This window comes from Streptomyces sp. NPDC007905 (assembly GCF_042959345.1).
Taxonomy (GTDB): Bacteria; Actinomycetota; Actinomycetes; order Streptomycetales; family Streptomycetaceae; genus Streptomyces.
Window position 1 is genome coordinate 77749 of sequence record NZ_JBIBKS010000019.1, and the last position, 102571, is coordinate 180319.

The 102571-nt window shown below is 70.4% G+C and carries 91 protein-coding genes, 1 tRNA gene, 10 pseudogenes and 1 riboswitch; of the genes and pseudogenes, 49 read left to right on the forward strand and 53 right to left on the reverse strand.

Translation table 11 applies throughout. From position 1 onward, the window contains the following. Positions 1-329: 329 nt before the first annotated feature. From ACFZDC_RS29935 to ACFZDC_RS29950, 4 genes and pseudogenes are all read left to right on the forward strand, one after another. Positions 330-1731, forward strand: a pseudogene (locus ACFZDC_RS29935) (MFS transporter). 62 nt (positions 1732-1793) lie between these two features. Continuing rightward, entirely contained in the window at positions 1794-2267 is a 474-nt protein-coding gene (locus ACFZDC_RS29940) for a DUF2771 domain-containing protein (RefSeq protein ID WP_391328906.1), read from the forward strand. Beyond that, a complete protein-coding gene (locus tag ACFZDC_RS29945) occupies positions 2240-2986 on the forward strand; it encodes a futalosine hydrolase (protein WP_391328907.1) in 747 nt (248 codons plus the stop codon). The genes ACFZDC_RS29940 and ACFZDC_RS29945 overlap by 28 nt, the downstream gene beginning before the upstream one ends. Further along, positions 2983-3867 (forward strand): MqnA/MqnD/SBP family protein, encoded by an 885-nt coding sequence (locus tag ACFZDC_RS29950; protein WP_391328908.1) that lies wholly within the window; start codon positions 2983-2985, stop codon positions 3865-3867. Before ACFZDC_RS29945 ends, ACFZDC_RS29950 begins: the two co-directional genes overlap by 4 nt. Before the next feature lie 3 nt (positions 3868-3870). Here ACFZDC_RS29950 and ACFZDC_RS29955 read toward each other — a convergent pair whose 3' ends face one another. Continuing rightward, complete coding sequence (locus ACFZDC_RS29955; RefSeq protein WP_391328909.1) at positions 3871-4254, reverse strand: cold shock domain-containing protein; 384 nt, start codon at positions 4252-4254, stop codon at positions 3871-3873. Between the two features lie 185 nt (positions 4255-4439). Between ACFZDC_RS29955 and ACFZDC_RS29960 the strand changes: the two genes are divergently transcribed. Next, the gene (locus ACFZDC_RS29960) at positions 4440-4691 is read left to right on the forward strand and encodes a hypothetical protein (RefSeq protein ID WP_391328910.1); all 252 of its coding nucleotides are present in this window, start codon (positions 4440-4442) and stop codon (positions 4689-4691) included. On the opposite strand, the gene ACFZDC_RS29965 is transcribed toward ACFZDC_RS29960, so the two are convergent. Next, entirely contained in the window at positions 4667-5296 is a 630-nt protein-coding gene (locus ACFZDC_RS29965) for a haloacid dehalogenase-like hydrolase (RefSeq protein ID WP_391328911.1), read from the reverse strand. The genes ACFZDC_RS29960 and ACFZDC_RS29965 overlap by 25 nt on opposite strands. A 94-nt stretch (positions 5297-5390) precedes the next feature. After that, entirely contained in the window at positions 5391-6398 is a 1008-nt protein-coding gene (locus ACFZDC_RS29970; protein ID WP_391328912.1) for a hypothetical protein, read from the reverse strand. Between the two features lie 102 nt (positions 6399-6500). Between ACFZDC_RS29970 and ACFZDC_RS29975 the strand changes: the two genes are divergently transcribed. Beyond that, the gene (locus ACFZDC_RS29975; protein ID WP_391328913.1) at positions 6501-9038 is read left to right on the forward strand and encodes a helicase-associated domain-containing protein; all 2538 of its coding nucleotides are present in this window, start codon (positions 6501-6503) and stop codon (positions 9036-9038) included. A 14-nt stretch (positions 9039-9052) separates the two neighbouring features. Here ACFZDC_RS29975 and ACFZDC_RS29980 read toward each other — a convergent pair whose 3' ends face one another. Then, positions 9053-9598 (reverse strand): hypothetical protein, encoded by a 546-nt coding sequence (locus ACFZDC_RS29980; protein ID WP_391328914.1) that lies wholly within the window; start codon positions 9596-9598, stop codon positions 9053-9055. A 147-nt stretch (positions 9599-9745) separates the two neighbouring features. Here ACFZDC_RS29980 and ACFZDC_RS29985 point away from each other — a divergent pair, with 147 nt between their 5' ends. After that, on the forward strand, positions 9746-11389 hold the full coding sequence (locus ACFZDC_RS29985) for a DNA repair helicase XPB (RefSeq protein ID WP_391328915.1): 1644 nt from the start codon (positions 9746-9748) through the stop codon (positions 11387-11389). On the opposite strand, the gene ACFZDC_RS29990 is transcribed toward ACFZDC_RS29985, so the two are convergent. Further along, positions 11386-12561 (reverse strand): glycosyltransferase 87 family protein, encoded by a 1176-nt coding sequence (locus ACFZDC_RS29990; RefSeq protein WP_391328916.1) that lies wholly within the window; start codon positions 12559-12561, stop codon positions 11386-11388. The two genes, ACFZDC_RS29985 and ACFZDC_RS29990, sit on opposite strands and share 4 nt — an antisense overlap. An 18-nt stretch (positions 12562-12579) precedes the next feature. Beyond that, positions 12580-12762 carry a hypothetical protein gene (locus ACFZDC_RS29995; protein ID WP_391328917.1) on the reverse strand — a complete coding sequence of 61 codons (183 nt, stop codon included), beginning with the start codon at positions 12760-12762 and terminating at the stop codon, positions 12580-12582. A gap of 262 nt (positions 12763-13024) precedes the next feature. Here ACFZDC_RS29995 and ACFZDC_RS30000 point away from each other — a divergent pair, with 262 nt between their 5' ends. Then, complete coding sequence (locus tag ACFZDC_RS30000) at positions 13025-15088, forward strand: UvrD-helicase domain-containing protein (RefSeq protein WP_391328918.1); 2064 nt, start codon at positions 13025-13027, stop codon at positions 15086-15088. A gap of 325 nt (positions 15089-15413) precedes the next feature. Then, positions 15414-15974 (forward strand): hypothetical protein, encoded by a 561-nt coding sequence (locus ACFZDC_RS30005; protein WP_391328919.1) that lies wholly within the window; start codon positions 15414-15416, stop codon positions 15972-15974. Here the strand turns inward: ACFZDC_RS30005 and ACFZDC_RS30010 are convergent. Both ACFZDC_RS30010 and ACFZDC_RS30015 read right to left on the reverse strand, forming a co-directional pair. Beyond that, positions 15967-16692 (reverse strand): copper homeostasis protein CutC, encoded by a 726-nt coding sequence (locus tag ACFZDC_RS30010; RefSeq protein WP_391328920.1) that lies wholly within the window; start codon positions 16690-16692, stop codon positions 15967-15969. The genes ACFZDC_RS30005 and ACFZDC_RS30010 overlap by 8 nt on opposite strands. Before the next feature lie 67 nt (positions 16693-16759). Then, positions 16760-17431, reverse strand: a complete 672-nt coding sequence (locus ACFZDC_RS30015) for a maleylpyruvate isomerase family mycothiol-dependent enzyme (protein WP_391328921.1) — start codon at positions 17429-17431, stop codon at positions 16760-16762. A gap of 79 nt (positions 17432-17510) precedes the next feature. On the opposite strand from ACFZDC_RS30015, the gene ACFZDC_RS30020 reads away from it, so the two are divergent. Beyond that, on the forward strand, positions 17511-18155 hold the full coding sequence (locus ACFZDC_RS30020) for a hypothetical protein (RefSeq protein ID WP_391328922.1): 645 nt from the start codon (positions 17511-17513) through the stop codon (positions 18153-18155). A 149-nt stretch (positions 18156-18304) separates the two neighbouring features. Further along, the gene (locus tag ACFZDC_RS30025) at positions 18305-19405 is read left to right on the forward strand and encodes a GNAT family N-acetyltransferase (RefSeq protein WP_391328923.1); all 1101 of its coding nucleotides are present in this window, start codon (positions 18305-18307) and stop codon (positions 19403-19405) included. A gap of 119 nt (positions 19406-19524) precedes the next feature. Here ACFZDC_RS30025 and ACFZDC_RS30030 read toward each other — a convergent pair whose 3' ends face one another. Both ACFZDC_RS30030 and ACFZDC_RS30035 read right to left on the reverse strand, forming a co-directional pair. Beyond that, the gene (locus ACFZDC_RS30030; protein WP_391328924.1) at positions 19525-19806 is read right to left on the reverse strand and encodes a DUF4031 domain-containing protein; all 282 of its coding nucleotides are present in this window, start codon (positions 19804-19806) and stop codon (positions 19525-19527) included. A gap of 7 nt (positions 19807-19813) precedes the next feature. Beyond that, positions 19814-20197 (reverse strand): hypothetical protein, encoded by a 384-nt coding sequence (locus tag ACFZDC_RS30035; RefSeq protein ID WP_391328925.1) that lies wholly within the window; start codon positions 20195-20197, stop codon positions 19814-19816. A 55-nt stretch (positions 20198-20252) separates the two neighbouring features. On the opposite strand from ACFZDC_RS30035, the gene ACFZDC_RS30040 reads away from it, so the two are divergent. From ACFZDC_RS30040 to ACFZDC_RS30060, 5 genes are all read left to right on the forward strand, one after another. After that, positions 20253-21158: an SIS domain-containing protein gene (locus tag ACFZDC_RS30040; RefSeq protein WP_391328926.1), complete on the forward strand. Its 906-nt coding sequence runs from the start codon at positions 20253-20255 to the stop codon at positions 21156-21158. Between the two features lie 128 nt (positions 21159-21286). Continuing rightward, positions 21287-22216, forward strand: a complete 930-nt coding sequence (gene murQ / locus ACFZDC_RS30045) for an N-acetylmuramic acid 6-phosphate etherase (protein ID WP_391328927.1) — start codon at positions 21287-21289, stop codon at positions 22214-22216. Positions 22217-22232: 16 nt separating this feature from the next. Further along, the gene (locus ACFZDC_RS30050) at positions 22233-23615 is read left to right on the forward strand and encodes a PTS transporter subunit EIIC (protein WP_391328928.1); all 1383 of its coding nucleotides are present in this window, start codon (positions 22233-22235) and stop codon (positions 23613-23615) included. A gap of 31 nt (positions 23616-23646) precedes the next feature. Then, a complete protein-coding gene (locus ACFZDC_RS30055; RefSeq protein WP_391328929.1) occupies positions 23647-23862 on the forward strand; it encodes a hypothetical protein in 216 nt (71 codons plus the stop codon). Between the two features lie 66 nt (positions 23863-23928). Further along, positions 23929-24504 carry a hypothetical protein gene (locus ACFZDC_RS30060; protein WP_391328930.1) on the forward strand — a complete coding sequence of 192 codons (576 nt, stop codon included), beginning with the start codon at positions 23929-23931 and terminating at the stop codon, positions 24502-24504. Between the two features lie 195 nt (positions 24505-24699). On the opposite strand, the gene ACFZDC_RS30065 is transcribed toward ACFZDC_RS30060, so the two are convergent. The 6 genes from ACFZDC_RS30065 to thrC all read right to left on the reverse strand — a co-directional run bounded on the left by ACFZDC_RS30065 (position 24700) and on the right by thrC (position 32229). Further along, positions 24700-26265, reverse strand: coding sequence for a carboxylesterase family protein (locus ACFZDC_RS30065; protein ID WP_391328931.1), 1566 nt, complete (start codon positions 26263-26265; stop codon positions 24700-24702). A gap of 69 nt (positions 26266-26334) precedes the next feature. Continuing rightward, complete coding sequence (locus ACFZDC_RS30070; protein WP_391328932.1) at positions 26335-27462, reverse strand: NADH:flavin oxidoreductase; 1128 nt, start codon at positions 27460-27462, stop codon at positions 26335-26337. Positions 27463-28145: 683 nt separating this feature from the next. Further along, entirely contained in the window at positions 28146-29768 is a 1623-nt protein-coding gene (groL, locus tag ACFZDC_RS30075; protein WP_391328933.1) for a chaperonin GroEL, read from the reverse strand. 270 nt (positions 29769-30038) lie between these two features. Next, on the reverse strand, positions 30039-30242 hold the full coding sequence (locus ACFZDC_RS30080) for a cold-shock protein (protein WP_004986573.1): 204 nt from the start codon (positions 30240-30242) through the stop codon (positions 30039-30041). 431 nt (positions 30243-30673) lie between these two features. After that, positions 30674-30949 (reverse strand): MoaD/ThiS family protein, encoded by a 276-nt coding sequence (locus ACFZDC_RS30085; RefSeq protein ID WP_391328934.1) that lies wholly within the window; start codon positions 30947-30949, stop codon positions 30674-30676. Next, positions 30946-32229: a threonine synthase gene (thrC, locus tag ACFZDC_RS30090; protein ID WP_391328935.1), complete on the reverse strand. Its 1284-nt coding sequence runs from the start codon at positions 32227-32229 to the stop codon at positions 30946-30948. The genes ACFZDC_RS30085 and thrC overlap by 4 nt, the downstream gene beginning before the upstream one ends. A gap of 17 nt (positions 32230-32246) precedes the next feature. Next, positions 32247-32388: riboswitch (SAM riboswitch) on the reverse strand. A gap of 159 nt (positions 32389-32547) precedes the next feature. Here thrC and ACFZDC_RS30095 point away from each other — a divergent pair. Further along, a complete protein-coding gene (locus ACFZDC_RS30095) occupies positions 32548-33540 on the forward strand; it encodes a glucosyl-3-phosphoglycerate synthase (RefSeq protein ID WP_391328936.1) in 993 nt (330 codons plus the stop codon). A 92-nt stretch (positions 33541-33632) separates the two neighbouring features. Further along, positions 33633-35060, forward strand: a complete 1428-nt coding sequence (locus tag ACFZDC_RS30100) for a trehalose-6-phosphate synthase (RefSeq protein ID WP_391328937.1) — start codon at positions 33633-33635, stop codon at positions 35058-35060. A 1-nt stretch (position 35061) separates the two neighbouring features. On the opposite strand, the gene otsB is transcribed toward ACFZDC_RS30100, so the two are convergent. The 3 genes from otsB to ACFZDC_RS30115 are packed head-to-tail and all read right to left on the reverse strand — an operon-like array spanning position 35062 to position 37451. After that, entirely contained in the window at positions 35062-35895 is an 834-nt protein-coding gene (gene otsB, locus ACFZDC_RS30105; RefSeq protein ID WP_391328938.1) for a trehalose-phosphatase, read from the reverse strand. A 51-nt stretch (positions 35896-35946) separates the two neighbouring features. Then, entirely contained in the window at positions 35947-36171 is a 225-nt protein-coding gene (locus ACFZDC_RS30110) for a DUF3263 domain-containing protein (protein ID WP_391328939.1), read from the reverse strand. A 35-nt stretch (positions 36172-36206) separates the two neighbouring features. Next, a complete protein-coding gene (locus ACFZDC_RS30115; RefSeq protein WP_391328940.1) occupies positions 36207-37451 on the reverse strand; it encodes an extracellular solute-binding protein in 1245 nt (414 codons plus the stop codon). Between the two features lie 138 nt (positions 37452-37589). Here ACFZDC_RS30115 and ACFZDC_RS30120 point away from each other — a divergent pair, with 138 nt between their 5' ends. From ACFZDC_RS30120 to ACFZDC_RS30130, 3 genes are all read left to right on the forward strand, one after another. Next, positions 37590-38531 (forward strand): ROK family protein, encoded by a 942-nt coding sequence (locus ACFZDC_RS30120; RefSeq protein ID WP_391328941.1) that lies wholly within the window; start codon positions 37590-37592, stop codon positions 38529-38531. Then, entirely contained in the window at positions 38531-39673 is a 1143-nt protein-coding gene (nagA, locus tag ACFZDC_RS30125; RefSeq protein WP_391328942.1) for an N-acetylglucosamine-6-phosphate deacetylase, read from the forward strand. The genes ACFZDC_RS30120 and nagA overlap by 1 nt, the downstream gene beginning before the upstream one ends. Before the next feature lie 115 nt (positions 39674-39788). Continuing rightward, on the forward strand, positions 39789-40718 hold the full coding sequence (locus ACFZDC_RS30130; RefSeq protein WP_391328989.1) for a hexose kinase: 930 nt from the start codon (positions 39789-39791) through the stop codon (positions 40716-40718). Positions 40719-41016: 298 nt separating this feature from the next. Here the strand turns inward: ACFZDC_RS30130 and ACFZDC_RS30135 are convergent, their stop codons facing one another. Then, complete coding sequence (locus tag ACFZDC_RS30135) at positions 41017-41946, reverse strand: CBM35 domain-containing protein (RefSeq protein ID WP_391328943.1); 930 nt, start codon at positions 41944-41946, stop codon at positions 41017-41019. A gap of 118 nt (positions 41947-42064) precedes the next feature. Then, complete coding sequence (gene cdgB, locus ACFZDC_RS30140; protein WP_391328944.1) at positions 42065-43723, reverse strand: diguanylate cyclase CdgB; 1659 nt, start codon at positions 43721-43723, stop codon at positions 42065-42067. 348 nt (positions 43724-44071) lie between these two features. On the opposite strand from cdgB, the gene ACFZDC_RS30145 reads away from it, so the two are divergent. After that, on the forward strand, positions 44072-44644 hold the full coding sequence (locus ACFZDC_RS30145; protein ID WP_391328945.1) for a flavin reductase: 573 nt from the start codon (positions 44072-44074) through the stop codon (positions 44642-44644). 246 nt (positions 44645-44890) lie between these two features. On the opposite strand, the pseudogene ACFZDC_RS30150 reads toward ACFZDC_RS30145, so the two are convergent. Both ACFZDC_RS30150 and arfB read right to left on the reverse strand, forming a co-directional pair. Beyond that, positions 44891-45707, reverse strand: a pseudogene (locus ACFZDC_RS30150) (sigma factor-like helix-turn-helix DNA-binding protein); the annotation flags it as partial. An 84-nt stretch (positions 45708-45791) separates the two neighbouring features. Next, positions 45792-46229, reverse strand: a complete 438-nt coding sequence (gene arfB, locus ACFZDC_RS30155; RefSeq protein WP_391328946.1) for an alternative ribosome rescue aminoacyl-tRNA hydrolase ArfB — start codon at positions 46227-46229, stop codon at positions 45792-45794. Positions 46230-46384: 155 nt separating this feature from the next. On the opposite strand from arfB, the gene ACFZDC_RS30160 reads away from it, so the two are divergent. The 3 genes and pseudogenes from ACFZDC_RS30160 to ACFZDC_RS30170 all read left to right on the forward strand — a co-directional run bounded on the left by ACFZDC_RS30160 (position 46385) and on the right by ACFZDC_RS30170 (position 50458). Next, positions 46385-46960 carry a TerD family protein gene (locus ACFZDC_RS30160; protein ID WP_391328947.1) on the forward strand — a complete coding sequence of 192 codons (576 nt, stop codon included), beginning with the start codon at positions 46385-46387 and terminating at the stop codon, positions 46958-46960. 148 nt (positions 46961-47108) lie between these two features. Further along, positions 47109-48082: pseudogene (locus ACFZDC_RS30165) on the forward strand (GNAT family N-acetyltransferase). An 819-nt stretch (positions 48083-48901) separates the two neighbouring features. Next, positions 48902-50458, forward strand: coding sequence for a M4 family metallopeptidase (locus ACFZDC_RS30170; RefSeq protein WP_391328990.1), 1557 nt, complete (start codon positions 48902-48904; stop codon positions 50456-50458). Between the two features lie 37 nt (positions 50459-50495). Here ACFZDC_RS30170 and ACFZDC_RS30175 read toward each other — a convergent pair whose 3' ends face one another. After that, positions 50496-51890: a M1 family aminopeptidase gene (locus ACFZDC_RS30175; protein ID WP_391328948.1), complete on the reverse strand. Its 1395-nt coding sequence runs from the start codon at positions 51888-51890 to the stop codon at positions 50496-50498. Positions 51891-51959: 69 nt separating this feature from the next. Between ACFZDC_RS30175 and ACFZDC_RS30180 the strand changes: the two genes are divergently transcribed. Continuing rightward, positions 51960-52460, forward strand: coding sequence for a hypothetical protein (locus ACFZDC_RS30180; RefSeq protein ID WP_391328949.1), 501 nt, complete (start codon positions 51960-51962; stop codon positions 52458-52460). Between the two features lie 4 nt (positions 52461-52464). Here ACFZDC_RS30180 and ACFZDC_RS30185 read toward each other — a convergent pair whose 3' ends face one another. Next, positions 52465-53154 (reverse strand): pentapeptide repeat-containing protein, encoded by a 690-nt coding sequence (locus ACFZDC_RS30185; RefSeq protein ID WP_391328950.1) that lies wholly within the window; start codon positions 53152-53154, stop codon positions 52465-52467. Between the two features lie 137 nt (positions 53155-53291). On the opposite strand from ACFZDC_RS30185, the pseudogene ACFZDC_RS30190 reads away from it, so the two are divergent. From ACFZDC_RS30190 to ACFZDC_RS30200, 3 genes and pseudogenes are all read left to right on the forward strand, one after another. Beyond that, positions 53292-53718: pseudogene (locus tag ACFZDC_RS30190) on the forward strand (NAD(P)-binding protein); the annotation flags it as partial. Further along, positions 53711-53986, forward strand: a pseudogene (locus ACFZDC_RS30195) (zinc-binding dehydrogenase); the annotation flags it as partial. The pseudogenes ACFZDC_RS30190 and ACFZDC_RS30195, both read left to right, overlap by 8 nt. A gap of 65 nt (positions 53987-54051) precedes the next feature. Beyond that, the gene (locus ACFZDC_RS30200; protein WP_391328991.1) at positions 54052-55566 is read left to right on the forward strand and encodes a DHA2 family efflux MFS transporter permease subunit; all 1515 of its coding nucleotides are present in this window, start codon (positions 54052-54054) and stop codon (positions 55564-55566) included. Here the strand turns inward: ACFZDC_RS30200 and ACFZDC_RS30205 are convergent. From ACFZDC_RS30205 to ACFZDC_RS30215, 3 genes are read right to left on the reverse strand one after another with little or no spacing between them, the layout of a single operon-like run. Further along, the gene (locus ACFZDC_RS30205; protein WP_391328951.1) at positions 55555-56037 is read right to left on the reverse strand and encodes a GNAT family N-acetyltransferase; all 483 of its coding nucleotides are present in this window, start codon (positions 56035-56037) and stop codon (positions 55555-55557) included. The two genes, ACFZDC_RS30200 and ACFZDC_RS30205, sit on opposite strands and share 12 nt — an antisense overlap. Positions 56038-56085: 48 nt before the next feature. Beyond that, entirely contained in the window at positions 56086-57492 is a 1407-nt protein-coding gene (locus ACFZDC_RS30210) for an FAD-dependent oxidoreductase (RefSeq protein WP_391328952.1), read from the reverse strand. Then, on the reverse strand, positions 57489-58166 hold the full coding sequence (locus ACFZDC_RS30215) for a rhomboid-like protein (RefSeq protein WP_391328953.1): 678 nt from the start codon (positions 58164-58166) through the stop codon (positions 57489-57491). The genes ACFZDC_RS30210 and ACFZDC_RS30215 overlap by 4 nt, the downstream gene beginning before the upstream one ends. Positions 58167-58427: 261 nt before the next feature. On the opposite strand from ACFZDC_RS30215, the gene ACFZDC_RS30220 reads away from it, so the two are divergent. The 4 genes and pseudogenes from ACFZDC_RS30220 to ACFZDC_RS30235 all read left to right on the forward strand — a co-directional run bounded on the left by ACFZDC_RS30220 (position 58428) and on the right by ACFZDC_RS30235 (position 61192). Next, on the forward strand, positions 58428-58568 hold the full coding sequence (locus ACFZDC_RS30220) for a hypothetical protein (RefSeq protein WP_391328954.1): 141 nt from the start codon (positions 58428-58430) through the stop codon (positions 58566-58568). 77 nt (positions 58569-58645) lie between these two features. Then, a pseudogene (locus ACFZDC_RS30225) lies at positions 58646-58894 on the forward strand (aminoglycoside phosphotransferase family protein); the annotation flags it as partial. A gap of 112 nt (positions 58895-59006) precedes the next feature. Next, positions 59007-60104, forward strand: coding sequence for a right-handed parallel beta-helix repeat-containing protein (locus ACFZDC_RS30230; RefSeq protein WP_391328955.1), 1098 nt, complete (start codon positions 59007-59009; stop codon positions 60102-60104). 59 nt (positions 60105-60163) lie between these two features. Then, entirely contained in the window at positions 60164-61192 is a 1029-nt protein-coding gene (locus tag ACFZDC_RS30235; RefSeq protein WP_391328956.1) for a methyltransferase, read from the forward strand. Positions 61193-61279: 87 nt separating this feature from the next. Here ACFZDC_RS30235 and ACFZDC_RS30240 read toward each other — a convergent pair whose 3' ends face one another. The 7 genes from ACFZDC_RS30240 to ACFZDC_RS30270 form a co-directional block, all read right to left on the reverse strand. Next, positions 61280-61603: a TcmI family type II polyketide cyclase gene (locus ACFZDC_RS30240; RefSeq protein WP_391328957.1), complete on the reverse strand. Its 324-nt coding sequence runs from the start codon at positions 61601-61603 to the stop codon at positions 61280-61282. Positions 61604-61621: 18 nt separating this feature from the next. Then, a complete protein-coding gene (locus tag ACFZDC_RS30245) occupies positions 61622-62101 on the reverse strand; it encodes an SRPBCC family protein (protein WP_391328958.1) in 480 nt (159 codons plus the stop codon). 1 nt (position 62102) lies between these two features. Further along, positions 62103-62357, reverse strand: a complete 255-nt coding sequence (locus ACFZDC_RS30250) for a phosphopantetheine-binding protein (protein WP_391328959.1) — start codon at positions 62355-62357, stop codon at positions 62103-62105. A 22-nt stretch (positions 62358-62379) separates the two neighbouring features. Next, positions 62380-63624, reverse strand: a complete 1245-nt coding sequence (locus tag ACFZDC_RS30255) for a beta-ketoacyl synthase N-terminal-like domain-containing protein (RefSeq protein WP_391328960.1) — start codon at positions 63622-63624, stop codon at positions 62380-62382. Then, complete coding sequence (locus tag ACFZDC_RS30260; protein WP_391328961.1) at positions 63621-64889, reverse strand: beta-ketoacyl-ACP synthase II; 1269 nt, start codon at positions 64887-64889, stop codon at positions 63621-63623. Before ACFZDC_RS30260 ends, ACFZDC_RS30255 begins: the two co-directional genes overlap by 4 nt. Then, positions 64886-65332: a cupin domain-containing protein gene (locus ACFZDC_RS30265; RefSeq protein ID WP_391328992.1), complete on the reverse strand. Its 447-nt coding sequence runs from the start codon at positions 65330-65332 to the stop codon at positions 64886-64888. Before ACFZDC_RS30265 ends, ACFZDC_RS30260 begins: the two co-directional genes overlap by 4 nt. Positions 65333-65419: 87 nt before the next feature. After that, positions 65420-66505, reverse strand: a complete 1086-nt coding sequence (locus tag ACFZDC_RS30270; RefSeq protein ID WP_391328962.1) for a SchA/CurD-like domain-containing protein — start codon at positions 66503-66505, stop codon at positions 65420-65422. 202 nt (positions 66506-66707) lie between these two features. Between ACFZDC_RS30270 and ACFZDC_RS30275 the strand changes: the two genes are divergently transcribed. Then, complete coding sequence (locus ACFZDC_RS30275) at positions 66708-68366, forward strand: FAD-dependent monooxygenase (protein WP_391328963.1); 1659 nt, start codon at positions 66708-66710, stop codon at positions 68364-68366. Positions 68367-68423: 57 nt separating this feature from the next. On the opposite strand, the gene ACFZDC_RS30280 is transcribed toward ACFZDC_RS30275, so the two are convergent. After that, positions 68424-68497 (reverse strand) — tRNA-Thr (locus ACFZDC_RS30280). Positions 68498-68717: 220 nt separating this feature from the next. On the opposite strand from ACFZDC_RS30280, the gene ACFZDC_RS30285 reads away from it, so the two are divergent. The 3 genes from ACFZDC_RS30285 (at position 68718) to ACFZDC_RS30295 (ending at position 71423) form a co-directional block, all read left to right on the forward strand. Beyond that, positions 68718-69854, forward strand: a complete 1137-nt coding sequence (locus ACFZDC_RS30285) for a sn-glycerol-3-phosphate ABC transporter ATP-binding protein UgpC (RefSeq protein WP_391328964.1) — start codon at positions 68718-68720, stop codon at positions 69852-69854. Positions 69855-70061: 207 nt separating this feature from the next. Beyond that, complete coding sequence (locus tag ACFZDC_RS30290; RefSeq protein WP_391328965.1) at positions 70062-70523, forward strand: hypothetical protein; 462 nt, start codon at positions 70062-70064, stop codon at positions 70521-70523. A gap of 168 nt (positions 70524-70691) precedes the next feature. After that, positions 70692-71423, forward strand: coding sequence for a sugar phosphate nucleotidyltransferase (locus ACFZDC_RS30295; RefSeq protein ID WP_391328966.1), 732 nt, complete (start codon positions 70692-70694; stop codon positions 71421-71423). A gap of 143 nt (positions 71424-71566) precedes the next feature. Here the strand turns inward: ACFZDC_RS30295 and ACFZDC_RS30300 are convergent, their stop codons facing one another. The 7 genes from ACFZDC_RS30300 to ACFZDC_RS30330 form a co-directional block, all read right to left on the reverse strand. Continuing rightward, on the reverse strand, positions 71567-73255 hold the full coding sequence (locus ACFZDC_RS30300) for a DoxX family membrane protein (RefSeq protein WP_391328967.1): 1689 nt from the start codon (positions 73253-73255) through the stop codon (positions 71567-71569). Positions 73256-73383: 128 nt separating this feature from the next. Next, positions 73384-74325: a 23S rRNA (guanosine(2251)-2'-O)-methyltransferase RlmB gene (gene rlmB / locus ACFZDC_RS30305; RefSeq protein WP_391328968.1), complete on the reverse strand. Its 942-nt coding sequence runs from the start codon at positions 74323-74325 to the stop codon at positions 73384-73386. 89 nt (positions 74326-74414) lie between these two features. Continuing rightward, positions 74415-75818 carry a cysteine--tRNA ligase gene (cysS, locus tag ACFZDC_RS30310; protein WP_391328969.1) on the reverse strand — a complete coding sequence of 468 codons (1404 nt, stop codon included), beginning with the start codon at positions 75816-75818 and terminating at the stop codon, positions 74415-74417. 96 nt (positions 75819-75914) lie between these two features. Continuing rightward, positions 75915-76319 carry a TIGR03618 family F420-dependent PPOX class oxidoreductase gene (locus ACFZDC_RS30315; RefSeq protein WP_391328970.1) on the reverse strand — a complete coding sequence of 135 codons (405 nt, stop codon included), beginning with the start codon at positions 76317-76319 and terminating at the stop codon, positions 75915-75917. Positions 76320-76374: 55 nt separating this feature from the next. Beyond that, positions 76375-76872 (reverse strand): 2-C-methyl-D-erythritol 2,4-cyclodiphosphate synthase, encoded by a 498-nt coding sequence (gene ispF / locus ACFZDC_RS30320; RefSeq protein WP_391328971.1) that lies wholly within the window; start codon positions 76870-76872, stop codon positions 76375-76377. Continuing rightward, positions 76862-77638, reverse strand: a complete 777-nt coding sequence (ispD, locus tag ACFZDC_RS30325) for a 2-C-methyl-D-erythritol 4-phosphate cytidylyltransferase (RefSeq protein ID WP_391328972.1) — start codon at positions 77636-77638, stop codon at positions 76862-76864. The genes ispF and ispD overlap by 11 nt, the downstream gene beginning before the upstream one ends. Positions 77639-77958: 320 nt before the next feature. Continuing rightward, positions 77959-78441, reverse strand: a complete 483-nt coding sequence (locus tag ACFZDC_RS30330) for a CarD family transcriptional regulator (RefSeq protein WP_003953493.1) — start codon at positions 78439-78441, stop codon at positions 77959-77961. A 614-nt stretch (positions 78442-79055) separates the two neighbouring features. Between ACFZDC_RS30330 and ACFZDC_RS30335 the strand changes: the two genes are divergently transcribed. Next, on the forward strand, positions 79056-79733 hold the full coding sequence (locus ACFZDC_RS30335) for a DUF461 domain-containing protein (protein ID WP_391328973.1): 678 nt from the start codon (positions 79056-79058) through the stop codon (positions 79731-79733). A gap of 95 nt (positions 79734-79828) precedes the next feature. On the opposite strand, the gene ACFZDC_RS30340 is transcribed toward ACFZDC_RS30335, so the two are convergent. Continuing rightward, on the reverse strand, positions 79829-80509 hold the full coding sequence (locus ACFZDC_RS30340) for a response regulator transcription factor (RefSeq protein ID WP_010358452.1): 681 nt from the start codon (positions 80507-80509) through the stop codon (positions 79829-79831). Continuing rightward, on the reverse strand, positions 80506-81756 hold the full coding sequence (locus tag ACFZDC_RS30345) for an ATP-binding protein (RefSeq protein ID WP_391328974.1): 1251 nt from the start codon (positions 81754-81756) through the stop codon (positions 80506-80508). Before ACFZDC_RS30345 ends, ACFZDC_RS30340 begins: the two co-directional genes overlap by 4 nt. 232 nt (positions 81757-81988) lie before the next feature. Between ACFZDC_RS30345 and phoU the strand changes: the two genes are divergently transcribed. Next, a complete protein-coding gene (phoU, locus tag ACFZDC_RS30350; RefSeq protein ID WP_391328975.1) occupies positions 81989-82678 on the forward strand; it encodes a phosphate signaling complex protein PhoU in 690 nt (229 codons plus the stop codon). 120 nt (positions 82679-82798) lie between these two features. Further along, on the forward strand, positions 82799-82954 hold the full coding sequence (locus tag ACFZDC_RS30355) for a hypothetical protein (RefSeq protein ID WP_391328976.1): 156 nt from the start codon (positions 82799-82801) through the stop codon (positions 82952-82954). Between the two features lie 398 nt (positions 82955-83352). Here the strand turns inward: ACFZDC_RS30355 and ACFZDC_RS30360 are convergent, their stop codons facing one another. Beyond that, positions 83353-84171 carry a GAF domain-containing protein gene (locus ACFZDC_RS30360; RefSeq protein ID WP_391328977.1) on the reverse strand — a complete coding sequence of 273 codons (819 nt, stop codon included), beginning with the start codon at positions 84169-84171 and terminating at the stop codon, positions 83353-83355. Then, positions 84122-84550 carry a GNAT family N-acetyltransferase gene (locus tag ACFZDC_RS30365; protein ID WP_391328978.1) on the reverse strand — a complete coding sequence of 143 codons (429 nt, stop codon included), beginning with the start codon at positions 84548-84550 and terminating at the stop codon, positions 84122-84124. Before ACFZDC_RS30365 ends, ACFZDC_RS30360 begins: the two co-directional genes overlap by 50 nt. A gap of 319 nt (positions 84551-84869) precedes the next feature. Here ACFZDC_RS30365 and ACFZDC_RS30370 point away from each other — a divergent pair, with 319 nt between their 5' ends. Beyond that, positions 84870-85790, forward strand: coding sequence for an MBL fold metallo-hydrolase (locus tag ACFZDC_RS30370; protein ID WP_391328979.1), 921 nt, complete (start codon positions 84870-84872; stop codon positions 85788-85790). Between the two features lie 333 nt (positions 85791-86123). On the opposite strand, the pseudogene ACFZDC_RS30375 reads toward ACFZDC_RS30370, so the two are convergent. After that, positions 86124-86447, reverse strand: a pseudogene (locus tag ACFZDC_RS30375) (transposase); the annotation flags it as partial. A 726-nt stretch (positions 86448-87173) separates the two neighbouring features. On the opposite strand from ACFZDC_RS30375, the pseudogene ACFZDC_RS30380 reads away from it, so the two are divergent. The 3 genes and pseudogenes from ACFZDC_RS30380 to ACFZDC_RS30390 all read left to right on the forward strand — a co-directional run. Next, positions 87174-87753 (forward strand): annotated as a pseudogene (locus ACFZDC_RS30380) (DUF6928 family protein); the annotation flags it as partial. 63 nt (positions 87754-87816) lie between these two features. Then, a complete protein-coding gene (locus tag ACFZDC_RS30385; RefSeq protein WP_391328994.1) occupies positions 87817-87948 on the forward strand; it encodes a hypothetical protein in 132 nt (43 codons plus the stop codon). A 14-nt stretch (positions 87949-87962) separates the two neighbouring features. Further along, positions 87963-88211 (forward strand): annotated as a pseudogene (locus tag ACFZDC_RS30390) (hypothetical protein); the annotation flags it as partial. 79 nt (positions 88212-88290) lie between these two features. Here the strand turns inward: ACFZDC_RS30390 and ACFZDC_RS30395 are convergent. Both ACFZDC_RS30395 and ACFZDC_RS30400 read right to left on the reverse strand, forming a co-directional pair. Beyond that, positions 88291-88590, reverse strand: coding sequence for a hypothetical protein (locus tag ACFZDC_RS30395; RefSeq protein ID WP_391328980.1), 300 nt, complete (start codon positions 88588-88590; stop codon positions 88291-88293). Continuing rightward, positions 88587-88733 (reverse strand): hypothetical protein, encoded by a 147-nt coding sequence (locus ACFZDC_RS30400; RefSeq protein ID WP_391328981.1) that lies wholly within the window; start codon positions 88731-88733, stop codon positions 88587-88589. The genes ACFZDC_RS30395 and ACFZDC_RS30400 overlap by 4 nt, the downstream gene beginning before the upstream one ends. A gap of 398 nt (positions 88734-89131) precedes the next feature. On the opposite strand from ACFZDC_RS30400, the gene ACFZDC_RS30405 reads away from it, so the two are divergent. Next, complete coding sequence (locus ACFZDC_RS30405; protein ID WP_391328982.1) at positions 89132-90085, forward strand: SMI1/KNR4 family protein; 954 nt, start codon at positions 89132-89134, stop codon at positions 90083-90085. A 466-nt stretch (positions 90086-90551) separates the two neighbouring features. Here the strand turns inward: ACFZDC_RS30405 and ACFZDC_RS30410 are convergent, their stop codons facing one another. After that, entirely contained in the window at positions 90552-90929 is a 378-nt protein-coding gene (locus ACFZDC_RS30410; protein WP_391328983.1) for a YcxB family protein, read from the reverse strand. A 511-nt stretch (positions 90930-91440) separates the two neighbouring features. Here ACFZDC_RS30410 and ACFZDC_RS30415 point away from each other — a divergent pair. After that, positions 91441-91972, forward strand: a pseudogene (locus ACFZDC_RS30415) (tyrosine-type recombinase/integrase); the annotation flags it as partial. 715 nt (positions 91973-92687) lie between these two features. Here the strand turns inward: ACFZDC_RS30415 and ACFZDC_RS30420 are convergent. Next, entirely contained in the window at positions 92688-92858 is a 171-nt protein-coding gene (locus ACFZDC_RS30420; RefSeq protein ID WP_391328984.1) for a hypothetical protein, read from the reverse strand. Positions 92859-93224: 366 nt separating this feature from the next. On the opposite strand from ACFZDC_RS30420, the gene ACFZDC_RS30425 reads away from it, so the two are divergent. From ACFZDC_RS30425 to ACFZDC_RS30435, 3 genes are all read left to right on the forward strand, one after another. Continuing rightward, positions 93225-94637, forward strand: coding sequence for an AAA family ATPase (locus tag ACFZDC_RS30425; RefSeq protein WP_391328985.1), 1413 nt, complete (start codon positions 93225-93227; stop codon positions 94635-94637). Positions 94638-94911: 274 nt separating this feature from the next. Further along, entirely contained in the window at positions 94912-96720 is a 1809-nt protein-coding gene (locus ACFZDC_RS30430; protein ID WP_391328993.1) for an IS481 family transposase, read from the forward strand. A 204-nt stretch (positions 96721-96924) separates the two neighbouring features. Further along, positions 96925-101376: a hypothetical protein gene (locus ACFZDC_RS30435; RefSeq protein WP_391328986.1), complete on the forward strand. Its 4452-nt coding sequence runs from the start codon at positions 96925-96927 to the stop codon at positions 101374-101376. Between the two features lie 192 nt (positions 101377-101568). Here the strand turns inward: ACFZDC_RS30435 and ACFZDC_RS30440 are convergent, their stop codons facing one another. Beyond that, positions 101569-102423 carry a hypothetical protein gene (locus ACFZDC_RS30440; RefSeq protein WP_391328987.1) on the reverse strand — a complete coding sequence of 285 codons (855 nt, stop codon included), beginning with the start codon at positions 102421-102423 and terminating at the stop codon, positions 101569-101571. Positions 102424-102571 lie beyond the last annotated feature (148 nt).

Consider the following 102571-nt stretch of genomic DNA (forward strand, 5'->3'; position numbering starts at 1 on the left):
CGCTGGGCAACGAACCGGCCGGGCAGCTCGGTCGGCCGGGAAGGGGGCCCGGGAGTCGGCCCGGACCGGCGGACAGCAGGAACCGGCGAGTCGGCCCGGGGCGCGCTGGGCAACGAACCGGCCGGGCAGCTCGGTCGGCCGGGAAGGGGGCCCGGGAGTCGGCCCGGACCGGCGGACAGCAGGAACCGGCGAGTCGGCTCGGGGGCGGGGAGCGGGGCCGTGAGTCGGGGTGGGTGGGGTGGTGAGTGTGGTCCGGGGCTGGGGAGTTCGGGGGCGGTCTCGACTCGCTCGGTTTCAAACCGCACTATCGGGCGGTGTCTCGGGGCACTATGAACGACGTGGCAGCCGCGGACAGGGGGAGCGTTCGAGGTGGCGGTTCGGGCCGGGTCGGCGGTGCCGTCCGCACGGTCGGGCGTGCCCTGCACTTCCCCGTGACCGGCACCGCGCGCGGGATCCGCAGGGCCACGCATGCCCATGGGGCGGGCGAGTCGGGACTGGGCAAGCTGATCGAACTGCACGCGGTGAACGGTGCCGGGGATGTCATGATCACCGTCGCCCTCGCCTCCACCGTGTTCTTTTCCGTCCCCACCGATGAGGCCCGGGGGCGCGTCGCGCTGTATCTCGCCATCACCATGGCGCCCTTCACCGTCCTCGCCCCCGTCATCGGGCCCCTCCTCGACCGGCTGCCGCACGGGCGCCGTGCCGCCATGGCCGGGGCCATGCTGGCCCGTGCGCTGCTCGCACTGATCATCTCGGGGGCGGTGGCCGGCGGGAGCCTGGAGTTGTATCCGGCCGCCCTCGGGGTGCTGGTGGCCTCCAAGGCGTACGGGGTGGTCCGCAGCGCCGTCGTGCCACGGCTGCTGCCCCCTGGTTTCTCTCTCGTGAAGGCCAACTCCCGGGTCACCCTCGCCGGGCTGCTGGCCACCGGTGTGGCCGCGCCGATCGGGGCGGGACTGCATGCCGTCGGGGACCCCTGGCCGCTGTACGGCGCCTTCGTGATCTTCGTCGCAGGGACGTTCCTGTCCTTCTCCCTGCCGCCCAAGGTGGACTCCGCCAAGGGCGAGGCCGTGGCGCTGCTCGCCGCCGACGAGCAGCATCTGCACGGGCCGCACCGCAAAGAGGCCAAGCGGCCGGGGCTGCGGACCGTCGGGCCCGCCGTCACGCACGCCCTGGGCGCCAACGCCGCCCTGCGCTGCCTGTCCGGCTTCCTGATCTTCTTCCTCGCCTTCCTGCTGCGCGAGCACCCGCTGACCGGGGAGAGCGCGGCGGTCTCGCTGGGGATAGTCGGCGTCGCCGCGGGCGCGGGGAACGCGCTCGGTACGGCCGTCGGCGCCTGGCTGAAGTCGAAGGCGCCCCGAGATCATCATCGTGACCGTCGTCGCCGTGGTGCTCGGCACGGCGATCGTGGCCGCCCTGTTCTTCGGGGCCTTCCTCGTGGCCTGTCTGGCCGCGGTCGCCGGGTTCGCGCAGGCGCTGGCCAAGCTGTCCCTGGACGCACTGATCCAGCGGGACGTGCCCGAGCTGGTGCGGACGTCGGCGTTCGCCCGCTCGGAGACGCTGCTGCAGATGGCCTGGGTGTTCGGTGGCGCGATCGGCATCGTGATGCCGCTCAACGGCACCCTGGGGCTGGTGGTCGCCGCCGCGATCGTGGCCGCCGGCTGGCTGACCACCCTGCGCGGGCTGCTCGCCTCCGCCCGGCAGGGCGGACGGCCGCGGGCGCGAGTGGCGTAACGAACCGGGCACGCCGTACCCCGCATGGGCAGACGGCCGTGGGCGCCCGATAGCCTTCGGCCATGACCACGATGCAATCCGTTGTGCGACGCCGCCGCGCCGTCGCCGCCGCCGGCGCCGTTTCCGCGGGACTGCTCGTCCTGTCGGCCTGCGACAAGCCGACGCCCGTCGCGACCGTCACCGTAGGCCGAAACTCGGTCAGCTCGGAGGCCGTCTGCTACAACGACGGCAAGGCGCTGGACGCCACATCGCTGACGAAGTGCGCCAAGAACGCCGGCGACGTCAGGTCGATCAAGGTGGACCAGGACGAGACGGTCCGCTTCGGTGTCGACCCGAAGGTCGCCGACAGCGGCTGGACGATCCTGGTCAACGGCCGCCAGTTCACCGACGCCAGCAAGAAGACCTACCGCACCATCCCGGGCAGCGCATTCTTCAACGTCCAGTACGGCACTCAGGGCAACACCAACACGGTCTCCATCCAGATGGGCAGCAGCCCGGCCAAGGGCCTGTGGTCCTTCAAGCTGAAGAAGGCCTGATCACGCCTTCGGTACGCGTCCTCGTAGCCACCGCGGTCCCCCTCGAACGGGACGCGGTGGCAGGGGCGTTTCCCGGCACATGTTCCGAGGAGACCCAGCTGCCCGGTGCGGTCTGCGTGGTGCGCACCGCCGCGGGGTACGACCTGCTGGCCGCCGGTGTCGGGGCCGCCCTCGCCGCCGCCAGCACCGCCACCGCGCTCACCGCCGCCGCCCTGGACGCAAGCCCCTACGACCTCGTCGTCTCGGCCGGGATCGGCGGTGGCTTCCAGCCCGGGGCGCCGCTCGGCTCGCTCGTCGTCGCCGACGCGATCACCGTGGCCGATCTGGGCGCCGAGACCGCCGACGGCTTCCTCCCGGTCACCGAACTCGGCTTCGGGGCCGTCACCCACCGGCCGCCGGAATCACTCGTACGAGGAGTGTCCGAGGCCATCGGCGCGCGCCCCGGCACCGTTCTCACCGTCTCCACCGTCACCGGCACCGCCGCGCGCGCCGCCGAGCTGCGGACCAGGCACCCGGAGGCCCTCGCCGAGGGCATGGAGGGGTTCGGGGTCGCCGAGGCGGCCGCCGCGCACGGAGTGCCCGTACTGGAGATCCGCGCGATCTCCAACCCGGTCGGCCCGCGCGACCGCGCCGCCTGGCGCATCGGCGACGCGCTCGCCGCCCTCACCGAGGGCTTCGGGAAGCTCGCGCCCGCATTGGAGAGTTGGAAAACCGTATGACGACCAGTGAGCAGTCCCTGCAGATCGCCTACTCCCCCTGCCCGAACGACACGTTCGTCTTCGACGCCCTCGCCCACGGCCGCGTCCCCGGCGCACCCGCGCTGGACGTCACCTTCGCCGACATCGACATCACCAACGGCATGGCCGAGCGCGGGGAGTTCGACGTACTGAAGGTGTCGTACGCCGTGCTGCCGTACGTCCTGGACGAGTACGCGCTGCTGCCGTGCGGCGGCGCGCTCGGGCGTGGCTGCGGGCCGCTGGTGCTGACGCGGGGGGCGGACACCGGGGGCGCCTCCCACGCCTTCGGCGGTGGAGGACTGACGGGGCGCAGGGTCGCGGTGCCCAGCGAGAAGTCGACCGCGTACCTGCTGTTCCGGCTGTGGGCGGCGGAGACGCTGCCCGGTGGGGTCGGCGAGATCGTGGTCATGCCGTTCCACGAGATCATGCCGGCCGTGCGGGACGGCAAGGTGGACGCCGGACTCGTCATCCACGAAGCCCGCTTCACCTACCAGAACTACGGGCTGCACAAGCTCGCCGACATGGGCGAGCACTGGGAGCGCACGACCGGACTGCCGATCCCGCTGGGCGCGATCATCGCCCGGCGTTCGCTGGGCGCCGGGACGCTCGGCCGGCTCGCCGACTCCATCAAGGCGTCCGTGAAGGCCGCCTGGGACGATCCCGAGGTCTCCCGGCCCTACGTCATGGAGCACGCCCAGGAGATGGACCCGGCCGTCGCCGACCAGCACATCGGGCTGTACGTCAACGAGTTCACCGCCGACCTCGGCGAGGACGGCTACGCGGCGATCCGCGGGCTGCTCACCCGCGCGGCGGCCGAGGGGCTGGTACCGCCCCTCGGCCCGGATGCGCTCGCTTTCCCCTGAGGGTCACACGTCCAGCTGGTCGGCGACCGCGCGCAGCAGGCCGGCGATCTTCTTGCCGGAGACCTTGTCCGGATAGCGGCCCTTCTCGAGCATCGGGGTGATGTTCTCGAGGAGGGTCGTCAGGTCCTGCACGATCGAGGCGAGCTCGTCCGGCTTCTTGCGCTGCGCGACCGCGACGGACGGCGTCGGGTCGAGCACGGTCACGGAGAGTGCCTGGTCGCCACGCTGACCGGCGACGACGCCGAACTCCACGCGCTGTCCCGGCTTGAGCGAATCGACTCCGGCGGGGAGAACCGAGGAATGGACGAAGACGTCACCGCCGTCGTCGCGGGAGAGAAAGCCGAAGCCCTTCTCGCTGTTGAACCACTTGACCTTGCCGGTAGGCACGTCTGTCCTCGTCCTCGTACTCGTTGGGGAAATTACTTCTGAAAACGGCTCTTGACAGCACTGGAGCGGGTCGACCATGACCCGCCGCTACCAAGTGCTACCAAGCGCTACCAAGGCTAATGCTCTTCGGGCGGGTGACAAGACGTCCCCCGTTGTTCTCTCGCGCTGGGAACTACCCTGGTCGGGTGCGTGACAAAACCCAAACGAATTCCGCCGGGCCCGGTGACCGACTGATCCGCGCCGGTGGCGTCGTGTTCTTCATCGGGGCCGTGGCCACCCTCGTCAGCGTGGCACCGCTGCTCCTCGGAGCCAAGCCTTTTCCGACCTACATGTTCGGTTTGAGCATGCTCATGGCCGTCGGCTTTCTCGTCGCGGGGGCGGGTGTGCTGCGCTCGATCGCCGCGGGCCGGCGTCAGGCGCGCGGCGCCTCGCGGTAACCGGCGAGCCAGACCGGGAAGGCGGACAGATCCTCGAGCACGACGTCGGCCCCGGCGGCCCGCAGCTGCTCCCCGTCGCACGGCCCGGTCGCCACGGCGACCGACAACGCGCCCGCCGTACGGGCTCCGCGCACGTCCCCGACGTGGTCACCGACGTACACGCTCGCGTCGTACTCGCGCAGGGCCTCCGCCTTCTGCTCGGCCCACAGGTCGCCCACCACCACGTCGGGGGCTATGCCCAGGTGGGCCAGGTGCAGCTTGGCGTTCGGCTCGTACTTCGCCGTGACCACCATCGTCCGCCCACCGGCCGCCCGCACCGCCTCGATCGCCTCCCGCGCGCCCGCCATGGCGGGGGTCGCGGCGACCGCGATCGACGGGTACATCTGCCGGTACAGATCGGCCATGGCGGCGACCTCCTGGGCCGGGAACCAGTTCACCAGCTCGTCCACGAGCGGCGGACCGAGCCGGGTCACCGCCAGATCGGCGTCGATGTACGTCCCCGTCCGCTCCGCCAGCGCCAGATAGCAGGCACGGATGCCCGGCCGGGAGTCGATGAGGGTCATGTCGAGATCGAAGCCGACGGTGAGCGCGCGGGTCGGGGTCATGGGGGACATTGTGCCGGGCCACCCGGACACGGGGTCATCGCCCCGGCGCGCCAGGGGGTGTCCGCTGGATCAGGTGGATCGGGTAGGACGCCCCCTAACGCCTGCGCTGTGAGCGCCAGACCAGGAACAGAGCCGAGGCCACGGCCGCGCCTCGGACCACCCAGGGCCAGGTCTCGGCCAGGGCGTCGTTCATGTGGCCCTGGGCGATCGGGTTGCCCCAGCGGCCGTTGTCACGGCCCCAGAGCCAGACCAGTCCGGCCGCGAGGGCGAGGCCCGGGACGCCCAGGACGGCCCACTTGGTCTCCGCCGGGGTCAGCCGCCGGGAGCCGTAGGCGATCAGCCACCCCAGCAGCAGCGCGAACCAGTTGCCGAGCACGGCACCGGCGACCAGTGCGGCGGCGGCCAGCAGCAGAAGGGGGTTGGTCCAGCCCGCGGCGGGGCTCGGGAGCAGGCGGCGGGGGGCCCGGGCGGGCGCGGTGCGCGTGAACAGGCGGCGGCGGGGGACGGTGGGCTGTTCCGTCGCCTCCAGCGGCTCCTGCGGCTCGGGCTCCCGCTGCTCCTCCGTCTCCTTCGCGGGGCGTTTGAGCAGGTCGGGGATCTCCACCCCGCCGACGAACCCCGGTACGGCGTCACCGGCCGGCGACCCGAACAGGCTGCCCTCCACACGCCACCAGTCGGGCTGCACGGCGCTGTCCCCGAGTTCGTGCGCCGCGGCGAGGTGCGGCGGAGCCGGGACGTCCTGCCGGGCGGGCGTCTCCGGCTCGGCGGGGCGCGGTCGCGGCACGACCCTGCGCAGCCCCTTCGGCCGTCGCTCCTGCTCCCCGGGCGCGGGCTGTACGGGCACGGCGGGGGCCGGCGGCTGCGGCACCCCCGCGGCGCCGCCCGCGGCCTGGACCACCTCGTCCGGGGTGCCCAGCCGGTCCAGGATGCGGCGTACGGCGGCGGGACTGTCCACCGGCGCCTTGGCCCGGCTCCGGTCGATCTCGTTCCGCAGCTCCGACACCAGCCGCATCCGCGCGGCCGACGGCAACTGCCGCTGCTGAGCGACGTCCCCGACACGGCTCAGATACTCGTAGACGACCTGGTCGCTTTCGATCCCCACGGAACCCCTCCGGGGCGACGCCGATGAACCCCGTGAGAAGGTACCGCTTCTTCCTGTTCGCCCGGAGCCGCTGGGCCCACCCCGTCGGCTAACGTGGACCGGATGAGTCCCGAGGCCCACTCAGCCCCCCGGTCCCTCGCGGAGTCGCTCCGCGCGCGGGACGACGCCTCGCTGGCCGCGCTCCTGCGCAGCCGACCCGATCTCATCACCCCCGTACCCACCGATCTCACCCAGCTGGCCACCCGCGCCGGCACCCGCGCCTCGGTGCTGCGCGCGCTGGAGCGGCTCGACCGGTTCGCGCTGCAGACCGCGGAGGCCCTGGCCGTGGCCCCGGATCCGGCGTCCTACGAGACGCTGCTCGGCCTGATGGCGGGCGACGCGGGCGACCAGCCCGTCGCCGCCGCGCTGCCCCGCGCCGTCGCCACCCTGCGTGAACAAGCCCTCGTGTGGGGCGACGACGAACGGCTGCGTCTGGTGCGCACCGCACGGGAGGTGCTCGCGCCGACCGCCCAGCACCCCTCCCCGACCGGTCTCGGCCCGACCGCTCAGGAGGCCACCTCGGGCATGTCGCCGGGGCGGATCCAGGACATCGTCACCACCGCCGGGCTGGGTTCGACGCACGACTCGGTCTCCGCCGTGGCCGCGCTCACCGGGCTCTTCACCGACCGCAAGAAGATGGCCGCGCTGCTCGCCGAGGCCCCGGAGGCCTCCCGGGAGGTGCTCTCCCGGCTGGTGTGGGGGCCGCCGTACGGGCAGGTCACCGCGGATCCGGCCGCCCATCTGCGCTGGCTGCTGGACCGCGGCCTGCTGCTGCCCACCGCGCCCGGCACGGTCGTCCTGCCCCGCGAGGTCGCCCTGCACCTGCGCGAGGGCCGCGCCCACCGCGAGCCCGAGCCGCAGCCGCCCGCCGTCGAGCCGGCCGCGACCCACGGTCCCCAGGTGGTGGACGCCACCGCCGCCGGGCAGGCGTACACCGCGCTGGCCACCGTCGAGGAGCTGCTGAAGGACTGGGACGAGGGCGGCCCGGCCGTGCTGCGGGCCGGCGGGCTCAGCGTGCGGGACCTGAAGCGGACCGCCGTCGCCCTCGACGTGTCCGAGCCGGTGGCCGCCTTCTGGGTCGAGCTGGCGTACGCGGCCGGCCTGCTCGCCTCCGACGGTGAGGCCGACGAACGGTACGCGGCCACCCCCGCCTACGACGAGTGGCTGGAGCGGCCCGTCGCCGAGCGCTGGGCCCGGCTCGCCGAGGCCTGGCTGACGGCCACCCGGACGCCGGGACTGGTCGGCGGGCGGGACGCGAAGGACCGTACGCTGTCCGCGCTGGGCCCGGGACTCGACCGGTCGGCGGCGCCCGAGGTACGGCACCGGGTGCTGACCCTGCTCGCCGGGCTCCCGCACGGCGCCGCGCCCACCACCGCGTCGGTGCTGGCCCGGCTGCGCTGGGAACGGCCGCTGCGCGGCGCGCAGCGTGACGACGAGGACCTGCGCTCCCGGCTCGCCCGCTGGACCCTCTCGGAGGCGGAACTGCTGGGTGTCACCGGGCGGGGCGCCCTGTCCGCGCACGGGCGGGCCCTGCTCGGCGCACCCGCCGCGGCACCGGCCGTCTCCGACTCCCCGGAGCCCTCCGGCCCCGGCGACAAGCTCCCCGTCCACCACCACCGCCCCGCCGCGCCCGTCGATCCGCTCTCGTCCATCGAGCAGTCCGTCGCCACCGCCGCCGCTGCCCGGCTCCTCGCTCCCCTGCTGCCCGAGCCCCTGGACCACGTGCTGCTGCAGGCCGACCTGACGGCGGTGGCCCCCGGCCCGCTGCAGCGTCCGCTCGCCGACATGCTCGGGGTCCTCGCGGACGTCGAGTCCAAGGGCGGGGCGACCGTCTACCGCTTCACCCCGGCCTCGGTCCGCCGCGCCCTGGACGCCGGCCGGGCCGCCGCCGACCTGCACGCCTTCCTCACCGCGCACTCCCGCACGCCGGTCCCGCAGCCGCTGGCGTACCTCATCGACGACGTGGCACGCAGGCACGGCCATCTCCGGGTGGGCGCGGCCTCGGCGTACGTGCGCTGCGACGACGACGCCCTGCTGAACGAGATCCTCGCCGACAAGCGGGCCGCCGCCCTGCGTCTGCGCCGGCTCGCCCCGACCGTCCTCGCCGCCCAGTCGGACCCGGCCACGCTGCTGGAGGGCCTGCGCGCGATGGGCTACGCGCCCGCCGCCGAGTCCGCCGAGGGCGATGTCCTCATCGCCCGGGCCCATGCCCACCGCACCCCGCCGCGCACCGCACCCGAGCCGGTGCCGCAGGGACCGCCGCCGCCCGACGCCACCCTGCTGGCGGCCGCGATCCGCGCGATCCGGGCAGGCGACCTGGCCGCGACCGCCCCGCGCAAACCCTCGGGCACCCGGCCGACCGGCGACGAGCTGCCTCGCACCTCCTCCGCCGAGACCCTGGCCACCATGCAGGCCGCCGTGCTGACGGGCGAGTCCCTGTGGATCGGCTACGTCAACGCCGAGGGCACCGCCAGCCAGCGGGTCATCGCCCCGGTCCGCGTCGAGGGCGGCTTCGTGACGGCGTACGACCACACGGCCGACGAGGTCCGCACGTATCCGCTGCACCGGGTCACGGGAGTCGCCGAGCTGGCGGACGACTAGGGCCCTAGGGTCTGTCAGCAGTCGCCGACGGGAGCGTCCGCGGGCAGGCCGAAGTGGGCACGGGCGGCGGTCTCCAGGTCGGTGGACGGCACCGAGTCCGCGGGGCCGGGTTCGGTGAGGAAACCGAAGTGGTCCTCCACCCACCGCTCGTTGCCCTCGCCGTCCGGCGGCTCCTCACGCGACACCACGTGAAAGCCGCCGTCCGCGTCCGTAGCGCGCCGCAACCGCACCACCTGCGGGACCGCGGCGCCGCCGCACTCCCGCAGCGTGCCTGCCCGCACCCCGTACTCCACGCAGAGGGTGGTCACGCCCGCCCGTACGACGCCGTCGTGCTCGTCGAGGTCCCGTGCCCTCGCCCGGCAGAACCAGTGCGCCCGCAGAGCGGGCTGCGTCTTCCCGTACCCGCTGCCCTTCGAGTCGGCCACCAGCCGGGCCTCGATCACCGGTCGCACCTGGCCCCACAGGTGCTCGTCGACACCCGTCGGCCACATCACCCACGCGCCCGTCGCCACCAGCACCGCCGTGGCTCCCAGGCCGGTCCCCCACCTGCTCACCGACATCGCCCCGAGCTCCTCCCAGGGCCGCGACCCCGCGCCGCTCCCACGGAGGAAGACCCGCGCCGGGGGCCCACGGTTGCAGCGCCCCGCCGTGATCACCCGCTGGTAGGGCACACTGGACGTTTGGCCATGCGGAAGGGAAGTGCGTAGGTGAACGGACCGCTGATCGTCCAGTCGGACAAGACCCTGCTGCTCGAAGTCGACCACGAGCGGGCCGACGACTGCCGTCGGGCCATCGCGCCCTTCGCCGAGCTGGAGCGGGCCCCCGAGCACATCCACACCTACCGGGTCACCCCGCTCGGCCTGTGGAACGCGCGCGCCGCCGGACACGACGCCGAGCAGGTCGTGGACGCGTTGGTGCAGTACAGCCGCTACCCCGTGCCGCACGCGCTGCTCGTGGACATCGCCGAGACGATGGACCGGTACGGACGGCTCACCCTCAGCAAGCACCCCGCGCACGGCCTCGTCCTCACCAGCACCGACCGGCCGGTGCTGGAGGAGGTGCTGAAGTCCAAGCGGATCGCTCCGCTGGTCGGCGCCCGCCTCGACCCGGACAGCGTCGCCGTGCACCCCTCCGAGCGCGGCCAGATCAAGCAGGTGCTGCTGAAGCTGGGCTGGCCGGCCGAGGACCTCGCCGGATACGTGGACGGCGAGGCCCATCCGATCGAGCTGCTCGAGGACGACTGGGCGCTGCGCCCGTACCAGAAGCAGGCCGTGGAGAACTTCTGGCACGGTGGGAGCGGCGTGGTCGTCCTCCCCTGCGGGGCCGGGAAGACCCTGGTCGGCGCCGGGTCCATGGCACAGGCGAAGTCCACCACTCTGATCCTCGTCACCAACACCGTCTCCGCCCGGCAGTGGAAGCACGAACTGGTCAAGCGGACCTCGCTGACCGAGGACGAGATCGGCGAGTACAGCGGGACGAGGAAGGAGATCCGTCCGGTCACCATCGCCACCTACCAGGTGCTGACGACCAAGCGGAAGGGCATCTACCCGCACCTCGAGCTCTTCGACTCCCGGGACTGGGGCCTCATCGTCTACGACGAGGTGCACCTGCTTCCCGCGCCCGTCTTCAAGTTCACCGCCGACCTGCAGGCGCGCCGCCGCCTGGGGCTGACCGCCACCCTCGTCCGGGAGGACGGCCGCGAGTCCGACGTGTTCTCCCTCATCGGGCCGAAGCGGTTCGACGCCCCGTGGAAGGAGATCGAGGCGCAGGGCTACATCGCGCCCGCCGACTGCGTCGAGGTCCGCGTCAACCTGACCGACGCGGAGCGGCTGGCGTACGCGACGGCCGAGACGGAGGAGAAGTACCGCTTCTGTGCCACCACCGACACCAAGCGCAAGGTCACGGAGGCGATCGTCCGCCGGTTCGCCGGGCAGCAGATCCTCGTCATCGGCCAGTACATCGACCAGCTGGACGAGCTGGGCGAGCACCTGAACGCCCCGGTGATCAAGGGCGAGACGTCCAACGCGCAGCGCGAGAAGCTCTTCGGCGCGTTCCGCGAGGGGGAGATCAGCGTGCTGGTCGTCTCCAAGGTCGCCAACTTCTCCATCGACCTGCCCGAGGCCACGGTCGCCATCCAGGTGTCCGGCACCTTCGGCTCACGCCAGGAGGAGGCCCAGCGCCTCGGCCGCGTCCTGCGCCCCAAGGCCGACGGCCACCAGGCCCACTTCTACTCGGTCGTCGCCCGCGACACGATCGACCAGGACTTCGCCGCCCACCGCCAGCGCTTCCTGGCCGAGCAGGGCTACGCCTACCGGATCATGGACGCGGACGAGATCCTCGCGGAGAGCTAGCGGGAGCCTGGCGGAGAGCGACGAGAAGGGGAGGAGAGTTTCCCCGGCCGCTGCGTCGAACGGATCGGACAGCGGTTGATCATGCGGGTGTACGCCACTGCCGCCGCGAGGGCGAGCAGGGGGTAGGGCGCCGCCAACGGCTGCTGCCACCAGGACAGTTCGAGGTCGAGGTCACCCTGGTGGGGCACCAGCCACATCGTGCGGGCGGTGAAGACGAGGGCCACGAGCGCGGCCGTACGGGTGCGTCCCTCCGCCAGCAGCACCGCGAGGAGCGGGACGCACCACACCCAGTGGTGGGACCAGCTGATCGGACTGATCAGCAGAGCCGTGAACGCGGCCAGCACGATGCCGTGCCGGTCCTGCCGGGCGCGGGCCGCGAGGCGCAGGCCCACCACCGCCACCAGAGCTGCCGGAAGGACCCAGGCCAGGCCCGGCGCCCGGTCGCCCAGCGCCCTCGCCGCCAGCCCCTGCAGGGACTGGTTGTCCACGATCCACACCTTGCCCACCCGGCCGGTCTCGTACAGGCGACGGCCCCAGAAGTCGGCACTCGCGGCCGGCAGGAGCAGGAAGCCGAGCACCACCGTGCCGGCGAAGCCGGCCGCCGCCGTGGCCGCCTCCCGTGTGCGGCCGCGCAGGAACAGATACGCCACGAACACCGCCGGGGTGAGCTTGATCCCGGTCGCGAGGCCGAGGGCCAGGCCCTTGGCGCGGGCGCCGGGAGGGCGGGTCAGGTCCCACAGCACCAGGCAGGTGATCGCCAGGTTGACCTGGCCGAGCAGCAGCGTCTGGAAGACCGGTTCGAGCCAGAGGGCAAGGGCGGTGGCCGTGCTGAGCAGGGGCGGGGTCAGGGGGCGGCGGGCCAGGCGGGCCGAGAGGATGACCAGGCAGGCGAGCAGGAGCGCGTTGCCCGCCAGGAAGGCCGCCTTCAGGACCGGAACCGGGATCCAGGTGGCCGGGACGAACAGGATCGCCGCGAAGGGCGGGTAGGTCGCCGGGAGCTGCCACTGGGTGATCGTGAAGCCGTACAGATCGCCGCCGTGGGACACGGCCGCGCCCTCGGCCCGGTAGACCAGCAGATCGGCCATCGGAACCCGTTGCAGGACGCACAGGGCGATGAAGGAGCAGAGGGAGACCGCGAGGAGAAGAAAGGACACCACCGTCCGTTTCGGCACGGAGGCGACCCTATGCGGTCACTTGCGGCGTACGCCCGCTTCCTCGCCGTACTCACCGAGGATCACGACGCCGAACGCGGCCTCCGCGAACACCTTGAGGGCACGCAGGGCGTTGCCCAGGGGGTGGTGATGGGGGCCGTGCACGGCCGTGGCTCCGGACGGGGGGCGGACAGGGGCTGGATGGATGGTTGCTGCGCTCATGTCTCCATGGTGGAACGTCGGAGGCCGATCCGGCATCGGTCTGCGGGACCGGTCCCGGACGCCTCCGGGTAGCCCCCCGGAAGGAGCCCGGCCCCTACCCCAGGAAGTCCGCATCCCCTAGGGGACGGAAATCCATTGGCCCCCCTCCCCGTCCCTCCCCTAAAATCTCCGCTCTTGCCCCGCCTCCCTCAAGGAGTGCCGCCGCCCGGACGGAAACCGGGCGGCCCCCCGTCATGCCGAGCGCAGATCCGGAGGCACCCCCTTGTCCACGCCCGCCCACGAGCCGCTCGACGACCCCCTCGCCCGAGAGCGCTCCCACCTCGCCGCGTCCCGATCGGCCCTGCGCGCCATGCGCGAGGACGTCGAGGCGCTGGACATCAGGGACGTCACCGCGAACTGGGTCAACGCCGAGGTGCTCGCCCACCAGATCGACGAGCGCATCAAGGCGCTGGCCGACCTCAGCGACACCCCCCTCTTCTTCGGGCGGCTCGACTACCTGCACGCACCGGGCGCCCAGCAGGCCGAGGGGGCGGAAGGGGAGAGGTTCTACATCGGGCGGCGGCACGTGCACGACGCCGACGGCGACCCGATGGTCATCGACTGGCGTGCCCCGGTCTCGCAGCCGTTCTACCGCGCGTCCAAGAAGGACCCGATGGACATCGGGCTGCGCCGCCGCTTCGGCTACACCGGCGGCGACCTGACGGCGTACGAGGACGAACACCTGTCCGACCCGGCCGACCCCTCGGGGGCTCCCACCACCAGCAAGCTGCTCCAGCAGGAGATCGAGCGGCCGCGCGTCGGCCCCATGCGGGACATCGTGGCGACCATCCAGCCCGAGCAGGACGAGATCGTCCGCAGCGGGCTGGGCGGCACCGTCTGCGTACAGGGAGGTCCGGGCACCGGGAAGACGGCCGTCGGCCTGCACCGCGTCGCCTACCTGCTGTACGCCCACCGGGAGCGGCTCGCCCGCACCGGCACCCTGGTCATCGGGCCGAACCGGTCCTTCCTGCACTACATCGAGCAGGTCCTCCCGGCGCTCGGCGAGTTGACCGTGCGGCAGGCGACGGTGGACGACCTGGTCGGGCACGTGGAGGTGCGCGGCACGGACGACGCGGCCGCCGCGATCGTCAAGGGCGACGCCCGGATGGCGGAGGTGCTGCGCCGGGCCCTGTACTCCCATGTGACCATGCCCACCGAGCCGGTCGTCGTGGTGCGCGGCTCGCGGCGCTGGCGGGTGCCGGCCTACGAACTGGAGGTGGTCGTGCGGGAGTTGCTGGACCGGGGCATCCGGTACGGCGCCGCCCGCGAGGCCCTGCCGCAGCGGATCGCGCACGCGGTGCTGGTGCAGATGGAGCGGGCCGGGGAGGCACCGGACGACCGGGTGCAGGATTCGGTCGCCCGCAACAGCTCGGTGAAGGCGGCCGTGAAGGCGGTCTGGCCGGCCGTCGATCCGGCGAAGCTGGTGCTGCGCCTGCTGACCGACGCCGCGTTCCTCGCGGAGCACGCCGAGGGGCTCTTGGACGAGGACGAGCAGAAGACGGTCCTGTGGGTGAAGCCGGTGCGCAGCGTGAAGTCGGCGAAGTGGTCGGCGGCGGACGCGGTGCTGATCGACGAGGCGACCGACCTGATCCAGCGCACGCACTCGCTCGGCCATGTCGTCCTGGACGAGGCACAGGACCTGTCCCCCATGCAGTACCGGGCGGTCGGCCGCCGCTGCACCACCGGCAGCGCCACCGTCCTCGGCGACCTGGCGCAGGGCACCACGCCCTGGGCGACCCGGAGCTGGGACGAGGCGCTGGCCCACCTCGGCAAGCGTGAGGGGATCATCGAGGAGCTGACGGCCGGTTTCCGGGTCCCCACGGACGTCATCACGTACGCCTCCCGCCTCCTGCCGCACATCGCACCCGGCCTCACCCCGGTCGCCTCGGTCCGTGAGAACCCCGGCTTCTTCGAGGTCCGTACGATCACGGAGACGGCCGAAGTGATCGGCGCCTGCGAGGAGTTGCTGGGCAACGAGGGCTCGACGGGCCTGATCGCGGCGGACGCCCGTGTGCCGGCGCTGGCCGAGGCGCTGAGCGCGGCCGGGATCGCCTGCCTGGCCCCGGGCGAGGAGACCACCCGGGAGACCCGCCTGACCCTGGTCCCGGCCTCCCTCGCCAAGGGTCTGGAGTACGACTACGTCGTCCTGGACGAGCCGCAGGCGGTGGTGGACGGGGAGCCGGACGAACGCACGGGGCTGCGCCGGCTGTACGTGGCGCTGACCCGAGCGGTGTCGGGGCTGATCGTGACGTATGCGGCGCCGCTGCCCACGCAACTCGCCGAGTAGGGTGCTGTGCCGTTCTGACATGTCCCCCCCGGAAAGGCCTCCGTTGAACACGCCGCCGCCCTCGCACCCCGCGTACCCGCAGACTCCGGGGCCGTACCAGCAGCCTTCCGGGGCATACCCCCAGACTCCGGGGCCGTACCAGCAGCCTCCCGGGCCATACCCCCAGACTCCGGGGCCGTACCAGCAGGCCCCCGGGCCGTACCCGCCCGCTGCCGCGTGGCCGCAGCAGTACGGCGGCGCGGTGCCGGCGGGCGGGCCGGTGGCGGCCTGTCAGATGTGCGGGGCGACGCCTGCCGCCCCGGTGACGGTCCGAGGCCATCAGGGCATGCTGGTGATCATGCGGTTCCTGCGGCGTCAGGGAGCGTTCTGCCGTACCTGCGCGCTGGCGATCTTCCGGGACATGCAGGCGGACACCATGGTGCTGGGCTGGTGGGGTCCGCTTTCGGTCCTCATCACACCCTTCACCCTGCTGGCCAACCTCAGCGCCCTGTCCGGCATCAAGCGCATCCCCGCGCCGGTCACGGCCGGATGGCGGCCGCCGATGGATCCGGGCAAGCCGGTGTTCAGGCGCCCGGCCGGTGTGCTGGCCCTGATCCCGCTGGCCGCGCTCGGCCTGCTGGTACTCGCCGTTCCGGTCCTCTTCCTCATCGGTCTGGTGGCCGAGTCGAGCGGCAGTGACCACCCGACCCTGACCGTCGGGTCCTGTGCCCGCAACGACGCCGCCTGGCCCGACCAGGACCTCAAGCCCGTGGACTGTGGCTCCGCCGAGGCGCAGTTCCGCGTCACAGACCCGCCGAGCGGCGAGTGTGCGTCCGGGGACTACCTGGCCTACCCGGAGTACAGCAAGAGCGGCGACCTCTCGCTCTGCCTGCACCCGCTCAAGTGAGGAAGCACTGCCGGGCGGCCTCGCCGTCCAGCATCGCCCGCCACTGTGCGACCGCTTCCGCCGAGACCGGCCCCTCCCAGCCTCCCGGCCGGGCCGCGCCCCCGATGTGGAAGGCGTCGACGCCCGCGCGCCGGAGGGCGGGGACGTGGTCGAGGCGCAGGCCGCCGCCGACGAGGATCGTCCGGTCGTATCCGGGCTCGCCCTGTCGGGCCGCCTCGGCCACCAGGGTCGGCAGGCCCTCGTCGACGCCGGAGGCGGAGCCGGCGGTGAGGTAGGTGTCCAGGCCGGGCAGGTCGGCGAGCTGCTTGCGCAGGGAGTCCCGGTCGGCGGCGTGGTCGATCGCCCGGTGGAAGGTCCAGCGGCAGCCGTCCAGCGCGGCCACCACCCGCTCCACCGCGGCCAGGTCCACCCCGCCGCCGGCCTCGAGGAACCCGAGCACGAACTGGTCGGCGCCCGCGGCCCGCATCTCGTGCGCCGCCCGGACCAGCAGGTCCAGGTCCTCGGGGCCGCCCGCGGCGAACCCGTCCGCCAGCCGGAGCATCACGCGCAGGTCGACGTCGACGGCGGCCCGGATCCCGGTGAAGGTCCGTGCCGGCGGGGTGAGGCCGTCAGCCGCCATCTCGGTGACCAGTTCGAGGCGGTCCGCGCCTCCCGCCTGGGCCGCGACCGCGTCCTCGGCGTCGAGGGCGATCACCTCCAGGACCGCACGCTTGCTCATGGCACCCCATTCATCGGCGACGGCAGGTCTAGTCCAATCCCAGACTACGCCCGCGCGGGGACGCCCCTCACCCGAAGATGTTCAGTTCCCCCTCCCTCGCGCCCGCCAGCTCGTACGCGGCCCCGTCCAGCGGCCGCCCCGCGTACAGCCGTACGAGCGTGGCGGCGTCGCCGAGGTACCGGGCGGGTGGTCCCCCCGCGGCAACGGCCCCCAGCAGCAGTGGCTCGTCCACGTCGTCGAGGTCGGCGTGCAGCGGCACGTGCTCCTTCTCACGGGTGATGCGGGCCAGCAGCGTCAGCGCGTCCGGCAGTCCGGCGCCCGCGTACGCCCCCGGCTCCCCCAGGACCTCGCGCACGTCACCGGCGTGCACCCACTCCCCGAGGGCGATCATGTCCAGCGCCCCGTCCGCCTTGGCGATCACCGGCCCGGCCTCGGTCATCCCACGCTCCAGCTCGTCGACGACCTGCGCGTTCGTCCACCCGGCGCGCTCGGCGATGTCCCGGTCGTTCGACTCGGGCGAGAACACGCCCTTCTCGTACCGGCTCGCCACCACCCGCATCAACGCGGCCGAACAGTGCGCCAGCACATCCCGTACGGTCCACCCCGGACACGCGGCGGTGGGCAGCGCGAAGTCCGCGTCCGGGCGCGCCCGCAACAGCGGTATGAGGGCGTCCCGCTCGACGCTCAGCAGCCGGCCGGGGAGTTCGGGGTCGCGGGGTACCTCGTAAACGTCGGTCATGGGCCCCAAGCTAGGGGCCTGTCCGGCACACGTCACGAAGGAATCGCCACACGCCACGGACGAACGGAAGAATGAGCCCATGGCCGACCTCGACGCCCTGCGCCTCCGCTTCGCCCGCGCCCTGGAAGGAGCCCGTGCCCCCGGCGGCGGCCCCGACCCCACCCCCTACGCCGACAACCTGCTCGCCCGCTGGCAGGAGCCGCAGCGCCACTACCACACCCTGACCCACCTCACCGCGGTCCTGGACCACATCGACGTACTCGACACGTACGCATCCGACCCGGACGTCGTACGCCTGGCCGCCTGGTTCCACGACGCCGTCTACCTGCCCGACCGCTCCGAGAACGAGGAGCGCTCCGCGCACCTCGCCGAGCGCGCCCTGCCCGAGGCGGGGGTGCCGGGACCGAAGACGGCCGAGGTCGCCCGCCTGGTCCGCCTCACCGTCACCCACGACCCCGCCGCCGACGACCACGACGGCCAGGTCCTGTGCGACGCCGACCTGGCGATCCTCGCCGCGCCTCCGTCGGCGTACGCCGCCTACACCGCGGAGATCCGCGAGGAGTACCACTTCGTCCCGAACGACGCCTTCCGCGAGGGCCGCTCCTCGATCCTGCGCCAACTCCTCGCCCTGCCCCGCCTGTTCCGCACGCCGTACGGCCAGGAGCACTGGGAGGCGACGGCCCGCTACAACCTCGCGGCGGAGCTGGACATGCTGTCGGCGTGAGGGCCGGGACCCCTGGAGCGTCTTCCTGGTAAGCCGACGTCACCGCACCGCGGGCCGATCGAGTCAGCTCGGACATGATCCGTGGCCGACCTGACCGCCGAGCCGGAAATGCTGTCGACCTGGCGGGGCCGGGCCCCTACTGTTCGCCCATGCGAGCGATAAACGGGGACGATGTGATCGAGGCCGTCGAGGGCTGTGTGGCGGCACTCGGCCCGGCGTTGGACCGGGACTGGAAGGACGTCAGGGCCGGGGGGCTGGATTGGAGTTGCCACGAGACGGCCGAGCACCTCACGGGCGCCATGTTCGGCTACGCGAGCCGGCTGGTGATAGGTGCCCAGGACTGGCTGCCGGCCGGCATCACCTTCGACGAGGACGCCGACGCCCCCGGCGTGCTGGAGGTGATCCGGTCGGCCGGCGCTCTGCTCGCCGCCACCGTCCGCACCACCCCGCGCCAGGTCCGCGCCGTCCACCCGTACCCCTTCGGCAGCGCCGACCGCGAGGGCTTCGCCGCGATGGGCATCGCCGAGGTGCTGCTGCACACCCATGACATCGCCCAGGGCCTCCAGATCGCCTACGAGCCGTCCGAGGAACTCGCCGAATCCGTCCTGACCTGGCTCTTCCCGCACGTCCAACCCGGCCCCGCGCCCTGGCCGACCCTGCTGTGGGCGACCGGCCGCGGCGAACTGCCCGGGCGCGCCCCGGTCACCGAGTGGCGCTGGCGGAACAACCTGGTCATCCCCGCCGAGCGGCTCACCCTCACCGGCGTCCGCCCGGCCGCCGCCCGCGATCTGCGCCTCGGCGGCGACGGCGGCTACGAGTGGATCGAGGGCGGACCGTTCGAGGGCACACGGGACGCCGCCGGCTCCCTGGTGAAGGCGTACGAAGCGGGCGTGCACCGGCCCGAGTTCGGTGTCTTCGCCCTCGTACGGAAGGAGGACGGCCGGGCGGTCGGCGGCATCGGCTTCCACGGCGCCCCGGACGAGGAGGGCCGCGTGGAGATCGGCTATGACCTCGTCGAGGGCGCCCGCGGCCAGGGCTACGCGACCGAGGCCCTGCGCACGCTGGCGGAGTGGGCGCTGGCCCGGGACGACGTCGACACGCTCTTCGCGACCATCGAGGGCGACAACCTCCCCTCGCAGCGCGTGGTGGACCGGGCGGGGTTCACCCGGGCGACCCTGGAGGAGGAACGGGTGGCACACGAGCAGCACGAGAGGGACAGCGGGCTGCAGCTCTACATCCGCCGGCGCTGAGGGCCGAGGCCGGTCCGGTCACCAACGGGCCGGCCACGGAACTCGGTCTGCGGCACGAAGCGAAGAGCCGGTTCAGCCCTCCGGACGAGCCGGCTCAGCCATGCTCCGAACGGGCCGGCTCAGCCATGCTCCGAACGAGTGACCCGCCCCTTTCGTCGGCGCAGCCCCGAGGCCCGCAGCAGCCGGACCACCTCGCGGCTGCTGACCTCCATGGCCCCGGCGGCCACCGCGTCCGCGTACCGGTGCGAGGGGAGGTCGTAGTGGTCGCGTTCGAAGGCCCGCCGGGGTACGCCCAACTCCGCGGCGAACAGGTGCAGTTCGTCGTACGACACATCGCTCACGAGATGCGACCACATGCGCCCGTGGCCGGGCCAGGCCGGTGGGTCGATGTACACCGTCACGGGAGCCTCACGAAGACTGCGTCCCGCCCGTGGCCCGCCCCAGCGAGCCCACCGCCGCCACCCTCACGCCCGCCTTGTGGCACACCCAGTGCGGGTCGGGTCCCAGTGCCGGCTCCACGTCCAGCGCGTGCGGGTCGCCCGAGCCGCACGCCGGGCACAGCGGCCAGCGGCCGTACCGCTCCAGCAGCGCGTCCTGTACGTCCTGCGCGACCAGGCCGGCCAGGTAGTCGGCGCCGTCCGGCCACTGCTCGACCCACCAGCGCCGCTGCGCGACGGAGTCCTCGACCAGCGAGACCACATCGGCCTCGGCGACCTCGCCCGCGACCAGGTCGGCGAGCACCAGCGCACGGGCCGCGTGCAGGGCCTGTTCAAGTGGGCTGAGGGACTTCATGGTCCCATTGTGCGCAGCCTTGACCGCGAGACCGAACCGAAAATATCTTTCACTGGTGACCCAGGACGTGAAGGAAAGTTTCGGCAGTCCGGGCGGCTCGCTCGCCGCCAAGGTGCGCACCCTCGGCCCTTCCATGACCCGGTCCATGCAGCGGGTCGCCGAGGCGGTCGCGAACGACCCGGCCGGCTGCGCCGCCCTCACGGTCACCGGCCTGGCCGAACTGACCGGGACCAGCGAGGCGACGGTCGTGCGGACCGCCCGCCTGCTCGGCTACCCGGGCTACCGCGACCTGCGGCTCGCCCTGGCCGGGCTGGCCGCGCAGCAGCAGTCCGGCCGCGCGCCCGCGATCACGACGGACATCGCGGTCGACGACCCCATCGCCGACGTCGTCGCCAAACTCGCCTACGAGGAGCAGCAGACCCTCGCCGACACGGCCGCCGGACTCGACACCGCCCAACTGGGCGCGGCCGTCACCGCGCTCACCGGCGCCCGCCGCACCGACGTGTACGGCATAGGGGCCTCGGGCCTGGTCGCCCAGGACCTGACGCAGAAGCTGCTGCGGATAGGGCTCATAGCCCACGCGCACAGCGATCCGCATCTCGCGGTGACCAACGCCGTGCAGCTTCGGTCGGGCGACGTGGCGATCGCGATCACGCACTCCGGGTCGACGGGGGATGTCATCGAGCCGTTGCGGGTGGCGTTCGAGCACGGGGCGACCACGGTGGCCATCACCGGGCGGCCGGATTCACCGGTGACGCAATACGCCGACCACGTGCTGACCACCTCCACCTCGCGGGAGACCGAGTTGCGGCCCGCCGCGATGTCCTCCCGGACGAGCCAGCTGCTGGTGGTGGACTGTCTGTTCGTCGGGGTGGCTCAGCGGACGTACGAGAGTGCGGCTCCCGCACTGGCGGCGTCCTACGAGGCGCTGGCTCATCGGCACCGGAGTGCGTCGCGTTAGACCGTAGGACCGACTGTTGTGGGGATCTGCGCGCCGTGGCTTGTCGCGCCCCGCGCCGGAGCCGCGATCAAGCAGAGCCCCGCGCCCCAGGGAACTGCAGGACCCCCCACTGGAAAGAGCCGTTCTTCATGACTTCCAAGCCCCGTGGGCTCCAGGCCGAACTCGCCTCGCTGACCACCGAGGCCTTCAGGCCCGAGCTTGCCGAGATCGATCGGCTGGCCACGCTCGACATCGCCCGGCTGATGAACGGCGAGGACTCGGGTGTGCCCGGTGCCGTCGCCGCTCGGCTGCCGCAGATCGCCGCCGCCATCGACGCCGTCGCCGCACGCATGGCGCGTGGTGGGCGGCTGATCTACGCCGGTGCCGGTACGGCGGGCCGGCTCGGCGTTCTCGACGCCTCGGAGTGTCCGCCCACCTTCAACACCGACCCCGCCCAGGTCGTCGGCCTGATCGCGGGCGGCCCCGAGGCCATGGTCACCTCTGTCGAGGGTGCCGAGGACTCCAAGGAGCTGGCCCGCCGGGACCTGGACGCGCTGAAGGTGACGGCCGACGACTCGGTGGTCGGTGTCTCCGCCTCCGGCCGCACCCCGTACGCCGTCGGCGCGGTCGAGCACGCCCGTGCGCTCGGCGCCCTGACGATCGGGCTGGCCTGCAACGAGCACAGCGCGCTCGCGGCCGCCGCCGAGCACGGCATCGAGGTCGTCGTGGGCCCCGAGCTGATCACCGGCTCGACGCGGTTGAAGGCGGGCACGGCCCAGAAGCTGGTGCTCAACATGCTGTCGACGATCACCATGGTCCGCCTCGGCAAGACCTACGGGAACCTGATGGTCGACGTCCGCGCCTCCAACGACAAGCTGCGGGCCCGCTCCCGCCGTATCGTCGCGCTGGCCACGGGAGCCTCCGACGAGGAGATCGAGAAGGCGCTCACCGAGTCGGGCGGTGAGGTGAAGAACGCCATCCTGGCCATCCTCGCCGGTGTCGACGGCCCGACGGCCGCCCGCCTTCTGGAGGAGTCCGGCGGACATCTGCGTGCCGCGCTGGCGGCCGCGGGCACCTGACCCGCAGGCTCGGGGCGTGCACAACGACCCCGCCTCCACCGCAGCCGCCGTCCTCTCCCGGGTCGGCGGCCCCGCGAACGTCACGTCCGTGGCCCACTGCATGACCCGGCTCCGGCTGGGCGTCGCCGATCCGGCGGCGGTGGACGAGGAGGGGCTGCGGGCGCTGCCCGGGGTGCTGGGGGTGGTGGCGGACGGGACGTCCTCGGTGCAGGTCGTGCTGGGGCCGGGGGTCGTCGGGGAGGTCACGGCGGCGGTGCAGGTCCGGGTTGCCGGTCAGCCGGTGGGTCCCGGGGAGCCGTTGCGGGAGGGGCTCCGGCGGGGTGAAGCCACCCCGCTCAAGACCGCCCTGCGCCGGATCGCGGCCGTCTTCGTGCCACTCATCCCCGCCCTGATCGGCTGCGGCATCCTCGCCGGGCTGGGCGGACTGCTCGTGAACGCCGGATGGCTGCCCGGCCTCACCCCCGCCCTCGCCGCCGTCGCCTCCGGCTTCATGGCGCTGATCGCGGTGTTCGTCGGGCACAACACCGCCAAGGAGTTCGGGGGGACGCCCGTGCTCGGCGGTGCGGTGGCGGCCGTGGTCGTCCATCCGGGCGTGGCGAAGGTGACGGCGTTCGGGGTCCACCTGGTGCCCGGCCAGGGCGGGGTGCTCGGCGCGCTCGCGGCGGCGCTGCTGGCGACACGGGTGGAGAGGTGGTGCCGGGGCCGGGTGCCGGGAGCGCTGGACGTCCTCCTCACCCCCACCGTGACCGTCCTCGTCTCCGGCCTGGTCACGCTGTACGGCCTGATGTACGCCGCCGGAGTGGTCGCCTCGGCGATCGGCACGGCGGCGAACTGGCTGCTGGCGACGACCGGAGCCGTGGCCGGGCTGGTCCTCGGCGGCCTCTTCCTCCCCCTCGTCATGCTGGGCCTGCACCAGGCCCTGATTCCCATCCACACCACCCTCATCGAACAGCAGGGCTACACGGTCCTGCTCCCCCTGCTCTCCATGGCGGGCGCGGGCCAGGTGGGCGCGGCGCTCGCGGTGTACGTCCGGCTGCGCCACGACACCTCGCTGCGGACGACGATCAGATCGGCGCTCCCGGCCGGGCTGCTGGGCGTGGGCGAGCCGCTGATCTACGGGGTGTCGCTGCCGCTGGGCCGCCCGTTCGTGACGGCGTGCGCGGGCGGGGCGGCCGGCGGGGCCTTCGTCGGGTTCTTCGCGATGCTCGGGGACAAGGTGGGCGCGACGGCCATCGGCCCGTCTGGCTGGGCCCTGTTCCCGCTGCTCGCGGGCAACAGGGGTCCGGGGCTGACGGCGGCCGTCTACGGGGGCGGTCTGCTCACCGGGTACGCGGTGGGGTTCGCGGCGACGTACCTCTTCGGCTTCACCCGCCGCTCCCGTGTGGCCGCGTCGGCGTGACGCGCCGTCGGGACCGGTCGTTCGCCCGGGCATGATGAAGACGCTGCTGACCACCGCCGCCCTGACGGTGTGCGCCGCCGCCCTGGCCGCCCCCGCCCACGCCGACGACCACTGGACCGCCACCGGCACCGCCCGGTGCGCCGGGGACCTCACCGTGTTCCCCGCACTCAAGAGCCTGTCACCGCTGCCGTTGACCGATGCCGCCCCCGCCTGCGGAAGGAACAGCCTCCTTCACCACGGCGGCTGAACGGCGGCAGCGGCCTCGGCTGCCTCCGGAGGCAACCCCGGCTCCCCGGGGCGCTACCGTCGAACAATGAACCACGCCCAGCTCACCGCCCTGGGTCGTGCGCTCCGGCTGCTCGGGGAGCACGGCGAGGCGCTCACGGCCGACACCCCGGACACGCGGCTGCACGAGATCAAGGCCGATCTGCGGCGAGCCCTCGATCGGCTCGAGGAGAGCGTCGGGGCCGGCGCGCCCACGACCCGGTGCCCCGAGCACCCGCACGGGCCCGTCGACGAGAGCGCCCCCGACCGGTGCCTGCTCTGCGAGACCCGGCGCCGGGCCGCCCGGCGGTCGGAGTTCCAGAGCGGCGGCAGGCCACAGGCCGCGGAGCCGCCCGCCTCCGGCCAGTCCCGGTACGGCGTCCGTGCCGACCGTCCCCAGCCGCAGCAGCGGTGGCTGCCGGAGGCGTGGAACGGGCGCGAGTGGCAGCTGTGCGGGACGCCTCGGCGGGACCGGCGCGAGGCCGAGGCCTATCTGGCCGCCCAGCGCCGCGGATCGCGGCCCGCCATGGCGTACCGGCTCGTGCACGAGTTCACCGACTATGAGGTGCTGCGGATCTGGGGGACACCGGTACAGGTCGACATCGAGCCCATGGGCAACCTCTAGGGCTGTGACCGGGAAGGTTTGCCGGAAAGCTCGCGGCGTCCGGTGCTGGGGGCACCTCCCACGCCGTTCAGGCAGTGGGGGAGCCTCGCCAGGCGGAGCATCGCCCGCGTACTGGATGTATTCGGGTGATGCGACAACGCGGCGAGGTGCCGTGCCGGGCGTCGCGAGCCGGTGAACCTTCCCGGCCGAGTACAGCTAGGGCAGCGCCGGGGCGAGCAGAGGCAGGGGGATGAAGTCGTGGCCCTCCCACAGGCGCCTGCTGCGCTCCTCCGGGTATGCCGTGACCGTCGGCCGCACGTCCAGTACCTGCACCAGGCGTGCCTCGGTGTCGTACGCCGGCCAGCCCGGGTCTCCGGTCCGGGCGAACGACGTCCACGCGCGGCGGAAGCGCATCGACAACTCCTCCGCCTCGGCCGTTGTCTCCCCGCCGGCGAAGAGGAGGTTCCCCAGGTCCGCGTGGAACGTGCCGAAGAGCAGCGGGATGTCCAGGGCGTGGCAGGCGCCAAGCGCCCCGCCGTTGCCCGGTGCCGGCCAGGTCAGTTCGTAGACGTGTGCCCGGCCTCCGCCCGCCAGCTGGGCCTCCGCCAGGCGCAGACTCGGTATGGCGAACAGCCAGTCGGTTTGGACGCGTGCGTAGAGGTCGGTGGGCGAGGCGTCGGGGAAGGCCGAGCGGTAGGCCCGTTCGCCCGCCTCACCGCCGGGGGCCAGCAGGCGCAGGGCTGCCGTCGCCTGGTCCTCGGTGACCTTGCCGAGCATGCCGCCCAGGGCCATGAAGAGGCGGAACTCGTCGCGGTTGTGGCCGACCAGGAGGTCGATGTGCCGGGCGGCGCCGGATGCCAGCGCCTGCCAGGGGGTCGTGGGCAGGACGTCCCCGTCGACGACCGGGGCGAACGGGGTGACCGTCGGCGCCACCCGGCCCCACCGGTCCCTGTACTGGAGCATCTTGGCGCTCAACGACTGACCGGCCTCGGGCAGTCGGCGGGGATCCACCGTCGCCAGTTCGGCCGCCGTCGGGCGGTGGCCCGCCTCCGCCGCCAGTGCCGCCGCTATGTCCCGCGCCAGTTCGTCGGAGAAGAACGTGCCGGGCACGCTCTGTGCCACCGCCCGCCGGAACAGGCCCCGCGCCCTCGGCATCGCCAGCAGTGAGGCCACAGAGCCCGCCCCGGCCGACTCGCCGAAGACGGTGACCTGGCCGGGGTCGCCGCCGAACGCCGCGATGTTCGCCTGGACCCACTCCAGGGCCGCCACCTGGTCCAGCAGGCCCCGGTTCGCCGGTACGCCGTCGAGGCGGGCGAAGCCCTCCACGCCCACGCGGTAGTTGCAGGTGACCACGACGACATCGCCGTCCCGGGCGATGCGCTGCGCGTCGTAGCCGGGCTGGCCGGCGTGGCCCATCTTGTACGCGCCGCCGTAGATCCACACCATCACCGGGCGGCCGGCGGACGGGTCCGGTTCGGGGGTCCAGACGTTCACCGTCAGCCAGTCGTCGCCCACCGGGCCGGCCGACAGGCCCGCGCGGCCCTGGATGCCGACGTCCTGCGGGGGCGGCGGGCCGAACGCGTACGCCTCCCGGGTGCCGTCCCAGGGCCGGGCCGGGCGCGGGGCCTGGAACCGGGCTCCGCCGACCGGGGGTTCGGCGAAGGGGATGCCCCGGAAGACCGCCAGACCGGCCTCGTGGCGGCCACGCACCGCGCCGGTGGCGGTGCGCACCACGGGTCCGGCGGTCTCCGACGTCGGGGTCTGCGACTCGCTCGTCGTCATGCTCGCTCCTTACTGGTCATCAGAGGAACGGAACGGATCGATCACACGTGCCCGGCGGCTCCGGCCGCTTCAGCTCAGCGTCTTCACCGCGGCCGCGTCGTACGGCTTCAACTCGTCGAAGCGGTTGGAGAGGACCTTCGCCGCCCACTCCGGGTCCTGGAGCAGGGCGCGGCCGACGGCGACCATGTCGAACTCGTCGGCCTCCAGCCGGTCCAGGAGGTTGTCGATGCCCTTGACCGGGGAGCCCTCGCCCTGGAAGGCGTTGATGAAGTCGCCGTCGAGGCCCACCGAGCCGACGCTGATGACCTGCTTGCCGGTGAGCTTCTTCGTCCAGCCCGCGAGGTTGAGGTCGGAGCCCTCGAACTCGGGGAGCCAGTAGCGGCGGGTGGAGGCGTGGAAGACGTCGACGCCGGCGGCGGACAGCGGGGTGAGGATGGCCTCCAGTTCCTCGGGGGTCTCGGCCAGGCGGGCGCCGTAGTCCTGCTGCTTCCACTGCGAGTAGCGGAAGAGGATCGGGAAGTCGGGGGACACCGCCTCGCGGACCGCCGCGACGATCTCCGCCGCGAACCTGGTGCGGGCCACCGGGTCGCCGCCGTACGCGTCCGTGCGACGGTTGGTGCCCGCCCACAGGAACTGGTCGAGGAGGTAGCCGTGGGCGCCGTGCAGCTCCACGCCGTCGAAGCCGATGCGCTCGGCGTCGGCCGCGGCCTCGGCGAACGCGGCGACGACGTCGTCCAGGTCCTGCTGTGTCATAGCCTTGCCGGTGGGCTCGGCACCCTCGGTGACGAGGCCGGACGGGCCGACGGCGGGCGCGTCCGCGAACGGCGGTTCGCCCTGCTTGCGCACCATGCCGATGTGCCACAGCTGCGGCACGATCGTGCCGCCCGCCGCGTGCACCGCCTCGGCGACCTTCGCCCAGCCGGCCAGCTGCTCCTCGCCGTGGAACCGGGGCACGCGGTCGCTCTGCCCGGCCGACTCGTGGCCGACGTAGGTGCCCTCGGTGACGATCAGACCGACACCGGCGGCGGCGCGGCGGGCGTAGTACGACCGCACGTCCTCGCCGGGGATGCCGCCCGGGGAGAACATCCGGGTCATCGGCGCCATCGCGATCCGGTTGGGAACGGTGAGCCCGTTGAGTGTGATCGGACGGGAGAGGATCTGGGCCGCGCGGGAGGCGGGGGGCGTCGTGACGGTCACGTGGGGGCTCCTCAGGGGGTGACTCTGGCTGACCGAAGGGTATGTGCGCGTGCATTGTTGCACCTTCTGAAGCAACTGCCTATGCGCTGCCCCACATTCCGGCCCGACGAAAGCCCTCACGTGACACCGCTCACACTGCCGGTCCAGCCACGGCGGCGGCAGCGGGGGCGACTGCCGGGAAGCCGCCGACGACGACCTTCCCCCGGACCGGTCCAGCACGGGTGAGAAGCGAGCGAGCAGCCCGAAAGACCAGTGGCCCAGCCCGCGTCGGCGACGACGGTCGGCTCACCGGGCATCCTCGGCCGGCGGGCGTGCCCGCGCCTCACCTGCACGCCGGGCCGGCGCAGCGGCTCACGGCCGGTGGGCGACCCCTCCCTGCCCGGCCTGCCGAACGATGGGCAGATGTGGGCCACCGTGTCTCTGGAAGTGACTGCGCGGACAAGGCCGGGCAAGGCCCGGCATTGGCCCAGTCGTGCCCATGGGGCCGAGTCAGGAGAAGCACGACACTCGCCGAGAAGCGGGCGGCCCCACGGTCGCTCACCGGCTCCCGAGCCTCACGTTCCCGGAGAAGCTCAAGGACTACGCCGGCCGGGGCCCGTGCAACGCCCGAGGGCGGCACCCCCAGCCAGAAGCTGGACGTACCGCCCTCGGTTCGAAGGACAGGCGATCAACCGTCAGGTCGATCAGAAGTCCATGTCACCGCCCGGCATGCCGCCCGGAGCGGCCGCGGCGGCCTTCTCCGGCTTGTCGGCGATGACGGCCTCGGTGGTGAGGAACAGCGCGGCGATGGAGGCGGCGTTCTGCAGGGCGGAACGGGTCACCTTCGCCGGGTCGATGATGCCCTCGGCGACCAGGTCGACGTACTCGCCGGTCGCGGCGTTCAGGCCGTGGCCCGGGGTCAGGTTGCGCACCTTCTCCACGACGACACCGCCCTCGAGGCCGGCGTTGACGGCGATCTGCTTCAGCGGGGCCTCGAGCGCGAGCTTCACGGCCTGGGCGCCGGTCGCCTCGTCACCCTCGAGCTCCAGCTTCTCGAAGACGTTGGTGGTCTGCAGCAGGGCCACGCCACCACCGGCGACGATGCCCTCCTCGACGGCGGCCTTCGCGTTGCGGACGGCGTCCTCGATGCGGTGCTTGCGCTCCTTGAGCTCCACCTCCGTGGCGGCACCGGCCTTGATGACCGCGACACCGCCGGCGAGCTTCGCCAGGCGCTCCTGCAGCTTCTCGCGGTCGTAGTCCGAGTCGCTGTTCTCGATCTCGGCGCGGATCTGGTTCACGCGGCCCTGCACCTGCTCCGAGGAGCCGGCACCGTCCACGATGGTGGTCTCGTCCTTGGTGACGACGACCTTGCGGGCGCGGCCCAGGAGGTCCAGGGTCGCGTTCTCCAGCTTGAGGCCGACCTCCTCGGAGATGACCTCGCCGCCCGTGAGGATGGCGATGTCGCCGAGCATGGCCTTGCGGCGGTCACCGAAGCCCGGGGCCTTGACGGCGACGGACTTGAAGGTGCCGCGGATCTTGTTGACGACCAGGGTCGACAGGGCCTCGCCCTCGACGTCCTCGGCGATGATCAGCAGCGGCTTGCCCGACTGCATGACCTTCTCCAGCAGCGGGAGCAGGTCCTTGACCGAGGAGATCTTGGAGTTGGCGATGAGGATGTACGGGTCCTCGAGCACCGCCTCCATGCGCTCCATGTCGGTCGCGAAGTAGGCGGAGATGTAGCCCTTGTCGAAGCGCATGCCCTCGGTGAGCTCGAGCTCCAGACCGAAGGTGTTGCTCTCCTCGACGGTGATGACGCCTTCCTTGCCGACCTTGTCCATGGCCTCGGCGATCAGCTCGCCGATCTGGGTGTCGGCGGCGGAGATGGACGCGGTGGAGGCGATCTGCTCCTTGGTCTCGACGTCCTTCGCCTGCTCCAGCAGGGCGGCGGAGACGGCCTCGACGGCCTTCTCGATACCCCGCTTCAGAGCCATCGGGTTGGCACCGGCGGCGACGTTGCGCAGGCCCTCCTTGACCAGGGCCTGGGCGAGCACGGTCGCGGTGGTCGTTCCGTCACCGGCGACGTCGTCCGTCTTCTTGGCGACTTCCTTGACCAGCTCGGCGCCGATCTTCTCGTACGGGTCCTCGAGCTCGATCTCCTTGGCGATGGAGACACCGTCGTTGGTGATCGTGGGGGCGCCCCACTTCTTCTCGAGGACGACGTTGCGGCCCTTGGGGCCGAGCGTCACCTTCACGGCGTCCGCGAGCTGGTTCATGCCGCGCTCGAGGCCGCGCCGCGCCTCCTCGTCGAACGCGATGATCTTGGCCATGTGAAGTGGTCCCTCCAGGACTGGGGGTGATTCCTTCGGACCGCGCCCGCGCCCGCGACGGACGGCTCGCCGGCCTGTGGTTCCTTGCCCCACGTGGCCTGCGGGCCTCACCGACCCGGTCCTTCTTTGTCACTCTCACCTTCAGAGTGCTAACGCAATGATTAGCACTCGGGCATGGCGAGTGCAAGCGCCTTGGGGGGATCAGCCCGGGGCGAACAGGACGAAGGGCCCACACCCCCGAGGGGTGTGGGCCCTTCGCGTGAAGAACGTTCAGGCGGTGACGCGAACCATGTCGGCCTGCGGGCCCTTCTGGCCCTGCGAGATCTCGAACTCCACCCGCTGGCCCTCTTCCAGGGTGCGGTAGCCGTCCATCTGGATCGCGCTGTAGTGGACGAAGACGTCCGCACCACCGTCGACCGCGATGAAGCCGTAGCCCTTCTCCGCGTTGAACCACTTGACGGTGCCCTGAGCCATGCCTAACTCCCCTATTACTGGCCCTTGCACAGATCCACACTTCGCGGACCCGGGTCAGACCTCACCCCCCATTGGTCGGGGGCGTGCGCCGGAACGCGTCGACCGCGGCTGAATGTATCTGTCCAACTGCCGTCTGCAACAGGTCAATCGGACGAGAATTCTGGACGAGCCCGATCCGGAATCTGACGAGAATTCAGACAAATTCAGGGCAAGTCGGGCTCCATAAATGGCTCAAAAGCCGCATAAAACCCGCGCATTTTGGCTACTTCTTGTCGGGTGTGCGGCGCGATTTCCGGGGCCTGCGACCCGCAGATCCGGAACGCTTTCCCCAACTGTACCGCGCTCAATCACACTGAATGGCCCCCTCCGTTTCTCTCACGGAGGAGGCCATTCGATGAACAATCGGTAACCGCGGTTACCGAAGGTAATGCTCAGCCGCCGGCGACGGCCGGAATGATGGAGACACCGGCACCGTCCGGGGTCGCGGTCTGCAGCCCCTGCTCGAAGCGGACGTCGTCGTCGTTGACGTACACGTTGACGAAACGGCGCAGCTTGCCCTGGTCGTCCAGCACCCGGGCGGCGATGCCGGCGTGGTTCTTCTCCAGGCTCTCGATGACCTCGGCGAGGGTCGCGCCCTCGGCGGGGACCTCCGCCCGGCCGTCCGTGTAGGTGCGCAGGATGGTGGGGATGCGAACGGTCACGCTCATGCGAGGCCAGCCTCTCGGAAGGAGTCCAGGGTCGGGCGGATGGTGGCGGTGAGGCCGGTGCCGGCCACCGCGTCGAGGGTCTTGAGGCCGTCGCCGGTGTTGAGGACGACCGTGGTGAGCGACGGGTCCAGGACGCCGTTCTCGATGAGCTTGCGCGTCACGCCCACCGTCACGCCACCGGCCGTCTCGGCGAAGATGCCCTCGGTGCGGGCCAGCAGCTTGATCGCGTCCACGACCTGCTCGTCGGTCACGTCCTCCACCGCGCCGCCCGTGCGGCGCGCGATGTCCAGGACGTACGGCCCGTCGGCCGGGTTGCCGATGGCCAGCGACTTGGCGATGGTGTTCGGCTTCTGCGGCCGTACGACGTCGTGGCCCGCCTTGTACGCGGTCGACACCGGCGAGCAGCCCTCGGCCTGGGCACCGAAGATCTTGTACGGCCTGTCCTCGACGAGCCCGAGCTCGACCAGTTCCCGTAGGCCCTTGTCGATCTTCGTGAGCTGGGAGCCGGAGGCGATCGGGACCACGATCTGGTCGGGGAGCCGCCAGCCGAGCTGCTCGCAGATCTCGTACGCCAGGGTCTTGGAGCCCTCCGCGTAGTAAGGCCGCAGGTTGACGTTGACGAAGCCCCAGCCCTCGCCGGCCGGGTCGCCGATCAGCTCGGAGCAGAAGCGGTTCACGTCGTCGTAGTTGCCCTCGATGCCGACCAGCTCACCGCCGTAGACCGCGGCCATGACGACCTTGCCCTGCTCCAGGTCGTGCGGGATGAACACGCAGGACCGGAAGCCGGCCCGGGCGGCCGCGGCGCCGACGGCACCGGCCAGGTTGCCGGTCGAGGAGCAGGAGAGCGTGCTGAAGCCGAAGGCGCGCGCCGCCTCCAGAGCCTGAGCGACCACTCGGTCCTTGAAGGAGTGCGTCGGGTTGCCGGAGTCGTCCTTCACATACAACCCGCCGGTGACACCCAGTTCGCGCGCCAGGTTGTCGGCCTTGACGAGCTTGGTCCAGCCCGGGTTGAGGTTGGGCTTGTCGGCCACGTCGGCGGGGACGGGCAGCAGCGGCGCGTAACGCCAGATGTTCGCGGGGCCCGCCTCGATACGCTTGCGGAGCTCTTCGGTGTCGTAGGCGGAGAAGTCGTAGGCGATCTCCAGCGGGCCGAAACACTCCTCGCAGGCGAACACCGGCCCGAGGGGCACCCGGTGACCGCACTCGCGGCAGCTCAGGGCCGCGGCGGGGCCGAGGTCGACGGTGGGATTGCTGGTGCTTGCAACGGTCTGCACAGCCATGGAGGCGAGGCCCTTTCTCCTCATCTTCCTCACGACGCATCTCGCCGTGAGACGGATTTGGCACCTTCCCTAGCCGGGAGCCTCGCTGGAGAACGAGAACCGACTGGAGGGTTGCCGGGGCTTCATCGGGCCGTGTCCCTCTGCCCCTCTGGATGAGCTGTATGTGGTTGTGAACGCGCGCGACCCCCGACATGCAATGGTCATCGGCGTTGTTCAAGACTGTAACCGAAGGCCAGGACAGTTGAGATAGTCGTCCGAACCGCGAGATGGATCACACCGAGTCACCGCTGTGATCACGACAGTGAGGAGCCGCAGACCGTGCTGGAAGAAGTCGAGCGCTGGCTGGCCACCCGCTCCTGGTCCGTGGCCGATCGCCCTCTCCACCGCATACTGGCCGCCAAGCAGCGCACCGGCCAGTCCGTCTCCGTCGTCCTGCCCGCGCTGAACGAGGAGGAGACGGTCGGCGACATCGTCGCGGTCGTCCGTCACGACCTCATGCAACAGGTCCCGCTGGTCGACGAGATCGTGGTCGTCGACTCCGGGTCCACCGACCAGACCTCCGAGGTCGCCGCCTCCGCGGGCGCCCGGGTCGTCCACCGCGACGACATCCTCCCGCGTATCCCGGCCGTCCCCGGCAAGGGCGAGGTGCTGTGGCGCTCCCTGCTGGTGACCGGCGGGGACATCGTCTGTTTCATCGACGCCGACCTGAAGGAGTTCTCCTCCGACTTCGTCTCCGGGATCGTCGGCCCGCTGCTCACCGACCCGGGCGTCGACCTGGTCAAGGCCATGTACGACCGCCCGCTCGGCAGCGAGGAGGTGGGCGCCGAAGGAGCTCGGCAGAAGGGTGCTGCCGGGCGACGGGCGGGCCAGGGCGGCCGGGTCACGGAACTCATGGCCCGCCCGCTGCTGAACATGCACTGGCCGCAGCTGGCCGGCTTCGTCCAGCCGCTGGGCGGCGAGTACGCGGCCCGCCGATCGCTGCTGGAGCAGCTGCCGTTCCCGGTGGGATACGGCGTGGAGCTGGGCATGCTGGTGGACGCCCTGCACCTGGTGGGCCTGGACGCGCTGGCGCAGGTCGACGTGGGCGTGCGCAAGCACCGGCACCAGGACGGACAGGCGCTGGGCCGGATGGCCGCGGCGATCTACCGCACGGCGCAGCTGAGGCTCGCCCGCGGGCATCTCATCCGTCCGTCCCTGACCCAGTTCGAGCGGGGTGAGGACGGGTTCGAGCCGCGCACCTATTCGGTGGACACCGAGGAGCGCCCGCCGATGGCGGAGATCGCGGAGTACGCGGCGCGCCGGGTGGCGTGAGGGCGCACTCGCACTGGGAAACGGCTGTATACAGCCCCCTCGAGGGTGGAACGTACGTTTGAGGGTTTCCGGGCCGGGCTAGGTTGAGGCTTATGGCTTCCAGGCACGGTGCTGAGGTGCTGGTCGCGTCCAACCGCGGCCCGGTTTCGTACGAGGTGCGCCCCGACGGCGCGGGCGGCTCGCTGCACGCCAAACGGGGTGGTGGCGGGCTGGTCTCGGGGCTGTCCGCCATCGGGTCCGACGCCAACGCGGTGTGGGTGTGCGCCGCGCTGGGCGACGGCGACCGCGAGGCGGTGCGGCGCGCGGGCGGTGGGCTGCTGCCGGCCGAGGACACCGGTGGGCAGCGGGTGCGGATGCTCGACATCGACACGAGCGTGTTCGCCGACGCGTACAACGGCATCGCGAACTCGGTGCTGTGGTTCGTCCACCACATGCTGTACCAGACCCCGCTGGAGCCGATCTTCGACGCGGAGTTCCGACGGCAGTGGGCGTCGTACGAGGCCTACAACCAGGCGTTCGCCGAGGCGCTGGCCGAGGAGGCGGCGCAGGGCGCCGCGGTGCTGATCCAGGACTACCACCTGGCCCTCGCGCCCCGGATGCTCCGCCAGCTCCGTCCCGACCTGCGCATCGGCCACTTCTCGCACACCCCGTGGGCCCCGCCGGACTACTTCCGCCTGCTGCCCGACGACATCGCGGCCGAGCTGCTGACGGGCATCCTCGGCGCGGACCGGGCGGCGTTCCTGACCCGGCGGTGGGCGGACGCGTTCACCGACTGCTGTCACGCGGTACTGGGCCCCGGCATCCCCTCCGGGACCCGGATCGGGGTGCACGGGCTGGGGGCGGACGCGGACTTCCTGCGCGAGCGGGCGCACCGGGCGGACGTGGACGAACGGATGGCCCTGCTGCGGAAGGAGATCGGCGAGGGGCGCCGAACGATCGTCCGGGTGGACCGCACCGAGCTGTCCAAGAACATCGTGCGCGGCCTGCTGGCGTACCGGCAGCTGCTGGAGGACCACCCCGAGTGGCGCGAACGGGTGGTGCACGTGGCCTTCGCCTACCCGTCCCGGCAGGACCTCGCCGTCTACCGGGAGTACACGGCCGAGGTGCAGCGGGTGGCGGATGAGATCAACTCGGTGTACGGCACGCCGGGTTGGACGCCGGTGGTGCTCCATGTGAAGGACGACTTCGCGCGCTCGCTGGCCGCGTACCGGCTGGCCGACGTCGCCCTGGTCAACCCGATCCGGGACGGCATGAACCTGGTCGCCAAGGAGGTGCCGGTCGTCTCCGACGAGGGCTGCGCACTGGTGCTGTCCCGGGAGGCCGGGGCGTACGAGGAGCTGGGCGAGAACGCGTTCGTGGTGAACCCGTACGACATCGTGGGGACGGCGCGGGCGCTGCACGAGGCGCTGAGCCTGCCGGGGGCCGAGCGGGCGGAGCGCTCCAAGCGGCTGGCGGCCGCTGCCACCGCGTTGCCGCCCGCTCAGTGGTTCCTGGATCAGCTGGGTGCGCTGAACGGCTGAGTCAGCCGATCCGCTCCGCCAGTGCCCGCAGCAGTCCCACGACACCCTCGGGACCCTCCACCACCATGTCCGCCCGTTCCGCCAGTTCGGTGACCTCCGTGCTGCCGCTGCAGACCAGGAGGCCGGGGACGCCGTCCGAGCGGAGTTTCTCGACCGCCGCGAACGCGGGGAGGTCGCCGAGGTCGTCGCCGGCGTAGAGGACGGCCCCGGCGCCCGTGGCGCGGACGTGGTCGAGGAGGGCGACGCCCTTGTCCATGCCGGGCGGGCGGAGTTCGAGGACCAGCCGGCCGGGCTCGACGATCAGGCCGTGCCGGGTGGCGAGGTCGGCGAGGGGTTCGCGCAGGGCCTCGAAGGCGGCCTGGGGGTCGTCGGCACGGCGGGTGTGGACGGCGACCGCACGCCCCTTCTCCTCGATCCACGCGCCGTGCCCGGCGCCGACGCGGTCCAGGAGGCCCGGCAGCTCGGCGCGGACCGCGGCCACGCCGGGGTGCGGTGGTGGTGCGCTGAGCTCGCCGGTCGCGGCCTGCCAGCGCTCGGCGCCGTAGTGGCCGAGGACGACGAGATGTTCCAGGCCGGGCACGCCCGCGAAGCCGCCGTTCCGCACGGCGACCTCGGCGGGTCTGCCGGTGACCACGGCGACGGAGGCGACCTTGGGGGCGAGCGCGGCGAGCGCGGGTACGGCATCGGGGTGGGCGCGGGCCTGCTCGGGGTCGGCGACGATGGGGGCGAGTGTGCCGTCGAAGTCGAGGCCGATCACCGCGGTGTGCGGCATGGCGAGCAGCGCGGCGAGTCCGTCCCGCCCGGCCTGGGTTGCCGGGGTCGGCAGAAGGTCCATACAGCGACAGTATCCAGCTGGGGCCGAGGTCACGCCTGGAGCCGCGCAACCTCAGCGCTCGGCCCGCCGTGCCTCCCGTACGCGTCTCAACCGGTTCACCGTCACCGGGTCCAGCGCCAGCGCCCGCTCGTCGTCCAGCAACGCGTTGAGGAGCTGGTAGTAGCGCACCGGTGTCAGGCCCAGTTCCTCGCGTATCGCCCGTTCCTTCGCGCCGGGGCCGGGAAAGCCCCGGCGTTCCAGCGCGAGGATGGCCTTTTCGCGGCTGCCCAGTTCCATGGGGGCCACCGTAACGCCGGGCACCGACAGCCGGCTCAGTTCGCCTCGCTGCTGTCCGCCGCCGCGGCGGCCGACTGCAGGCGGGTCAGGACGCCGCCGGGGCTGCCGCCGGGGGCGACCGCCTGGCCGATGCTCTTCTTCACGGCCGCGCTGACCGCCGCCCAGGAGGTCTTGCCGACGGGGTACAGCTCGGAGGTGGGCAGCTGCTCGAGGAAGGGCCGCAGTTCCTTGTCCGGGGCCGAGTCCGACGCGGTCATGGTGTCGGACGCGGAGCCGGTGACCGGGAGCAGGCCGTACTCGCGGGAGAAGGCGAGCACGTTCTTCTGCTCGTAGACGAAGTCGAGAAAGTCGCCGATCTGCTCGGCGTGCCCGTTCTGCTTGAAGCCCATCATCCAGTCGGCGACGCCCATCGAGGCCTTGGCCCTGCCGGTGCGGCCCGGCATCCGGACCGTGCCGAACTTCACGCCCTTCTTGGCGGCCTGCTGGATCAGCGTGGGATGCCCGTTGACCATGCCGACCTGGCCTGCGGCAAAGGCGTCGAAGGCGTCCGCGCGGTTGAGCCGACCGGGGGCGACCGGGCCCGTCAGGCCCTTGTCGACCAGCTCGTCCTTGAGCCAGGTGAAGGTCCGCACGTTCTGCGCCGAGTCGATGGTGTAGGTGCCGATGTCGTCGGTGTAGCCGTTGCCGCCGCTCAGCAGCCACTGCATGGTCTCGGCCTGGGCCTCCTCGGGCCCGAGGGGCAGCGCGTAGGGGTATTTCACGCCCTTGTCCTTGAGCGCCCTGGCGTCGGCCGCCAGCTCGCTCCAGGTGGTGGGCGGGGTGATGCCGGCCTGGGCGAAGAGGGTCTTGTTGTAGAAGAGCACCCGGGTGGAGGCCGCGAACGGGACGCCGTACTGCACGTGCTTCCACTCGCCCGCGTCGGAGAGCTGGGGGAGCAGGTCGGCCTGGGTGCGGATGGACAGCAGGTCGGAGGCCGGGTACAGCTTGCCCGCGGCCGCGTAGTCGGCGTAGGCGCCGATCTGGGCCAGGTCGGGGGCGTGACCGGCGCCGACCATCTCCTTGACCTTGCGGTCGACGTCGTTCCAGGAGTAGACGCTGACCTCGACCTTCACCCCGGGGTGCTGGGACTCGTACGTCTCGACCAGCTTGTCCCAGTACTTCTGGGAGCTGTTCGCCGCGGAGTCGCCGTAGTCGGCGGCGACCAGTCTGAGGGTCACGTCGGAGGACCCCGTGCTCCCGCAGCCGCCGAGGACCGCCGTCATGCCCAGTGCGGACACCACCGCGATCGTTCCTGTCGTACGCCGACGCACCGTCAAAACCCCAACCCTGCTGTCTGACCGTTCAATATATGGACACATAAGGTCTACACCACGTGAGTGGACTAGACCTCTCATGGGTCCGCGGGCCACACTGTTCCCGTGAGACATGTCATCGCCCTGGACGTGGGCGGTACCGGGATGAAGGCCGCCCTGGTCGGCGACGACGGCGCGCTGCTGCACCGCGCCCGCCGGGCGACCGGCCGCGAGCGCGGCCCCGACGCGGTGGTCGCGGGCATCCTCGACTTCGCCGCCGAGCTGCGCGCGTACGGCGTGGAGCGCTACGGCGAACCCGCCGCCGCGGCCGGCCTCGCGGTCCCCGGCATCGTCGACGAGGAGCACGGCACCGCCGTCTACGCGGCCAACCTCGGCTGGCGGGACGTACCCCTGCGCGCCCTGCTCGCCGACCGGCTCGGCGTCCCCGTCGCGCTCGGCCACGACGTGCGCACCGGTGGGCTCGCCGAGGGCCGGATCGGCGCGGGCAAGGGCGCCGACCGGTTCCTGTTCGTGCCACTGGGCACCGGGATCGCCGGAGCGATCGGCCTGGACGGACGGGTGGAGGCGGGCGCGCACGGCTTCGCGGGCGAGATCGGGCACGTCGTCGTACGGCCCGGCGGCATCCTCTGCCCCTGCGGGCAGCGCGGCTGCCTGGAGCGGTACGCCTCCGCGTCCGCCGTCAGCGAGGCCTGGGCCGCCGCCTGCGGTGACCCGGACGCGGACGCGGCCGACTGCGCGAAGGCCGTCGTGTCCGGTGACCCGAACGCCGTCCGGGTCTGGCAGGGGGCGGTGGACGCGCTCGCCGACGGGCTGGTCACCGCACTCACCCTGCTGGACCCGCGCACGCTCATCATCGGTGGCGGCCTGGCCGAAGCGGGGGAAGTGTTGTTCCAGCCACTGCGGGACGCCGTCCGGCAGCGGGTCACCTTCCAGAAACTGCCGTCCATCGTCCCCGCCGCACTCGGCGACACCGCCGGCTGCCTGGGCGCGGGCCTTCTCGCCCGGGATCTCCTCGACTCCACCGACCCCTCGGAGGTAACCGCCTGATGGCTCCCAGCTTGGTTCTCGCAGGTGCTCGGGTGGTGCTGCCCACCGGGGTGGTGGACGACGGGCGGGTGGTCGTGGAGGGTACGAGGATCGCGGCTTCGGCACCCGGGAACGCCGACGTGATCGACGTGACCGGCCACTGGCTGGTGCCCGGCTTCGTCGACATCCACAACCACGGCGGCGGCGGAGCCTCTTTCTCCGGCACGGCGGACGAGATCCTCACCGCCGTCCGCACCCACCGCCTGCACGGCACCACCACCCTGGTCGCCTCCACGGTCACCGACGAGATGGACCTGCTGGTGACCCAGGCCGGGCTGCTGAGCGAGCTGGCCGAACAGGGTGACATCGCAGGCATCCACTTCGAGGGGCCGTTCATCTCCCCGTGCCGCAAGGGCGCGCACTCCGAGGAGCTGCTGCGCGACCCGGACCCGGCCGAGGTCCGCAAGCTGATCGACGCCGGGCGCGGCAAGGTGAAGATGGTCACCCTCGCCACCGAGCTGCCGGGCGGCATCGACTCCGTACGGCTGCTCGCGGAGCACGGCGTGATCGCGGCGATCGGGCACACGGACGCCACCTACGAGCAGACGGTCGAGGCCGTCGACGCGGGCGCCACGGTCGCCACCCACCTCTTCAACGCCATGCCCGCCCTCGGCCACCGCGCCCCCGGCCCGATCGCCGCCCTGCTGGAGGACGAGCGGGTCACGGTCGAGCTGATCAACGACGGCACGCATCTGCATCCGGCCGCGCTGGAGCTGGCGTTCCATCACGCGGGGGCCTCCCGGGTCGCGTTCATCACCGACGCGATGGACGCGGCGGGCATCGGCGACGGCCGCTACATGCTCGGCCCGCTGGAGGTGGAGGTCAGCGAGGGCGTGGCACGGCTGGTGGAGGGCGGCTCGATCGCGGGCTCCACGCTCACCCTGGACCGGGCGTTCAAGCGGGCGGTGACCGTCGACAAGCTGCCGGTGCAGGACGCGGTGACGGCGCTGTCGGTGAACCCGGCCCGGCTGCTCGGCCTCTTCGACCGCATCGGCTCCCTGGAGCCGGGCAAGGACGCCGACCTGGTCCTGCTGGACGCGAACTTCGACCTCAAGGGCGTGATGCGCCAAGGAGAATGGGCCGTCGCGCCCCAACTGCCCTGATCCGTCCTGGCGTCGAGAGACGGTGGCCGACCCGAGCACTGGGCCGACCGCCGTCTCTTTGGCATGATCAGGGCCCCGGAAACCGATGGCGCACTTCGAGGGGAGGTCGGCCCGGGTGATCCTCACGGTCACACTGAACACCGCTCTCGACATCACCTATCGTGTACGGTCGCTGCGGCCGCACGCCTCGCACCGCGTCTCGGACGTCGTCGAGCGACCGGGCGGCAAAGGCGTGAACGTGGCCCGGGTGCTGGCCGCTCTCGGGCACGAGGTGACCGTCACCGGCTTCGCGGGCGGCGCCACCGGACAGGTGCTGCGCGAACGGCTCTCGGCCACGCCCGGCGTGACGGACGCGCTGGTTCCGAGCGCGGGATCCACCCGTCGCACGATCGCCATCGTGGACGAACTGACGGGCGACACCACGCAGTTGAACGAACCGGGCCCGCAGATCGAGCCGGCCGAGTGGGGTGCCTTCCTCGACCGCTACGACGAGCTCCTGCCCAGCGCCTCGGCGGTGGCCCTGTCCGGCAGCCTGCCGCCGGGTGTGCCGGTGGGCGCGTACGCGGGCCTGATACGCACGGCCCGCGCCCTCGGTGTTCCCGTACTGCTGGACACCAGTGGGGAGCCCCTGCGCCGCGGGGTCGCCGCCCGCCCCGACATCATCAAGCCGAACGCCGAGGAACTGGCCGAGCTCACCGGCTCCCACGAGCCATCGCGCGCCACGCAGGACGCCCGGCGGCGGGGTGCCCACGCGGTCGTGGCCTCCCTCGGCCCGCAGGGCCTGCTCGCCGCGACCCCCGAGGGCCGCTGGCGCGCCACCCCGCCCGCCCGCGTCCACGGCAACCCCACCGGCGCGGGCGACTCGGCGGTCGCGGCCCTGCTGTCGGGCCTGGTCGAGCAACTCCCCTGGCCGGACCGCCTGTCCCGCGCGGTAGCCCTGTCGACGGCGACCGTCCTGTCCCCAACGGCAGGCGAGTTCGACCGCGCGACCTACGACGAGCTGGTGGACCGGGCTGTGGTGACAGCCCACACTCTCACGGCATGAGCATTCAGCCCTGTTGCGCCGCGGACAACGCAGCTCCGTGGCTCTTCGAGGACATGGACACTTCCGCCGGTGCCGTGATCAGGAATTCCGTCAGCGACAAGTGCCTTGCCCGGATCGCGAACGACCGGGTCAACACCGGGTCAGCACGACCACGTGCACCGGGGGTCCGGCTCAGCATGGCGGCGGGCAGCACCCGCCACCCCGAACTCCCAGGCCTGCCGGTGCCCAGGCCCTGACCGTCGCGCTCGCCGTCGCCGGGCAGGTCGTCCCTCGTCGCCGGTGAGTTGCCGCCCGCGGACTACCCCCACCCAGCCTTCAGCCAGAGCTGGTCGAAGTTGACGTCGCACTGGTTGCCCTGCTCACAGGAGATCTTGATGGTGTTGGTGCCCTTGTTGAGGGTGATGTTCCCCCAGGTGTTGGTCCAGCCCTTCTCGTAGTCGCCCTCCGCGGCCTTGGCAAAGTTCCCCAGGTTGAGGGGGCGGTTCTGGACCGTGCCATTGACCGTGAGGGTGGCGTTGGCGTCCTTGCCGGGCACGCCGTACGTGACGTACAGCCTGTACTTGCCCGACTTGGGGACATCGCTCACGTTCCAGGTGATGGACGCGCCAACCTGGTTGAAGTTCGTGACGTAGGAGCCGCCGTCGGCCTTCGCGCCCTTGACGTCCGAGGCCACGGTGACGCCTCCCGCCAGCTGCACGGAGCCGTCCACGGCGTCGACCTTCGGCAGTTCACCCGACGCCGCCGGGTTGCTGCCCGACGGGCTCGGCTTGCTGCTCTGGGACTGGGTCGAGGTCGTGCCCGCCCGGTTGTCCGTCTTCTTGTCGTCGTTGCCGTTGAGCATCGCCACACTGATGCCGATGACGACCGCGGCGACCACCGCGATCGCGCCGATCAGCAGGCCCTTGGTGTTCGGGCCGCGGCGGCCGCCGGAGGGGGGCGCGGGCTGCCGGCTCGTGGTCGCTCCGCCGGGGAGGGTCTCGGGGGCCTGGTAGTAGGCGTTCGGCTGACCGTGGGCGCCCTGCTGCTGCGGGACGGCCGGCTGCTGGCCGTACGGGGCCTGCGGCTGGCCGTACTGGCGCTCGCCGACCGTGCGCACCCTGCTCACCGAGTTCGGGTAGCCGTAACCGCCGGACGGCGGCTGGGCGCCTCTGGCCTGACCGTCGGCGTACAGGTAGCCGAACGGGTCGTCGTCCTCGGGCGTGCTCGCGCCGTTGTCGCCGGGCGTCATCCCTTGGTACTCCTCAACAGGTGCGGGCGTATGCGGTACGGGTGTGGAATGGCGAGCCTACCCGCTCTGGCTGCCCCAAACGGGTGAGCCGTATCGCATCAGCTCACTGACCTGCGGATCATCCGGCGCGTCGGTGCTGTTTGGGACGAGATCGTTTCTCTACGTACATCCGCTCGTCGGCTGACTTCAACACTTCGTCCGCCGTCATGCCGCAGTGCGCCCAGCCGATGCCGAAGCTGGCGCCCACCCGGACGGCCCGGCCCTCGGCGCGGATGGGCTGGATGATCTCGTTGCGCAGGCGTACGGCGAGGTCCTGGGCGTCGGCCTTGCCGAGGCCGTCGGCGAGGATCACGAACTCGTCGCCGCCGAGCCGGGCGACCGTGTCCCCGTCGCGCACGCCCTGCGAAAGGCGCCGGGCGACCTCGATCAGAACCGCGTCGCCCGCGTTGTGGCCGAAGCGGTCGTTGATCGACTTGAAGCCGTCCAGGTCGCAGAAGAGGACCGCGAGGCCCTTGGTCCCGTCGTCGCGGCCGTCCTCGGGTGCGACGGTGTGGACGTGGTGGTCGTAGCCCTCGAGCGCCTCGACGCCCGGTGCGAAGTCGAAGCCGTGGCCCGCGGGGGTGTCGTAGGCGGGGTGGCCGTAGGCCGCGTCCAGGGACTCCAGCGCCCCGGGATGGGTCGCGCGCTGACACAGGCGGGCCGACAGCCGGGAGCGCAGCTCGGCGGAGTTCGGCAGGCCGGTGAGGGAGTCGTGGGAGGCGCGGTGGGCGAGCTGCAGCTCGCGGCGCTTGCGCTCCTCGATGTCCTCGACGTGGGTGAGCAGGAAGCGGGGGCCGTCGGCGGCGTCGGCGACGACGGAGTTGCGCAGGCTGACCCAGACGTAGCTGCCGTCGCGGCGGCCGAGGCGGAGCTCCGCGCGGCCGCCTTCCGCCGAGGTGCGCAGCAGCGTGCCGATGTCCTCGGGGTGGACGAGGTCGGAGAAGGAGTAGCGGCGCATCGCGGAGGCGGGGCGGCCCAGCAGACGGCACAGGGCGTCGTTGGTGCGCAGGATCCGCCCGTGCTGGTCGCCGCCCATCTCGGCGATGGCCATGCCGGAGGGCGCGTACTCGAAGGCCTGCCTGAAGCTTTCCTCACTGGCCCTGAGGGCCTGCTGCTCCCGCTCCAGACGGACCAGGGCGCGCTGCATGTTGGCACGCAGACGCGCGTTGCTGATCGCGATGGCGGCCTGGAAGGCGTACATCTGCAGGGCCTCGCGGCCCCAGGCGCCGGGACGGCGGCCGTTGCGCGGCCGGTCGACGGATATGACCCCGAGCAGTTCGCCGGAGGAGCTGCCGCCGTGCGGGCCGGGCGTGTACATCGGCGCGAAGAGCCGGTCGGAGGGGTGCCACTCGTCCTCGAACCGGGGCGCGGGTCCGTCGGTGTACCACTGCGGGACGTCGTCGTCGTCCAGCACCCAGCCCTCGGTGTGCGGTATGAACACCAGGTCGCCCCACTGCTCACCCATGTTCAGCCGCCGCTCCCAGGACTCGCGGGAGCCGACCCGGCCGGTGATCAGGGCCTCGGCCGCGGAGTTGCCGGAGAACGCGGCGACCACGAGATCGCCGTCGGGGCGGACGAGGTTGACGCACGCCATCTCGTAACCGAGTGCGCCCACGGCGCCGTCGGCGACCGTCTGCAGTGTGTCCGCCAGGCTGCGTGCCGTGTTCATGTCGGCCATGACCTGGTGCAGCTGTCGCAGGGACGCAAGGCGGACATACGGCTCCGACTCGGTCTCCATGCTCGCCCTCCCCCCGAGACCTCGCAGCGAATCAAGGGTTGCCTTCGGCGCTTCTTTACGGTGGTGCTTCCCGTGGTGCTCTTACGGCTTCCCGTCACTGAATCACAGCGCGCTGCCCACTCGGTACACAGGGTCAACAATTCCTGCCCCTTGTGACTCAAGTCACAGAAGAACATGAACAATTGGGTGGAGTTTCTACGTTTTCCCTGTGTGTTTACGAACGCAGGCTTTGTGGGCGCGTTCACATGATGCACGAACCGTCCACACCTCCTGGTCCCCCGGCCCTAGGACCCGGCTAGGGCGGAGGGCCGATGCGGCGCGCACGGTGCGGAGATTAGCGTTTCCGGCGTGCTGAACACTCCCTCACCCACCGCCACCTCTGCTTCCGGGCATGCTGAGGGGGTGAGCAACGACGAGTTCCGGGCCGCGATGTCCCGGCTGGGCGCGGGCGTGGTCCTGGTGACCGCGCAGGAGCCGCCGCTGGACCCGGACGACCCGACCGCGCCGGGCGTCGAGGACGTCGGCATGACCGCCACCGCCTTCATGTCCGTCTCACTGGACCCGCCGCTGGTGCTGGTCAGCCTGCGCGTGGGCGCCCGCATGGACGACCTGCTCGACGAACAGCCGCTGTGGGCCGTCTCCGTCCTCTCCGAGAGCCAGCGCCACATCGCCGGCCGCTTCGCCATGAAGGGCCGCATCAGCGACCGCCTGCTCTTCGAGGGCCTCCCCTGCGTCCGCGGCGAGGCCACCGGCGCCCCGCTGGTGGGCGGTGCGCTGGCCACCCTGGAGTGCCGCACCGAGCAGCGGGTGACGGCCGGCGACCACACGCTCGTCATCGGCCGGGTGCTGACCGCGCGAGTGCCGAGCACGGAGGGCGGCCCATTGATGTATTTCCGGGGCCGCTACCGGCAGTTGGGGTAATCGGCCGGCGCGGAATTCCACGGCCGTGACGTGAAGCCCGCCTTAATGCGTGCGGATGACAGCTCGCCGGAAGAGATAACTCCCCGGAATCCCGAAGCCGCGCTCGCCGTCCGCGTCCGCACCGGACGGGAACACGCGGTCGAGCCGGTCGCGCACTCCCTCGCCGAGGAAGAGCACGCGCCGGACGCCGCGGGGCCGGCCTCCGCCCGGGCGACGGGACTTTCGCGTCAGGCCCTGGCCGGGCTCGATGGTGAGGGCGTCCAGGCGCGCCGGGTCGGTCAGGATCTCGATGACGGCGATGCGGTCGCGTACGAAGGTGAAGGCGAGGGCGCGCTCGGGGCGGCCGTCGGCCGCCGGGACCACCAGGCCGGTCACGCCGTCGATCAGAGCGGGGTACGACGCGGGCGAGGTGGGCGTAGTTCGTGGCGCCGGAGGCCACCGCCTTCGCACCGGTCGTCACACCGGCCTCGGTGCGGGCCACCACGTCCGGGTCGAGCACGGCCGGCAACCCGTCGAAGTCGCCGTTGCGCGCCGCGGCCAGGAACGCGCCGACGAGCTCCCGCTGCCGGGCGAGAGCGGCGTCCGCGGGCTCGGCGCCCCGCACCCGGCGCCGGGCCCGGCCGGCGAGCTGCCGGGTGGCCGCCGGGCTGCGGCCGAGGACGCCCGCGACCTCGTCGAACGGCACCGCGAACAGGTCGTGCAGCACGAACGCGAGCCGTTCGGCGGGCGTGAGGGTGTCGAGCACGACGAGCAGGGCGACCCCGACCGAGTCGGCGAGCAGGGCGTGCTCGGCGAGGTCCGGCGCGTCGGACGGCGCCGGCTGCCAGGTCTCCAGCGGTTGCTCGGCACGGGAGCGGAGCACGTCCAGGCAGACCCGGCCGACGACGGTGGTCAGCCGGCCGCCGAGGTTCTCCACCTGCCGGTCGCCGGACCGGCTGAGCCGGACCCAGGCCTCCTGCACGGCGTCCTCCTCCGCGGCGGACCCCGGCATGCGGTAGGCGACGGCACGGAGACGGCCCCGGTGCGTCTCGAAGCGCTCGGCGAGAAAGTCGTTGTCACTCATGGCAGGTCTGCCTCTTCTCCGTCCCGTTCCGTCGTCCGTCACCGCAGTGACGGATCGGGAGCCGGAGGTGTGACAGGACTGCCGTCATCCCCAGTCGCGGCCCGTGCGGCCCCGCTTGGTCTGCGAGCGCTGCTTCTTCTCCCGCAGTCGGCGCTCGTTGATGCCGCGCGGGATACGGGTCGGTCTGCGGGGCTTGGGCGGGGGTGCGGTGGCCTCGGCGAGGAGGGCGGCGAGGCGTACGGCGGCGGCCTCGCGGTTGCGCCACTGGGAGCGGTGCTCGGAGGACCGTACGACCACGGCCCCGTCCACCAGCCGCCCGGCCAGCCGCTGCAGCGCCCGCTCCTTCCACACCGGGGGAAGTGCCTCGGTGTGCGCGAGGTCGAAGCGCAGCTCCACCTGTGAGTCGCTGGTGTTCACGTGCTGCCCGCCGGGCCCGGAGGACCTGGAGAAACGCCACGTCAGCTCGGCCTCGGGAAGCGAGACCGAGCCGCGGATGAGATAGGGCCCGGACATGCCTCCCATGTTCCCGGCCCCGCCCGTCGTACGTCATCCGGTTTTCGCCGTGGGTAAAAAAGGTAAAGGCATCCGGAACCACCGGGACCCCCCTCGACGTTCTCCCCGGTGACGGTAGCTTCATCGGCACAGATACACGGACAACAAAGGAAGGGACTCCCAACATGGCTGTAAGCCTGTCCAAGGGTGGCAACGTCTCGCTCACCAAGGAGGCTCCGGGCCTGACCGCCGTCACCGTGGGCCTCGGCTGGGACGTCCGCACCACCACCGGCACGGACTTCGACCTGGACGCCTCCGCCATCGCGCTCAACACGCAGGGCAAGGTCTACTCCGACGCACACTTCGTGTTCTTCAACAACAAGCAGACCCCGGACAACACCATCGTCCACACCGGCGACAACCGCACGGGTGAGGGCGCCGGCGACGACGAGGCGATCAACGTCAACCTGGCCGCGCTCCCGGCCGACGTCGACAAGGTCGTCTTCCCCGTCTCCATCTACGACGGCGAGAACCGAGGCCAGAACTTCGGTCAGGTCCGCAATGCCTACATCCGCATCGTCAACCAGGCCGGCGGCGCCGAGATCGCCCGCTACGACCTGTCCGAGGACGCCGCCACCGAGACGGCCATGATCTTCGGCGAGCTGTACCGCAACGGCGCGGAGTGGAAGTTCCGCGCCGTGGGCCAGGGTTACGCCTCGGGCCTGGTGGGCATCGCCCAGGACTTCGGTGTGAACGTCTGACGGGCGCGACGCCCGGCGGGAGCCCTGGGACACGGCAGGCGCGCCGTGGCCCGGGGCTTCGGCGCAACCGCCGGGGGACGAGTGGGGCCAGGGGAGCAAAGGGCCGTAAAGCCGTGGGTCCGCACCGCTCCCGGGTTACCTTGCCCGCGTGATCCTCCAGCGTCTGACTCCCCGCCGCGACATCCCCGCCCCGCTGCTCACCGAGCTGACGGCGCTGTACGCCTCCCACCACGAGTTCCTCGCGCTCAGCGGGGACCTCCCCGACCCGGACGACGTACGGCCCGAGCAGGTGGCGACCGTGCTGGCCGACGAGCTGGTCCACCCGGACGCCGAGGTGCTGCTGGCCAGGGCCGAGGGGCGGCTGGTCGCGATCGTGATCACGCTGGCCCGTCACCCGGACCCCGCCGATCCGGATCCCTGGATCGGGCTGCTGATGGTGCACGCGTCCGAACAGGGGAAGGGGTACGGCCGGCGGGTCGCCACCCTGGTCGAGGAGCGCTTCCGGGCCGCCGGCCGCCGGGCCGTACGGCTCGCCGTGCTCGACAACAACCCCGAGGGACTCGCCTTCTGGACCGCCCTCGGCTACGAGGTCGTCGACCACCGCCCGGACCACGCCCTCGGCCGCCCCTGCGCCGTGCTGCGCAAGGTGCTGCGCACGCCCCGGTAGGCGGCCCGGGTCGCCATGGCCGACCCCGACGGCGCGGTGCTCCTGCTCCGGTACGACAACGTCGAGGCCGCCGTGCACTCGGCGCTGCCCGGCAGCGACCTGGGGCGGGCGAAACCCCACGTGAAGACGCCCAGCGGAAGCTGCGCGAGGAGACCGGCTGGGACCACCTGGAACCGGGCCCCCTGCTGTGCACCTGGGAGCAGGACTTCACCCTCTCCCCCTCCGGGCTCCGCTCGAACGGGGGGACCCCCGTCGGCGTTCCCGTCCGCCGGCACGAGCACGTCTACGTCACCCGCGGCCCGCACCGCGAGCGGACGGGCCCTGAGCCGGCCGCCGCGCAGGCCGCCGGCGGCATCCTCGCCTGGCGCTGGTGGAGCAGGCCGGAACGGGCCGAGGAGCCGGAGCGGGTGTGGCCACCGGGCCTCGCCCGGCTGCTGGACGAGTGGGAGGGCTGAGGCGCGGTCCGAGTGGTCGACGCTCCCCGCCACGGGGCTCGGCGCCGTGGTGGGGGGGGCGGCTCGCCCCTGCTCGCCGACCGGGTGCTCCCCCACTGCCCCAAGGGCGTGGGAGGTACCCCCGACGGCGCGAGACCACCGAGCGCACCGGTGGGAGCGCCGGGACATCTCCGTCACCGGTCTGGCGAAGTGCCGGCCGGTGTACGAGGCCATGCACACCGCCGCCACCGCCACCGCGACGGACCGCCGGCGGAGCGGGACGCGGCCGTCCGGGAGGCGGTCCGGGCCTCGGACTGTGACGAGGTCCGGGCGACCGCGCTGGTCTGCGCCGCGAGGAGATGGCGGCCGTCATCGCGGACGTCTACGCCTGCCTGCGCGAGCTGCTGGGGGTTTCGCCGCGGGTGATCCGCCGCTGGTCACCCCGGAGTTGCGGGAGCGCCGGCGCGGGCACGCGCAGGCCGTGGGGGTTGCGCGAGCGGCGTTGCGTGCCGAACCGGCCTGCGCGGTGTGACACGCGAGGCATCAACTGTGCTGTATCGGTAAGGAGTTGATCACCGCCACCGCGTCCGTATAACGGATTCCGCAGCACGTCTTTCGGATACGAACACGTAAGGTCTTGTCGGCGCCCTGTCAAACGGGCCGTTGTCGATGCCACTCTCTCTCCACCCGCCGCAACTCTGTGCATCCCCTGTGTCCCGTCTGTGTCTCCGACCCCACGGAGACCAGTCCGAAGGAGATCGAGTGAGACAGCAGCCCCACGCGTCCCGCACCTCCCGCAAGGCCGCCGTGCGCGCCGTCGCCCTGGTCGGCTCGGCCGCGATGGTCGTCCTCGCACTGCAGAACGGCCCCGCCAGCGCCGCCCCCACGCACACCCCCGGCGCCACGGCCCTCCCGCTCAGCGCCACGGCCCGCACCGCCGCCCTGAAGTCGGCCCAGGAGCACGCCGGTGCGGCGGCCCGCGAACTCGGCCTCGGCGCCAAGGAGAAGCTGGTCGTCCGGGACGTGCTCAAGGACGCGAACGGCACCGTCCACACCCGCTACGAGCGCACGTACGCCGGCCTGCCCGTCCTCGGCGGTGACCTGGTCACCCACGTGGCGAAGAACGGTTCGCTCAAGGGCGTCAGCAAGGCGGCCAAGGCCCGGATATCCGTGCCCACCACCACCGCGGCCGTCTCGCCCACGAGCGCGAAGAAGTCCGCGCTCAAGGCCGCCGGTACCGCGAAGACCACCGCCTCGACCTCCCGCAAGGTCGTCTGGGCGGCCGGCGCCAAGCCGGTCCTCGCCTACGAGTCCGTCGTCAAGGGCGTCCGGCACGACGGCACCCCGAGCGAGCTGCACGTCGTCACCAACGCGCAGACCGGCAAGGAGATCTACTCCTACGAGGCGATCGACACCGGGACGGGCACCAGCCAGTACAGCGGTACGGTCACGCTCGGCACCACCGCCTCCGCCTCCGGCGGCTACGACCTGATCGACGGCGGCCGCGGCGGTCACAAGACGTACGACCTGAACGGCGGCACGAGCGGCACCGGCACCCTGTTCCACGACGCCGACGACGTCTGGGGCAACGGCACCGTCACCAACCGCCAGACCGCCGCCGTCGACGCCGCCTACGGTGCCGCCGTCACCTGGGACTTCTACAAGTCCGCGTTCAACCGCAACGGCATCGCGGGCGGCGGCAAGGCGGCCTACTCCCGCGTCCACTACGGCAACGCCTACGTCAACGCCTTCTGGGACGACAGCTGCTTCTGCATGACCTACGGCGACGGCGCGAACAACGCGGACCCGCTCACCTCGCTCGACGTGGCCGGCCACGAGATGAGCCACGGTCTGACCGCGGCCACGGCGAAGCTCAACTACAGCCGCGAGTCCGGCGGTCTGAACGAGGCCACCTCGGACATCTTCGGCACCTCGGTGGAGTTCTTCGCGAACAACGCCTCCGACCCCGGCGACTACCTCATCGGCGAGAAGATCGACATCAACGGCGACGGCACCCCGCTGCGCTACATGGACAAGCCCAGCAAGGACGGCGGCTCCGCCGACTACTGGTCGAAGTCGGTCGGCCGCCTCGACGTGCACTACTCGTCGGGGGTCGCCAACCACTTCTTCTACCTGCTGAGCGAGGGCAGCGGCGCCAAGACGGTCAACGGGGTCTCCTACAACTCCCCGACCTACGACGGCTCCACGGTCACCGGTATCGGCCGGGCCAAGGCCGACCAGATCTGGTACAAGGCACTCACCACCTACTTCACCTCGACGACCAACTACGCGGGCGCCCGCACCGGCACCCTGCAGGCCGCGGCCGACCTGTACGGCTCGGGCAGCGCCGAGTACAACGCGGTTGCGGCGGCCTGGAAGGCGGTCAACGTCAACTGACCGCTCGTGCACGGCAGTGAGATCGCCGGGCCGCCCGTCACGGGTGGTCCGGCCTGCCGTCCCCGTACAGCCAGTCCCTCCAGATCGCGGCGAAGTCCTTGTCCGGGGCCTTCTTCTCGACGTAGGCGGTGAAGTCGGCGGTGCCGGCGGTGCCGTGGCGGTGGGCGGCGGCCCAGCCCTGGACGATGTCGTAGAAGGTGTCGTCGCCGACCTTCTGGCGGATCTTCTGCAGGACCATCGCCCCGCGCTGGTAGACGGGGCTGTCGGAGATGTGCGCGGCACCGGAGGGCTTCGCCGGCGGGAAGGCCCACACGGCCTCGTCGTCGGCCTCGTACAGATCGGTGAAGGTCTGCTGGGCGCTCTTTCCGCCGTGGTCCTCCCGGTACAGCCACTCCGCGTACGTCGCGAAACCCTCGTTGAGCCACATGTCCCGCCAGCTCGCGGGGGTGACCGAGTCGCCGTACCACTGGTGGGCGAGTTCGTGCACGAGGGTGGTGGTGTCGGGGGCGCCCGGGAAGACGGGGCGGTTCTGGGTCTCCAGGGCGTAGCCGGCGTCGTCCGGGCGGTCGACGATCGCCCCGGTGGAGGAGAACGGATACGGCCCGAAGTTGTACTCCTCCCAGGCGATGATCTCGGGGATCTTCGCGAGCACCTTCGCGCTCGCCTCGGCCTGGGCGGGGTCGACGGCGGTGAGGACCGGCAGGCCGTGCGGGCCCGTGGCGCGGGTGATGTCGTAGTGGCCGATGGCGACCGTGGCGAGGTAGCTCGCCATGGGCTGGGCGGTGTGCCAGGCGTAGGTGGTATGGCCGCCGCGGGTGTTCTGGCTGGTCAACTCCCCGTTGGAGACGGCCTGGAGGCCCTTGGGGACGGTGACCGTGATGTCGTAGGTCGCCTTGTCCGAGGGGTGGTGGTCACCGGGGAACCAGGCCATGGAACCGACCGGCTCGCCGAGGCCGAGCGCGCCGTCGGCGGTGCGCAGCCAACCCTCCTCGGAGCCGTCGGGGTCGGTGAGGGTCCGCGGGGTGCCCGAGTAGCGCACGGTGGTGCTGAAGGTCTCGCCCTTGCCGAGGTCGTCGTGGGGACGGACGGTGAGTTCCTGGCCGGCGCGGTTCCAGCGGGCGGCCTCGCCCTCGACGGTGACGGAGCCGACGTCCAGTCCGGCGAGGTCGAGGTCGAAGGCGGACAGGTCCTTCGTTGCGCGGGCGGTGATGACCGCCTTGCCGGTGAGGTGGTGGGTACCCGGGGCGTAGTCGAGGGTGAGGGCGTAGTGGGTGACGTCGTAGCCGCCGTTGCCCGCCTTCGGGAAGTAGGGGTCGCGCACGCCGGAGCCGCCCGGTGTGCCATGGACGCCGCCGTCGCACGCGGTGCCGGTGAGGGCGAGGGCGAGGGCGAGCAGCGCGGCGGCCGGGACAAGGCGCGCGGATCGGAACATGCCAGTGATCTTAGGGTGGGGCACCCACCGGAGCGGGGGCGGGGCGAGGGGCGTGACACCATCTCCCCCGTGCTCGACATCGGCTACGCCCTCTCCAACCGCTTCCCGGACCCGCCGCAGACCAACTACCGCCGCGCGGACGTCCACGCGCTGCGGCACGACCTGTTCTGCGGGGACGTCTACCTCGCGGACACCAAGACGGACCGGGAGCTGTCCACGGCCTGGGGATGGGTGCCGGTGCTGGACTTCGCGTGGGCGCTGTGCGACATCGTGGAGCAGCTGGACCGGGATCCGCTGGGCTCCCGCGCCTCCCGCCCGCAGCGGGCGGAGCTGGACTTCACCGAGTCCACCGACCGGATGCTCTTCGAGCGCCGCTTCGGCTGGGTGGACATCGAGGCCGACTGGATGCCGGCCGAGGAGTCCCCGCTCACCTTCTCCCACGCCGAACTCCGCCGCGAGTCCCGCGACTTCCTCCACGACCTGATCGCCGACCTGACCGACCTCCATGACGGCCTGTCGGAGAACCCGGCGATCTGGACCCTCCAGGCGCGTTTTCCCCGGGTGTCCTGAGTTCTCACCCCTCCACCCGGATCCCCAGCTCCCCCGCCAGCAGGGGCGCCAGATCCAGCAGCTGCCCCGTGCTGATCACCGCCCCCGACAGCCGGTCGAGCCCCCGGGTGATCTCCAGAGGGGCGGCCCCGCGCAGGTCCACGTCCTTCAGGGTCGCGCCGCCGAAGTCGGCCTCCTTCAGGGCGCAGTCGACGAACTCGACCCGCTCTAGGTGGGCGCCGGCGAAGTCCGGCTCGACCAGGACGCACGACTCGAAGACGACGTCCTTGAGCCGGGCCTCGCGGAGGTTGAGGTAGTCGATCTTTCCGCCGCGGACGACGACCCGTTCCAGGACGGCTCCGTGGAGCTGGGTGCCGCCGAGGCGGGGCTCGTGGACCTCGACGTCACGGAACGTGGACTCGGCCAGGTTCGTGCCGACTCCGCGCAGGCCGGTGAGGATCGAGTCCAGCACCCGGGCCCGGGTCAGAGCCGTCTCGTCCATCACGCAGCCGGTCAGCGCGCAGTCCATGAAGCGGGCGCCCGCGCCGTCCTGTCCGGCCAGGTCCTCCTTCCGGAACTCCAGCCCGTCGTAGTCGCCGTCCGGCGCCAAGCCGCCGCCCGGCCACGGCTCCAGAGCCGGCAGCCGCAGCTCCGGCCGTCGTGCGGCTTTCAGCCCTGCCCTGCCCGGGCCCGGGCCCGTCGTTCTCCTCGCCATGCGCCCATGCTGCACCCCGCCACTGACAGTCCGTCCGGCCTGCGGAAACCGGATCCGCAGCCGGTCGATGTCACATCTCCGGCCCCGGCCGTCGTACTCACGGACCAGGTGGACCGACTCGAGGGAGAACCCACCCCATGCACCGCATCACCCTCGTCGGCGGCGGCTTCGCCGGCCTCACCGCCGCCATCACCGCCGCCGGGGCCGGCGCCAGGGGCACCGTGTACGAGGCCCACCACACCCTGGGCGGCCGGGCCCGCACCGCCGAGGGGGCCGTACCGGACGAACGAGGGCCCGCACGCCCTCTACAACGGCGGCCCGCACTGGACCTGGCTCAGGCAGCGCGATATGGGCAGGCCGCTCGCCCCGATCCCGCCCCTGGAGGCGGTCCGGCTGCGGCTGCGCCACCACGGCGTGCTGCGCCGCACCCCGCCCCTCGCCCTGCTCAAGCTGCCGCGCCCAGGTGTCCGCCAGGCCCCCGTCGACACCGACTTCCCCAGCTGGGCGACCGGCATCGCCGGCGAGGAGGGCGCCCGCGCGGCCGCGAACCACTCCGCCGTCGCCCCGGCATCTCGTCTTCGGCTGGTCCGCCGAGGGCATCGGGGACGGACCGCGGGGGTACCACGTCGGGGGCGTCTCCGAGTCGGTCCTCGGCCCGGCGATGCTCCGGAAGGCAGGCGGTCTGCGCGCGCTCGAACGGCGCGCCCTCACCGCGGCCGCCGAGGGCCGTCTGCGCCCGGCCGTCACCCGCTTCCCGCTCTCCGAGGCGGCCGCCGCGCACCGGGCACTCCAGACGCGCGGCACGATCGGAAAAGTGGTGCTCGAGCCATGAGCATCGAGCGTGACGAACCCGCACACCCGGATGCGATACGCCCCGATTCGTGGTCTTCTGGCGAGATGAGTACCGGCCGAAGGGGTGAAACCCCGCCGATGGCGGCCGGGGCCGAAGGAACCGATCCCCACCGCTGGTGGGGGCTGGTCGTCATCGCCCTCGCCCAGCTGATGGTGGTCCTGGACGCGACGATCGTGAACATCGCGCTCCCCTCGGCACAGCATGCCCTGAACATCTCCGACGGCAACCGGCAGTGGGTCATCACCGCCTACACCCTCGCCTTCGGCGGGCTGCTGCTGCTCGGCGGCCGGATCGCCGACCTCGTCGGCCGCAAACGGACCTTCGTCGTCGGTCTCATCGGCTTCGCGGCCGCCTCCGCCCTCGGCGCCGCCGCCACCAGCTCCGGCATGCTCTTCGGCGCCCGCGCCCTGCAGGGTGCCTTCGCGGCCGTCCTCGCACCCTCCGCGCTCAGCCTGCTGACCACGACGTTCACCGACCCGCGTGAGCGCGGCAAGGCCTTCGGCATCTACGGCGCCCTGGCCGGCAGCGGCTCGGCCATCGGGTTCATCGTCGGCGGTCTGCTCACCCAGTACCTGAACTGGCGCTGGTGTCTGTACGTCAACGTGCCCATCGCCGCCATCGCGGTCCTCGGCGCCTTCGCCCTGCTCCGCGACCGCCCCGGACACGGCGACGCCCGCCTCGACGTACCCGGCGTGCTGCTCGGCTGCGGTGGACTGGTCGCGATCGTCTACGGCTTCAGCGAGGCCGAACCGCGCGGCTGGACCGATCCGCTGGTGCTCGCCCTGTTCGCGGCCGGTGTCGTCCTGCTCACCGTCTTCGTGTGGTGGCAGGGCCGGGCCCCGAGCCCGCTGCTGCCGCTGCACATCGTCCGGGACCGCAACCGCGCCGGCTGCTTCCTGACGATGATGCTCGCCGTGATCGGCATGTTCGGGCTGTTCCTGTTCATGACCTACTACCTGCAGGTGATCCTCGGCTACTCGCCGGTCAGGGCCGGTCTGGCGTTCCTGCCCCTGACCGCCGCGATCATCATCGGCTCCACCCAGATATCGGCCCGCCTGCTGCACCGGGTGGCCCCGCGCATGCTCATGGTGCCCGGCATGCTCCTGGCCGCGTCCGGGTTGCTGCTGCTGACCCGGATGACGGTCGGCTCCTCCTACGCCACCGAGATCCTGCCCGCCCTGCTGCTGATGGGCCTCGGCATGGGCCTGACCTTCATGCCGGTGTTCGCCACCGCCACCGCGGGCGTCGCCCCGCGCGACTCCGGCGTCACCTCGGCGACCGTCAACACCTCGCAGCAGGTGGGCGGCTCCATCGGCACGGCCCTGCTCAACACCATCGCCACCACCAGCAGCGCCGCCTACATCACCGCCCATCTGCACAACCCCGCCGAGAAGGCCACCGTGATCCCGGTGGGCGTGGTGCACGGCTACACGGTCGCCATCTGGTGGGCGGCGGGCGTGATGCTGCTCGCGGGGCTGGTGGCGGGGCTGATGGTCACGGCCAAGGCCCCCGGCCACGGGGCACCGGCTCAGGCACCGGTGCCGGAGTCAGTCGGCTGAGCGGCCCAGTCGGGCCAGCGCCCGGTCCGTGAGCCGGTACACCGTCCACTCGTCCTGCGGGCGGGCGCCGAGCGCCTCGTAGAAGCCGATCGCGGGCCGGTTCCAGTCCAGCACCGACCACTCCAGGCGCTCGTAGCCGCGCCGCACGCAGATGCGCGCCAGCTCGGTCAGCAGCGCCCGGCCGTGGCCGCCGCCCCGGGCGGAGGGGCGGACGTACAGGTCCTCCAGGTAGATGCCGTGCACCCCGCGCCACGTGGAGAAGTTCAGGAACCACAGCGCGAACCCGACGGACTCCCCGGTCCCCTCGTCCACGGCCATGTGCGCGAACACCGCCGGCCGCTCCCCGAACAGTGCCTCCCGCAGCTGCTCCTCGCTCGCCCGCGCCTCCTGCGGGGCCTTCTCGTACTCGGCCAGCTCCCGGATCAGGGTGTGGATGACGGGGACGTCGGCGGGGGTCGCGGAGCGAATCATGAGGGGGAGGCTAGCGAGGGTCTGTCCTCCCCCGTCACCCGGTCCGGCTCAGTGGCGGCCGGCCACCCGGTCCGCGACCCGTGCCAGGCGCGAGGACTCCGTGCTCGGGTGGAGGCGTTCGCGCTCGTCGGCGGCGCGGTAGGTGGCGTACATGCCCTGGACGCCCAGCCAGCGGAAGGGCTCCGGCTCCCACTTGCGGACCTTGTGGTTCACCCACGGCAGGTCCGTCAGCTCGGTGCGGCCGCCCTGCCCCGAGTCCTGCTGGACGAGGTCGCGCAGGGTGCGGGCGGCCAGGTTGGTGGTGGCGACGCCCGAGCCGACGTATCCGCCCGCCCAGCCGAGTCCGGTGGCCCGGTCGAGGGTGACCGTGGCGCACCAGTCGCGGGGTACGCCGAGGACGCCGGACCACGCGTGCTCGACGCGCACGCCCGCGAGGGACGGGAAGAAGCGGGTAAGGATCTCCCGCAGCGCCTCGATCGTCTCCGGCTGGGTGCGGCCGTCGTTGTCGGTGCGCGAGCCGAAACGGTACGGCACCCCGCGCCCGCCCAGCGCGATCCGCCCGTCCGCCGTGCGCTGCGCGTACATGTAGGCGTGCGCCATGTCGCCCAGCGTCTGACGGCCGTCCCAGCCGATCGCGGCCCACTGCTCCTCGGTGAGCGGCTCGGTGGCGATCATGGAGGAGTTCATCGGCAGCCAGGTGCGCCGCTGACCTTTGAGGGAGGCGGTGAAGCCCTCCGTGCAGCGCAGCACGTAGGGGGCGCGGACCGTGCCGTAGGGGGTCACGGCGTGCTGGGGGCGGATCTCGGTGACCGGTGTCGACTCGTGGATGGTCACGCCGAGCGCCTCCACGGCCGCGGCGAGGCCCTTGACCAGCTTCACCGGGTGCAGCCGGGCACCATGCGGGGTCCAGGCCGAGCCCACCGCGCCGGCCACCCTGATCCGCTCGGCGGTCTGCCGGGCACCGTACAGCTCGCGGTCCTTCTCGCCGTACGACAGCTCGTGCTCGTGGAACGCCTTCAGCCGGGCCAACTGGGCGGGGGTGGTCGCCACTTCCAGCACCCCGCCGCGGTGCACGTCGGCGTCGATGCCCTCCGCCTCGGCGACCGCGACGACCTCGGCCACGGTGTCGTTCATCGCCCTCTGCAGGCGTACGGCGGCCTCGTGGCCGTGCAGCTTCGCGTACCGGTCGCGGCCCGCGATGCCGTTGTACAGCCAGCCGCCGTTGCGGCCGGAGGCTCCGTAGCCGCAGAACTTCTGCTCCAGGACGGTGATCCGCAGAAAGGGGGCGGCCTTCTTCAGGTAGTACGCGGTCCACAGACCCGTGTAGCCGCCGCCGACGATGACGACGTCGGCGGACGCGTCCCCGGGCAGCGGCTCCCGCACCGCCGGGAGACCGTCGTCCGCGTACCAGAAGGAGATGCCGCCGTTGACGACACTGCTTGCCGAGCTGCTCATGCGCGGACGTTAACCCAGAGGGCGGCCAGTGTCTCCTTCGGATTCCATGCTTTTCCACGGCCCCTGACCAGGGGATGACACGCCAGTCCGAGGAGCACGCCCAGGAGGTGGCCGAAGTCGGTGAAGGTGCGGCTGGTGGCGAGCGGGACCGCGTAGATCGCGAGCAGGACCGCCAGGTACGGGTACCGCCAGGGCGCCGCGATCCGGTACGTGAGCACCGCCATCACCCCCGCCAGCGCGTAACTGACGCCGATGTCCAGGGTGTTGACCGCCGAGTGCGGGGCCATGCCGTCGTGGATCGCCTTCAGCAGGGCCAGCTCGCTGATCAACGTGGCGAACACGTGCGCGACCACGCACACCGCGAGCCAGCGCAGGGTGCCGAGCCAGCGTTCGGCCGAGGCGTGGAAGACGGTGTACAGGAGCGCGTACGGCAGCCAGCGGCCGCCGTCGATCCACATCGCGCTGGTGATCAGCACCCGCATCGGGTTCTGCGACAGCTCGTGGATGTTGGTCGAGCGCTGCCGCAGGAAGTCCTGCTCGAAGGCCGGCGACATGTGGTGCAGGGCGACGGTGGTGAAGAACAGGATCAACAGCCAGACGTACGTGCCCGGGGCGCTGCGGACGTAGGCCGCGACCGCCCGGAGCCCATGCCGACATCGGATGACCCGGTTCACAGACGTCAGTATGGTCGGCAAGGTGATCGAGGTGCCTGGCGAGCCGGCCGCTTCTCGGGAGAAATTCAACGGGGAGGCCGGGCGGGCGTTCGTCGCGTTCCTGCCTCGGCGGGCCGAGGAGTTCCTCGGGCGCCGGCAGCAGTGGGTCGAGGGACCGGCGATGTACGGGGTGACCGCGCTGGTCCTGGCGGTGAGCCGGGGCGACGGCAGCCCGGCCGCGCTCGAGCTGCAACTGTTCGACGAGGAGAGCGCGGCGAGCCCGTGGCCCCGCGGGCCTGGGACGGGGACGGTGCCGTACGGCTGCTGGAGCACGACGAGCCGACCCGCACCCTGCCGCTGGAGCGGCTGGACGAGGGCCGCATGCTGACCGGGGTGCCCAAGGCGCGCGAGCGGTCCTCGTGATCGGCGCACTGCTGGGCCGGCTGACGTCCGTGCCGGCCCCGGCCGGGCTGCGCCGTCCGGGCGACATCGCACAGGCGATGCCGGACCGGGTCCCCCGGGCGCTGGGCCGGATACCGGACGCGTCGGCCCGCCGGCTGCTCGCGGACTGCGCGGGCGCCGTCCGGGAGGTGCTCACCGAGCCCGGGGACCGGCCGCTGCACCGGGACCTGCACCTCGACGACGTCCTGGCGGCCGGCCGGGCGACGTGGCTCGCCATCGACCCCAAGCCACCGGCCGCCGACCCCGGCTTCGACCTGCTCCCCGAGATCGACATCCGCTACGACGCCGCGAGACCCGCCGGCGCTTCGAGGCGCCGGGTGGGCGCTGCGCGGCGGTTGACACGCCGCCGAACGGCCTATCCGGCCTATCAGTGGATTAATCGGTCATACGGTACGGGATATGAAGAGATGTCACCTCGCATATCTCGCGTGCACCGCCGCCCTCGTCGGCGTCGGACTGGGTGCGGTCCCCGCAGCGGCCGCCCACAAGATCCTGGTGGTCCACCAGGGCGAATCGATCCAGAAGGCGGTGGACGCCGCACGGGCCGGAGACACCGTTTTCGTGCTCGGCGGCACCTACCACGAGAGCGTCAAGATCAGCACCCCCCGGGTGACGCTGCGGGGCGTGGGTCCCGGGACGGTGATCAAGCCCGTCGGCACCAAGCCCGCTCCCAAGCCGCCCAAGACGACGGCCGCGAAGGCCGCCATCAGCTGTGCCGAGGGCGGCAACGGCATCTGTGTGGTGGGCACCAAGACCAAGAACGTCGAGGGCGTCACCGTCTCCGACCTGACCGTGACCGGGTTCAGCCGGGCCGGGGTGTTCGGCATGGCGACGGACGGCATGACCGTCCACAGGGTGTACGCCGTCAAGAACGGGGTCTGGGGCATCGCCCAGGAGCGGTCCGTGCGCGGCCTCTTCAGGGACAACTACGCGCGTGACAACGGCGACGCGGGCCTGTTCCTCGCCAACACCATCAAGGAGGAGGCCGGCGCCTACGACGCCGGCCGGACCCTGGTCGAGCACAACCGCTTCGAGGGCAACCGGATCGGCGTCACCGTCCGGCGGCTGCGCAACCTCACCCTCGCGGAGAACTACGTCACCGGCAACTGCGCCGGGGTGTTCGTCGTCGGCGACGAGAACAAGCCGAAGGCCGGCAACGTGCAAGTGACCTCCAACCGCGTCGACAAGAACAACAAGTCCTGCCCGAAGACCGAGCGGCTGCCCGCACTCCAGGGCTCCGGAATCGTCCTGACGGGTACCGAGAAGAACCGGGTGGCCGGGAACCTCGTCACCGGGCACGCGGGCAAGTCCCCGCTGTCCGGCGGCATCGTGCTGTTCAAGAGCTTCGTGGGCGTGACCAGCGACCAGAACGTGGTCGACCAGAACACGCTGCAGAACAACTCCCCCGCCGACCTCGTGAACACGGAGACGAAGGGCAGGGGCAACTCCTTCCGGGGCAACTCCTGCCGGGTCTCCAGGCCCGCGGGTCTGTGCTGACCGCCCGACCACTGCCCCTGCTGGACCGACGCAGGCCGAAGAAAGAGAGAGGGCGGCAGATGACGTCCGCTGAAACAGTCCCACCGCCACCCATGCGGCTGCGCGAACTCGTGTTCGGTGCGGCCTGTGCCGCCGCCGTCCGGGCGGCCGCCCGGCTGGGCGTCGCCGACGCCCTCGCCGACACCCCGATGGCTGCCGAGGACCTGGCGGCCGCGGTGAAGACCGAACCGAAGCCGCTTCGCCGGCTGTTGCGGGCCCTGTCCTGCTACGGCGTCTTCGCCGAGCGGCCGGACGGCACCTTCGCGCACACCGAGATGTCCCGGCTGCTGCGCGAGGACGACCCGAACAGCCTGCGCGCCATCGCCCTGTGGTGCACCGAACCGTGGACCTGGGACGCCTGGCCCCGGCTGGACGAGGCGGTGCGCACCGGCAGGAACGTCGTGGAGGACCTCTACGGCAAGGAGTTCTTCACCTACCTCAACGAGGACGCGCCGGAGTCCGCGGACGTCTTCAACCGCGCGATGACCCGCTCCAGCGAGCAGTCGGCGCGGGAGGTGGCGGCCCTGCTGGACCTGTCCGGGGCCAAGTCGGTCGCGGACATCGGTGGCGGCCAGGGTCACGTGGTGGCCTGCCTGCTGGACAAGTACCCGCAGATGCGGGGCAGTCTGCTCGACCTGCCCCGGGTGGTCGAGAACGCCCTGCCGCGGCTGCGCGAGGGCGGCGACCTCGCCGGCCGCGCGCGGATCGTGCCCGGCGACGTCCGGGAGGCGATCCCGGTCGAGGCCGACGTCTACATCATCAAGAACATCCTGGAGTGGGACGACGAGAGCACGGCCCGGACGCTCGGCAACGTCGTGGAGGCGGGCGGCCCTGGCACCCGGGTCGTCGTCATCGAGAACCTGGTGGACGACACCCCCTCGATGCGCTTCAGCACCGCCATGGACCTGCTGCTGCTCCTCAACGTCGGCGGGGCCAAGCACACCACCGACTCCATGGTGAGCAGGCTGACCTCGGCGGGCCTGCTGGTGGACGACATCCGGCCGGTCAACCCGTACCTGCACGCGTTCGACTGCCACGTGCCGGCGTGACGGGACACCCCCGCACAGGCCACCGGCCGCCGGGCCCGCAGCGTCGCGGGCCCGGCTGCCGGTGGCCGTCCGGGGGTGCGGTACGGCTCAGTCGCGCTCCCAGACGTAGAAGCGCTGTGCCATCGCGTCCTTGGGAGACCTCCAGGTCTCCGGGTCGTACGCGCTGACGTACGCGGACAGGCGCTCGCTGACGTCCCGGAACTCGGGGTGGCTCGTCACCTTGGCGATGGCGGGTCCCGGCTCGCGCTCGGACTCGATGAGGTGCATGTACACATCGCCGAACTGGAAGAGGCTGCGCCGCACGACGCCCACGAGGTGGGGCAGTTCTCCGCGGTCGGACTCCTCGAACACCTTGGCGATGTCCGGGGCGGAGCCCGGGGCCATCCGGGCGACGATCAGGGCCTGGTGCATGTCGCTCCTCCGTCCGGTTCAGTCGGCCAGGGCCGGGGCGGGCCGGTGTCCGGCGGCGGCCTTCTCGATCTTGTCCCGGATGAGGGCCATCTGGACCTTGGAGTTCTTGTTGATGTTGTCGGTCATCCAGTCGTCGTCGACCGGGGCGTCCGGCTTCATCGCGAAGTCCTGCGTCCAGACCATGCGGGTGCCGGCGGGGACCTCCTCGTACCGCCACAGGATGTCCATGTGGGCGAAGGGGCCGGTCTCCACACGGCGGGCCTTGACGCTGAGGGTGTCGCGGTCGGGCTCGCGCTCGGAGACCCAGCTCCAGACGGTGCCGTTCTCGTCCGGGTGCATGGTCAGCCGGAACGTCGTCTTCTTCCCCTCCCGGGAGAGGATCTCGACGGAGGCGTACTCGCTGAACAGCTGCGGCCACCTCTCCAGGTCGTTGGTCATGTCCCAGACCAGGTCCAGCGGAGCGGCGATCGTGATCTCGTTCTGGGTGTGTCCTGACATCTCAGGCTCCTGCCATCAGGGTGCTGTTGACGAGGTTGAGGAACTGCTGGGGCGTCTTGCAGCGCTCCGCGTCGACCGGCATCGGCGTGCCGTGCGCGTTCTCCAGCTCGCCGACGATGCCGAGCAGGCCCAGCGAGTCGATGCCGAGAACGTCGAAGCCGGTGTCCGGCTTCTCCTGGAGCTGCTGCGGGCTGACGGTGACCCCGGCGGCCTTCTTCATCAGCGCGGCGAGTTCTTCCACTGTGATCTGGGGCATGTGCCTTCCTCCTTTGCTGTGCTCACTGCGTGGCGCCGTGCCGCAGCACCAGCGCCGAGTTCGACCCCATGAGTCCGCGGCTGAGCACCAGCGCCGTACGCAGTTCGGCGACGCGGGCGCGGCCGGTCACGAGGTCGAGGTCGTGGCAGACGTCGAAGACGTTCGGCGTCGGCGGGATCAGTCCGTGCTCCATGGCGAGCACGGCCGCCGCGGTGTCCAGCACGGGCGCCGCGCAGTAGCCCCGGCCGATGCCGGTCTTCGGCGCCGTGACCGGCACCCGGGTGCCGTGCGCGCCGAGGGCGTCGGCGAGGGCGAGTACCTCGGCCCGGTCCGCCTCCGGCACCCCGAGGGCGTCGGCGAAGACGACGTCGACCTCCTCGGGAGCGCAGCCGGCCTCGTCCAGGGCCTGCCGGACGGCATGGGCCAGACCGTGCCGGGACTCAGCCCAGCGGGAGGCGCCGGTGAAGGTCGCCGCGTGCCCCGCCACGAAGGCCCGGACCGCCGCACCGCGCTCGCGGGCGGCCGGCTCCGCCTCCAGGACGAGCATCGCGCCGCCCTCGGCCGGCACGAACCCGCAGGCGGCATCCGTGAACGGGCGGTAGGCGCGGGACGGGTCGGCCTCGACGCTCAGCTCCTCGTAACCGAGCTGGCAGACCACCGAGTACGGCGCCAGCGGCGCCTCGGTGGAGCCGGCCACGATCACATCGGTGCCGCGCCGCACCGCCCGTGCCGCGTGCGCGAGGGCGTCCAGACCGCCGGCCTCGTCGGAGGCGACGACCGAGCAGGGGCCCTTGAACCCGCGGCGGATGGAGATCTGGCCGGTGCTCGCGGCGTAGAACCAGGCGATGGACTGGTACGGGCCGACGAAACGGCTGCCCTTGCCCCACAGCTGCTGCAGCTCGCGCTGGCCGAACGCGCCGCCACCGGACCCGGCGGCGGTGACCACCCCGATGGAGTACGGCTCCTCGGAGGTGTCGGCCTGCCCGAGCCGGGCGTCGTCGAGCGCGAAGTCGGCCGCCGCCATGGCGAAGTGCGTGAACCGGTCGGTCTGGACGAGGAAGCGCTCCTCGATCGTCACCGCCGGGTCGAAGGCGCGGATCTCGCCGGCCACCTTCAGCGGAAGGTGCTCACAGCCCTCCCGGGTGACCCGGTCGAGGACGTTGAGGCCTTCCTGGGTGGCCTTCCAGAAGGTGTCGGTGCTGGTGCCGTTGGGCGCGACGACCCCGATGCCGGTGATGGCCGCGCGTCGGCCGTGCGGTTCGCTCATCGTGTCCTCTCCCTCGTCCGGGTCAGGACCACCGCGGACTGGAAGCCCCCGAACCCGCTGCCCACGGACAGGACGCTGGTCAGCTTCCGTTCGCGGGCGACGCGCGGGACGTAGTCCAGGTCGCACTCGGGGTCGGGGGTCTCGTAGTTCGCGGTCGGCGGTACGACCTGCTTGGTGAGGGCCAGCACACAGGCGACCACCTCGATCGCCCCGATCGCCCCGAGGGAGTGCCCCACCATCGACTTGATGGAGCTCATCGGGGTGTCGTAGGCGTGGTCGCCGAGCGCCCGTTTCACGGCCGCCGTCTCGTGACGGTCGTTCTGCCGGGTGCCGGAGCCGTGCGCGTTGACGTAGTCGATCGCCGTCGGGTCGAGCCGCGCGTGGTCGAGTGCCATGTCGATCGCCCGGGCCATCTCCAGGCCCTCGCTGGTCAGACCGGTCATGTGGTAGGCGTTGCCGAAGGTGGCGTAGCCGCCCAGCTCGCAGTACACGTGCGCGCCGCGGGCCCGGGCGTGTTCCAGCTCCTCCAGGACGAGCACCGCACCGCCCTCGCCCATGACGAACCCGTCACGGTTGTTGTCGAAGGGCCGGGAGGCGTGTGCGGGGTCGTCGTTGTTCGGGGAGGTGGCCTTGATCGCGTCGAAGCAGGCCATGGTGATCGGGGAGATCGGCGAGTCCGAGGCCCCGGCTATGCAGACGTCGGCCCGGCCCTCCTCGACCGTGTGGAAGGCGTACCCCACGGCGTCCAGGCCCGAGGTGCAGCCCGTGGAGACGGTCTGCACCGGACCCTGGGCGCCGAAACGTTCCGCCACCGCGGACGCCACCGTGCTCGGCGAGAACGCCCGGTGCAGATGCGCGCCCGCCTCACGGTGATCGACGTCCCAGCGCTGCCCGCGGTGACTGACCAGGACGTAGTCGTGCTCCAGCCGGGTGGTGCCGCCGACCGCGGTGCCCAGCGAGACCGCTATGCGCCAGGGGTCCTCCCGGGCGAGGTCGAGGCCGGAGTCCCGGACCGCCTCGTCCCCGGCGACCAGGGCGAACTGGATGTACCGGTCCGCCCGTTCGGCCTGCTCCGCGTCCAGGCCGTGCGACACCGGGTCGAAGTCGCACTCGGCGGCTATCCGCGACCTGAGCTCCGAGGGGTCGAAGAAGGTGATGCCCCGCGTCGCGGTCCGGCCGTCGGCAAGCAGATCCCAGAATGCCGGTACGCCGATGCCGCCCGGAGCAACGATGCCTATGCCAGTGACCGCCACGCGCCGGGTCATGACCTGACCCGACCCCGGTCGGCCGCGTGCGCGGCACCCGCCTCGGCCGGCTCGGTGACCACCGCGGCAGCCCCGATGACCTCCGTCTCCTCCGTGTCGACATGACCCAGCTGCGGCCGCGGGGCCAGCGGACCCAGGTGAAAGACGATCCGCGCCTCCACCTTGCCGACATTGCGGAAACGGTGCCGCATGTGGGCGGGGATCATCAGCCCCTGCTCGGGCCGCAGCGAATGCGGCTCACCGTCGAGGTCCACCTCCAGCTGCCCGCAGACGACGTAGACGAACTCCTCGGAGTACGGGTGGTAGTGCTCACCGATGCGGTCACCGGGCTGCACGATGGCCACACCCATGAAGCCGCTGGTGGAGCCGACCGTGGCCGGGGTGAGCATGGCGCGCAGGTCGCCGCCTCGCCGGACGTTGGGCTCGACCTCGCTGAGATCCACGATTTTCGGACGGGGTTTGATGGACAACGTTTCCTCCGTGGTGTGTGCGGCGTCGGCGCTCGGTGATGGGGGGAGCGGGCCGTCGGATCAGGCGTCCGGCGACCGGCGGTCGGTGATCAGGTCCATACGGGCGACCCCGGCGTCCAGCAGCTCCCGAACCTCGGCGGCCACCTTGGCGTCCGCCGGCAGTGCCTCGACGCCCCGCTCGTCGCGCACGTCCACCAGCCGGACCACGATGTCGTCGCGCTGGAAGACCGTGCTGCGCAGCACCGGGCTCGCCGGATCGTCCGCCGCCGCCGTGTCGGTCCGCGCGAGCAGCTCGGCCAGCCGCATCCCGCGGCCCGGCCGGGCCGGGTAGTACAGGGCCTGCCGGATCCCCTCCCGCTGGTCGTCCGCGCTCACGTGGTGGACGGCAGGCAGCGCAGCCCGGGTGAAGAACATCCGGGCCGACTCCTGGTCGTCGAGGTCCCGGTCCTGCTCCAGATACGGGTTGATCGCCTCCTCCACGGCCCGCACCTCCGGCTGCCGGGCCACGTGCCGCAGCGCCGCGAGCAGATCGCCCCGCACCTCGATGGCGCGCACCACCCGGTTGCCGTGCATGAACAGCGACGTCCGGCACAGCCGCGTCGTGTCGTCCACCCGCGCCTCGGGCGAGGCGTAGTCCGAGAGGATCTTCGCGACCTTCTTCTCACTGCCCGGCTTGACCGTGAAGGTCAGCGCGTGCCGGATCACCCCGTCGCCGATGCGCGGGTGATCCTGCAGCCGGCGCTTGCCCGACTGCGCCTGGCCAGCGGCGCCGCCGGTCTCGCGCACCACGTGGAACCGCAGCGACCTGGTGTCACGGACACAGCTGTGCAGCGGCTGCACCATCCGCACGTGCTCCTCGCTGTTCACCCAGGTGAGGAACGGCGGGGCACTCTCCCACTCACTCGTGATGAGCCATTGGGATGGATTCTCGATGGACTGGCAGAGTTGGTCGCTGACATGGCCGGGAACCGACGCAACCTGGTTGCACAGCTGCTCGTACGCCTCGAGGAACTGCTGCTGCGCGCCGTCGTAGACGTCGACCAGGAGGACGACCCGGAGCCGGGAGCCGTCGAACACGGACTGGGAGACACGCTTCGACACCTCGCGTGCCGGCGTTTCTGAAAGACGTTCAGACGTCGTGGTCATCCTGCACACATCTCCTTCGCGGGGGGCAGAGCCGTCGCCGGCCGCGAATGACGCGACGGCAGCGTTCCTTGATCCTGTGCCGGTCCCCACGGGCCCGCGACTCGTATGAACCACGTGGGTGATTGGGCACGCGAAGCCACGGCCACCGGGCAAGAGAACTCACAGGCGCCCCACACGCTCACCCCTGCCTCTGGAGGCTTCGATGCATCAAAAAGCCGACCACCGGGTCCCCGTCCTCATCGTGGGCGGCTCTCTGGTGGGCCTGTCCATGTCCGTGTTCCTGGGCCGTCTGGGTGTGCGGCACATGCTCGTCGAGCGGCACTCCGGGACCTCGATCCACCCGCGTGGACGCGGCAACAACGTGCGGACGATGGAACTGTTCCGGGTGGCCGGAATCGAGCCGGACATCAAGGCGGCGGCCTCACTCCTCGCCGAGAACCACGGCATCCTGCAGACCCCCACACTCGTCGGCGACGCGGGCGAATGGCTCTTCAAGCACATCGACCCGGGCGGCGGACTCGCGAGGTTCAGCCCCACCAACTGGTGCCTGTGCAGCCAGAACGACCTCGAACCCGTCCTCCTGGACAACGCCCGGGAATTCGGCGGCGACCTGCGTTACTTCCACCGGATGGAGTCCTTCGAACAGGACGCCGACGGAGTGACGGCGGTGGTGCGCGACCGCAACACCGAGAAGTGCTACACCGTCCGGGCGGACTACCTGGTCGCCGCGGACGGCCCCCGCAGCCCGGTCCGGGACGCCCTCGGCATCGGCCAGACCGGCCCCGGCGACCTGTTCGCCAACGTCAGCGTCACCTTCCGTTCCTCCGCGCTGGCCGAAGTCGTCGGCGACCGCCGCTTCATCTGCTGCTACCTCACCCACCCGGACGCCGACGGCGCCCTGCTGCCGGTCGACAACAAGGAACGCTGGGTCTTCCACGCCCCCTGGCACCCGGAGCACGGCGAAACGCTCGACGAATTCACCGAGGAACGCCTCCAGCGCCACATCCGCCGGGCCGTGGGCGTGTCCGACCTCGACGTGGAAATCACCGGAAAGGCGTCCTGGCGAGCCGCCGAACGGGTCGCCGACCGCTACGCCCACGGAAGGGTCTTCCTCGCCGGGGACTCCGCCCACGAGATGTCCCCCACCGGCGCCTTCGGCTCCAACACGGGCATCCAGGACGCCCACAACCTCGCCTGGAAGCTGGCCGCCGTCCTGGCCGGCTGGGCGGGACCCGGCCTCCTCGAGACCTACGACACCGAACGCCGCCCGGTCGCCCTGGCCACCAGCGCCCGCGCCTCCGCACGCTCCGTCGAACACAGCCACCCCGGCTTCGCCCCCGCCCCCGGCGTCGGCGTCGGCAAACGCGGCGGCATCCTGAACGTCGTCCTCGGCTACCGCTACCCGCACGGCGCCGTCCTCGGCACCGACCCCGACCAGCCGGTGGTCCCCGACGGCCTGACCCTGTCCGGGCAGCCCGGCACCCGCGCCCCACACCTGTGGCTGCGTCGCACCGGAGCCCGCCTGTCCACCCTCGACCTGTACGAGCGCTCCCTGGTCCTGCTCACCGACGCCCCGGACGACGCGGGCTGGCACGAGGCGGCCCGCCGCATCGCCGGCACGGACGGCGTACGACTGGACGCGTACCGGATCGGGCCCGGCGGGGACGCCGACCTGATGTACGACACCTCCGACACCTCCGGCACGGCCGAGACCGACTGGGCCCGGCTTCACGGCGTCACCGCCGACGGCGCGGTGCTGGTACGGCCGGACGGATTCGTGGCGTGGCGTGCGACGGGGGCGGTACCGGACCCGGAGGGGGTGCTGCGGGAGGTGCTCGGGGCCCTGCTCCGAACAACCTGACCTGCAAAAACCTGAAGGCCACCCGAACGGTGAGATGCGGGTGGCCTTCGTCGCCGGAGCCCCCTGTCGGATTCGAACCGACGACCTTCGCTTTACAAGAGCGGCGCTCTGACCAGCTGAGCTAAGGAGGCCTGCACGCGCGCGTGCCGCGTGCGTGCCTGTGCAGTGTACCCACGTCCCGGCGCGGCCCCGTCGAAAATCTCCGCGAAGTTCACAGGGGTCCAGGTGCTGACAGACCGCGTGAACGGCAGGTACCGTCCTGACCCAGTTCACTCGTGTGGACTACACCAACCACCTTCCTACAACGGATCGTCCGGCACGTTCCTGCCGGTAGAAGGGGGCCCATTCACCATGGCCACTGTCTCGTTCGACAAGGCGACCCGGATCTACCCGGGTTCCACCAAGCCCGCCGTCGACGCGCTCGAGATCGACATCGAGGACGGCGAGTTCCTCGTCCTGGTCGGCCCGTCGGGCTGCGGAAAGTCCACCTCCCTGCGGATGCTCGCGGGCCTGGAGGACGTCAACGCCGGCGCCATCCGCATCGGTGACCGCGACGTCACGCACCTGCCGCCCAAGGACCGGGACATCGCCATGGTGTTCCAGAACTACGCGCTCTACCCGCACATGACGGTCGCCGACAACATGGGCTTCGCGCTCAAGATCGCCGGCGTCAACAAGGCGGAGATCCGGCAGAAGGTCGAGGAGGCCGCGAAGATCCTCGACCTCACCGAGTACCTGGACCGCAAGCCGAAGGCGCTCTCCGGTGGTCAGCGCCAGCGTGTCGCGATGGGCCGGGCGATCGTGCGTGAGCCGCAGGTCTTCCTCATGGACGAGCCGCTGTCCAACCTGGACGCCAAGCTCCGTGTGTCGACGCGTACGCAGATCGCGTCCCTGCAGCGCCGCCTCGGCATCACCACCGTCTACGTCACCCACGACCAGGTCGAGGCCATGACGATGGGCGACCGTGTGGCGGTCCTCAAGGACGGTCTGCTCCAGCAGGTCGACTCGCCGCGGAACATGTACGACAAGCCCGCGAACCTCTTCGTCGCCGGCTTCATCGGCTCCCCGGCCATGAACCTGGTCGAGGTCCCGATCACCGACGGCGGTGTGAAGTTCGGCAACAGCGTGGTGCCGGTCAACCGGGACGCGCTGAAGGCCGCCGCCGACCGGGGCGACCGCACGGTGACCGTCGGTGTCCGTCCCGAGCACTTCGACGTGGTCGAGCACAACGGCACCATCGCCGCCTCCCTGTCCAAGGACACCGAGGACGCCCCGGCCGGTCTCGCGGTCTCCGTGAACGTGGTCGAGGAACTGGGCGCCGACGGCTACGTCTACGGCGCCGCCGAGGTCGGCGGCGAGGTCAAGGACCTGGTCGTCCGCGTGAACGGCCGCCAGGTGCCGGAGAAGGGCTCCACCCTGCACGTCGTGCCGCGTCCGGGCGAGATCCACGTGTTCTCGACCTCCACGGGCGAGCGGCTCTCCGACTGATCAGCCTGAGCAGCGCGTTTGCACCCAGGTTGACGAAAAGGGCCCCGCGGACCGCCGCGGGGCCCTTTTCGTCGCCGAGAAATACCCCGGCACACCGATCATTCCGGGCGGCCGCGTCAACCCCTTACCCAGAAAGAGGAGCTACTTCATCCCCCATGAGGGTGACTAAATGTCGCCAAATCATTACCGGGCGCTACCCTCACTCGCGTGAAGCACTCCACCAACCCTCAGACGCAACGCGGCCACCGGGGCGGCCCTGCCCGCCGGATCGGCCGCACTCTCGCCCTCGTCCTGCCCGTCGTCCTGGTGCTCTCCGGAACCCTCGCGGTCACCCGGGTCAACTGGACGGGGAGCCCCTCCAGCTCGGTGCTCACCGCCTCGGACGTCTCCGCGGCGGAGATCTCCACCAAGGCGGTCTCCCGCGCCCCGCAGGACGTGCTGCGCGACCAGCTGATGACCGAGCTGCAGGACAAGAACCCCGGGGTGGTCCTGACCCACCTCCAGCAGGCCGTCAACGGGCACCCCTCGCTGGCGAAGCACTGCTCCTCCATCGCCCGGGCCCTGGGCCGGGCGGCGGTGCGCATCTACGGCGCCTCACGTGCGCAGTCGTACGCCCGCCCGGTCTGCGACACCGCCTTCGCCTCCGGGGTGCTGGCCGCGCACAGCTAGGGCTGCCCGGCGGATCAGGCCGGCTCCGGGCAACGGTGTGTCATCAGTACGGGTGAGGCATGATCCGCCGCGGACAGGTCCTGGGAGCGGTTGGGAAACAGGTAACGGCTCCTTAAGGAGCCTGTTGCGGCCGGAATCCCGGCCGGGGCGCCACGTACAGTTCGGGACATGACCCATCCGAACGCCGCGTTGCGCCCTACACAAGCCGTGGTCCTGGCCGGTGGCCAGGGCTCACGGCTGCGTCCCTACACCGACGACCGGCCCAAGCCGATGGTCGAGATCCCCGGCACGGGCACTCCGATCATCGGCCACCAGCTGGCCTGGCTCGCCGAAGAGGGCGTGACGGACGTGGTGGTCTCCTGCGGCCACCTCGCCGAGGTCCTGCAGAAGTGGCTGGACTCGGCCGACCTGCCCGTGTCCGTCACCACCGTCGTGGAGACGGAGCCCCTCGGCCGCGGCGGCGGCCTCAAGTACGCCGCCGCGCATCTCCCCCACCCCGACCGGCCCTGGTACGCCACCAACGGCGACATCTGGACCCGCTTCTCCCTGCGGGACATGGCCGACTTCCACACCGAGCGCGATGCCGTCGCCACCTTGGCGATGGCCAGGCCTCGGATTCCCTGGGGTGCGGTGCAGACCGACGGGTTCGGGCACATCACCGACTTCATCGAGGCCCCGCCGTCGACGTTCGAGATCAACGCGGGTGTGTACGTGTTCTCGCCCGAGTTCCGCTCGCTGCTGCCCGAGCGGGGGGATCACGAGCGGACGACGTTTCCCCGGCTGGCCCGTGAGCGGAGGCTCGCGGGGTTCCCGATTCCGCAGGGTGCCTATTGGCGGGCCATCGACACGGCCAAGGATCTGACGGAAGCGGCCAAGGAACTGGCGGCGCTGGGTCGCTGACAGTTCGTCCGGGCCGCACAGCGACACCGCCCCGCGCCCCGGGTGGGTCAGCCCCCTCCCCGTACGTGAAAGGGCCCCGTACCTCGCGTGGATGCTGCAACAGCATCCACGCGAGGTACGGGGCCCTGTGCCGTCTTGCTCCGTCAGCCCAGGAGGCCGCCCACCAGGCCCGGCTGGCCGGAGGACGAGCTGCCGCCGGAGCTGCCGGTGCCGCCTGTCGCCGTGCCGCCGCCCGTCGAGGTGCCGCCCGTGCTGGTCGGGCCCGCCGTCGTGCTGGGGGCGCCGCCCGTCGGGGAGGACTGGCGGGCCGGGTTCTGGCCCGTGGTGCCCTGCGTCTGGCTGGGCATCGTGGTGGTGGAGCCGGTGCTGCGGCTCGCGCCCGGGGTGGTCGCCGCACCGGAGGGGCTCGCGCCGGCCGTGGCGCCGTCGGACGGCGAGGTGGAGGCCGACGGGGTCCCACTGTGCCGTCGGCCGGGCTCCTCGGGCTCGGGCAGCGGGGAGCCGGGCACGTTGTTGCGCGGGGCCTCACCGGGGCCGGGGACGACCACGCGGCTGGAGTCGCGTACGGCGCCGCCCAGCAGGGAGCCGACGAGCAGGGTGAGACCGATGGTGACGGCGGTGAGGAGGGCGCCGCGACGCAGCACGTAGCGGCGCAGCTCCCAGATGTCGGAGCGGGGGCCGAGCCTGCGCCAGGCGCTGCCGGCGAGGCGGCCGTCGATCGAGTAGACGGGGGCGCCGGCGATGATCAGCGGGGACCAGGCGGCGAGGTAGATGATGTCGGGGGCGTCGTAGGCGGGGACGGTCTTCCAGCTGACGGTGACGATCAGGGCGGCGGAGAGCAGGGCGCCGACCCCGGCGGCGACGCGCTGCCAGCAGCCGAGGATGGTCAGGACGCCCACCACCACCTGGAGGAAGGCGATGACCAGGCCGGAGCCGACCGGATGGTGCAGGGCGAACTGGCGAAGGGGCTCGGCGACTTCCCAGGGGTGCAGGGTGTTGAGCCATTTGACCATCGAGCCGCGCTTGCCGCCGTCGAAGTAGACGGGGTCGCACAGCTTGCCCATGCCGGCGTAGATGGAGATGAAGCCGAGGAAGATGCGCAGCGGGAGCAGGACGACGCCGAGGTTCATGCGGCGGCCCGGGTAGTAGGCGTGCCGGGCCGGGTCGTCGGCGTGGCGCCTGGCGCGGCGTTTGCCCGCGGCTTCGGCGGTCTCCTCGTAGTCGTCGAACTCGCCGTCGAAACCGCTGTCGAAGTCGTCGTCGAACTCGCCGGCGGCGTAGGCCGGTTCGTCGTAGGCGCTGCCCGCCGTGCGCATGTGGGGCAGGAGTCGGGTGCCGTCGTCGGCGGCGGTGCGCTGGTGGCCGACGACGGGGGTCTCGACGGTCTGGTCGATGCCGCCGTAGGCGTCCGCGTACCCGGTCCCGAGGCGCGGGATGACCTGGGTGGCGCCGGCCTCGGCGGGTTCGTCGGCGTGGCGGACGCTGCTGCCCCGGACGGCCTGGAGCAGTCGGTGGGCGCCGGTGTCGTCGGGGGCGGACCTGCCGCTCCACACGACGGGGCGACGGCGGCCGGCCGCGGCGGCGCCGGCCCGGCCCGCCGTGCCCACGACCGGCATGCGGGCGGTTTCCTGGGTGGCGCTCAGGCGCCGGGCGATACGCGGGGATCGACTGCCCTTGGCCGACGCGCCCAACTGCACGCGGAAGCTGGCGTGACTGACGATCACCTGCGCCGGATCGCTCGGCACCTTCACCATGCTCAGCGCGGGAGCGTCGTCGAATCCCGACGAGCGGTCCCCCGTGGGTGTGCGGGGTGTTCTGGTGTCCACACTCATCTAACCGAGTGACGTGGAGTTAGGACACTGCTTTGACCGGGCGGATGTGTCCGGACCGCGTCAAAGCAGCCCCGAACGCCATCGGGACGCCGGAATTACCCCGCACAGGTGAACTTTGGGACGAGTGTTCAGCTCCGCCTGCGTGCCGCCTCGTACAGCACGATCCCCGCCGCCACACCGGCGTTCAGGGACTCCGCGCCGCCCGGCATCGGGATTCGCACCCGGAAGTCGCAGGTCTCGCCGACCAGGCGGGACAGGCCCTTGCCCTCGCTGCCGACCACGATGACGGCCGGGCCCCCGAGGGCCTCGAGCTCGCCGAGTTCCACCTCGCCGTCCGCCGCCAGACCCACGACCGTGATGCCGGCCTTCTGGTAGGCCTCCAGGGCCCGGGTGAGGTTGGTGGCGCGGGCGACCGGCGTGCGGGCGGCCGTACCGGCGGAGCTCTTCCAGGCACCGGCGGTCATACCGGCCGAGCGGCGCTCGGGGACGACCACGCCGTGGCCGCCGAAGGCGGAGACGGAACGGACGACCGCACCGAGGTTGCGCGGGTCGGTGACACCGTCGAGCGCGACGATCAGCGGGTCCTCGCCCGCGTCGTAGGCCGCCCCGGTGAGGTCCTCGGGGTGCGCGTACTCGTACGGCGGGACCTGCAGGACCAGGCCCTGGTGGTTCAGGCCGTTCGTCATGCGGTCCAGCTCGGGGCGCGGGGCCTCCATGAGGTTGATGCCGCCCCGCTCGGCGACGAGCTGGAGGGCCTCGCGGACGCGCTCGTCGTTGTCGATGAACTGCTGGACGTAGAGCGTGGAGGCGGGGACGCCCTCACGCAGCGCCTCGACCACCGGGTTGCGGCCGACGACCAGCTCGGAGGCGGACTTGCCGCCGCGGCCGCGGGCCACGGGGCGCCGCACGGCCTGCTTCGCCTTGGCGTTGGCGATGCGGTTCTTCTTGTGACCCTTGCGCATCTCGGCGGGCGGGGTGGGGCCCTTGCCTTCGAGCCCCTTGCGCCGCTGGCCGCCACTGCCGACCTGCGCGCCCTTCTTGCCGGACATGCGGCGGTTGTTCGCGGCCATGACCTACCTGTTCTCTGCGGAAGTGTTCGTACGTCTATGCAGTGTGCCGCCCGAAGGGCCGGGCGGCACACTCGATCAAGGGCCGGTGCTCACCGCGGCCCGAGACTCCAGCGCGGGCCCTGCGGGCTGTCCTCGATGACGAGGCCGGACTGGTTGAGCTGGTCGCGGATGGCGTCGGCGGTGGCCCAGTCCTTGCGGGCGCGGGCGGACTCGCGCTGGTCGAGGACGAGCCGTACCAGGCTGTCGACCACGCCGTGCAGGTCCTCGCCGCGGTCGGCGCCCTCGCCGGCCCAGTGCGCGTCCAGCGGGTCGAGGCCGAGGACGCCGAGCATGGCCCGCACCTCGGCGAGCCGGGCGACGGCGGCCTCCTTGTCGTCGGCGGCCAGCGCGCTGTTGCCCTGCCGGACGGTGGTGTGCACGACGGCGAGGGCCTGCGGGACGCCCAGGTCGTCGTCCATCGCCTCGGCGAAGGCGGGCGGCACATCGGCCGCCGGCTCGACCACGCCACCGGCCTTCTCCACCACGCGCTGCACGAAGCCCTCGATCCGTGCGAACGCGGACTCGGCCTCGCGCAGGGCGTCCTCGCTGTACTCGATGGTCGAGCGGTAGTGCGGGGTGCCCAGGTAGTAACGCAGCACGATGGGCCGCCACCGCTTGGCCATCTCCGACACCAGCACCGAGTTGCCGAGCGACTTCGACATCTTCTCGCCGCTCATGGTGACCCAGGCGTTGTGCACCCAGTACTGGGCGAAGTCGTCGCCGTAGGCCTTGGCCTGGGCGATCTCGTTCTCGTGGTGCGGGAAGATCAGGTCCAGGCCGCCGCCGTGGATGTCGAACGCGGACCCCAGATACTTGTGGGCCATCGCCGAGCACTCCAGGTGCCAGCCCGGGCGGCCGCGTCCCCACGGCGTCTCCCAGTCGGGCTCACCCGGCTTGGCGGCCTTCCACATGGCGAAGTCACGCGGATCGCGCTTGCCGGTGATGCCCTCCTCGGCCGGCTGGCGCATCTCGTCCAGGTCCTGCTTGGACAGCTCCAGGTAGGACGGCCAGGAACGCACGTCGAAGTAGACGCTGCCGTCGGCCTCGTAGGCGTGACCGCGCTCGATCAGGGAGCGCATCATCTCGACCATCTCGGTCACGTGCCCGGTGGCACGCGGTTCGTAGGTCGGCGGCAGGCAGCCGAGGGCGCTGTAGCCGTCGTTGAAGGCGCGCTCGTTCTCGTAGCCGATCGCCCACCAGGGCCGGTTCTGCTCGGCGGCCTTGGCGATGATCTTGTCGTCGATGTCGGTGACGTTCCGGATGAACGTCACGTCATAGCCGCGGTAGGCGAACCAGCGGCGCATGATGTCGAAGTTCAGGTACGAGCGGACGTGCCCGATGTGCGGTGCCGCCTGCACGGTGGCGCCACACAGGTAGATCGAGACACAGCCCGGCTTGAGCGGGGTGAAGTCACGGATCTGCCGGGCGCTGGTGTCGTACAGGCGAATAGTCACCACTCCAGGGTAGTGGGCGCGGGGCAGTGCCATGCGCCCACTACCGGGGAACAGCGTATTCGTGCGGCTCGGGACAAGTGCGCCGCCTCGATCCCCTCAGAGGGACCCGACGACCTTGCGCGGCGTGATCCTGACGACGACCCGTTCCGCGTCCTGGCTGGAGGCCGGGTTGAACTCGGCGTACTTCTTGCCCGTGTACTTCAGGCTCAGTTCGTCGATGAGCTCCTGGCCGCCCTGCGTGGTCATCTCCGCGTCGCCCCGGATCTCGGCGTACTCGTACGGGGAGTCGGGGTTGACGACGACGACGCTCACCCGGGGGTCGCGGTCCAGGTTCTTCTTCTTGCGGCGGTCGACCGTCGTGGAGAAGAGGAGCTCGTCGCCGTCCCGCTTCACCCAGACCGGGGACAGCTGCGGGGCGCCGTCGGGCTGGACGGTGCCCACGACGACGAAGACGGGCTCGTCGAGCAGGGACTTGAGCCGGTCGGACAGGACGGCGGACATGGGGTACCTCCGATGCCTCGGTCAGCGGTGACTCTGCGGGTACCCTCGCACGCCCTCAGCTCACTCGCACCACAAGCGCCGTGGCCACCGCCATCAGCCCTTCCTCACGGCCCGGGAAGCCGAGCCCGTCCGTCGTCGCGCCGGACACCGCCACCGGGGCACCGGCCGCGTCGGAGAGGATCTTCTGCGCCTCGTCCCGGCGCTTGCCGATCTTCGGGCGCGGTCCCACGACCTGGACGGCGATGTTGCCGATGGCGAAGCCGGCCTCACGGACGATGCGGGCGGCCTCGGTGAGCAGGGTGATCCCGGAGGCACCGGACCACTCGGGGCGCCCGGTGCCGAAGTGCTGCCCGAGGTCGCCGAGCCCGGCGGCGGAGAAGAGCGCGTTGCACGCGGCGTGGGCGACGACGTCGGCGTCGGAGTGTCCGGCCAGACCCGCGCCCTCGCCCTCCCACTTCAGGCCGGCGCACCACAGCTCGCGGCCTTCCTCGAAGGCGTGGATGTCGGTGCCGATGCCGACCCGGGGCAGGACGAACGAGGTCTCAGAAGCCATCGTTGAGCCTCCTGCGGGCCAGTACCGCCTCGGCGAGGACCAGGTCGAGGGGGCGGGTGACCTTGAAGGCCTCCTCGTGGCCGGGGACGGCTACGACCCGCAGACCGAGCCGCTCGACCATGCCGGCGTCGTCCGTGACGTCCTCGGTGACGGTCTCGTGGGCGCGGACCAGGGTCGCGCGGTCGAAGCCCTGGGGCGTCTGCACGGCGCGCAGCCGGGCCCGGTCGGGGGTGGCCACGACCGGCTCGGGGTCGCCGGGGACGGCCGCGGGCTCGACCTCCTTGACGGTGTCGGCGAGCGGCAGCGCGGGGACCACGGCGGGGGCACCGTCGCGTACGGCCTCGATGACCGCGTCGACGGTGTCGACGGGGACGAGCGGGCGGGCCGCGTCGTGCACGAGGACGACGCCGTACTCGGGCGGCAGGGCGTCGAGGCCGAGCCGGACCGACTCCTGGCGGCTGTCCCCGCCGGGGACGACCAGGAAGTCGGTGCTCCCCCAGCTGCCGGTGGGAGTGCCCCCGGGCAGCGCGTGCGCGTCGAGCAGGGACTTGACCTCGGCGGCGCCGTCCGGCGGGGCGACGACGATCACCAGCGCGACGTGGCGGGACGCGGCGAGGGCGCGGACCGCGTGGATCAGCATGGGCGTGCCGTTCAGCGCGCGGAGTGCCTTGGGGGCGCCCGGGCCGAGGCGTACGCCGCGGCCGGCGGCGGGAATCACGGCAGCGACGGGGATCTGCGCGGGTGAGGGGCGCGAATCGTCAGACATCGGTTCCTGTCAGGTTTGTGTGCTCGACCTAGGTGGGTATGGCCTGGAGGAGCGCCGGGCGCGATGCCTTGACCGGACCCTTCCGTGACCCTGGTCGAGCCATCTGCCCGGGCCCGGCACACCAAGTATCGGGGGGTTTCCCCCGAGGTGAACGACAGGCGTTACGGCGGCCCGTCGCAGCGGTATCACGGCGACCGGAGTGCCGGGGGACGAACATGCCGCAGCGCCCGGCGACAGGGTCAGTGTCATCGGGCACCGCGGCATTTTCATTCACTGTGCTGAGCGTGCTGAGGGCAGCGGTGGTTGCCGCCTGGGGCGCGTCAGGAGGCGAGCACCTCGTCGAGCAGGGCCTCGGCCTTGTCCTCGTTCGTGTTCTCCGCCAGGGCGAGCTCGCTCACCAGGATCTGGCGGGCCTTGGCGAGCATGCGCTTCTCACCGGCGGACAGTCCGCGCTCGCGCTCGCGACGCCACAGGTCACGCACGACTTCCGCGACCTTGATGACATCACCGGAGGCGAGCTTCTCCAGGTTTGCCTTGTAGCGACGGGACCAGTTCGTGGGCTCCTCGGCATACGGCGCGCGCAGCACCTCGAAGACCCGGTCGAGCCCGTCCTGACCGACCACATCACGCACGCCCACGAACTCCGCATTGTCCGCCGGCACACGCACCGTGAGGTCACCCTGGGCGACCTTCAGCACCAAGTAGGTCTTGTCCACGCCTTTGATCTGGCGAGTTTCGATGGCCTCGATCAGCGCGGCCCCGTGATGGGGATAGACCACGGTGTCGCCAACCTTGAACGTCATGTGACAGGTACCCCTTCCGTGGCTATCCAGGGTAACACGGATACGGCGTGTTCTGAATGGCGTTTTCGCAGGTCAGGGCATATCTCGGGGCTTGACAACAGCGACAGGAACGTGCTTCGAGGGGCCTGCGGAAGCAGGTATTCGCAGGTCGGAGGGGCTCTTCGGGCGGGGTGAAACGCGCACGTTACACGCCTCGAGCGACGCTTCCAAGCGGATGAACGTCCTGATTTGTCTGGTTCCAAGCGTACGACTTCCGCTACTCCGTTCGGTGACTGGAGGCGGGTCGGAGGCGAATCCGGAATTGATCAACGGGGGACGGACGGGTGGTCTGTGATCAATTTCCGGGGCGGCCGCGCATTCCTTCACGGAAATTTTGCGAGCGGTCTCGGGAGGGCCCCTCGTCGCGTTATGTGAATGGCGGACGAGCGTCTCGGCAAAGTGACTGACGGGTCACTTCCGAGGGGTGGGGTACCCCCACCCGGAGGGAAGCCGGGGGCGAGGGGGAGGGTCGGGTGCGACCGCGTCGGAACGGCTCGGTAACCTGAGGCCGCTGACAGACACTTAGGGCGGCTTTATCAGGAGGCCGCCCCTGCGTTCAAGGAGTTGCCGCCGCCGTGAGCAGCAGCCTTCGACGCGGCGCCCTCGCCGCCTCCGCCATCGTCTTCTCGATCGCCTCGCTCGCCGCCTGCGGCGCCGGCAACAACTCCCAGACCCTGGAGATCAAGCCGGACAACGCGGCGACCAGCGTCGGCGACATCAAGATCCAGAACGCCTCGATCATCACGCAGCCCGATCCGAAGGCCTCGGGCCCAGCCGTCGTCTCCGCGACCGTCTTCAACGGGGGCTCGACGAACCAGACCCTGCAGTCGATCACCGTCGCGGGCAGCAGCGAGCCCGTCAAGCTGTCCCCCGCCAAGGGGCAGAGCCTGACCGTCCCGGCCCACGGCTCGCTGGTCATCGGCGGCAAGGGCAACGCCTCCGCCGTGCTGGCCAGCGGCCGTGAGGCGGTCCAGGACGGCAACGCCCAGAAGGTCACCTTCACCTTGAGCAAGACCGGTCCGGTGAGCCTGCGCGCCTACGTGGTCCCGGCCACCAGCTACTTCAGCGGCTGGGGCCCGAGCGAGATCCCGTCCGCCTCGGCCACCGCCTCCGGGGCACCGGGCGCGACCGGGTCCAGCACCGGCAAGCCGGGCAAGGGCGGCAAGTCCACCGCCTCGGCGACGGCCACCGACACCGCGACCACCGGCGCCACCCCGAGCGACTCGGCGTCCCAGTCGACCGCCGGGCACTGAGCGGTCGCACGGCAGCCGTACCGCGGCAGCACGCACGAGGGCGGCACCCCGGCAGGGGAGCCGCCCTTCGTCGTGAGCCGAGCGCGCCGTACGGCCTACGGCTCGAACTTGTACCCCAGACCCCGCACCGTCACCAGGTAGCGCGGTGCCCCCGGGTCCGGCTCGATCTTGGCGCGCAGCCGCTTGACGTGGACGTCCAGGGTCTTGGTGTCGCCCACGTAGTCGGCGCCCCAGACGCGGTCGATGAGCTGCATGCGGGTCAGGACGCGGCCCGCGTTGCGCAGGAGCATCTCCAGGAGGTCGAACTCCTTGAGGGGGAGGTCGACCTTGGAGCCGGAGACCGTCACCACGTGGCGGTCGACGTCCATGCGGACCGGGCCCGCCTCCAGGGCGGCCGGGGTGACCTCCTCCGGCTCGCCGCGCCGGCGCAGCACCGCGCGGATGCGGGCGACGAGCTCACGCGAGGAGAAGGGCTTGGTGACGTAGTCGTCGGCTCCTATTTCCAGGCCGACCACCTTGTCGATCTCGCTGTCCTTCGCGGTCACCATGATCACGGGAACGTTGGAGCGGCCGCGCAGCTGGCGGCACACCTCGGTGCCGGGCAGGCCCGGCAGCATCAGGTCGAGGAGGACGAGGTCGGCGCCGTTGCGCTCGAACTCGTCGAGTCCGTCGGGCCCGGTGGCCGCCACGGCGACCTCGAAGCCCTCCTTGCGGAGCATGTACGACAGGGCGTCGGAGAAGGACTCCTCGTCCTCGACGACGAGCACACGGGTCACGGAAGGACCTCCGGGGCGGGAAGGGGTTCGTAAGAAGATGACTCGGTCGCACCGGCCTCGTCGTCGAGGTCGGGGTGCTGTTGTGCGCGGTCGCGGGCCGCGCCCGCCTCCGGCAGTCTGAGAGTGAAGGTGGAGCCCTGGCCCTCGGCGCTCCAGACCGTGACCTCCCCGCCGTGCGAGGCGACCACGTGCTTGACGATCGCGAGACCGAGACCGGTGCCTCCCGTGGCCCGGGAGCGGGCCGGGTCGACGCGGTAGAAGCGCTCGAAGATGCGCTCCTTGTCCTTGTCGGTGATGCCGATGCCCTGGTCGGTGACGGCGATCTCGATCATGTCGCCGCCCGGGGCGTTGATCCGGCGGGCGGCTATCCCGACGCGGGTGCGGGCCGGGGAGTAGTTCACGGCGTTCTCGACCAGGTTGCCGAGGGCGGCGGCCAGCTGGCCGCGGTTGCCCCAGACGTGCAGGTCGGCGGTGCCGCCGGCGGCCATGGTGATCTGCTTGGCGCCGGCCTGGTGGCGGCAGCGGTCGACGGCCTCGGCGACCAGTTCGTCCACACGGACGGGCTCCGCGTCCTCCAGCGGGTCGTCGTTCTGCACCCGGGAGAGGTCGATCAGCTCCTGGACCAGGTTGGTCAGCCGGGTCGCCTCGATCTGCATGCGGCCCGCGAAGCGCTGGACGGCCTCGGGGTCGTCGGAGGCGTCCATGACGGCCTCGGAGAGGAGGGAGAGCGCGCCGACGGGCGTCTTCAGCTCATGGCTGACGTTCGCCACGAAGTCGCGTCGTACGGCCTCGATCCTGCGGGCCTCGGTGAGGTCCTCGACCAGCAGGAGGACCAGGCGGGAGCCGAGCGGGGCCACACGCGCGGAGACGGCGAGGGCCTCGCCGCGTCCGGTGCCGCGCCGCGGGAGGTCCAGCTCCACCTGGCGTATCTCGCCGTCCCGTCTGGTGTCCCGGGCCATCTGGAGCATGGGTTCGACGGCGAGCTTGCCGCCGCGGACCAGCCCGAGGGCGTAGGCGGCGGAGCTGGCCTTGACGACGCCGTCGGCCTCGTCGAGGACGACGGCCGAGGAGCGGAGCACGGACAGTACGGTGTCCACGCCGGGCGGGAGTACGGGATCGGTGTGCAAGGAAGTCCTGGTGGGTCGCTTCTGGTCGCGTTCGCTCCAGCGGAACGCCAGCATGGCGATGACACCGGTGAGCACCCCGGCGATCGCTGCCGCTGCGGCGACCGCCGCGTTCACGTCCATGCCTCCAGGTTAGGCACGCCGTACGACATGACCACAGCCGTCGAGGTACGACCTCGAACACTCGTCGCCCAGAGTTCACCTTGGAGCCAGGAGTGGTTCATTTGGGGTGGAAGAAACGGACGCGTGCGGGGCAGAACGTGGCAGCGTGGGGTTCGCACCGCTGTATTTCGCCACGGGGCGCGTGGTGTCACGGCCCCCGGACCCCGAAGCACACGTACGAGAGGGAAGCCTGATGCGGGACGCGTACCACGAGGAACTTGACTCGATCGGCGACGGACTGGTCGAGATGGCCCGGCTGGTCGGGTCGGCGATCGGGCGCGCCACGACCGCCATCCTCGACTCCGATCTGAAGCTGGCCGAGAGCGTGATCGAGGCCGACCAGAAGGTCGACGAGCTCCAGCACGACCTGGAGGCACGGGCGATAGCCCTGCTCGCCCGCCAGCAGCCGGTGGCGACCGATCTCCGTATCGTCGTCACGTCGCTGCGCATGTCCGCCGACCTGGAGCGCTCCGGCGACCTCGCCCAGCACGTGGCGAAGCTGGCCCGGCTGCGCTTCCCCGGGCGCGCGGTCCCGCACGACCTGCACGCCACCATCCTGGAGATGGGCCAGCTCGCGCAGCGCCTGATGGCCAAGGCGGCCGAGGTGATCGTGACGAAGGACGTCGACCTCGCCCTCCAGCTGGAGCAGGACGACGACGAGATGGACCTGCTGCACCGCACGCTCTTCCAGCACCTGATCGACGAGCGCTGGAAGCACGGCATCGAGACGGCCGTCGACGTCACCCTGCTCGGCCGTTACTACGAGCGCTACGCCGACCACGCCGTTGCCGTCGCCAAGCGCGTCGTCTACCTGGTCACCGGCGAGCACGCGGACAACCTGCAGCCGGACATCCAGCCGGTCACCGGCGTCGAGGGAACCTGACGCCGGGGGCTCGAAGGCCGTCGGCGGGGCGCGTGGACGCCTCTGTGCGCCGTTGATGCGCCCAGGGAAACGGGCATGCAATGGGCGAGGGCACCAGGCCCCAGTGTCGAGGAGGGACCCATGGCCGAATCCCCCAGCACCACGCCCGACCCCACCCAGGAGCGCGAGACCGACCGGCCCGCGGAGATCAGGAGGCTGCCGCTCGTCGGCGCGTGCGGCTGCGGCTCGGGCTGCGGCTGCGGCTGCCAGTCGGGCGCTCCCTGCCAGTGCGGCTGACGGCGTACGACCTGTGCGGGGCCCCGGGAACTCCGGGGCCCCGCACCTGTGCCAGGTGTCGTAGGAGAGAGCGCGGGCTGCGCGGTCGTCCCGGTCTCAGCTGAGCCGGGCGGTCCCGTGCAGATCTTCGAGGGCGTCCAGGCCCGTGGTCGCCCGGTACCGGTCCAGCCACGCGCCGGCCTCCCGGGCCGCCGTGTCCAAGTGCGCCGAGTTCGGCCCCGCCGCAGGCGTGGCCGGGCATGACGTGGTGGGTGGAGAACATGCTGTGCGGGCGTCGGCGGGGCCGGGGATGGGCGTGCACTGCAGGGAGCGGCGGTGCGCGCGAGCATCGCGGTACGACGGGGTCGATGTCGGTCAGCCGGCCCGACGAGCGCCTCGGCGAGCCGCTTGGTCCCGGCTCATGACCGGTCGCCGTCCCTTCCCTGTCCGTCGTGGTGGCCGTCCGGCTCCGGCTCGAAGCGGAGTCTGCGCGCCAGGACCTCCCGGGCCACCTGGCTGACGGTACGGCCCTCGGCGAAGGCGCGGGCACGCAGCCGGTCCAGGGCCTGCTCGGGGTCCGTGTCGAGCTGCACCATCACCATGCCGACCGCCTGGTAGACCTCGGTGTGGTCGGCCTGCGACGCCTCCACCCAGGACGCCACCTCGTCCTCGGGTGCCTCCTCGGTGAGGCGCTGCTGGATGCTCATCAAGGCGTACGTGACCGCGTCCCTGACCCACAACGCGGTCCGCAGATCCGGCTCGGACAGTCCGCCGGCCCGGTCGCAGTACAGGTCGAGGGTGCCGATGGCGGCACCGCTGACGCCGAGGGGCAGCGAGAACACCGCGGACACGCCGAGCGCGACCGCTTCGTGCGCGAAGATCGGCCAGCGCCGGGGGTCGCGCCCGGCGGTGAGATCCGCTGCGAGGACCGGCGCGCCCTGATCGAGGGCGGTCTGACAGGGCCCGTCCCCCACGGTGTACTGCAACTCGGCCAGCCGTGCCGCGATCCGGTCGCTGGCGCACCAGGTCATCTGGACGCCGCGGCCACCGGAGATCGACACCGAGGCGCCGTTGACCGGCAGCAGCCGGACGCACGCGGCGCACAGCGCGTCCGGAATCCGCTGCGGATCCACGGCTTCCCGGGCTGCGGCGGCCAGTACCTCACCGACCCGCGACCGCCCCCGCGCCTCAGGGGGCATTCCACCGCCGGCCGACTGCTCCGGCTGCTCGGGCGGCATGGTCTTCACCCCCGTCGTGGCGAACGGTCGGCGGACATGATCTCTGACATCCCCTCTGCGGCCCCCGTCCGGACTCGTCCGCAAGCCGGGTTCCCCGGTTGCGGAGGGTCATGACCGAGACACCCGCCCTGTCGCTACCGGGCCGGCTCGCCCCTGTCGCGCCACTCGTGGTCCAGCATTCCCAGGACGACCTCGTCGGAGAAGGCGCCGTATCCCAGGCGGATCCGCGCAGGGTGCCCTCGACGGTGAACCCCGCCCTTTCGGCCGCGCTTATCATCGCCGAATTGTCCACCGCGTTTTCGATCTGCAGCCGGTGCAGGCCGCGCACCGCGAATCCGTAGGTGCACAACGCCCGTACGATATCCGTTCCCAGGCCCATTCCCCGATCTTCTTACCCGCCCGATAGCCGAAGCTCGCGTTGCCCCTGGTCGCCTTCTGCCGCCCGGCCATCGCTTCACCGGCGTCCAGCTCCGGCGGGATGCCGCACCGAGGGCTGTCCGCTGTTGCCCGATCCATGGGTCACCGCTGCCGAACTCACGGACGCGAAGGCTTCTCGGCTTCGGGATGACCCGTTCCGTTCTGTGCGGGGGTTCAGTTCTGTGCGGGGGTCGCCCGTTCTGTGAGGGGGGTCCGTTCTGTGAGGGGGCACACGACGTCGTGAGGTGGTACTCCCGTCTCCGGGGTCCGAGGATGCTCGTATGAAGCTGCCGATCGGCCGCCCGAGTCTGCGGCCCTACCTGCCTTACCAGCAGCGCGCCGCAGCAGCCGGTGAGGGGCTGCGCGCTCACTTCCTGGGCACCAGTTCGGTGCTGCTGTCGGACGGGCAGACCTCGGTGCTCAGCGACGGGTTCGTCACCCGCCCGGGGATGCTGCGCGTGGGCATGGGCAGGATCGCCCCGGACCGCGCGCTGGTCCGTGCCGCCATCGAGCGGCTGCGGGTGGACACCCTCGCCGCCGCGGTCTGCGCGCATTCCCACTACGACCACGCCCTCGACGCACCCGTGTGGGCGCTGGAGACCGGCGCCGAACTGGTCGGATCGGAGTCCACCGCCAACATCGGGCGCGGCCTGGGGGTCCCCGAGTCGTCCTTGCGGGTGGTCGGCGACGGCGACAGCGCCACCTACGGCGACTTCACGCTGACCTTCCTGGATTCCGTGCACAGCCCGGGCGACCACTACCCCGGTACCGTCGACCAACCGTTGGTCCCGCCGGCCCGCGCCGGCGCCTGGAAGACCGGCACCGCCTACTCCGTGCTCGTCACCCACCCGCACGGCCGCGTGCTGCTGCAGGCCAGCGCCAACTACCGGCGCGGCGCGCTGCGCGGTCACCGCGCCGACGTCATCTACCTGGGCGTCGGCATGCTGGGCAAGCAGCCCGTCGAGTTCCTTCACACCTACTGGGACGAGGTCGTGGTCGCGACCGGGGCCAGGCGGGTCATCCTGGTGCACTGGGACGACTTCTTCCTCAGCCTGGACCGGCCACTGCGCCCCATGCCCTACCTGCTCGACGACCTCGACACCACCATGAGCCGCCTCCTTCCCCTGGCCCACCGTGACGGCGTCGACGTAGTCCTACCCGTCTCCTGGCAACCCAGCGCCCCCCTCGCCGGTCTCGCATGAACTCGGCGGCATATTGCGGCGCTTAAGAGGGAGCCCTGCCAACCTGAAGACCAGCACCAAGCCCCCCACCCACGGAGAACCCACAGGCAGGGGACTGGATCGGTCTGAGGGGCCGCGGTCCGGCCTCAGCGCGAGGGGCGCCTCTTCGGGGGGACCGGGCCAGGGATCACATCCTTGCCAAGGTGCTCCTTGACCCACACGCCGAGGAAGTTGGATGAGCGTCCATGGTCTCGTACGGAGCCCTTCCCACGCTGGGAGGAGTTCGCACCACCGGAGCCTGGCGGTCCGACTGCTGTCCTGGGTCCTGGCAGGAAGCGCCATGAAGCTGAGCTTGTCGGTCTTCGCTTCGCCACGGTAGGCGCCTGACATGCGATTGACCGTGCGGCCGGGTACGTAGACGGCCTGCCGGCCGTGGGCCGCAAGCAGGGCCAGCAGCAGCGCGGAGGATATCCCGGAGCTGTCCTCGGCCCAGTGGACTTCGCCCGCCAGGCCGAAAATCTCGCCGAGTGCGGTCAGGATGGCCGACTCCTCGTTGTCGATCTTCTTCGACCACAGTGTCGCGCCGGTCTCGTCGACGACTGCCGCCCAGTGGTGCCCCTTGCCTGCATCGACGCCGGCCCATACTCGGGTCGCTGACTCACTCGCCCCTCCTCGCACCGCACCGCGTTCCGTCGGCCCGAGGGACACCCCGCTGTCTGCTCCGTAAACAGCGACCGCACAAGGCGCGCACAGCTCCATCAACAGCCAGATGCACCAGCCGCCGCCAGCGCGCGAAGCACCATGGGCTTCCCTTCAATCGTCCACGGATCCAGGGCGGGCGTCACTGTCCGAGCCCGAGCAACCGGAGTTGACGCGGGCATCGCACCACACGTGACGTGTCCGCGTACGGAACGTGACGCTCTAGTCACTCCATCGGCCTTCGGGATGGACACCTCGTTCACCCACGCGCGGGGACAGAGCAGCGTGAGCTCGGATACAGCGGCTGACTCAATCTGCTCTACCGCTACATCACCCAGGGGGACGCCGAGGGTGACAAGCCGGTGGCTCTCCACCAAGCAGTCATGGATGCGCTGGGCAGCGTGCCGCTGGTTTGGGAGAAGCGTCCAGGTCAGCCCGCAGCATGCCGTCAAGCAGTGACTTGTAGGGATCGAGCCGGGACTCCTCGCGCCGCTGCTTCTTCCGCGGCTGCGGTGACTGCCCGTTCGAGCCCGCCGGACCGCCCTTCAGGTCACATTGAGCGCGCGCTGAAGCGCCCGCAGCGACGTGCCTATCCAGTGATCCCGGCGGATCGCACGGCCCAGAGACGGCCCAGCGCGCGGCCTGCGATCTCGGCTCCTTCCACTGTCAGTGCAGGCGGCTATGGTGCGACCGCCATCGAGGGCAATGCTCTGGGGAGGGACTGTGGGAGCCAAGACGGGACTGCTCGCATACGCCGACGGCGAGGTGCCGGGCCTTCTGCGACAGGTGGGGACAGCAGACCTGGCGCGGACGTCCGCCATGATGCGGCGTCTCTATCCGGGCTGGGAGATCGAACCGTGCGAGGGCGCGGAGCTCTGGGATGGCGTGTACCCGCCGATAGGCACGGCCTACGCGGCCAGTTGGCCGGGCGTGGATGTCGTAGGCGACCAGAGAGTGATGATCGACTTCCCGTCTCAGCTCCCTGAGCACCTGGTCGCGGCGAGCGCCGGCCGACGGCTCGTCCTGCACGCAATGCACAGCGTCGTCGACTGGCTCGCGTTCGCCGTCTGGGAGGACGGCCGCCTGCTGCGCTCGCTGAGCCTGTCACCGGGCAGCGGGATCATCGAGAACATCGGCGAGCCGCTCCCCTTCGAAGTGCCCTACTGGGCCGGGGACCATCCCACCGAAGTGATCTCCTGGCCGGGCCGGGAGGAAAAGCCGTACACACCCCTTCCACCCTCTGGAGCTTGGCGAAGACGCGCTGCGCGCGCTCTGCGGGTTCGTCCAGGAGGGCCGCCCAAAGCCCGACGACGTTGATGCAGGCAGCATTGCCCTCCACGGCTTCCATGTGCGCGACCCGCACGCTCCTGATCCGGTAGAGCAGGAAGCGGAGCTGCAACGGGCCATGGAGGCCATGGGCTCGCCGCGCTTCTTCTCGCTGGGGCCGGATGGCTCGCTGATCGAGCGCGACGACCTTTAGCTCACGACCTCTAAGACGAGACGCCAGAATGGGAGCGACAGGCGGCAGCGGTCGTCTACGCCCAGGTGCGCGACTTCATCAAGATCAGCGAAGGCCACACGGCCAAGCTGACCCGCGAGCAGCGCGGACGATTCATCGCCAGGTGCTGGACGGCGCAGATGTACAAGCACTTCGAGGACCCGAAGCCTGGGTACGTCGCCGACTGGGCCGACTTGCCCGAGTGGCAGCGGGAGACCGACGCCGACATTTTCGATCACATCGAGCAAGACCGTCTGACCCCCAGAAACGACGAAGCCCCCGCCGGCCCGGTGGGGGCTGACGGGGGCTCCTGCGACAGGTCTCTCAGTAGCGCGTCAGGTCCACGACCACATCGCACAGCGGATCATCGGACGGCTGCTGCTCGTACTCGTTGTCCAGATAGCCGGACGTGATCCCCGCGAGGAGACCGGGGCCGGTGTGGCTGATCACCACATCGGCTCCGTAGGTACGGCTTCCGTCGGCTGCGGTCAGGTACAGTCGCATGCGGTCGTCCCCGGTGACCAACAGCCCCTTGAAGACCGGCAGATCCGGCGTGTGGTCGACGACCAGAGCACGGACGATGCCCGGAAGGCGCTCGAAGACGCCCTGGTGTCCGAGTGTCACAGCTTCGCCCAGACCGGGCACTTGTTCCCCGGCTGGTTCTTGCAGAACGCATTGATGACGCCGATCGTCTGTCCCTTACCGGCGTCGTACCGCTGGTCCTTCGTCCTGCGCGAGTACTGAACGATCACCCAGATTTTCACCATCCCAGGTCGGGGAACGCCGGTCTCGGACTCTACCCCGCCGTACTCAAGCCGCCCGTGACCGATGAGGTCACAAACGCCCGGCCGGCCGCGCGCAGGGCGGCACCACCCGAGTCGGCCGACATTTCATCAACAAGACAGCTCGCACGTCGGTCAGTTGGCGGGTCGGACCGCCTCGGGCGACACCACCGACATCCTCGCAGTCAGCCGTGGATGTCGGCGACCTTCGGTTCCGTAGCGCTCTGTGGATCGGCCGGTGGCGGTCAAACCGGTCGTAGCACGGCTCTTTGGGGGCACTGCCGGGCGGGCTTGCTGTGGTCGCTGTACTTCCCTGCTGTACAGCACTGGCTCGATCACCGGGTCCGGCTCGTTGTCCGCGGCCTGTGTGTCACTGTCCGGTCATGGACAAACAGGAACTGCTCGCGGCCGTTGACGCCTTGGTCCGGCCGGACGGGCAGCAGCTGGTGTGCGACCAGGCAGGGCACCCGGCGGGGCATGTGTGCCTGACGGCTTCCGAAGAGGTCAGCCTGCCCGTGTTCATCAAGGAGCTCAGTGACCGGTACGGGCAGCTACGCAACCTCGCCGCGGGCGGATATGTCGATCCTACGGTGACCGAGCAGACCGGGCTGCCGCTCCTGGCACCCTTTGGGGAACAGCTGGTCGATATGCGCGCCTGGACGTGCGGCAGCTGGTGGATCGGCTGCGGGACGGTCCGTGCCGGTGACGGCGTACGGCTGGTGGTGCTCGTCGCCGAGCGGGCCGCACCGTCGCCGGACAAGGTGTCGAACAAGGTGCCGGAAGGACTGCCGGAGGGCGCCTCCTGGGTGGACCGGATCGTCGCCGTCACGGGGTGGCCGGCAGACCGGGCGCGGGTGGTGGGCTGGGCGGCGGTCGAGGCCCGGCTGGGGACCGTGCTGCCCGGTGACTACAAGCGCCTTGTCGAGCGGTTCGGGTACGGCGCCTTCGACGACTACCTCGGTCTCTTTCTGCCCGACGGCCCGCTGGGCAGCATCGACATAGTCGAGTTCAACGAGTGGTGGGCCCAATGGGCCGAGGCGCACGATGCCGACTCGTGGGAGCCGTACCAGCTGTACCCGGCTCCGGGCGGGCTGCTGCAGTGGGCGGGGACCGAGCAACGGGACGACTTCTACTGGCTCACCGAGGGTCCCGATCCGGACAGTTGGCCCATCCTCGCGACGGTGGAGGACCGCGGCACCTGGTACCGGTTCGACGGCTCGACCGCGGAGTACGTCCACCGTCTGCTCACCGACCCCCGGCAGCCCTTCTCGACAGCCCGTGATTTCGATACTCATTGGTTCGAGAGTTACGAGGGGTTGGAAGCCGAAAGCGATTGACTGGTCCGGTGGCTTACCCACGATCAGTGGAGCCTCAGTACCCAGACGGCGGTAAGACCTCCCCAATGGCGACTCCCCGGCTGCGTTCTGGGTGGAGACATATGGCCTCGCGCGGCCCGAGGGTGCCGGATCACGGCCCTCGACGCCAGAGCCCCACGTGAGGAGCGAGGTTGGGCGACCACGCACGTGACCTGCGGTTTCCCTACCGCGGGTAGAGCCCCCGCCGAATTCACCTCTGTGGACCCCGGTTCCCCGTGAGTCCCCGTCCGTTCTGGCACGCGAGTGGAACGACTGCCTTGGGCCCGTCGACGCGAACTACGGGTTGGGCGGTCGCTGAAGTCGGCCCGGCTGATCAGACGTTCGCTGGCGGGTGGAGTTCGTCGGTTGCGGTCTCGGCGGTTGCTATACGCCACACTTCAGTGGCAGGCCCCAGCCGTCGACCGCCGGGGGGCGCCTTTCACGTCCGTCACACGCGAGTGGTGTGCTGGTCCAGGAGGGCCCGAAGCCTGTCGAGGTCCATGGCCTCATGCACGCCCCGCTTGGGCAGGACTTCGAGCCACATGATGTTGGGGTCCCGGCTGAGCAGGACGAAGTGGTCGGCCGTCTCCCGGTAGCCCTGGTAGACGGACCACTTCTGGATCAACGTGCTGTGGTCGCTGCGGCAGGTGATCCCGGCCGCGGACACGGTAGCGCGGTACTCGCCCTGCCATCCGATGATCCGCTGCACGTAGGCGACGTGCAGCCGTGGGTACCCCCACATCCACAGGACAACGAACAAGAGCAGAAGGGTCGAGACCACGTCGATAGTGATCAGCCAGAACCCGACCGACAGCGCGAGGAGCACGCCCCGCACACTAGTTTGGTGCGCTTGATCCGGTCGCGGACCCGCAGGCCGACCCGTGTGTCGGCAGGCTGGGGCCGGTACACCAGTTGGACCGCGGCCTGCTCGTCCATGACATCGTCGGAACTTTCCGCGCTGTCGTTGCTGCCTTCGGTCCTGCGCCCCTTGGCCATGATCCCTCCCCGGTACGAAGATCGCGGGAACCTATCAAACCTCAGTGCTGGACTAGTGGAAGAACTTCTCCTCGCGATCCAACTGCGGTCTTGAAAACCGTCGCGGCAGCGATGCCACCGTGGGTTCAAATCCCACACCCACCGCAGATGAACGGCCCTTGACCAGGTAAATCGGTCGGGGGCCGTTCGCACGGGCGCTGCCAGTCAATCACCGTGGTTCCCCGTCAGATACCGGGCGATCGGGCACGGCGGGGGCACGGGCACCTTCTGATCCGTAGCTCTCATGGCCGCCGGCGCAATCCACACCTGGGCGCGCGTCGGCGCAGCGGCAGCGCAGCCGGGACAGCGGCACCCTGCACGTGGTGCAGCAACTCAAGCTGAGCCTGAGCAACCGTGTTCGCGCCCCGAAGGGCGGCAAGCTCCGTGACGTACCTCTGCCCGACCCCGTGGCAGAGGCGCTACAGGAGCACATCAAGCGGTTTCCGCTGTGGAGATCAAGCTCCCCTGGATGCGAGCGAACGGCCAGCCGGTGACCCGGCGGCTCATCTTCAGGGGCCCCAACGGCGGACACATCTGGCGTACGTTGCTGAACGAGGATCACTGGAAGCCAGCGCTCGCGAACGCGGGCGTCCCCCGAAGGCCAAGAGTCGCGAGCACGTCGGCGCCCGCGAGCACGGCATGCACGCGCTCCGGCACTTCTACGCGTCCGTGCTCCTGGACGCCGGAGAGAGCATCAAGGCCCTCGCGGAGTACCTCGGGCACTCTGACCCAGGTCTGACGCTGAAGGTGTACGCGCACCTCATGCCAAGCAGTCGTGACAGGGCCAGGAAGGCTCTCGGCAGGGCACTTCGGCCTCAGGGCCCCGAAGACTGAGGTTCTAGAGACGTTCCAGCGCATGAAGATGCCTCCCGTCCGCGCCGTATGCGCAGGTGGGAGGCATGATCACAAACTCTACTTCTTCTTGCCCTGGGTCTTGCCGGGGATCTTGGCGACCTGCGTCTTCGCTGCTCAAGGACGGTGGGCTCGTGCGCCTGGTTGTCGTCGTTGGTCGTCATTGGCCGCTGCTGAGCAACGTCGGACGGCCCAGAGACGGCCCAGCTTCAGCCCGCTCGGCTGACGGACGGCACCCTCGATGCGCACCGTCTGAACCTCAGCCGAAGACAGTCAGCCACGACGGCGGGTGCGCCGACCGACCACGCACGCGTATGCCTCGCTGCACCCCCACCGGCCTCAGCCACGCTACTGGCTTGTGTCGTCGACTAGAGCAACTCGCGATACTCGGACCCGTTATGACGGTGCGCGAGCCTTCAGCTTGGGAAGCTAGTTTGACTTGGGGCAAGCTGCGAGGCTGACCTGCGGTGGAGCGATGTCGGATCGTGTGGGGCAGCCGGTGGGTTTCCCAGTGTTCCCCGTTGGCCCCGCAGGATCTGGCACGCGAATGGGACGCCCCCTCCGTCTCCCCGAAGGGGGAGGGCTACCACGGACCTCTCCAGTATCCGACGTTACGGGGCACCTGGCCGGCGTCGCGTGTACGACGCCTGGTTCCCACCACCGTGGTCGGCGGGCGGGCGCGACGCTCTCCCCCGCTTCACCGCCGCTGTGCGATTACGAGAGCAACGAGGACGCTCGCGACAGTGAACACGACCGTGAGGCCAGCGGCGGCGACGGTCAGAGGTACGGCAACGGATGGATGCATGAGAGTCACGTAGACAAGGCCGCCGCCGATGATGAGGACGAGCAGGACGAAGGTCAGGGCCAATAGGGGGAGTACGAGAGACGGCGCCGCAGCTGGCTGAGACTGCTGTGAATATCCCTGGTGGGTGGGCGGCTGAGACATGGACGTCCTTCGCATCGAATGTGAGACCGAGGGGCGGAGAGCCCTTTCATCCGTGGCGATCAAGTCACCTGTGGGTGACCTGGCCCGTGATCGGACGACTGCGGCGTCTAACGACGATGGCGCGGCGGAACCGACCAGCGCTAGTTGTCCGTGACGTTCGCCGAACGGCCCCGGATGGCAGAGCAGCGCGGCACGATGACTCATGAACTTGCACGAGAGAGGAGCAGCGCGGTCATGGGAAGGGGAGCCCGTCGACAGTGGCAGCCACCGCAGGGGACCAAGGAAGAGATGGAGCTCGCCACCTTGCTCCGTCAATGGCTGACAGACCGAGGAGTGTCTGTCGCCGCGGTGATCAGCGGTTTTACGCCGGAGCACTTTTCTGGAGAATCACCGCCTGGACGTACTGCGACTTACGCGAGGCTCGCCGGAGTGGGCATCACCTGGGATTTCGTCGAAGCTGTTGCCGACGTGATCACACCGAGCACGACCGAACATCTGCAGCTCCTCGCAGCAGCGCGACCCCTGTGGGAACAGGTCCTTGCGAGCACCGAACGACGGGATTCCAGCCCGACCACAGACATCGTCGTCGTCATGCGCGAGATGCTGGACTTGTCAGAACAGCTCCTGGAAACCCAGAGATGCCTGGCAAACCTCAGAGCTGACGATCAAAACGTGGCCTGGGCACTGATGATGACGTGCCAACAGATGAGTTCCCGACTCGCTGAGCTACGCGAGCACCGAGAGCGAGCCAGGTTCCGCGAAATCTCGGCCTCGTCCTTGCGGCCGTATCGTGCCAGTTCACGGGGGACACGGGCAGAAGCCGATGATCAGACAGCACATCTACTCGAAGGGTGGGCACGACAGATCGCGCGATTCGCCCAGGTTCTCGTCCGCCCGGAAGAGACGAGCATGGTGTCTTCGAGTGACACCAAGGTGGGGATCTCGGAGGTGATCGAGTCGACCTTACGCGAACTCGACCTGAACCCTGCCGAGACTACGCGTCCACTGAGCAGCGCTACTGCGATCGAGAGCGAGCTAACCGACCCCGACCCCGATTACACCGGCGGGGGCTTCTTGCAGACGGTGCGCTTTGACTTCGAGCGCCTCACGCCTGAGCGCTTCCTGCCGGGGGACATGATTGACACTGCACTGGAGCCGGACAGTGATCGCGTGCTTACCATTCCCATGATCGGACTCGTACGCGATGGTGTCACTATTGCCCCGGGAATCACGGTCCTGGCTGGACCAAACGGGGTGGGAAAGAGCCTGGTCCTTGAAGCTCTCTCCCACGCCTTGCAAGGGGGCGCAGCACGCAGAGCCTCCGGCTACCGCCCGCTCAGCCGGCGTCTAGCTGCCGCTCTGGAGATTGATTTCCATCATCGTCCGAGACCACAGGACGTTTGGTATGCCTCGTACCTCGGCCTGCAATCAGATCGTGACTCATGTCTCAGCGCGCAGGAGTCCTTTCGCATGGCGTTGGATCAGATGAGTCCCAAGCCGGGGGTGCTGTACCTGCTGGACGAGCCGGAAGCTGCGCTTGCCCCACAGCTGACCCAAGACCTTGTGGACTGGATGGATGACCGCGTCGAAGACGGGTGTCAGTTCATCATCGCGACGCACAGCATGACGTTGGCAGCGCTGGAGCATGCACAGATCATCCTGCCGGGGCAGCGAGCACGGATCGACGGGGCAAGCAACTAATTGTTGTGCGCGCGGCCCGGGCGGCGGCCGGGCTGGAGCGGGGCGGAGACAGGAGTGCAGGCCCGGCCGAGGGCCGGGCCGCGCGCGGGGAGCGGAGCGAGCCGCCTTGAACCAGTAAAGAAAGTTGTAACGCAGTCAGTCACTCCGCAGATGTCCGGTCCCGGTAGATGCTTGACACTTCGGTCCCAGGTGATGGTTGACAGTGGCCGTGTTCGGCTTTTCTGTGCGCGTTGTTGCGGCGTGTGTGGGGAGGCCGGGATTGGCGCTGGTGGAGTTGTCGGTTGTCGAGCAGAGATACCGGGCTGTGCTTGCGGTGCTGGCGGGTGCGACGGTGACGGAGGTCGCCGCCCAGCTGGGCGTCTCGCGGCAGACGGTGAGTGGGTGGAAGTCGAGGTATGAGGCTTCGGGGCTGGCGGGGTTGGCGGATCGTTCGCGTCGGCCGGCGTCGTGTCCGCATCAGGCTTCTGCCGAGGTGGAGACGGCCGTGTGTGAGTTGCGGCGCAAGCACCCGAAGTGGGGTCCGCGGCGGATCGCCCATGTGCTGGAGCGGTCCGGGGCAGTGAGCCCGGTGCCGTCGCGGATGACCGTGTATCGGATCCTGGTCCGTCACGGGCTGGTGGAGCCGGGGGTGCGGCGTCGGAAGCGGTCGGATTACAAGCGCTGGCAGCGGGACCGGCCGATGCAGCTGTGGCAGATGGACATCGTCGGCGGCGTGATGCTGGTCAACCCGGTCACCGGCGAGCTGACCGAGGCCAAGGTCGTGACCGGGGTGGACGATCATTCCCGGTACCGCGTGATCGCGTCGGTGGTCGAGCGGGCGACCGGACGGGCGGTCTGCGCGGCCTTCGCCCGGGCCTTGCAGGCGTTCGGGGTGCCGGAAGAGGTGCTGACGGACAACGGCAAGCAGTTCACCGACCGGTTCGGGCAGGGCGGTGAGGTGCTGTTCGACCGGATCTGCCGGGAGAACGGGATCGCGCACCGGCTCACCCAGCCGGCCTCGCCGACCACGACGGGCAAGGTCGAGCGGTTCCATCAGACGCTGCGGCGTGAACTTCTCGACGACTGCGGCGCGTTCGAGAGCATCGAGCAGGCTCAGGCGGCACTGGATGCGTGGGTGGAGGAGTACAACTCCTCGCGGCCGCATCAGGCGCTGGATATGCAGTCTCCGGGAGACCGGTTCGCCCCGGTTGCCGAGCAGGAGCGGAACGTCCTGGGCCTGAAGATCCCCGGAGTGCTGACGCTGGTGCCGCAGCAGCGGACACCCCCAGAGCATCTGGAGCCGGCTCCGGATGAAGCCTGCGAGGTTCCTGCCGCCCTGCCTGAGGTGCCGGTGGTGGTGCCGGTGGAGCCCGGCGCTCCGGTGGAGTTCGAGCGGGTGGTGCCTGCGAGTGGGAATCTGCAGGTCGCGGGAAAGCAGTTCTGGCTGGGTCCGGCCCGCTCGGGGCTGACGGTGACGTTCTGGGCCGACACGCAGGTGATCCATCTGCTGATCGCCGGGACGCGGATCAAGACCGTGCGGTCACACCTGTCGGTGGCGGATCTGGGGCGGCTGGCGGCCCGGGGCGGACGTCCGGCAGGGCCGGCCCCGCTGCCGGGCGGTGACGGGGCGGCGTTCGAGGTGGACCGGGTGGTGAACAACAGCGGTCTGGTCGGTCTGGGCGGGCACCAGGTGCTGGCGGCGGAGATCCTCGGTGGCCGCCAGGTGGGCATCCGCATCGACGGCGAGACACTGTCATTCTTCGACCTGTCCTCGCGGGAACTGCTGCGGGTGCGGCCCAACCCGCTGACCGGTGAGGAAGTCCGCAGGCTGCGGGGCCTGCGTCCGGCCGGACCGCCGCCACGGCCCGGAGTCGAGCCCGTGCGGGTCCAGCGGTGGGTCAGCGCGGTCGGCACGGTCATGGTCTGCCGGCAGGTCGTCTCCCTCGGCCGCCCCTACGCAGGCCAGACCGTGACCGTGCACGTCTCGGACACGACGCTCACCGTCGAGCTGGACGGCCAGGTCCGGGTCATCCGGCGCACGACCGACGTCCCGGTCCGCAACGTGAAAGCGAACAAACCCCGTGAAGTTTCCGATGTTGTCTAGGCCCACCGTCAAGCATCAGCTGGGATCAGAACGTCAAACATCACCTGGGACTAGACACAGTCACTCCGCAGACAAGACAGCACTAGCGACCTCCTTGCAGCTCAACACTGGAGTCACTGCACGTGGTAAGAGAGTGGCAGAAAGTAGTAGAATTGCGGTGGTGATTCATCACTGTGGATCACGCCTTTCAAGGAGGAGATTGACGTGAGCCCTCGTCCAGGTGGGGAGACCGATAAATTCGGCAATCGATACGAGGGTGCTTGGACAGTCCGTCACCTCCTCTATGTGCTTCTGGGGAGTGCTCAGTCCATCACGGTCGAGGATATCGATGACCTGGGGAAGGGCGCCGAGTTTACCTATCGGCATGGCGCTACCGTCGAGGTACATCAGGTCAAGCGCCAGAACGGGAACGCGAACAGTTGGAGCGTCCAGTCACTGCAGAACAAGGACATCTGGGCGAACGCTCGTCACCACGTCATCCAAGGACGTCACTTCCACTTTGTATCCATGGTCCCCGTGCGAGACGTCCAAGAACTGACCGAGAGAGCAAGAAGCGCCGACAACCTTGCCGAGTTCATCAGCGACAGACTTACGAAAGAACTCCAGGGGCCATTCAACAAACTCTCGTCGTCTACAATCTACGGCTCCACCGAAGTAGCCTGGAAAGTGCTTCGCGGTATCTGGATTTCCTGCATCGACGAAAATGAGATCGTTCGAACGAACGCAGTCCTCTCGGAGCTACTATTGAGCGGCGCAGGAGGTCGGCTTTCGGCTGCCGCTTTGGGAGAACTCGTAAATAATAGCCTTGGTTCCACCCTTGACGCAGCAGGCATCGAGTCCCGACTCGGCCAGTATCAACTCAGCCGCTCAACGCTGCTAGTCGGCGCCGCTATATCAGGCACAGTCCGGGAGATCACTACGGCTTGGGCCGCCAGCGTCGAACGCGAGCTTATTCGGCCTACGATTAAGCGCTTCGAAGCACAAGAAATCGTTAACCTTCTCGACGCAGGTTCGGGCAGCCTAACACTTCTCATGGGAGATGCCGGGGGCGGTAAGAGCGCCACCCTTCATCAAGTGGTGAACATCTTCCGTAGTCGCGATATTCCCATCTTGAGCTTCCGACTCGACCGACTTGAGCCTTTTGCATCAACCACGGAATTGGGCAACCGAGTCGGGTTGGATGTATCACCAGTGGCTGCCCTAGCCTCTGTAGCAGAAGGACGCCCTTCCGTACTCGTCGTGGACCAGGTCGATGCGGTGAGTCTCGTGTCGGGGCGGATGCCAAGAAATTTCGATGCGGTCGCTGACCTGGTACGCGAGGCCTCAGCTTTTCCAAAGATGCGAGTGGTGCTGGCTTGTCGAAAGTTCGATGTTGAGAATGATCACCGCATTCGCGAACTGGTCGACGAGAAGCAATGTGTGCGCGTTGAAGTCCAAGGACTATCAGAGACTCAGGTCAATGAGGCAGTTTCAGCCATGGGGCTGGATGTCGGCCATCTCAATACACACCAGAGGAATCTCCTACGGTCGCCGCTGCACCTCGTCTTGCTGAGAGGTATCGCTAATGATCCGCGGGCACTGGAATTCCAGACCACTAGTAACTTGTTTGACGCCTTCTGGCAACGCAAGCTGACCGACTGTGTCCAACGACGTGACGCAGTTCGTTTTAACGAAGTCATCTCGACAGTGGCAGAGGCTATTAGTACTCGGCAGCGCCTGTCTGTTCCTGCAACCGTCCTCGACCAGGCGAACCTTTCCGTTGACGCCAGTGTGTTGGTTTCAGAGCATCTGCTGGTTCAGGATGGTAGAGAGATCGCGTTCTTCCACGAAGCGTTCTTCGACTACGCATTCACACGTGGATGGACGCGCCGTAATCAATCCCTCGTCGACTTCCTGACCAGTGGAGAACAAGAACTTTTTCGCCGTGCTCAAGTACGGCAGATCCTGAGCCATTTGCGCGAGCTTGAGCCCGGTCGATTCGCAGAAGAGGTGGGAACTGCTCTAGTCAGTGCTGACATCCGCTTCCATATCAAGGACGTGATTCTCGCCCTTCTGAGCTCACTCCCTGATCCCACACAAAATGAATGGGACATGGTGGCCGATGTACTCGAAACCCGACCCTCGTTCGAAGAGAAGCTCTGGAGATCCCTGCGGACAGCCCCATGGTTCGACTGCCTCGATGCAGACGGCATTATTGAAGAATGGCTAGTTGGCAGTGAAGATGAACAAGCGCGGGCCCTAGAGATTATGGGAAGTGCCGCAAAAGCCACCCCAGATCGCTTGGCTGAACTGCTCCTACCCCATCTGAATAACAGTAATTTTCCAGGCTGGCTACAGTGGATTGCCCGCTTCGCAGATGTCCACGAGAGCCGTCCTCTGTTCGATCTGCTTCTCAATGCCGTTCGTGACGGCCAGTACAGCGGAGAAGCCGAAAACGAACTTTGGTACTCAACCCATGACCTGGCACAGCATCAGCCGGCCTGGGCAGTCAAGCTATTGGCCGCTTACCTCGTCGACCGCCCCAACGCGATGGCCTTGGCGTCAAATGGCAAGGTCGCTGCGCTAGTAAGCCGGGAGCACGGCGCGATAGAGCTAGCACGGCATGGAGCGGAAGGGGCTCCAGAAGCATTCTGCACTCTTATGCTTCCGTACATGCTGCAGGTGATGGAGGTAGCGGCGTATGGGGATGACGAACTCCCGAGACATGATCTGCACTTCACGCATCGCTACCCGGACCTAGGGACGCACGAACTCGAAGAAGCCGTCTTGTCTGGGATGGTTACGTCAATCCGTCACATTGTGAGGCAGGAGCCAGCGACAGTAAAACCCGTTCTTGAAGCTCTTGCAGAAAGTCCCTACGAAGCCGCACAGTGGCTCTTGTATGAGGGCTTGCGGGCGGACGGCGAGAGGTACGCACAGTGGGCAGCAGAACTTCTACTAGAAGGAAAGCACCGCTTCTTGAGTGGGTACTCATCCAACGGCGTATGGACAGCCCGCCAGTTGATCCAGGCCATCAGTCCATTCTGCTCTGATAGATCATTCCGTGACCTAGAATCTGCAATCCTAGAGCTCCGATTCCCCTGGGAAAAGCGACGGCCTGGTTGGTACATGTTCAACCTCCTCTCCGGGATGGACGAGGCGCGTCTTTCTGATGTGGCGAGACGTCGACTCGGTGAGCTGCGGAGGGCTACAGGCATGGAGCAGCCTCCCCAACCTGAAGGTGTGACCGGGGGAGGCATCGCGTCTCCGATTTCCTCAGATGCTGCTCAACGGATGAGCGACGAACAGTGGTTGAAGGCGATCGCCAAGCACAGTGTGGATAGGACAAACTGGCAGAACTTCACCGGCGGCGCCCATGAGCTATCAAGTATTTTGCAGCAAGAGGCACAACGCGATCCTGCCCGGTTTTCAGCACTCTCCCTGAGATTCGACCAAAGCACACACCCGGCCTACAGCAATGCCATCCTCCTAGCCTTGGGCGCGGCAGAAGCCCTCGACGATGGATCGCCAATGTTCGACGCCCTTCGTCACATCTCATCGCTGAATCACGATGATGTCGACCGATGGCTCGGGCATGCACTTCGTCACTACTACAAGTCAGTCCCGCTTGATCTCGTTGAGACGATCGTCGGTTACGCACGCCGCTCGGTAGGCACCAAGGAAAGGGACCCGGAGGTTTGGTCCTCTAGTAACGAAGAAAATATCGGTCGCGATATATACGGATCGGGAATAAACTCGCCCCGCGGTGCGGCAGCCGAAACACTGGGAGACCTACTCATCCACGATGCAGATGGGAGCCGCACTGCACTGGCTCTCCCTGTATTGAGGCAGCTAGCTGAAGATCCTTCTACTCCAGTTCGCTCGTGTGCTGCGCACCTTGTTCACGCCTCAATGCGTCATGCTCGGTCGGACGCTCTGGATGCATTTGCACTTATCGTCGCGACACGAGACGACAGCCTCTTCACCACTCATACAGTCATCCGCCTGATTGCTTACGTCGGTTCTGAGGACCCCGACACGGTGCGGCTCGTAATCGAACGCATGCTGAATTCACAGGTACGCGAAGTGCGAAAGGCTGGAGGGCACCTAGCCGCCATTGCGGCAATCCAGTGGGGCGTGACGGACCTGCTCGACACCGTACTCGCAGGTAGCGATGGGGCACAGCGAGAGGGCGCCGCACGACTGTGTGCGCACAGGCTGACGAACACCGCCGACGCGGCAACTGCACGACGCGCTTTCGAAGAACTCCTGAACGACTCGGAGGAGTCGGTTCGCAAAGCTGTAGGTGAGGTAGCCGCAGCGCTTCGCGGTGAGCGCCTTCGGCCCGTGAAACAGTCGTTGCGTCGCCTGATTTCGTCAGCCTCTTTCACCGAAGCCTTGCCCCAGCTGTTCATAACCTTGGAGCAGGCACCTGATCGCGTAGATGACCTGGTCTTGGAGTGCTGCCAGCGCTTCATTGAGATAAAGGGTGCAGATTCTGGAGACATCAGAACTGGTGCGGCAGGAGATGCTCGTTACGTTGGTGAGCTTCTCATTCGAGCTTACGCACAAACAACGGTGCGAGCTAAGCGCAGCAGGGTCCTCGACCTGATTGACCAACTACTGGAAGTCGGCGCCTTTGGCGTGGCGGACCTCGTCGCAAAGTCGGAACGTTAGGGCGCGGTTGGAACTGTGTCACCTACTGCCGCTATTGGCGTGACATTGGCAGCGGTCGGCCAGCACGAGGTGTGTATCCATCGACGGTCGCACACCTCCGTAGCACTCGGCCCTCCCAGAGCAGACGGGTTCTGCGCGACAAGGCCGGCACTGCATTGATCCTGGAGTTCACACGCGGGAGGGCGTCGCCCATCAACCACTCGTTGGTACGCCGGGGGCTACCCGAGCAATCCTAAAGATCGCGACGGTTCCCAAGAACGGCGACGGGCCTCCGGTAAGGGGATAGTTGTCCTTCGCTCCCGCGTAGAGGGCGAGCCCCTTCTCTGTGAGCTCCTCCAGGATGGCCGTGAGGCTTCGCTGTGCGTCCCGTACAGAGGAGCGAGAGAACTCGATGTCTCCGGAAATATCGCTCCAGTCCCGGAAGCTTTGAACGGCGCTGTCTATGAGGTCCTGCTCCTCGTCGGTGCAGTCGTCTGGTTCCTCATGGGGCAACCATCCAAGGCAGCCGGAGAGGATCGGCCAGAGGTCACGCCCTGTCTCCATGTGGTCGAGCACCACGACATCAAACGCTAGCTCGTCGTCCGTCGTAACGACGTCGGTGATCCTGTCGACCTGCACCCTCTTGAGCTTGCTGATCTCGTCGGCAAGCCTCTTGATCCCCCACACCTCGATGGTGACACCCTGGTGCAAGGGACGAAGCTCGTTGTCGATGAACTGGTCGACCTCGCCCGGCAAGGTGTCGTTGGTGAGGAAGCGCCACACCTTCACGTCACGGTGGCCCTGTAGGCAGCCCTCCAAGTCACTGCGGATCTTCGCCTTGGTCTTGTCGATCCGCTCGCCGCGCGTCGCATGAGCCGCGAAGAACACCCGGGCCTTCGGGCAGTAGCCGTCGTTCTTAGTGTCGCCCTTCGGTCCGGCCGCCCGCACCGGCTGATAGTCGCCGGGGTACAGCTCCAGGCCGAGCCGATCCATGCAGTCCTGAAAGGCGTTGCCCTCAAGTCGGAGGAGCTGACCCTCCACGAGCTTCCGCAGCGAGTTGTGATCCACGGCAGTCATTACCTCATGGCCTGCACACCCCGCGCAGCTAGGTTGAGCGGATCGGGAGTGTCCAATAGACGGCGGATCCGATGATCAAGGAGACGCCTGATGAGCGAGACCATCACCGAGCACGAGGCCGTGGAGGCGGCGGTCGTCG

Bases quoted from the DNA above. Each gene is read 5' to 3' on its own strand.
- ACFZDC_RS29940 (WP_391328906.1), top strand. From the start codon at position 1,794: ATGACCACGATGCAATCCGTTGTGCGACGCCGCCGCGCCGTCGCCGCC.
- ACFZDC_RS29950 (WP_391328908.1), top strand. From the start codon at position 2,983: ATGACGACCAGTGAGCAGTCCCTGCAGATCGCCTACTCCCCCTGCCCG.
- ACFZDC_RS29965 (WP_391328911.1), bottom strand. From the start codon at position 5,296: ATGACCCCGACCCGCGCGCTCACCGTCGGCTTCGATCTCGACATGACC.
- ACFZDC_RS29975 (WP_391328913.1), top strand. From the start codon at position 6,501: ATGAGTCCCGAGGCCCACTCAGCCCCCCGGTCCCTCGCGGAGTCGCTC.
- ACFZDC_RS29980 (WP_391328914.1), bottom strand. From the start codon at position 9,598: ATGTCGGTGAGCAGGTGGGGGACCGGCCTGGGAGCCACGGCGGTGCTG.
- ACFZDC_RS29995 (WP_391328917.1), bottom strand. From the start codon at position 12,762: ATGAGCGCAGCAACCATCCATCCAGCCCCTGTCCGCCCCCCGTCCGGA.
- ACFZDC_RS30005 (WP_391328919.1), top strand. From the start codon at position 15,414: ATGCTGGTGATCATGCGGTTCCTGCGGCGTCAGGGAGCGTTCTGCCGT.
- ACFZDC_RS30010 (WP_391328920.1), bottom strand. From the start codon at position 16,692: ATGAGCAAGCGTGCGGTCCTGGAGGTGATCGCCCTCGACGCCGAGGAC.
- ACFZDC_RS30015 (WP_391328921.1), bottom strand. From the start codon at position 17,431: ATGACCGACGTTTACGAGGTACCCCGCGACCCCGAACTCCCCGGCCGG.
- ACFZDC_RS30020 (WP_391328922.1), top strand. From the start codon at position 17,511: ATGGCCGACCTCGACGCCCTGCGCCTCCGCTTCGCCCGCGCCCTGGAA.
- ACFZDC_RS30025 (WP_391328923.1), top strand. From the start codon at position 18,305: ATGCGAGCGATAAACGGGGACGATGTGATCGAGGCCGTCGAGGGCTGT.
- ACFZDC_RS30035 (WP_391328925.1), bottom strand. From the start codon at position 20,197: ATGAAGTCCCTCAGCCCACTTGAACAGGCCCTGCACGCGGCCCGTGCG.
- murQ (WP_391328927.1), top strand. From the start codon at position 21,287: ATGACTTCCAAGCCCCGTGGGCTCCAGGCCGAACTCGCCTCGCTGACC.
- ACFZDC_RS30055 (WP_391328929.1), top strand. From the start codon at position 23,647: ATGATGAAGACGCTGCTGACCACCGCCGCCCTGACGGTGTGCGCCGCC.
- ACFZDC_RS30060 (WP_391328930.1), top strand. From the start codon at position 23,929: ATGAACCACGCCCAGCTCACCGCCCTGGGTCGTGCGCTCCGGCTGCTC.
- ACFZDC_RS30065 (WP_391328931.1), bottom strand. From the start codon at position 26,265: ATGACGACGAGCGAGTCGCAGACCCCGACGTCGGAGACCGCCGGACCC.
- groL (WP_391328933.1), bottom strand. From the start codon at position 29,768: ATGGCCAAGATCATCGCGTTCGACGAGGAGGCGCGGCGCGGCCTCGAG.
- ACFZDC_RS30080 (WP_004986573.1), bottom strand. From the start codon at position 30,242: ATGGCTCAGGGCACCGTCAAGTGGTTCAACGCGGAGAAGGGCTACGGC.
- ACFZDC_RS30085 (WP_391328934.1), bottom strand. From the start codon at position 30,949: ATGAGCGTGACCGTTCGCATCCCCACCATCCTGCGCACCTACACGGAC.
- thrC (WP_391328935.1), bottom strand. From the start codon at position 32,229: ATGGCTGTGCAGACCGTTGCAAGCACCAGCAATCCCACCGTCGACCTC.
- ACFZDC_RS30100 (WP_391328937.1), top strand. From the start codon at position 33,633: ATGGCTTCCAGGCACGGTGCTGAGGTGCTGGTCGCGTCCAACCGCGGC.
- otsB (WP_391328938.1), bottom strand. From the start codon at position 35,895: ATGGACCTTCTGCCGACCCCGGCAACCCAGGCCGGGCGGGACGGACTC.
- ACFZDC_RS30110 (WP_391328939.1), bottom strand. From the start codon at position 36,171: ATGGAACTGGGCAGCCGCGAAAAGGCCATCCTCGCGCTGGAACGCCGG.
- nagA (WP_391328942.1), top strand. From the start codon at position 38,531: ATGGCTCCCAGCTTGGTTCTCGCAGGTGCTCGGGTGGTGCTGCCCACC.
- ACFZDC_RS30135 (WP_391328943.1), bottom strand. From the start codon at position 41,946: ATGACGCCCGGCGACAACGGCGCGAGCACGCCCGAGGACGACGACCCG.
- cdgB (WP_391328944.1), bottom strand. From the start codon at position 43,723: ATGGAGACCGAGTCGGAGCCGTATGTCCGCCTTGCGTCCCTGCGACAG.
- arfB (WP_391328946.1), bottom strand. From the start codon at position 46,229: ATGGGAGGCATGTCCGGGCCCTATCTCATCCGCGGCTCGGTCTCGCTT.
- ACFZDC_RS30160 (WP_391328947.1), top strand. From the start codon at position 46,385: ATGGCTGTAAGCCTGTCCAAGGGTGGCAACGTCTCGCTCACCAAGGAG.
- ACFZDC_RS30170 (WP_391328990.1), top strand. From the start codon at position 48,902: ATGGTCGTCCTCGCACTGCAGAACGGCCCCGCCAGCGCCGCCCCCACG.
- ACFZDC_RS30175 (WP_391328948.1), bottom strand. From the start codon at position 51,890: ATGTTCCGATCCGCGCGCCTTGTCCCGGCCGCCGCGCTGCTCGCCCTC.
- ACFZDC_RS30185 (WP_391328950.1), bottom strand. From the start codon at position 53,154: ATGGCGAGGAGAACGACGGGCCCGGGCCCGGGCAGGGCAGGGCTGAAA.
- ACFZDC_RS30200 (WP_391328991.1), top strand. From the start codon at position 54,052: ATGAGTACCGGCCGAAGGGGTGAAACCCCGCCGATGGCGGCCGGGGCC.
- ACFZDC_RS30205 (WP_391328951.1), bottom strand. From the start codon at position 56,037: ATGATTCGCTCCGCGACCCCCGCCGACGTCCCCGTCATCCACACCCTG.
- ACFZDC_RS30210 (WP_391328952.1), bottom strand. From the start codon at position 57,492: ATGAGCAGCTCGGCAAGCAGTGTCGTCAACGGCGGCATCTCCTTCTGG.
- ACFZDC_RS30230 (WP_391328955.1), top strand. From the start codon at position 59,007: ATGAAGAGATGTCACCTCGCATATCTCGCGTGCACCGCCGCCCTCGTC.
- ACFZDC_RS30235 (WP_391328956.1), top strand. From the start codon at position 60,164: ATGACGTCCGCTGAAACAGTCCCACCGCCACCCATGCGGCTGCGCGAA.
- ACFZDC_RS30240 (WP_391328957.1), bottom strand. From the start codon at position 61,603: ATGCACCAGGCCCTGATCGTCGCCCGGATGGCCCCGGGCTCCGCCCCG.
- ACFZDC_RS30245 (WP_391328958.1), bottom strand. From the start codon at position 62,101: ATGTCAGGACACACCCAGAACGAGATCACGATCGCCGCTCCGCTGGAC.
- ACFZDC_RS30250 (WP_391328959.1), bottom strand. From the start codon at position 62,357: ATGCCCCAGATCACAGTGGAAGAACTCGCCGCGCTGATGAAGAAGGCC.
- ACFZDC_RS30255 (WP_391328960.1), bottom strand. From the start codon at position 63,624: ATGAGCGAACCGCACGGCCGACGCGCGGCCATCACCGGCATCGGGGTC.
- ACFZDC_RS30260 (WP_391328961.1), bottom strand. From the start codon at position 64,889: ATGACCCGGCGCGTGGCGGTCACTGGCATAGGCATCGTTGCTCCGGGC.
- ACFZDC_RS30270 (WP_391328962.1), bottom strand. From the start codon at position 66,505: ATGACCACGACGTCTGAACGTCTTTCAGAAACGCCGGCACGCGAGGTG.
- ACFZDC_RS30275 (WP_391328963.1), top strand. From the start codon at position 66,708: ATGCATCAAAAAGCCGACCACCGGGTCCCCGTCCTCATCGTGGGCGGC.
- ACFZDC_RS30285 (WP_391328964.1), top strand. From the start codon at position 68,718: ATGGCCACTGTCTCGTTCGACAAGGCGACCCGGATCTACCCGGGTTCC.
- ACFZDC_RS30295 (WP_391328966.1), top strand. From the start codon at position 70,692: ATGACCCATCCGAACGCCGCGTTGCGCCCTACACAAGCCGTGGTCCTG.
- ACFZDC_RS30300 (WP_391328967.1), bottom strand. From the start codon at position 73,255: ATGAGTGTGGACACCAGAACACCCCGCACACCCACGGGGGACCGCTCG.
- rlmB (WP_391328968.1), bottom strand. From the start codon at position 74,325: ATGGCCGCGAACAACCGCCGCATGTCCGGCAAGAAGGGCGCGCAGGTC.
- ACFZDC_RS30315 (WP_391328970.1), bottom strand. From the start codon at position 76,319: ATGTCCGCCGTCCTGTCCGACCGGCTCAAGTCCCTGCTCGACGAGCCC.
- ispF (WP_391328971.1), bottom strand. From the start codon at position 76,872: ATGGCTTCTGAGACCTCGTTCGTCCTGCCCCGGGTCGGCATCGGCACC.
- ispD (WP_391328972.1), bottom strand. From the start codon at position 77,638: ATGTCTGACGATTCGCGCCCCTCACCCGCGCAGATCCCCGTCGCTGCC.
- ACFZDC_RS30330 (WP_003953493.1), bottom strand. From the start codon at position 78,441: ATGACGTTCAAGGTTGGCGACACCGTGGTCTATCCCCATCACGGGGCC.
- ACFZDC_RS30345 (WP_391328974.1), bottom strand. From the start codon at position 81,756: ATGGACGTGAACGCGGCGGTCGCCGCAGCGGCAGCGATCGCCGGGGTG.
- phoU (WP_391328975.1), top strand. From the start codon at position 81,989: ATGCGGGACGCGTACCACGAGGAACTTGACTCGATCGGCGACGGACTG.
- ACFZDC_RS30355 (WP_391328976.1), top strand. From the start codon at position 82,799: ATGGCCGAATCCCCCAGCACCACGCCCGACCCCACCCAGGAGCGCGAG.
- ACFZDC_RS30360 (WP_391328977.1), bottom strand. From the start codon at position 84,171: ATGCCGCCCGAGCAGCCGGAGCAGTCGGCCGGCGGTGGAATGCCCCCT.
- ACFZDC_RS30365 (WP_391328978.1), bottom strand. From the start codon at position 84,550: ATGGGCCTGGGAACGGATATCGTACGGGCGTTGTGCACCTACGGATTC.
- ACFZDC_RS30370 (WP_391328979.1), top strand. From the start codon at position 84,870: ATGAAGCTGCCGATCGGCCGCCCGAGTCTGCGGCCCTACCTGCCTTAC.
- ACFZDC_RS30400 (WP_391328981.1), bottom strand. From the start codon at position 88,733: ATGGTGAAAATCTGGGTGATCGTTCAGTACTCGCGCAGGACGAAGGAC.
- ACFZDC_RS30405 (WP_391328982.1), top strand. From the start codon at position 89,132: ATGGACAAACAGGAACTGCTCGCGGCCGTTGACGCCTTGGTCCGGCCG.
- ACFZDC_RS30425 (WP_391328985.1), top strand. From the start codon at position 93,225: ATGGAGCTCGCCACCTTGCTCCGTCAATGGCTGACAGACCGAGGAGTG.